Raw genomic sequence first — 111,875 nt, forward strand, 5'->3', positions numbered from 1 at the left:
ATTGACCATGATCGCAAGGTCGCATAATCTATGCCGCACCCGCCGTCCCAACCTTCAACTGTCTGTGGGACATTGCCGTGACCACTTCGCCTTGCCCCACGCGCATGTCCACGCCATGCAGGATATGCGATTCCCCGTACCAGGCCTGCAGGCCCGAAATTTCCAGTGCCGGGGTGCTCATGCGTGCGCTCCTTGAAGTTCGCCCTCGGTGGTGCCCATGTAGGCCTGCATCACTGCCGGATGGCGGGAGACTTCGGCGTAGGATCCTTCGGCCAGCACGGAACCGCGAGCCAGCACGGTGATGGTGTCGGCGATGGAGGACACGACATTCATGTTGTGTTCCACCATGAGGATGGTCCGTCCGGCGCTGACCCGCTTGATCAACTGCGTGACGCGGTCCACGTCTTCGTGGCCCATGCCCTGGGTGGGTTCGTCCAGCAGCATCAGTTCGGGCTCCATCGCCAGCGTGGTGGCGATTTCGAGCGCGCGCTTGCGGCCGTACGGCAGGTTGACGGTGGTTTCATTGGCGAACGCGCCCAGGTCCACCTGGTCGAGCAGGGCCCGCGCGGGCTCGTTCAACGAGGCTAGCTGCCTGTCGCTTTTCCAGAAGTGGAACGACAGGCCGGTCTTGCGCTGCAGGCCGATGCGCACGTTCTCCAGCACGGTCAGGTGGGGAAACACCGCCGAGATCTGGAATGAACGGATGATGCCGCGCCGCGCGATCTGCGAGGGCCGTTCGCCGGTGATGTCGACACCGTTGAACTTTATGCTTCCCGAAGTGGGAGAGAGAAACTTGGTGAGCAGGTTGAAGCATGTGGTCTTGCCGGCGCCGTTAGGCCCGATCAAGGCATGAATCTCGCCCCGCTTGATACGCAAATCGACCCCATTGACCGCGACGAAACCGCGGAATTCCTTCGTGAGGCCTTTTGTCTCCAGGATCGTGTCGTCCATATTCGCTGCACCAGCGTTGTATTTATTGGTCTGCACCTGCCGTGATTGCGGCAGGTCCCCGCGGGGTCGGAAAGACTGCGAAGTGCCGCAGTTTTACGATGAGTTGCCGGCGAGTATGCGCACCTATTTATCAAAATTCCATGAGGGTTTGTCATAGGTTTTGCAGTGCGGAAAGGGGAATTGTCGGCAGGCCGACAATGCTTGCACCTTAAGGGGAGAAAACGTTTCCAGAATGGAAATGCATCGCAGCAAATACGCGTTGACCGACATCAATGCGTCACATTTTCCCGGGCGAGGGAAAACCCGGTTTTCCCTTTCCCGCTGCGGCGGATGCGCCCCGGCGCGCGCCGTTCAGGCGGGCGTTTTCTGCTTGAATTCGCAGAGATCGGAAATGCCGCACTGGGGGCATTTGGGCTTGCGCGCCACGCAGACGTAGCGGCCCAGCAGGATCAGCCAATGGTGCGCGTCCTGCATGTATTCGGCGGGCACGAATTTCTCGAGCTTCCGTTCGACTTCCAGCACGTTCTTGCCGGGGGCGATGCCGGTGCGGTTGGACACGCGGAAGATGTGCGTGTCCACGGCCATCGTGGGCTGGCCGAAGGCGGTGTTGAGCACCACGTTGGCGGTCTTGCGGCCCACGCCGGGCAGGGCTTCCAGCGCCTCGCGGGTCTGCGGCACTTCGCCGCCGTGCTGTTCGATCAGGATCCTGCACGTGGCGATGGTGTTCTTCGCCTTGGTGCGGTAGAGCCCGATGGTCTTGATGTAGTCCGCCAGCCCTTCCTCTCCCAGCGCCAGCAGGCCTTGCGGCGTGCCATGCGCGGGGAAGAACTTGCGCGTGGCGATGTTGACCGATTTGTCGGTGGCCTGCGCCGACAGCAGCACGGCGATCAGCAACTGGAACGGCGTGTCGTATTCCAGTTCGGTCGTGGGATGGGGATTGGCCGCTTGCAGGCGGGCGAAGATTTCTCGGCGTTTGGCGGCGTTCATTGTTTCGTCGCGTTGCGGCGGGCCCGGGCGCGGGCCAGCGCGGATTCGATGGCGGAGCGCTTGCGCTCCTCGTTGCCGGCGTCGTCGGCGGGCGCGGGGGCGCTGGGCGCCGCTGGCGCCTCGGGGGCCATCAGGCGCGCGTTGTCGGCGGCCAGGCGTTCCGCCCGCGCCAGGTGGCTGCGATGGCGCTGGCGGCTGATCGCGGCGTCCTGCTCGCTCCAGCCGCGTCCCGCGGGGACCATTTCGATACAGTCCACCGGACAGGGGGCCACGCACAGGTCGCAGCCGGTGCACCAGTCGTCCAGCACGGTATGCATGTGCTTGTTGGCGCCCACGATGGCGTCCACCGGACAGGCCTGGATGCACAGCGTACAGCCGATGCAGTGGGATTCGTCGATGCGGGCGACCAGCAGCGGGCCGGGTTCGCCGCGGGCCGTGTCCAGCGGCAGGACAGGGGTGCCGAGCAGGGCGGACAGCGCGGCGATGCCTTCGTCGCCGCCGGGCGGACAGCGATTGATCGGGGCGGCGCCGCCGGCGATGGCGTCGGCGTAGGGCCGGCAGCCGTCGTATCCGCACTTGGTGCATTGCGTCTGGGGAAGCAAGGCATCGATGCGGTCGGCTAGAGAGCGACAGGACATGATAGGAAAACAGAAAGCCGTAGGATGGGTGGAGCGCGAGAGTTCTTAAGCAAGAACACGAACGCCCAACGCGCGTAACCCATGCTGCCGCAATAGACTGTTTTCCGGCCGGAGCCGGGTACAGTCTGCCCACGGCCGCATGGGTTACGCGCGCTGGATACCTGAGTCCTTGCTTAAGAACTCTCGCGCTTTACCCATCCTACGCAGATTGCCGGATGAATTCGGCAATTTTAGGACAGATCATTTCGCGCCAGCGGCGGCCCGAGAAAATCCCGTAGTGGCCGCAGTCGGGCGCGGTGTAGTGCATCTTGCGATCGGCCGGGATGTTCCTGCACAGCTTGATGGCGGCGCGCGTCTGGCCCTGGCCGGAGATGTCGTCCAGTTCGCCCTCGATCGTGAAGAGGGCGACCTTCTTGATGTCCGCGGGGCGCACGGGCTTGCCGTCCACTTCCCAGGTGCCGTTGGGCAACTGGAAGTCCTGGAACACCATGCGGATCGTGTCCAGGTAGAACTCGGCCGGCATGTCCAGCACGGCGTTGTATTCGTCGTAGAAGCGGCGGTGCGCCTCGGCGTCGCTGTCGTCGCCGCGCAGCAGGTCCAGGTAGAAGTCGTAGTGCGACTTCATGTGGCGGTCCGGGTTCATGGCCATGAAGCCCGCGTGCTGCAGGAAGCCCGGGTAGACCTTGCGGCCCGACCCCGGATAGCGCGGCGGCACCGGATGGATGACCTGGTTCTCGAACCACGAATAGGGCTTGGTCGTGGCCAGGCGGTTCACCTGCGTGGGCGACTGGCGCGGGTCGATGGGGCCGCCCATCATCACCATGCTGCGCGGCTGGCACGGATCGTCGGCGGAGGCCATCAGGGATACGGCGGCCAGCACCGGCACCGTGGGCTGGCAGACGGAAATGACGTGCACGTCCGGGCCCAGGTGGCGGATGAAGTCCTGCACGTAGCGCACGTAGTCGTTCAGGTGGAACGGGCCGGCCGACAGCGGCACCATGCGGGCGTCGATCCAGTCCGTGACGTAGACGTCATGGGCGGGCAGCAGGGCGCGCACCGTGTCGCGCAGCAGGGTCGCGTGATGGCCGGACAGCGGCGCGACCAGCAGGACCTTGGGGTCGTCGCGGTGGGCGTGGCGGACGTCGCGGTGGAAGTGGATCAGGCGGCAGAACGGCTTGTCCAGCACCAGGCCTTCGGTAACGCGGACGGATTTGCCGTCGATCTGGGTGGTGGGCAGGTTCCAGGCCGGCTTCTGGTATTCCTTGCCGATACGCGTCATCAGCTCGTACCCGGCCGCCATCTGGCGGGAAATCGGGGTATAGGCGAGAGGGCTGTAGGGGCTGGAAAACAGTTGGGAGCCGGCGTCCGTAAATGCAGCGAACGGAGTCAGGAAGGCGCGCTGCATTTCGTGCAATTGATACAGCATTTGGGAAAATCCTTCTGGGTCGTGCGTGTGCCCCGATTATTGCTCCGGGGACTAACGATATTTCGAAACAGCCTGAAGAAACGCCGTCAAAAAAAGCAAATATGTTGCTAAAAAACGACCCGATATCCGTTAGGCACCAGTTTAGGGCGCTTCTTATGCCCCAAGGCAATACCCAAATGGGGGATTTATGCACTACGCCGGACGGCGTGGCGTCACCAGTAGTTTTCGACCGCCAGGTTGCCGGGGATGCCGCGGCGGCCCGGCTTGAAGCCGCGCTCGCCCAGCAGCTTGCGGGCGTCCGCCAGCATGCCGGGATTGCCGCAGAGCATGACCTTGGCATGCTCGGGATCCAGGGGCTGGCCGGCCAGTTGCTCCAGGCGGCCGTCGGCGATCAGCGTGGTGAGGCGTTCCTGCGGCATGCCGGGCAGGGGCTCGCGCGTGGCGATGGGCAGATAGACGAGTTTTTGCGGATCCGCCGCGAACAGCTCGGCCAGGCCGGGCTGCTCGCGCCAGGATTCGATCTCTTCGCGATAGGCCAGCTCCGCGGCGGTGCGCACGCCGTGCACCAGGACGATGCGGCGGTAGGCGCGCCAGACGGCGGGGTCGCGCAGGATGGACAGATAGGCCGACAGCCCGGTGCCGGACGCCAGCAGCCACAGGTCTCCCCCCGGCGCGAAGCGCTCCAGGGTCAGGAATCCGTAGGGGGCCTTTTCGACGTACAGCGAGTCGCCGGGCTGCAGCCGGGCCATGCGCGGGCTGAACAGTCCCTCGGGGACCACGATGGAATAGAACTCCAGCCAGGGCTCGTGCGGCGCCGAAACCATGGAGTAGGCGCGCCACAGCGTGGGGGCGCCGTCGGGGGCGCCGGCTTCCGGCAGACCGACACGCGCGAACTGGCCCGGCAGGAAGGTGTACGCGTCGTCGCGCGTCACGCGCACGGAGAACAGCTTGTCTGGCACCCAGGTGTGGACGTGGGTTACGGTCTGGCGCGTGTATTTGGAGTCGTCGGTCATCGGGGCATCGCGCGATGCCGGCCGCCACGCGGGGGCCGGCGTTCGCGGATTATTTTTCCAGGTATTGCAGCTTGTCCTGCTTGCCGTTCCACTCGTCGGCGTCGGGCAGGGGCTTCTTGGCGCGGCTGATGCTGGCGAACTCGGGCGAGAGTTCCGCGTTCAGGGCGATGAAATTCAGTTGGTCCTGCGGCACGTCTTCTTCGGCGTAGATCGCGTTGGCCGGGCATTCCGGAATGCAGACGGCGCAATCGATGCATTCGTCGGGATCGATCACGAGGAAGTTCGGACCCTCACGAAAACAGTCCACCGGGCACACGTCTACGCAATCGGTGTACTTGCATTTAATACAGTTTTCGGTGACAACGTGGGTCATTCAGGAACTCCGGGATCGGCGGCTTTTGTGTCTTGTTGCGCCGATTTTACCCAATGCCGCGCGGATGTGCCGGCAATACCCGTATTGACATAGTGGCCCTTCGGCGCTTGCGGCGCGCGCGCTATGCTATGGTGTCGCGAAACGAAACGCGCAATCATGATAATTACCTCGCTGCTCGACACCGACCTGTATAAATTCAGCATGATGCAGGTGGTTCTGCACCAGTTTCCCGCTGCCCAGGTCGAGTACCGTTACAAATGCCGTACTCCCGGGGTCGACCTGCGTCCCTATCTGGACGAAATCCGCGAGGAAGTGCACCAGCTATGCCAATTGCGCTTCACCGAAGACGAACTTAAATATCTCGGCGGCTTGCGTTTTATCAAAAGCGACTTCGTCGATTTCCTCGAACTGTTCCACATGCCCGAGCGATGCATCCATATCGGCGAGGGCGAGGGACCCGGTGAAATCAGCATCGAGGTCAAGGGGCCGTGGCTGCACACGATCCTCTTCGAAATCCCGGTGCTGGCCATCGTCAACGAAGTCTATTTCCGCAATACGCGCAAGAGCCCCGACTGGGAAGAGGGCCGCAAGCGCCTGCAGTCCAAGATGCACCTGGTGCTGGACGATCCCGCGCTGGCGGATTTCCGCGTGGCCGAATACGGCACGCGCCGCCGCTTCTCCAAGGTCTGGCACGAGGAAATCGTGTCCACCATGAAGGCGCAGATGGGCCCGCATTTCGCCGGCACCAGCAACGTGCTGTTCGCCAAGCAGCACGAGGTCCTGCCGCTGGGCACGATGGGCCACGAATACCTGCAGGCCTGCCAGGCGCTGGGTCCGCGCCTGCGCGATTCGCAGGTGTTCGCGCTGGAAGTGTGGGCCAAGGAATACCGCGGCGACCTGGGCATCGCGCTGTCCGACGTCTACGGCATGGACGCCTTCCTGCGCGACTTCGACATGTATTTCTGCAAGCTGTTCGACGGCGCGCGGCACGACTCCGGCGACCCGTTCGTCTGGGGCGAGCGCCTGCTCGAGCACTATCGCAAGAACCGCGTGGATCCGCGCGCCAAGACGCTGGTGTTCTCGGATTCGCTGACCTTTCCGCGCGCCATCGAACTGGCCCGCCAGTTCTCCGGCCGCTGCAAAGTGTCGTTCGGCATCGGCACCAACCTGACCAACGACCTGGGCCACGAGCCCTTGCAGATCGTCATGAAGATGGTCCGCTGCAACGGCCAGCCCGTCGCCAAGGTGTCGGATGCGCCGGAAAAGACCATGTGCGACGATCCGGCCTACCTGGCCTACCTGCGCCAGGTCTTCCAGTTGCCTCCCGCCTGACGGCGGCTCGGGGTAAATTGCGGGTTTCCTTGCGTTGTTTCACCCAACCCACTCGATCCTAGGGGAATATTCATGAGCAGCATCAAGCGCTTCCACGTCGACAAGCGCCTGTCGGACATGGCCGTGTACAACGGCGTCGCGTACCTGGCGGGCCAGGTGCCGGACGATGCCACACTGGACATCACCGGCCAGACCGAGCAAGTGCTCGCGACGATCGACCGCCTGCTGGCCGAAGCCGGCACGGACAAGACCAAGATCCTGATGGCCCAGATCTACGTGGCCAACATGAAGGAATTCGACGGCATGAACAAGGCGTGGGACGCCTGGGTCGCGGCCGGCAATTCGCCTCCGCGCGCCACGGTCGAGGCCCGGCTTGCGAATCCGGATTACAAGGTGGAGATCGTCGTTACGGCGGCGGTCTAAAACCCTTTGGGTGTCTGGCATTCATTCGATGGGTGTCAGACACCCATGAGATGGCGGTGCATGGCGGAGTCCGCCTCCTCGGGTGTCTGACACCTGCCGATCGCTTGACGGCCAAGACGGTATCTGCCGCGCCGCGCCTGCCGCCCCGCCTGTCGCGGCCGACTCTCCGCCCGCTACCCCAGCAGCAGCGTCCCGGCCAGCAATCCCCCCAATTCCTCGCATTTCGCAAGGTCCGCCTGCGCCACGGTTTTGGGCGCCAGGATCTGCCGCGCCGTCTGCGCGCCCATGTTGACGATGAGCGCGGGCGCCACCGCCTTCAGCCGCCATCCAGTGCAGATGCGTTCCGCCTGCCGCGCCGCGCCCGCGCCGTCGCTGCCCGCGCTGATCGCGCAGGCATAGGGCAGCCCCTGTATCCGGTCCAGCACCGCGTAGTAGTTGCGGTCGAAGAATTCCTTCATTTCCCCGCTCAGCCCCGCCAGGTTCTCGGGGGCGCAGAACAGATAGCCCTGGCTGGCGAGCAGTTCGCCGGCCTCGGCGTCCGCGGCGCGCCGCAGCACGACGCGCAAATCGGCATCCTGTTCGAGCTGCGCGGCGGCGGACCGCGCGCCGCGGGCCGCGGCCTCGGCCATTTGCCGCGCGGCGCCGGTGCGGGAATGCCAGACGATCAGCAGTTGTTTCATGCGTGGCGTTCCAGGGGATCCTGCCGGTAGTAGGCCTTCAGCAGTTCATACCATTGCGGCAGGGCCTGCTGCATGGGGTAGGGGTCCACGAAGAAGTGTTCCGAGCTGACCGCGAAGAATTCGGCTTCGTCGGTGGCGGCGTACGGGTCCATCGGCAACTGGCCGTACCAGGCGTCCGCCTCCTCGCTGTCGGGATCGACGTCCGGCGGGATGGCCGCCTCCACCGCGTCGAGGGCGGCGATGAAGCGGTCCATGCTGTCGTCCAGGACGCGGCGCCAGGTCCGGGGCGTCAAGTCGGGGTGCGCCGCCAGCGACGGCATCCCGTCGGCGAAGCCGGAGCGCAGGTCCAGCTTGTGGGCGAATTCGTGGATGACCACGTTGAAGCCGCCTTCGGAGAGCTGTGTGTCTTCCCAGGACAGGACCAGCGGCCCGCCGTCCCAGGCCTCGCCGGCGGCGTCCTCGATGTATTCGTGCACCACGCCGTCCTCGTCCTGGCGCGATCGGGGAACGCGGAAGCCGGCCGGATACACGATGATCTCGTCCCAGCCTTCGTACAGTTCGGGTGCCAGATTCAGGATGGGCAGGCTGGCCTGGGCCGCGATCGACAGGCGCATGAAGTCGGATACTTCCAGCCCCTGCGCGCCATTGATGTTCTTGCTGGCCAGCAGCCAGGCCGCGCGCGCCAGCAACTGGGTGGCTTCATCGGCGTTCAGCGCCGCCAGGAACGGGTAGGCGTCCAGCACCTGCCGCCACAGTCCGGGCGAGATGCGGGACTGCATTTCGGCCACCGCGGACGGGCGGGCGCCGCGCCCCTTCAGCCAGCGCAACATAAGCTCGGGTTCCTTCCATATGCCGCGGATGGCGGCGTCTTTTGGGGTTGATACACGCTAGTGTAGAGTGTCGGCATATCAACCAATAACGCTTTCCGCCCGTCATGCCCGCCCCGCCTGTACTCGACGCGCCTTCGCCCTTCGACGCCGCCTGGCGCGAGGAGGTGGGGGCTGGCCTGGATCCCGACGGACTGGCGTTGATCGACCGGGCCGTCGCCTGGGCCGAGCCCCGCTTCGAAGGGCAGCACGCGCTGACGGGCGAGCCCCTGGCCGGACACGGCGCGGGCGTGGTCCGCGTGCTGGCGGGCCTGCACACCGACGCCGCGACGCGGGCGGCCGCCTTGCTGGCCGCCTTGCCGACCGACCTGATGGCGCCCGCGCCGTCCTTGCGCAGCGACCCGGTCGCGGCCGCGTTCGGCGCCGAGATCGCGCGGCTGGTGCAGGGCACGCGGGCCCTGCTGCGGCTGGGCGTGGTGGCCCGGCAGGCCAGCGACGCCGAAGCCGAAAGCGGTTCCCAGAAGGAAATGCAGCGCAAGATGCTGCTGGCCATGGCGGCCGACCTGCGCATCGTGCTGATGCGGCTGGCGTCCCGGCTGCGCAGCCTGCGCTGGCACGCGGAAAGCAAGGCGCCGTGCTCCACCGCCTTCGCCCGGGAAACCCTGGACCTGTACGCGCCCCTGGCCAACCGCCTGGGGATCTGGCAGATCAAGTGGGAAATGGAAGACCTGGCGTTCCGTTTCCTGGAGCCGGAAAAGTACAAGCAGATCGCCCGCCTGCTGGAAGAAAAGCGGGCCGAGCGCGAGGCCTTCATCGCCAGCGCCATCGAGCGCCTGCAGGCGGCGCTGGCCCGAAGCGGAATCGAGGCCGAGGTCAGCGGCCGGCCCAAGCACATCTACAGCATCTGGAACAAGATGCGCGTGAAGGGCCTGGATTTTTCCCAGATGTACGACCTGCGCGCGCTGCGGATCATCGTGGACGACGTGCGCGCCTGCTATACGGCGCTGGGCATGGTGCACGAGATGTGGACGCCGATCTCCGAGGAGTTCGACGACTATATTTCCCGGCCCAAGCCCAACGGCTACCGTTCGCTGCACACGGTCGTGACCGACGACGACGGCCGCCCGTTCGAAGTGCAGATCCGCACCCGCGAGATGCACCAGTTCGCCGAATACGGCATGGCCGCGCATTGGCGCTACAAAGAGGCGGGGTCCAAGGGCGGCCAGGTGGCGGCCTCCAGCGAATACGACCGCCAACTGGCGTGGATGCGCCAGTTGCTGGCCTGGAACACCGAGGTCGAGGGCGGCGGCGAACCCGCCGGGCCGGCCCCCGGCAAGCCCGCCGGCAAGGGCCGCAACGCGGCGGCGGCGCCGGCGCACACCGACGAACGCATCTACGTGCTGACGCCCCAGGCGCGCGTGATCGAGCTGCCCGCGGGCGCCACGCCGGTCGACTTCGCCTATCACTTGCATACCGACCTGGGCCACCGCTGCCGCGGCGCCCGCGTCGACGGCCAGATGGTGCCGCTGCAGACGCGGCTGTCCACCGGCCAGACCGTGGAGATCATTTCCGCCAAGTCGGGCGGCCCGTCGCGCGACTGGCTCAATCCCCAGTTGGGATTCCTGGCCAGCCCCCGGGCCCGCGCCAAGGTGCGCATGTGGTTCAACGCGATCGAACTGCAGCAGCGCATCACCCAGGGCCAGGCGCTGGTGGAAAAGGAATTGCAGCGCCTGGGCAAGACCGCCGTCAATCTCGAACAGTTGGCGCAGAACCTGGGCTTTGCCCGCGCCGACGACCTGTACGTGGCGGCGGCCAAGGAAGAATTCAGCCTGCGGCAGATCGACACGCTGTTCCAGCAGCCGGCGCCCGCCGCCGAGCCGCAGCCGGCCGCGCTGCGCAGCGCCAGCGCGGGCAGCGCCGAAAAAAGCGGCAAGAGCGGCGTGCTGGTGGTGGGGGTGGGGTCGCTGCTGACCCAACTGGCGCGCTGCTGCCGTCCGGCGCCGCCGGACGCCATCGCGGGCTTCGTCACGCGGGGGCGCGGCGTGTCCATCCACCGCAGCGACTGCCACAGCTATCTGGCCCTGGCCGCGCGCGAGCCCGAGCGCGTCATCGAAGTGGCGTGGGGCGAGACGTCCGACACCTTCTATCCGGTGGATATCAGCGTGCGCGCGCACGACCGTTCCGGCCTGTTGCGCGACCTGTCCGAGGTCTTTGCCCGGCTGCGCCTGAACGTGGTGGGCGTGAACACGCAGAGCCGGCAGTCGCTGGCCCATATGGTGTTCACGGTGGAGGTGCGCGGCGGAGAGTCCCTGTCGCGCGCGCTGGACGCGCTGGCCGAGGTGCAGGGCGTGTCGTCGGCGGTGCGCCGCTGAGCCCCCGCGGCGCGCGAGGCCGCCTGGCGCTCTTCTTCCTTGATCTGCTTGAAGACGTCGGTTTCGTCGACGTTGCGGCGGATATGGATGGCGATCGGCACGATGACCAGGCCGAAGGCGAAGGGCAGGCGCCACGCCCGGTCGGCGATCTGCTGCGGCGTGAAGAACTCGGTGATGAGCGTGCCGCGGGCGGCGCCTGGCTTTACACTGCTCTTTTTCCCCACGAGAGTAGTGACATGAACGCGCGCACCTGGCTGGAAACGCTGGTCGGTTTCGACACCACCAGCCGCAATTCCAATCTTGCCCTGATCGAAACCGTCCGCGATTGGCTCAAGGGCCAGGGCGTCGACGCATGGCTGGCGCACAATCCGGAGCGCACCAAGGCCAACCTGTTCGCCACCCTGCCGGGGCAGGACGGCGGCCTGCAGGGCGGGATCGTCCTGTCGGGCCATACCGACGTGGTGCCCGTGGACGGCCAGGACTGGAGCACGGACCCGTTCAAGCTCATCGAAAAGGACGGCCTGCTCTATGGCCGCGGCAGTTGCGACATGAAGGGCTTCATCGCCGGTTCGCTGGCGATGGTGCCGGAATTCCTGGCCATGCCCCGCAAGAAGCCGATCCACCTGGCGTTCTCCTACGACGAGGAAGTGGGCTGCGCCGGCGCGCCCTACATGCTGGCCGACCTGCACGACCGCGGCATCCGGCCGGAAGGCTGCGTGGTGGGCGAGCCCACCGGCATGCAGGTGGTGGTGGCGCACAAGGGCATCAACCTGTTCCGCTGCAAGGTGCATGGCAAGGCGGCGCATTCGTCCCTGACCCCGCGCGGCTGCAACGCCATCGAATACGCCGCGCGCCTGATCTGCCGCATCCGCGACCTGGCCGACAGCTTCAAGGCCAAGGGTCCGTACGACCAGTTCTACGACGTGCCGTTCTCGACCATGACCACCAACCAGATCCACGGCGGCATCGCGGTCAACACCATTCCGGAATCCTGCGAATTCAGCTACGAATTCCGCAACCTGCCCGGCATGCAGCCCGACGAGATCCAGGCGGAAGTCGAGAAATACGTGCGCGAAGAGCTCCTGCCGCGCATGCAGGCCGAGTTCGAGGGCGCCAGCATCGAGATCGAAACGGGCGCCGCGGCGCCGGCGCTGGAAGCGTCTGAAGAGGCCGCCATCACCCAGTTGGTGCGTGCCCTGACCGAAGACCGCGCGACCCGCAAGGTCGCCTACGGCACCGAGGCCGGCCTGTTCCAGGGCATCGGCATCCCGACGGTCGTCTGCGGCCCGGGCCACATCGAACAGGCCCACAAGCCCGACGAATACGTCGCGCTGGACCAATTGGCGTCCTGCGAGACCTTCCTGCGCCGCCTCGGGCAGTCCCTCTGAGGCCGCCGCGGCCGTTTGCGGAGCGGACGCGCGGCCGCTTCCGCTCCCGGCCGCAGCCGGCGTCAGGTAAAATGCCGGGTTGCAAACCGGATTTGCGGCGGGCAGTGGCCTGCCGCGATGCCGGGGGAGATGCTTGGTGAAACCTTACGACTTTCCGGATGCCAAGGGCCATTTCGGCCCCTATGGTGGCGTTTTCGTGGCGGAAACGCTGATGCACGCGCTCGACGAGCTGCGCGCGGCCTACGACCGATATCGCGTCGACCCCGCCTTCCAGGAAGAGTTCAACTACGAACTCAAGCATTTCGTGGGCCGGCCCAGCCCGGTCTACCACGCCCGCCGCTGGTCTGAACAACTGGGCGGCGCCCAGATCTGGTTCAAGCGCGAAGACCTGAACCACACCGGCGCCCACAAGGTGAACAACTGCATCGGCCAGGCGCTGCTGGCCAAGCGCATGGGCAAGCCCCGCGTCATCGCCGAGACCGGCGCCGGCCAGCACGGCGTGGCCACCGCCACGGTGGCGGCGCGCTACGGCATGGAATGCGTGGTCTACATGGGCAGCGAAGACGTCCGCCGCCAGGCGTCGAACGTCTACCGCATGAAGCTGCTGGGCGCGACGGTCGTGCCCGTCACCTCCGGTTCGCGCACCCTGAAGGACGCGCTGAACGAAGCCATGCGCGACTGGGTCACCAACATCGAGAACACGTTCTACATCATCGGCACGGTGGCGGGTCCCGACCCCTATCCCCGCATGGTGCGCGACTTCCAGACCGTGATCGGCAACGAATGCCTGACGCAGATGCCCGAGGCCGTCGGCCGCCAGCCCGACTACGTCGTGGCGGCGGTGGGCGGCGGCTCCAACGCCATGGGCATCTTCCATCCCTACATTCCGTACGAAAACGTGCGCCTGATCGGCGTCGAGGCGGCCGGCGAGGGCATGGACACCGGGCGCCATGCCGCGTCCCTGGCCGCCGGCCAGGTTGGCGTGCTGCACGGCAACCGCACCTACGTCATGCAGGACGCCGACGGCCAGGTGCAGGAAACGCATTCCGTGTCGGCCGGCCTGGACTATCCCGGGGTCGGCCCGGAACATGCCTGGCTGAAGGACTCCGGCCGCGCCGAGTACGTCGGCATCACGGACGAAGAAGCCCTGAAGGCCTTCCACGACTGCTGCCGCATCGAGGGCATCATGCCCGCGCTCGAGTCCTCGCATGCCATCGCCCAGGCGGTGAAGATGGCGGCCACGCTGCCGCGCGACACCGTCATCCTGGTCAATTTGTCGGGCCGTGGCGACAAAGACATGCATACCGTGGCCGAAAAGGCCGGTATCGAGCTTTAAGGGCCGACCATGGCAACTCGCACCGACCGCATCGCCGCCGCCTTTGCGCGCACCGCCGAATCCGGCCGCGCCGCGGCGCTGATTCCCTATATTGCCGCGGGCGATCCCTCGCCCGAGACCACCGTTCCCCTGATGCATGCGCTGGTCGAGGCCGGCGCCGACGTCATCGAGCTGGGCGTGCCGTTCTCCGACCCCATGGCCGACGGCCCCGTCATCCAGCGGGCCGCCGAACGCGCCATCGCGCAGGGCGTGGGCCTGGCCCGCGTGCTCGAAATGGTGGCCGAGTTCCGCCAGCGCGACACCGCCACGCCGGTGGTGCTGATGGGCTACGCCAACCCGATAGAACGCATGGGCCAGGAGCGGTTCGCGCGCGAGGCCGCACAGGCCGGCGTGGACGGCGTGCTGGTGGTGGACTATCCGCCCGAGGAAGTCGTCGAATTCGCCGCGGCGCTGGGCGGGCAGGGCATTGCCCCCATTTTCCTGCTGGCGCCCACCTCCACCGAGGAACGCATCAAGGCGGTCGCCGAGGTGGCCCGCGGCTACGTGTACTACGTGTCGCTCAAGGGCGTGACGGGCTCGGGCTCGCTGAACACCGATGACGTGGCCGAGCGCGTGGCCCTGATCCGCCGTCACGTGCGCGACATTCCGGTCGGCGTGGGCTTCGGCATCCGCGACGCCGAAAGCGCCCAGCGCGTGGCGCGCGCGGCCGACGCGGTCGTCATCGGCAGCAAACTGATTGAAACCATGGAGCAGGCGGTGGCGGACGTCCCGGCTGCCCGGAAAACCGATGCCGCAGTCGCCGCCGCCAGCGGCTGGCTGCGCACCATCCGGCAGGCGCTGGATCTAGTGAAACGAGAAAACGCGTCGGCCTGAACGGCGGGCGCGACCTCATACGGGATGAAAAAACAATGAGCTGGATCGAAAAACTCCTGCCTCCTCGCATCAATAAAACCAGCGACAGCGGCGCCCGCCGCGTTCCCGAAGGCCTATGGGTGAAATGCCCGTCGTGCGAATCGGTGCTGTACAGCGAAGACCTGGCCGCCAATCTGCATGTGTGCCCCAAGTGCGACCATCACATGCGCATCGGCGCCCGCGCCCGGATCGATTCGCTGCTCGACCTGGAAGGCCGCGTTGAAATCGGCCAGACCACGCGTTCGGTCGACACGCTGAAGTTCAAGGACACACGCAAGTACCCCGAGCGCCTCCAGGAGGCGGTCAAGCAGACGGGTGAAACCGACGCCCTGGTGGTCATGAGCGGCTCGATCCGCGGCGTGCCGGCGACGCTGGCCTGCTTCGAATTCGAATTCATGGGCGGCTCCATGGGGTCGGTGGTGGGCGAACGCTTCGCGCGCGGCGCCCAGGCCGCCCTGGACAACAAGACGCCTTTCATCTGCGTGGCCGCTTCGGGCGGCGCGCGCATGCAGGAAAGCCTGCTGTCGCTGATGCAGATGGCCAAGACGAACGCCATGCTGACCCGCCTGTCGGCCGCCGGCCTGCCTTTCATCAGCGTGCTGACCGATCCCACCATGGGCGGCGTGTCGGCCAGCTTCGCCTTCATGGGCGACGTGGTCATCGCCGAACCGAAGGCGCTGATCGGCTTTGCCGGCCCGCGCGTGATCGAGCAGACCGTGCGCGAAAAGCTGCCGGAAGGCTTCCAGCGCGCCGAGTTCCTGCTGCAGAAGGGCGCGATCGACATGGTCGTGGACCGCCGCCAGTTGCGCGAGGAAATCGCCCGCCTGCTGGCGCTGCTGACCAATCAGCCGGCGGACGTGGTCACGGCCTGACGAAACCGTTGCGGCCACCCCGGTCAACCGCTACTAGGCGGGCCGGGCTGGCGGTGGCAATATGCCGTCGGAGGCCTGGGCCCCGGCGGCTTTTTCATGCGCGCGGCCCGCGGGGCGCCCGGGCACGCGCCTTGCGGAGCAGGCGCGCATGTTTTGCGGAACAGTGTTTTCCATCCGCAATGTTGCCTGCGTGCGACACAAATCAAGTCGTGTGGCCCGTATTTTGCTATGTTGCGTTCTAGAGTTGAAATCTACGGAGTGATCCCAATGCAGTCGACCAAGAAGAAAATGCTTACGCGCCTTGTCGGGCTGGCCCTGGCGGCTACCGCGACGTTCGCCAGCGCCCAATCGTCCAACGGCACCCAGGGCGGCGTGAGCCTGCACTACGGCATTGGAGACCACTATCAGCGCCTGACGCTGAACTACGAAACGCCTTCGGTCTGGACCTACCAGTTCGGCGGCAACTGGGGGCGCCTGGACCTGACGCCCGAGTTCGGCGCCTCGTACTGGTGGGCGGACGGTTCGCGTTCCCCCGGCCACGTCTGGCAGTTCAATGCCATCCCCATGTTCCGCTGGTGGACGGGCGAACGCTTCTACCTCGAAGCGGGCATCGGCGCCACGCTCTTCTCCAGCACGCGTTTCGCCGACGAGAACATCAGCACGGCCTTCCAGTTCGGCGACCACGTCGGCCTGGGTTTCCTGCTGACGCCGAACAACCGCATCGGCGTGCGCTATTCGCACTTCTCGAACGCCAGCATCAAGCGTCCGAATCCCGGCCTGGACGTGGTGCAGTTGACCTACACCTACCAGTTCTGAACCGGCTGACGCCGCTACGAAAAACCCTCGGAGAAACCGAGGGTTTTTTTTCGCCGGGCCGCCTTAAGACAAAAAAAACCCCCGCCGAAGCGGGGGTCTTGCACAGCTTGCACGCTTAGTGGCGCGTCTCGACCTGAACCAGGGGTTCGTTGGAGACGGGCGCGACCGGCTTGCGCTCGCGGCCCAGGCGGACCGGCGTGTGCGTGGCGGCAATGCGCAACTGCGTCTGGGCGTGGCAGTCCGGATCGGTTTCCACCCACTGCAGGCCGGCGGCGTTCACCACGTCGTGCAGGGCTTGCGCCTTGGCCGACGGTGCGGCGGCCGGCACCACGATGGGCTGCTGCGCGCTGGCCGAGGCTGCCGCGGCGGGAGCCGGGGCGGGCGCGGCGGCCGGAGCCGGAGCTTCCTGCGGAGCCGGGGCGGCGGGAGGCGTCGCCACGGGTTCGACGGCGGCGGCTTCCACCGGAGCCGCCGGCGCTACGGGCGCGGAGACTTCGCTGGCGGGCTGCACGGCGACCGGCTGCGTCGTTTCGACGGCGGGGGCGGCTTCCTGCTCGGGTTCGGCGGTTTGCGCCTGCACGGGTTCGGCCTGCTGCGGGGCTTCGGCCTGAACCGGCGCGGCTTCCACCTGAACCGGCGTGGCTTCCACCTGAACCGGCGCGGCTTCAACCTGAACCGGCGCGGCTTCAACCTGAACCGGAGCGGCTTCGACCTGAACCGGCGCAGCTTCGGCCTGCTCGGCCTGTGCCGGCGCGGCGTCGGATGCCGGGGCCTGGACCGGTTCCGCGGCTTCGGGCTGTTCGCCGGCTTCTTCGTCGCTGCCGTCTTCGAGCTGATCGTCGCCGGCGGCCAAGCCGGATTCTTCCTGGCTGCGGCGGCCACGGCGGCTGCGGCGGCGGCGGCGCTTGCGTTCCGGATCGACCGCGCCTTCCGCGCCTTCGGCGGGAATCGCATCCGCCGATTGCTCGACGGCGTCCGCGGCTTCCAGGGAGGCTTCCGCGGCCGGCTGAGCGGTGTCAGGCAGGGCGGTGGCGACCGTCTGGGCCAGCGCGGCGACCATGCTTTCCTGTTCGCTCATCGGGGCGTCGGATTGGCCTTCCTCGCGGCGGTTGCGGCCACGGCCGCGGCGGCGGTTGCGGCCGGCGCCGGCGTCTTCCCCGGCGGCCTGTTCGGCTTGCTCGGGGCGGTTGGACGCCAGGGCCGACTGCGCGGCCTGGGTGTCGCGGTCGCCGCGGGCTTCATTGCGGTTGTGGCGCTCGCCGCGTTCCGGACGGTCGCCTTCGGCGCGGCGGCCGCCGCGCACGTGATGGCGGCCGCTTTCGCTGCCTTCCGCGCCTTCGCCGCGCGATTCGCCGCGGCGGTTGCGGTTGCGGTCCGAACCATGGCGTTCGCCACGGCGTTCCTGGCCGTCATGGCCGGAGCGGCCCTTGCCGCGGCCGGAGGCGGCGCGCTTGGCGCTGTCTTCCTGGGCGGCAGGGGCGGGCTTGGCCGTTTCGGCGCCGCCGGTCAGCCAGCCGACCAGGCGCTTGAACAGGCCGCCCAGGCCGCCGGAGGCAGCCGGAGCGGGCGCGGCGGGGGCGGGAGCCGGCGTCGAAACGGGGGCGGGTTGCGAGGGCGTGATGCCCTTGACCAGCGCTTCCGGACGGGCCTTGACCTCGTGTTCGCGGGGCTGCCAGGGGGAGTCGGTGGCGGGGGCCTCGACCAGCTCGAAGCTGGTCTTCAACTCTTCGAGGCGGGGGTCGTCGTGGCGCAGGCGCTCGATGTGGTGATGCGGGGTCTCCAGGTGCTTGTTGGGGATCAGCAGCAGGTTGACCTTCAGGCGGGCTTCCATCTTGGTGATGTCGGCGCGCTTTTCGTTCAGCAGGTAGGTGGCCACGTCGACCGGCACTTGGGCGTGCACGGCGGCGGTGTTTTCCTTCATCGCCTCTTCCTGGAGCAGGCGCAGCACGTGCAGCGCGCTGGACTCGGCGTCGCGGATCACGCCGGTGCCGTTGCAGCGCGGGCAGGTGATGTGCGAGCCTTCATTCAGGGCGGGGCGCAGGCGCTGGCGCGACAGTTCCATCAGGCCGAAGCGCGAGATCTTGCCCATCTGGACGCGGGCGCGGTCGAAATGGAGGGCGTCGCGCAGGCGCTGTTCGACGGCGCGCTGGTTCTTGCTGTCCTCCATGTCGATGAAGTCGATGACGATCAGGCCGCCCAGGTCGCGCAGGCGCAACTGGCGGGCCACTTCGTCGGCCGCTTCCGAGTTGGTGCGCAGCGCGGTTTCCTCGATGTCGGCGCCGCGGGTGGAGCGGGCCGAGTTGACGTCCACCGACACCAGCGCTTCGGTGTGGTCGATGACGATGGCGCCGCCCGAGGGCAGTTGCACGGTACGCGAGTACGCCGTCTCGATCTGGTGCTCGATCTGGAAGCGCGAGAAGAGCGGGATGTCGTCGCGGTAGCGTTTGACGCGCTGGACGTTGTCCGGCATCACCACGCTCATGAAGGCGGTGGCCTGGTCGGCGATCTCGTCGGTATCGATGAGGATTTCGCCGATTTCCGGGGAGAAGTAGTCGCGGATGGCCCGGATGACCAGGCTGGACTCCAGGTAGATCAGGATGGGCGCGGAGTTGTCGCGCGCGGCGCCGTCGATGGCCGTCCAGAGCTGCAACAGGTAGGACAAGTCCCACTGGAGTTCTTCGACGTTGCGGCCGATGCCGGCGGTGCGGGCGATGATGCTCATGCCCTGGGGCAGATCGAGCTGCTCCATCGTGTCGCGCAGTTCCTGGCGGTCCTCGCCCTCGACACGGCGCGAAACGCCGCCGCCGCGGGGGTTGTTGGGCATCAGGACCAGGTAGCGGCCGGCGAGCGAGATGAACGTGGTCAGGGCTGCGCCCTTGTTGCCGCGCTCTTCCTTTTCAACCTGGACGATCAGTTCCTGGCCTTCGCGCAGGGCGTCCTGGATGCGGGCGCTGCGGACGTCCACGCCTTCCTTGAAGAAGCTGCGCGCAACTTCCTTGAAGGGCAGGAAGCCGTGGCGGTCTTCACCGTAGTTGACGAAGCAGGCTTCGAGGCCGGGTTCGATCCGGGTAATGACACCTTTGTAGATGTTGCCTTTGCGTTGTTCGCGGCCGGCAGTCTCGATGTCGAGGTCGATGAGTTTCTGCCCATCGACGATAGCGACGCGTAATTCTTCCTGATGCGTCGCATTGAACAGCATGCGCTTCATGAGAGGGGTTCTCCGTTGTCATGACGCGCCGATATCGGCGCGTGACCTCGGGTCACTCGGGCTGCGGGCTGAAGCGGGCAAGAAAGAATGCGGACCGTACCTGGGCGGCGCCCAGGCGTATCCGCCGCGGGTCAGGCGGGCACGTCGTGCCGTGGGGCACGGGGTTCTGTCAGCAGGAGGGTCAGCTTCACTGAATGTGGTTTGACGGAAAAATTGCTGTGAACGGCAGTTGCAGCCGGAATGGTTGCCGACGCGCAACTGGTGCTTTAAATATGCGACGATTCTTGCAGTGCTTCAGAGCCGCTTGCGGCATGCAACGGACCTGCTGGGACAGCGGGCAAAATGAATGCCACACCACTATCAGGCAGGGCGCGGTTGCGCCGGCGACCAAGAGACCCAGGGACTGAACGAGCAGGCAGTACAATGGCGGCCCACGCGCTCGACGGAGTTGCGTACAGTTGCACCTCTACGTCAGGCGGCTGGTTCAGCCCCTTAAGGCTGTCCCGATTATATGTCGCTTTCCGCAATGCGCAAAGAAACTTCCTCCCCTGCCTCTCCCTCTAAAGCCGCCCCCGCCGTCCGCATGGTCGAGGTGGGCGCCGAACACGCCGGCCAGCGCCTGGACAATTATCTGGTCCGCCTGTGCAAGGGCGTCCCCAAAACGCATATCTACAAAGCCATCCGCGGCGGCGAGGTGCGGGTAAACAAGGGACGTATCTCGGCCGACTACCGCATCGCCGAGGGCGATATCGTGCGGATCCCGCCGCTGCGGCTGCCGGATCCGGGCACGCCGCGGCCGGTGCCGGGCGCGGAATTCCCCATCGTCTTCGAGGACGACGCCCTGCTGGTGGTGGACAAGCCCGCCGGGGTGGCGGTCCACGGCGGCAGCGGCGTGTCCTTCGGCGTGATCGAACAATTGCGGGCCGCCCGGCCCGACGCCAAGTTCCTGGAGCTGGTGCACCGGCTGGACCGCGAAACCTCGGGTTTGCTGATGGTGGCCAAGAAGCGCAGCGCGCTGCTGGCGCTGCACGCCATGCTGCGCGAAGGAAAAGGGGACAAGCACTACCTGGCGCTGGTCGAGGGCGATTGGGTCAACGACCGCCAGCACATCAAGCTGGGCCTGTCCAAGTGGACCACGCAGTCCGGCGAACGCCGCGTCAAGGTGGACCCGGACGGGCAGTCGGCGCACACCATCGTCACGCTCAAGCGGCGGTTCGGCGGCTACAGTCTGGTGGACGCCGAACTGCGCACCGGGCGCACCCACCAGATCCGGGTGCACCTGGCCGCCAGCGGGTTTCCCATCGTGGGCGACGACAAGTACGGCCACGACGAGGTGCGAGCGCACTTCGCGCGCATGGGTTTCGGCAGGATGTTCCTGCATGCCCACCGCTTGACCCTGGCCCACCCCGCCACGGGCGAGCCCCTGACGCTGACCGCCGAGCTGCCGCCGGCGTGCCTGAAAATACTGAAACAACTGGAGTCGGTCTGATATGTCGTATTCGCTGGTCGTTTTTGACTGGGATGGCACCTTGATGGATTCCACGCACAGCATCGTGGCCGCCATCCAGGGAGCCTGCCGCGACCTGGAACTGGCGGTGCCGTCGGCCTCCGACGCCAGTTGGGTGATCGGCCTGTCCCTGGAAAGCGCCTTGCGCCGGGCGGTCCCGGAACTGACGCAGGCCATGCTGCCGCGCTTCCTGGAACGCTACCGCACGCATTACCTGCTGCGGGATCCGGAACTGCGCCTGTTCGAGGGCGCGCGGGAACTCCTGACCGAGCTGGCCGGGCAGAACGTCCGCTTGGCGGTCGCCACCGGCAAGAGCCGCGTCGGCCTGACCCGCGCCCTGGCCGCGACCGGCCTGGGGCCGCTCTTCGACGCCACCCGCACCGCCGACGAAACGTTCAGCAAGCCGCACCCCGCGATGCTGCACGAATTGATGCAGGAACTGGACGTGGCGCCGGGCCGCGTGGTGATGATAGGGGATACCTCGCACGACCTGCAGATGGCGGCCAACGCCGGCGTCCATGGGCTGGGCGTGACCTACGGCGCGCATACGTCGAAGGAACTCGAGGGCTGCGGTCCCCAGGCGGTGCTCGACAGCGTGCCCGGGGTGCGCGAATGGCTGCTGCCGCGGATCTCGGCCGGCGCCGGGCTGTAGCAGCCCGGATTTCCGGGCGCGGAACGCCTCGCTTGCGGACGGGTCTATAAGAAATACCCGCAAGAAATAGCCGCAAGCACCGCATCCGCCGCGGAATATCATGGAGCCCCGCGTCGTCCATGGGTTGCGCGGGGCGCGATCCCGCAGGCGCCACACCGGAGACCATGATGCTGATACGCAGGCCCGACGATATTCTTCCCTCCGAGATCTCCTCCGAGGCCGTCTGGCGGTCGCGCCGCGAACTGATCCTGCGGGCCGGGCTGGCCGCCGCGGCGGCGGGCCTTCCGGGTTGGGCCGCGCGCAGCGCATTCGCGCAGGATGCCGGCGCCTTGCCGGGCAAGGCCGACCCCGCCTTGAGCGTCATGGACAAACAGACCTCGTTCGCCGACGTCACGTCCTACAACAATTACTACGAGTTCGGCGTCGATAAGGGCGATCCGGCCGAAAATGCCGGCAAGTTGCAGACGCGTCCCTGGGCCGTGAGCGTCGAGGGCGAGGCCGGCAAGCCGCGCACCTTCTCCATCGACGAACTGCTGAAGCTGGCGCCCCTGGAAGAGCGCGTCTACCGCCTGCGCTGCGTCGAGGGCTGGTCGATGGTCATCCCCTGGGTGGGCTATTCGCTTTCGGCGCTGCTCAAGCAGGTCGAGCCCACGGGCAACGCCAAGTATGTGGAATTCGTGACGGCGGTGCAGCGCGAGAACATGCCGGGCGTGCGCGCCGCGATCCTGGAATGGCCCTATGTCGAGGGGCTGCGCATCGACGAGGCGATGAATCCGCTGGCCATGCTGGTCTTCGGCGTCTACGGCAAGGTGCTGCCCAACCAGAACGGCGCGCCGCTGCGGCTGGCCGTGCCCTGGAAATACGGTTTCAAGTCGGCCAAGTCCCTGGTGAAGATCCGCCTGGTCGAGAAAGCGCCGGTTTCCTCGTGGATGCGGGCCGCGCCGCAGGAGTACGGCTTCTACGCCAATGTGAATCCCGGCGTGCCCCATCCGCGCTGGAGCCAGGCCACGGAGCGCCGCATCGGCGAGGACGGCCTGTTCTCGCCCAAGCGCAAGACCCTGATGTTCAACGGCTACGGCGAGCAGGTCGCATCGCTCTACCAGGGCATGGACCTGAAGGCCAACTACTGAGGCGGCCATGCCCGATGGCATTTCGCAGGCGCCGCCGCGCAAGGCGCAGCTTTCCGCCAAGGCGGTCGGGCGTTTCAAGCCCGTCCTGTTCCTGTTGGGGCTGGCGCCGTTCGCGCGCTGGTTCTGGCTGGGCGCGAACGACGGCCTGACCGCGAACCCGGTCGAATTCCTGACCCGTTCCTCCGGCACCTGGACGCTGGTCTGCCTGCTGGTCACGCTGGCCATTACGCCGCTGCGCCGCCTGGCGGGGCAGCCGGCCCTGGTGCGCCTGCGGCGCATGTGCGGGCTCTTCGCCTTTTTCTACGGCGCCATGCATTTCATGGCCTGGGTCTGGTGGGACCGGGGCCTGGATCCGGCGGCAATGCTGCGCGACATCGGCGAACGCCCCTTCATCACGGTGGGATTCGCGGCGTTCGTGCTCATGGTGGCATTGGCGGCCACCTCCACGCAATGGGCCATGCGCAAGCTGGGAAAACGCTGGCAAAGCCTGCACCGCGCCGTCTATGCCATCGGCCTGCTGGCGGTGCTGCATTACTGGTGGCACAAGGCCGGCAAGAATGATTTCGCGCAACCCTTGATCTATGCCTCCGTCCTGGCCCTGCTGCTGGGCTGGCGGGTGGTGGCATGGCTGCGGCGCCGCCGCTGACGGGGCCCCGCCCTACAGCATCGCCAGCATGATGGCGGCGGTTTCCGCGTCCGGCTGGCCATCGTGCAGGGCCGGGCGGTAGTGCATCTGGAACGCCGCCAGCGCGTTGATCGTGGCCTTGTCCAGCACGCCGTCCTGCGGGCAGGCGTAGCCCAGCCGCTGCAATTGTTCCTGGAACCACGCGGCGTCGGGGACGCCTTGCGATTGCAGGCGGGCCAGGTGCTGGGCCGCGCCGGTTTCGTCGTACCAGCGCCCGATGCCGGCGGCGGCCAGGGCCTTCCACGGGAAGAGGGGGCCGGGGTCCACCTTGCGCTGCGGCGCGATGTCGCTGTGGCCCACCACGTTCTCGGGCGCGATGCCGTGGCGCTGGGCGATGTCGCGCAGCAGGATGGTCAGCGCGCGCAGTTGGCGGTCGTTGTAGGGATGCCACATCGGCTTGCCGTCGGGGCCTTCGGTCCAGCCCGGATTCACGACTTCGACGCCGATGGACGTGCTGTTCATGGCGATGTTGCCGTACCAGGAACTGGCGCCGGCGTGCCAGGCGGCGCGGCTTTCGTCGACCAGCCGGTAGGTCCGCCCGGAATCGGTCACCAGGTAGTGAGCGCTGACTTTGCCCTTGGAGAGCAACTGCATCGAGCGGGCGTCGTCGACGGAGGTGTAGTGCAGCACGATGGAACGGACCCGGCTGGCCTGGCTGACGGCCGTGACCGAGGTGTCGAGGTCCAGGCCGGCGGGGCCGCGCGCGGCGCATCCGGCCAGGACTGCCGTGGCCAGCAGCGCGGAGGTCAGGCGGAGCATGGTTCAGCGGGCCAGGTAGAGGAACAGCGTGGGCAGCTTGTCGAGCTGGGGCGCGGGCTGCCGCTTCCAGTCGGCCACGCTGCGGGTCGCGATCCATTCGTCGGCGGTGGTCACCGAGCGGGCCACGCACAGCTTGGTATCGCCTTTCAGGCTGGCCAGCAGCGTGGCGAACATGGCGGCGTTGCGGTAGGGGGTCTCGATCAGGAGCTGGGTCTGGTTGTGCTTGGCCGAATGCTGTTCCCAGGCGCGCAACTGCCTGGCGCGTTCGGCCGGGTCCACGGGCGCGTAGCCGTGGAAGGCGAAGCGCTGGCCGTCCAGCCCGCTCGCCATCAGGGCCAGCAGGATGGACGAGGGGCCGACCCAGGGCTTGACGGTCATGCCCAGCCGGTGGGCGGCATCCACGACCTTTGCGCCCGGATCGGCGACGGCGGGGCAGCCGGCCTCGGAAACCAGTCCGATTTCCGCGCCGCTTTGGATGGGATCCAGCCAGGCCTTGATCTGGGCGGCGTCCACCTTGTCGCTCAGGGTGTGGATGGTGATTTCCTGGAGCGGCCGGGTGGTGCCGATCAGCTTGAGGAACGCGCGGGCGGTCTTGGCGTTCTCCGCGATATAGGTGTCCAGCCGACCGGCCAGGGCGCGGACTTCGGCGGGCAGCCAGCGTTCGGGCGGGGCGTCGCCCAGGCCGACGGGGATCAGGTGCAGGGCGCCTTTTACTGAGGTGCCTTCGCGCTGGCGCGCTGCGGCGCCATGAGCCTGCGGGGCGGCCGGGTGGTGGCTCATGCGGGCGCTCCGGGGGCGTCCAGCGGGTCCAGCCCGAATCGCGCCAGCATGCCGGTCAGCGCGATCAGCGGCAGGCCGATGATGGCGGTAGGATCGTCGCTCTGGATGCTCTCCATCAGGGCGATGCCCAGGCTTTCCGCCTTGGCGCTGCCTGCGGTATCGTAGGGTTCCTCGGCCCGCAGGTAGGCTTCGATCGCCTGGTCCGTCAGGCGGCGGAAGCGGCAGCGCGTGACGACGTCGGCTTTTTCCGCGCGCTGGCCGTCGGTGACCGCCAGCGCGCTGTGGAATTCCACGAGCTGGCCCGACAGGGCCCGCAATTGGGCCAGGGCGCGCGGAAAGTCGCCGGGCTTGCCGATGGGCTGCCCGTCCACGGTGGCCACCTGGTCCGAGCCGATCACGATGCTGCCGGGGCGGTTCGCCGCCACCGCCATGGCCTTGGCCACGGACAGGCGCAGGGCTAGGGCTTCGGGCGTTTCGCCCGGTTGTGGCGTTTCGTCCACATCGGGGGAAATGGCGGTAAAGGGCAGGCGCAGGCGGGACAGCAATTCTTTGCGGTAACGCGAGCTGGACGCGAGGATCAGGCTAGGCTTCAGGGGCATGCGATATTTGACGATGGTGCGTAAGTCACAGTATTATCTAACGTTTTGCGGCATTTTTGCAGGGACATCGGCACGGAAGTGTGTTGCCCGCCCAGGCAGGAAGCCGTGAATGCAAAGGACTGAATCATTAAGCGCATCGATGCATTCGCATTCGCCCATATGGGCAAGGAAGCGCATGGCACCATACCTCTTGTGCGGCTTTCGCGCGCGGTTGACGGATTACCCGAACAGCCGCTGGGCGATGCCGGGCTTGTGACGTGGTCTGTGCGCGGCGAAATGGGCAAGTCTGGCTTGTTGCTCGGCCGGCCGCTCCTGCATGTCCATGTGCAAGCGAATCCGGTGGTGGTATGCCAGCGTTGCAATGCGCCGTTTGCGTATCCGGTCGATAGTGAAGTTCTTTTGCAACTGGTCAAGTCCGAAGCCGATCTCGACGACGATACTTCCTACGGGGATCAGTCCGACGAGGACGACGAAGACGAAGAAGGAAAAGGTTTTGTGTCCAACCTGCCTGAAAAGGTGGTGGGTTCACATCATTTCGATTTGCTGGCCCAGATCGAAGATGAGCTCATTCTGAGCGTTCCGTATGTGCCCAAGCATGATGTATGCCCGGGCGCGCAGGCCAATGCCGGCGAAGCTTCTCCCGAGGAGCCCGCTGTCAAGCGTCCGTCGCCGTTTGCGGTGCTGGAACAACTGAAGCACAAAGATTGAGATCAACATCGGGCCGCATCGCGTACAATGCGCCCCGTTTCTAGGAGTCATCATGGCCGTTCAACAAAACAAGAAGTCCCCGTCCAAGCGCGGTATGCACCGTTCGCACGATTTTCTGGTGAACCCGCCGACCGCGATCGAGCCCACCACGGGCGAAGCGCATCTGCGCCACCACATCAGCCCCAACGGCTTTTACCGCGGCCGCAAGGTCCTGAAGACCAAGGCCGACGAATAAGGCCCCCGGGCCGAACTCGTACTCGGACCATTTCGGCTGAGCGCTGATACCTGGCACCCGTGATACGCATCGCCATAGACTGTATGGGCGGAGACTTCGGTCTGCCCGTCACGATTCCGGCTGCGATCGAGTTCGCCCGGCAATTTCCGGATACCCGGCTATTGCTGGTCGGGCTTCCCGACGCCATCGAAGCGGCGCTCTCCGAGCACCGCGGCGTGGCGCGCGATCGCCTTGAAATCGTGGCGGCTTCCGAAGTCGTCACCATGGACGACCCGGTCGAGGTCGCCCTGCGCCGCAAAAAAGACTCCTCCATGCGCCTGGCCGCCCAGTCCGTCAAGGACGGGCGCGCCGACGCCTGCGTTTCCGCGGGCAACACCGGCGCCTGGATGGCCATTTCACGCTACGTGCTCAAGACGCTGGACGGCATCGACCGCCCGGCGATCGCCACGTCCATTCCGAACCAGACGGGCCGCGCCACCACGGTGCTGGACCTGGGCGCGAATGTGGACTGCACGGCCGAGCACCTTCTGCAATTCGCCATCATGGGCGCCGCGCTGTCGCAGGCGGTGGACCATCGCGAGCGTCCCTCCGTGGGCCTGCTCAATATCGGCGAAGAAGTCATCAAGGGCAACGAAGTCGTCAAGGAAGCCGCCGAACTGCTTCGCAACAGCCCGCTCAACTTCTACGGCAACGTGGAAGGCAACGACATTTTCAAGGGCACGGTCGACGTCGTCGTCTGCGACGGTTTCGTCGGCAACGTCGTGCTCAAGTCCGTCGAGGGGCTGGCGAAGATGCTCTCCAGCGTCATCCGCGAAGAGTTCAAACGCAATCTGATCACGCTGCTCGCCGGCGCGGTGGCCCGGCCGGTGCTCAACCGGCTGCGCACCCGCGTCGACAACCGGCGCTACAACGGCGCCGCGCTGCTGGGCCTGCGAGGCGTGGTCATCAAGAGCCACGGCTCCGCCGACGTCTACGCCTACGGTTTCGCCTTGCAGCGTGCCCGCGAAGCCGTAGTGAGTAAACTGCTGGAGCGCACCGCTCAGACGGTCGCTCAGATTACCAAGCGCGTTCAATCCGGCGACGTCCCTTCGGCGCCGCCGCAAAACGTGGCTGGGGACACCGCTTGATGGATACCGCAATGAAATATTCCGTGATCGCGGGCACCGGCAGCTTCCTGCCGGAACGCGTGGTTTCGAATGACGAACTGGCAGCGGAACTGGCGACGCGCGACATCGCCACCTCCGACGAATGGATCGTCGAGCGCACTGGCATCCGGCAGCGCCACTTGGCCGAACGCGGCGTCACGACCAGCCAACTGGCCACCGAGGCGTCGCGCCGCGCGCTGGCCGACGCGGGCGTGGACGCGTCCGAGATCGACCTGATCGTCCTGGCCACCTCGACGCCGGACTTCGTCTTCCCGAGCACCGCCTGCATCGTGCAGGCCAACCTGGGCGCCAAGGGCTCGGCGGCCTTCGACGTGCAGGCCGTGTGCAGCGGCTTCGTTTACGCGATGACCACCGCCGACAGCTTCATCCGCGCCGGCCGCGCGCGTTGCGCGCTGGTCATCGGCGCCGAAGTCTTTTCGCGCATCCTGGACTGGAACGACCGCGGCACCTGCGTGCTGTTCGGCGACGGCGCGGGCGCCGTGGTGCTGAAGGCTTCCGACAAGCCGGGCATCCTGGCCGCGCAACTGCATGCCGACGGCAGCCAGGGCAAGATCCTGAACGCCGCGGGCAACGTGGCCTATGGCGACGTGACCGGCGACCCGTTCTTGCGCATGGACGGCCAGGCCGTGTTCAAGCAGGCCGTCACCGTGCTGGACCGTTCCGCGCGCGACACCTGCGCCGAGGCCGGCGTCGATCTCAGCGAAGTCGATTGGCTGATCCCGCACCAGGCCAACGTGCGCATCCTGAATTTCCTGGCGCGCAAGCTGTCCGTGCCGGTCGAGAAAGTCGTCATCACCGTCGACAGCCACGCCAATACCTCCGCGGCAAGCGTGCCGCTGGCCCTGGACGTCGCGCGCCGCGACGGCCGCGTCAAGCCGGGCCAACTGGTCCTGATGCAGGGCGTGGGCGGCGGATTCACCTGGGGCTCGGTCCTGGCCCGCATGTAGGGGCGAGCCCGGCCGGAGGCGGCGCGCGCCGCAACCGCCGGGATGACGCGCCCGACATTCCACACAGACACTGAATCAATCCATACGGTCAACCATGAAAATCGCTTTTGTCTTTCCTGGCCAAGGTTCTCAAGCTGTCGGCATGCTGGACGCCTGGTCCGGCGTCGCCGCCGTCGCGGACACCGTGGCGCGGGCGTCGCAGGCCCTGGGGCAGGACCTGGGCGCGCTGATCGCGCAAGGCCCCGCGGAGCAACTCAACCTGACCACCAACACCCAGCCCGCGATGCTGACGGCCGGCGCCGCGGTGTACGCGGCCTGGTGCGCCGCGGGCGGCCGCAAGCCGGACGTCGTGGCGGGCCACAGCCTGGGCGAATATGCCGCGCTGACGGCGGCCGGCTCGCTCTCGCTTGAAGACGCCGTGCGCCTGGTGCGCGTGCGCGCCGACGCCATGCAGGCCGCCGTGCCGGTCGGCACCGGCGCAATGGCAGCCATCCTGGGCCTGGACGACGACGCCGTGCGCGCGGCCTGCGCCGCCGCCGCCCAGGGCGAAGTGGTCGAGGCCGTGAACTTCAATGCGCCGGCCCAGGTCGTGATCGCCGGCCACAAGGCCGCCGTCGAGCGCGCCTGCGAACAGGCCAAGGCCGCCGGCGCCAAGCGCGCGCTGCTGCTGCCGGTGTCCGCGCCGTTCCATTCCAGCCTGCTCAAGCCCGCCGCCGAGGTGCTGGCCGGCGCGCTGGCCGGCGTCGCGGTGTCGGCCCCGCAGGTGCAGGTCATCAACAACGTGGACGTGGCCTCGCCGGTCGAACCTGGGGCAATCCGGGATGCGCTGGTGCGCCAGGCATGGCATCCTGTGCGCTGGGTCGAAACCCTGCGCGCGATGAAGGCACAAGGCGTCACGCACGTCATCGAATGCGGTCCCGGCAAGGTGCTGGCCGGTCTGACCAAGCGCATCGATCCCGAACTCACGGGCATGGCCATCACCGATCCGGCTTCGCTCGAAGCCGCGCTGGCCGCCGTCAACGGAAACCAATGAACATGGACAACACCTCGATCGAACTGCAGGGCAAGATCGCGCTGGTGACCGGCGCCACGCGCGGCATCGGCCGCGCCATCGCCCAGGAACTGGCGGCGCGCGGCGCCACCGTCGTCGGCACCGCCACGTCCGAATCGGGCGCGGCCGCCATCACCGAAGCGCTGGCGCCGTTCGGCGGCCGCGGCGTGGTGCTGGACGTGACCGACGCCGCGGCCTGCGACGCCCTGATCGACGCGCTGGGCAAGGAAGGCGGCGGTCCGCACATCCTCGTCAATAACGCCGGCATCACGCGTGATACGCTGGCGATGCGCATGAAGGACGAAGACTGGTCGGCCGTCATCGACACCAACCTGGCGTCGGTGTTCCGCCTGTCGCGCGCGGTGTTGCGCAGCATGATGAAGGCCCGTTGGGGACGCATCATCAACGTCACCTCGGTGGTGGGCTCCAGCGGCAACCCCGGCCAGGCCAATTACGCGGCCGCCAAGGCCGGCGTGGCCGGCATGGCGCGCGCGCTGGCCCGCGAACTGGGCAGCCGCAACATCACCGTGAATTGCGTGGCCCCCGGTTTCATCGACACGGACATGACGCGCGCCCTGGGCGAAACCCAGACCGCCGCATTGTTGCAGCAGATTCCGCTGGGCCGCCTCGGTTCGCCGGCGGACATCGCGCACGCGGTGGCCTTTTTGTCCGGGCCGCAGGCGGGTTACATTACCGGCACCACCCTGCACGTCAACGGCGGGATGTACATGCAATAAATCACGAATCGCGCGAAGGCGGCCCCGGCCGCCGCGCCGCCGCCGGATGATGGGCGGGGCAATGCGCGGTTCAACCGGAAACGCTGCACACGGGTTTCCTGCGCCATTTCGGGCGACAGATCAAGTGCGCAGTGTTATTTTTGTCACGGCCAGGCGTCGCAATACTCCGCGCTTGGCTATAATTCGCGGGATTTTTCCCAATTGGAGATCTGCATGGAAAGCATCGAACAGCGCGTCAAGAAGATCGTCGCTGAACAACTTGGCGTCAACGAAGCCGAGATCAAGAACGAATCCTCCTTCCTTGACGACCTCGGTGCCGATTCGCTCGACATGGTCGAACTGGTCATGGCGCTCGAAGACGAATTCGAGACCGAGATCCCCGACGAAGAGGCCGAAAAGATCACGACCGTGCAACAAGCGATTGACTACATCAATTCGCACGGCAAGCAGTAAGCTAGGCCTATACCCTTCCGGTGGCCCGAGGACGGACTTCGGAGCCTGCCGGAAAATCGGGGCGGTTTCAGGAATTTGCCGTGTGGTCCGCATGCGGGAAGGGCGTGGTAAAGCCCGACCCGCTTTTGCGTGGGCCGCACGTGCAGCGCATCCCGAAAACCGCCTTTCTTTTGTCTGTTTGAGGAGTCATCCGTGAAGCGACGTGTCGTCATCACCGGCCTGGGTATCGTTTCTCCCGTGGGGAACGACCTGACCACCGCTTGGGACAATATCGTCAACGGACGTTCTGGCATCAGCCGCATCACCCGTTTCGATCCCTCGGCCATCACCACGCATATCGCCGGCGAAGTCAAAGACTTCGACATCAGCACCTATATTTCGGCCAAGGAAGCCCGCCAGATGGATACGTTCATCCATTACGGCCTGGCTGCCGGAATGCAGGCATGGCGCGATAGCGGCCTGGAAGTCACCGAAGCCAACGCCGAACGCATCGGCGTGATCGTGGGTTCCGGCATCGGCGGCCTGCCGCGCATCGAGGAGACCCAGGTCGAATACCTGGCCAAGGGTCCGCGCCGCATTTCGCCGTTCTTCGTGCCGGGTTCGCTGATCAACCTGATCTCCGGCCATTTGTCCATCGCGTATGGCATGAAGGGTCCGAGCTACGCGGTCGTGTCGGCTTGCACCACCGGCCTGCATTGCATCGGCGATGCCGCGCGCCTGATCGAGTACGGCGATGCCGACGTCATGGTGGCCGGCGGCGCCGAGTCGACCGTGTCGCCGCTGGGTATCGGCGGCTTTGCCGCCATGCGCGCCCTGTCGACCCGCAACGACGATCCCGAGACGGCTTCGCGTCCCTGGGACCGCGACCGCGACGGTTTCGTGCTGGGCGAAGGCGCGGGCGTGCTGGTGCTGGAAGAGTACGAACACGCCAAGAAGCGCGGCGCGCGCATCTACGGCGAGCTTGCAGGCTACGGCATGAGCTCCGACGCGCACCACATCACGGCCCCCGACAAGGACGGCCCGCGCCGCGGCGTTCTGAACGCGCTGCGCAATGGCGGCCTGAACGCGGAAGACATCCAGTACGTCAACGCCCACGGTACCTCGACGCCCCTGGGCGACAAGAACGAGACCGACGCGCTGAAGCTGGCCTTCGGCGACCACGCCAAGAAGCTGGTGGTCAACTCGACCAAGTCCATGACCGGGCACCTGCTCGGCGCGGCCGGCGGCATCGAGGCGGTGTTCACCACCCTGGCCGTGTACAACCAGGTCTCGCCTCCGACGATCAACATCTTCAATCAAGATCCCGAATGCGATCTGGATTACTGCGCCAACGAAGCGCGGCAGATGAAGATCGACGTGGGCCTGTCCAACTCGTTCGGCTTCGGCGGCACCAACGGCTCCATGGCCGTTCGCCGGGTCTGATTTGGAAGACCCGGTCGGGGGGCGCTGGTCGTTCCGCGTGCCTGTCTCGCATCCGAGGGGCGCCAAGGTGATTTACGCCCTGGCGCTGGCCTCGGCCGCGGGCAGCGCGCTGACGGCCGCGTCCTGGCACGGCCTGCCCTGGGCGGCGGGCGCGGCGGTCGCGCTCCTGCTTGCGTTGGCAGGGCTGTTACACTCGGCACGGAGCGGCCCGTCCCCGGTATCGGCGCTGCGTACGGCGGCCGGGGCAGGGCGCTGGCAGTTGCGGCTGCCGCAAGGCTGGCAGGACGCAAGTCTCCTGGACCGGCAGCGCGGCCCCCGCTGGCTTACGCTCACTTTGCAGCCCTTGCCCACCGGGAGTACGGCCTTTACCCCTAGCAAAATCACTCTCACCGTCTGGCAGCGGACGTTGCGACCCGAGTCCTGGCGGCGCCTTTGCCTGCTGACGGGCACGGCGCGGCGCGCGCGGCCGGCGGCCGGCCCGCGGGAGGCCTCATGAGCGAGCGCGAAGTCGACGCCGAGCTTGTCGCGCGCGTTCAGCGAGGCGACAAGAAGGCATTCGACCTGCTGGTGCTCAAGTACCAGCGCAAGATTCTCCGTCTGCTGGCCCGGATGATCCGCGACCCCGCCGAAATCGAGGACGTGGCCCAGGAAGCGTTCATCAAGGCCTATCGCGCCTTGCCCCAGTTCCGGGGGGAGAGCGCCTTCTACACTTGGCTGTATCGTATCGCCATCAATACGGCGCGGAACTGGCTGGCCTCCCAGGGCCGGCGCCCCAGCGCGCCCAACGCGATAGAAACGGAAGACGGTGAAACTTTTAACGAAACCGACAACCTAACCGATATAAGCACGCCGGAATCCATGGTCGCCAGCCGCGAAATCGCCGAGACGGTGAACGCGGCTATCGAGGAATTGCCTGAAGAATTGCGCACCGCAATCGTCCTGCGTGAAATCGAAGGTATGAGTTACGAAGACATCGCCCAGAGCATGGATTGCCCGATAGGTACGGTGCGTTCCCGCATTTTTCGTGCGCGTGAAGCCATCGCCACCAAATTGCGCCCATTGCTAGGCACCGATGCCGAGCGTCGCTGGTAAGGAGTGGCAGTCATGCAAACAGCAGCCAAATCCGTCGTGATCTCCGAGTCCTCCTGGGAGGAGTCGGTCTCCGCCTGGATGGACGGAGAGGAATCCGACGATATTTTTCCCGGCTTGTTGTCCCGAGAGGGACGCCAGACCTGGGACACCTATCACTTGATCGGTGATTCCCTGCGCAACGCCGATCTGGCGCTGACCCCCAGCGCGGCTTTCCAGTCGCGGCTGGCACGGGCCCTGGATGCGGAATTGCCCATCGTTGCGGCGCCTCGGCGCCGTTCGCCTTTGCGCCTGGGCCTGTCCGGCCTGGCCGTGGCCGCCGCGGTGGCTACCGTCGCCTGGGTGGCGCAGCCCTATCTGACCGGCGAGCCGGGCGGGGAAGTGCGCGTGCTGGCCGACGCCAGCTCGCCGGCATCGGCGTCCGCCGCGGACGATTCGGGCTTGCGCGACTACCTGGAGGCCCACCGCCAGATGGCCGGCCCCAGCGCCGTCCGGCAGGTGTCGTTCGACATGGGAGCGGGGCGTTGATGGCGCTTGTGCTTCCATCACGCTGGCCGGTACTGGGTCTGGGACGCGCCGCTACGCTGCAGGCCCATCGCGCCGGCTGGTTTGCCGCAACGCTCCTGGCCGCTTTCCTGGCGGCGCACGAACCGGCGCGAGCCGCCGACGCGGCGCCCGCCGCCGATGACGTGGTCCAGTTGCTGACCCGCATCCAGCAGGCGGCGCGCAAGCAGGACTACGCGGGCGTCTTCATGTATCAGCAAGGCGAGACGATCCAATCCTCGCGCCTGGTGCACGTCCTGGACGGCACCGGCGAGCGCGAGCGCCTGGAGATCCTCGACGGCCAGCCCCGCGAATACCTGCGCCACAACGACGACGTGCAGTGCCTGATCCCCGAGCGCAAGACGGTGCTGATCGAGCGCCGCCGGGGCGACCGCTTTCCCGGGCTGCTGCTCGGAGACGCGGCCAATCTGCCCGAAAACTACAAGATCCGCGCCGAACCCGCCCTGCATCGCGTCGCCGGCCGGGAATGCCGCCTGATCACGATAGAACCGCTGGACAAGCTGCGCTACGGCTACCGGCTGTGCGCGGACGTCGAAACCAATCTGCTGCTCAAGGCCCAGACCCTGAACGCCGCGCGCGGCGTGGTGGAACAGGTATCGTTCACCTCGCTGCGCCTGGGCCCGGAAGTCGATCCCCAGCTCCTGACCTCGCGCTGGAGCACGCGCGACTGGAAGGTGCTCGAACCCTCCATGAAGCCGGTGGACCTCGCCGCCCAGGGCTGGCGCATTCCGGCCCCCAAGGGCTTCAAGACGGTCATGCAGGTGGCCCGGTCCATGGGGCGCGGCGCCACGGTCAGCCAGATGGTGCTGTCCGACGGGCTGGCGGCCATTTCCGTGTTCATCGAACCCTACGACAGCCAGCGCGGCCACCGTCCGCCGCATGGCGCCGCGCAACGGGGTTCCATTACCGTCTATGGCACGCGCATCGCGGATTTCTGGCTGACCGCCGTGGGCGAAGTGCCCGTGGCCACGCTGGAACAGCTTGCCGAGTCCACAGAATACGTGCCTGCCGCCGGGTCCAAGTGATCGCCAGGCGCGGCGCGCAGCAATTTCGGAGTAAGTCTATGAAAGCAATGACAGTGTCGAACGCGTTTTTCCGGCGCTTTCTGGCGGCGGCGGCGCTGGGCGTGACGATGGCCGTCGCCCAGGCGCCGGCGGCCCACGCCGAGTCGCCCGGAGTGATGCTGCCCGATTTCACGAGCATCGTCGAAAAGGCCGACCCCGCGGTCGTGAACATCCGCACCACGGCGACCGTGCCGGTGCGCGGGATGGGGCCCGGCGGCGGCAATGACCCGTACGAACTGTTCCGCTGGTTCTTCGGCCCCGAATTCCAGCCCCCGGGCGGCGGTGGCGGCGCGCCGACGCCGCGCCAGCGTCCGCAGCCCCAGCCCGAAGAGCGCACCGTGCCGCGCGGCGTGGGCTCGGGCTTCTTCATCTCCGAAGACGGCTACATCCTGACCAACAACCACGTGGTCGTGGACGCGACGGACATCTACGTCACCCTGACCGACGGCCGCGAGTTCAAGGCCAAGGTGATCGGCACGGACGAACGCACCGACGTGGCGCTGATCAAGATCGAAGCCAAGGACATGACCCCGCTGGTCATCGGCGACCCCAAGAAGCTCAAGAAGGGCCAGTGGGTGCTGGCCATCGGTTCGCCGTTCGGCCTGGACTCCACCGTAACGTCGGGCATCGTCAGCGCCATCGGCCGCGATACCGGCGAATACCTGCCGTTCATCCAGACCGACGTGGCGGTCAACCCCGGCAATTCGGGCGGTCCGCTGATCAACCTGGACGGCGAAGTGGTGGGCATCAATTCCCAGATCATTTCGCGCAGCGGCGGCTTCATGGGCATTTCGCTGGCTATCCCGATCGACGAGGCCATGCGGGTCGTGGACCAGTTGCGCGCCACGGGCAAGGTCACGCGCGGCCGCGTCGGCGTGCAGATCGGCGAAGTGGGCAAGGACGTGGCCGAAGCCATCGGCCTGCCCAAGGCCGAGGGCGCGCTGGTGAGCAGCGTGGAAGCCGAAGGCCCCGCCGAGCAGGCGGGCGTGCAGCCGGGCGACGTGATCCTGAAGTTCAACAATGAACCGATCAAGCGCTGGTCCGACCTGCCGCGCATCGTGGGCGAAACCAAGCCGGGCACCCGCGCCGACATGCAGGTGTGGCGCAAGGGCAAGACCCTGACGCTGAGCGTCAAGGTCGGGGAGATCCCGACCGAGAAGACGCCCGCCGCGGGCAAGCCGGGCGCCGCGCCCGCGCCCGAGGCCACCAATGCGCTGGGCCTGGGCGTGGCCGACGTGCCCGCCGACGTGCAGAAGAAGCTGCGCATCAAGGGCGGCGTCCAGGTGAAGGTCGCCGAAGGCGCGGCCGCCAAGGCGGGGTTGCAGGAAGGCGACATCGTGCTGGCCCTGAACGACACCGACGTCACCGGCGCCAAGCAATTCGGCGAACTCGTCTCCAAGCTGGACAAGGGACGGGCCGCGGGCCTGCTGGTCCGCCGCGGCGACCAGACGCAATGGGTGGCGGTGCCGGCGTCGAAGTGATGCGCGTGCGGCCCCTCCTTCGGCAAGAGGGAGGGAGCCTGTTTTTTGCCTTGGAGCGGCCCAACGGCAAAAAAGGCCCAAGAACGGCTAAAATGCCTGATTGCCGCAAGAGGGGGCGCATGGCGCCCCCTCGTTTTGCCCGGGCTATGCCCACAGGCACCCCTCACGTCAGCCGTGCGTACTCCGGCGGCGGTGTCTTCCGGCCCTGTGCCGAGTGTTCCGTCCCCTTATAATTTCAAGCATGCAGCATATCCGCAACTTCTCCATCATTGCCCACATCGATCACGGCAAATCGACCCTGGCCGATCGCCTGATCCAGCGCTGCGGGGGATTGGCGGACCGCGAAATGTCGGCGCAGGTCCTCGACTCGATGGAAATCGAGCGCGAGCGCGGCATCACCATCAAGGCGCAGACGGCCGCCCTGCACTACAAGGCGCAGGATGGCAAGGTCTACAATCTGAACCTGATCGATACCCCGGGGCACGTGGACTTCTCGTATGAAGTCAGCCGTTCCCTGTCGGCGTGCGAAGGCGCGCTGCTGGTGGTCGACGCCTCGCAAGGCGTCGAAGCCCAGACCGTGGCCAACTGCTATACCGCCATCGAACTGGGCGTGGAAGTGCTGCCGGTGCTGAACAAGATGGACCTGCCGCAAGCCGACCCCGAAGGCGCGCGCCAGGAAGTCGAGGACGTGATCGGCATCGACGCGTCGCAGGCGGTGCTGGCCAGCGCCAAGACCGGCATGGGCATCGACGAGATCCTGGAAATGGTCGTTGCCCGCGTGCCGCCTCCCAAGGGCGATCCGGAGGCGCCGCTGCAGGCGTTGATCATCGATTCGTGGTTCGACAACTACGTGGGCGTGGTGATGCTGGTGCGCATCATCAACGGCGTGCTCAAGCCCAAGGACAAGATCCTGCTGATGGCCTCTGGCGCCACCCACCTGTGCGAGCAGACCGGCGTGTTCACGCCGAAGTCGCAGCAGCGCCCGCACCTGTCGGCGGGCGAGGTGGGCTTCATCATCGCCGGCATCAAGCAACTGGAAGACGCCAAGGTGGGCGACACGGTCACGCTGGCCAACAAGCCGGCCGCCTCGCCGCTGCCCGGCTTCAAGGAAGTCAAGCCGCAGGTGTTCGCCGGCCTGTATCCAGTGGAAAGCTCGGAATACGACCAACTGCGCGATTCGCTCGACAAGCTCAAGCTGAACGATTCGGCGCTGATGTTCGAGCCCGAAGTCTCGCAGGCCCTGGGCTTCGGCTTCCGTTGCGGCTTCCTGGGGCTGCTGCACATGGAAATCGTGCAGGAGCGCCTGGAGCGCGAGTTCGACATGGACATCATCACGACGGCGCCGTCGGTGGTGTACGAGGTCGAGCAGCGCGACGGCTCCGTGATCACGGTGGAAAGCCCGTCGCGCATGCCGGAAGTGGGCAAGATCGCCGACATCCGCGAGCCCATCGTGAAGGTCACGCTGTTCATGCCGCAGGACTACGTGGGCCCGGTCATGACACTGTGCAACAACAAGCGCGGCGTCCAGGTCAACATGAGCTACCACGGCCGCCAGGTCCACCTGGTGTACGAGATCCCGCTGGCCGAGATCGTGCTGGACTTCTTCGATAAGCTGAAGTCGGTCTCGCGCGGCTACGCGTCCATGGACTACGAGTTCCTGGAATACCGCTCCGCCGACGTGGTGCGCGTGGACCTGCTGATCAACAACGACCGCGTCGACGCGCTGGCCGTGATCGTCCACCGCAGCAATGCGCGCCATCGCGCCCGCGACGTGGTCACGCGCATGCGCGGCCTGATTCCGCGCCAGATGTTCGACGTGGTCATCCAGGCCGCCATCGGCGCGGAGATCATCGCGCGCGAAAACGTGAAGGCGCTGCGCAAGAACGTGCTGGCCAAGTGCTACGGCGGCGATATCTCGCGCAAGAAGAAGCTGCTTGAAAAGCAGAAGGCCGGCAAGAAGCGCATGAAGCAGGTGGGTAGCGTGGAAATCCCGCAGGAGGCGTTCCTGGCCATCCTGCAAGTGGAAGACAAATAGAACCAAAAGAAGGCGGTTAGCTGATGAGTTGGAACTTTGCCCTGATCCTGTTTGTGTTGCTGGTGTTGACCGGCATTATCTGGGTGCTCGATCTGGCAGTGCTGCGCCGAGGCCGGGAGCGCCGGGCCCAGGCGGCGATGGCGCAATACGATGCGGCCCTGGTCGGAGACGCCCAGGAAGCCGAACGGCTGCGCCGCGAGGCGGGCGACGCCGCGCGCCGCATGCCCTGGTGGGTCGAATACGCGGTCAGCTTCTTTCCCGTCATCCTGTTCGTGTTCGTGCTGCGTTCGTTCGTGGTGGAGCCGTTCCGCATCCCGTCGGGCTCGATGCTGCCGACGCTGCAATCGGGCGACCTGATCCTGGTGAACAAGTTCAGCTACGGCTTGCGCCTGCCGGTCATCGACAAGAAGGTCATCGAGGTGGGCAAGCCCCAGCGCGGCGACGTCTTCGTGTTCCGCTACCCCGTGGATCCGGACGTCGACTACATCAAGCGCGTCGTGGGCCTGCCGGGCGACGAGATCGCCTACCTGGACAAAAAGCTGTACATCAACGGCGAATTGGTGCCGCATGTGCGCGACGGGGACTATTTCGAACCCGATCGTGTTTCTTATATTGCGCAATATAAGGAGAAATTGGGCGACGTTGAGCACAAGATATTGCTGGATGAGGGTAAACCCCAGGAATACGCGCCGATGTGGCAATTTCCCAACCGCCAAAACTGCCAATACAGCCGCAATGGGGTACGCTGCAAAGTACCCGAAGGCCAATTTTTCGCAATGGGCGATAATCGGGACAACAGCGCGGACAGCCGATACTGGGGCTTCGTTCCGGAATCCAATATCGTCGGGCGCGCATTCTTCATCTGGATGAATTTCAGCGATCTCAGCCGCATTGGCCGGTTCAACTGATTATGTCGCTAGCCACGCTAGAAAACCGCCTGGAGCACCACTTCGGTGATCCGGCCTTGCTTGAACAGGCGCTGACGCATCGCAGTCACGGTGCGCGCCACAACGAGCGATTGGAATTCCTGGGGGATTCCGTGCTGAACTTCGTCGTCGCGGCGATGCTGTTCGAGCGCTATTCCAAGATCGACGAAGGCGACCTGTCGCGCCTGCGGGCCAATCTGGTCAAGCAGGCTTCGCTGGCGGATATCGCCCAGCGGCTGGAATTGTCGCAATACCTGCGCCTGGGCGAAGGCGAATTGAAGAGCGGCGGTTTCCGCCGCCCCTCCATCCTGGCGGACACGGTCGAGGCGCTGTTCGGCGCCGTTTTCCTGGACGCCGGTTTCGATGCCGCCCGCCGCGTGATCGTGCGCCAGTACCAGCCGGTGCTGGCGTCCGTGGATCCCAAGACCCTCGGCAAGGACGCCAAGACCTTGCTGCAGGAATTCCTGCAGGGCCGCAAGCTGGCGCTGCCGCTGTATACGGTGGTGGCCACGCACGGCGCGGCCCACAGCCAGCAGTTCGAAGTCGAATGCGCCATCCCGGCGCTCGAAATCAAGGTGACGGCGCCTGGCGCCAGCCGCCGCGCCGCCGAGCAATCGGCGGCCAAGCTGGCGCTGGAGGCCGCGTTGGCCGTCAGCCCGGCCGCCAAGGCTGCCCGCAAGTCGGGCAAGGCGCGCAAAACCGCGCAATTGTCGCTGCCCGTGGCAGTGGCTCAAGAGACTAAATGAGCGATACCCCTTTCCGTACCGGCTTCGTTGCCATCGTCGGCCGTCCCAACGTGGGCAAGTCCACGCTGACCAACGCCCTGATCGGTTCCAAGATTTCCATCGTGTCGCGCAAGGCGCAGACCACGCGCCACCGCATCCATGGTGTGCTGACGCGCGAACACGAGCAATTCGTCTTCGTCGACACCCCCGGTTTCCAGACACGCCACGGCGGCGCCATGAACCGCATGATGAACCGCGTGGTCACGCAGGCCCTGGCCGACGTGGACGTGGTCGTGCACGTGGTGGAAGCAGGCAAGTGGTCCGAAGGCGACGCCAAGCTGCTGCCGCTGCTGCCTTCGCCGGAGCGCACGATCCTGGTCGTCTCCAAGATCGACGCGCTGAAGAACCGCGACGACCTGTTCGCGTTCGTGTCGAAGATCATGGCGCTGCATCCGTTCGGCGCCGTGGTGCCGGTCAGCGCCACCAAGAACCAGCAACTGGACCAGTTGCTGGAGGAAATCGCGTCCCGCCTGCCGGAAGGCGAGGCGATGTTCGAAGAGGACACGCTGACCGACCGCCCCATGCGCTTCATCGCGGCCGAACTGGTGCGCGAGAAGATCTTCCGCCTGGTGGGCGACGAGCTGCCCTATGGCTGTACCGTGGTCATCGAACAATGGGAAGAGACCAGCAAGGGCGCGAGCATCAACGCCTGCGTGGTGGTCGAACGCGACAGCCACAAGCCGATCCTGCTGGGCACGGGCGGCATGCACATGAAGCGCATCGCGACGGAGGCGCGGCAGGACATCGCCAAGCTGCTGGACAAGCCGGTGCACCTGGAGGTCTACATCAAGGTGCGCAAGGGCTGGTCCGACCGCGAGGGTGCGCTGCGCGACCTGGGCTATGAGTAGACGGGCGCCTCGCGTCCAGGATCGCCCGGGATATATGCTGCACGCCACCGCGTGGCGCGAGACTTCCCTCATCGTTCAGACTTTCTCGCGCGAGCACGGCTGTGTGGCCATGGTCGCCAAGGGCGCGAAGCGCCCGTACTCCGTGCTGCGTCCGGTGCTGTCCGCGTTCCAGCCCCTGCTGCTGTCCTGGACCGGCAATGGCGAAGTCAAGACGCTGACGCGCGCCGAGATCGCCGGCATCCGGCCGCTGACCGGCACCGCGCTGATGTCGGCCTGGTACATGAACGAACTGCTGCTCCGGCTGCTGCCGCGCGAAGACGCCCATCCGCTGCTGTTCGACGCCTACGACACCGCCCTGCAGCAGTTGTCGGGCGGCACCCGAGCCGCCGGCGCGCTGCGCCGCTTCGAATGGACGCTGCTGCGCGAGACCGGCTATGGCGTGGACGAAGCGCCGCCCGATTTCGACGACCCGGCGATCGAACCCGCCTTGCGCCGCGACCTGCGCGAGCGCCTGGCCGAAATCCTGGCCGGCCGGCCGCTGTCGACCCGGCGCGTGCTGCTGGACCTGCAGCGCATTTGAGCGCATCGTGTCCCGGCCATGACTTTCACGCTCAAGCAGGTCGAGACCTTCCGCACCGTCTACGAGACGGAAAGCGTCACGGCCGCCGCCAGGCGGCTGGACGTGTCGCCGGCGACCGTCAGCGCGACCCTGGCCGCGCTGGAAGCCAGCATCGAACTGCGCCTGTTCGAGCGAGTGCGCCAGCGCATGCAGCGCACGCCCGAGGCGACGCTGCTGTACGAGGAAATCCGCCGCCTGAACGTCGGCCTGGAAACCCTGGGGCGCAAGATCCGGGCGATCCGCGGCGCCGCGCAGCCGCGGCTGCGCATCGGCTGCATCCACGCCTATAGCGGCGCGGTCGTCAGCGACGCCATTTCCCGCTTCCGCTCGCGCTATCCCGACACCGCGCTGTATTTGCAGATCCGGGATTCCAACACCTTGCGCGACATGGTGGTGTCGGGCGAACTGGACCTGGCCGCGGTCGCGGACGAGTCGGAACTGGAAGGACTGCGGGGCCACCGGCTGGCCAGCCTGCGGGCGGTGGCCGTCTTTCCCAAGGGACATCCGCTGGCGCGCCTGGAACGCGTGGAGTTCCCGCACCTGGCCGGCGTCGACGTGATCGCGCTGAATGCCGAGGACGGTTCGCGCAAACGCCTGGACGCCCTGCTGGCGCAGGCGGGGCAGCACCTGAAGGTGGCCATCGAGACGCCGTATTCCAGCACGGTGTGCCAGTTGGCGCTGGCGGGCCACGGGGTCGGTATCGCCAACCCGGCGACGGCGGTCGGCATGGAGGCGGCGGGGCTGTGCTACCGCCCGCTGGCGGCGCCCGTGCATTTCGAATGCCACATGATCCTGCACGGCAGCCGCCCCTTGTCCGAGGCGGGGAAGTACTGGGCCACCTGCCTGCGGGGCGCGCTGGCGCCGCTCGTGGACAGCTTCGGCGTCTAGCGGGCGGCGCGGCCGCTAGCCGCGGCGCCCATCCGAGGTCAACAGCAGCACGACGGACGATTCCGCATCCAGCAGGCCCGAGCGGCTGAGCGGGGACACGGCGGCCAGCGCCGCGGCGGAGGAGAGTTCGGCGGCGAACCCCATCCGTTCCAGCCGCTGCCGAGCCTGCGCGGCGGCCGCGTCGGAGATTTCCACGGACGAGCCGCCCGAGCGCGACAGCACTTCCAGCGATTGCAGCGTGCACGTGCTGCCCGCGATCGAATACTGCTCCGTCACGCCTTCCCAGTTCTTGCGCGCGTCGCCCGAGGCGCGGGCGCGCGACAGGCGGGCATAGGGCTCCACCGCGTGCATCCGGGGCAGGCGGTCGATGCGCCCGGTCTGCAGCAGGTGCCGCCAGCCCAGGAAGATGCCCCAGAACAGGTCGCCGCGCGCCACCGGCACCACGATGTCGGTCGGAACGCCGCAGGCGTCGAAAATCTCCTGGGCGATGGGTTTGTAGCCTTCCACGCCGTAGGCATGCGTGCCCACCGGCGGATTCAGATAATTGGTGCCGGCGAACGCGCCGTGGTTGCGGCACAGGTCCGCGACGTAGGGCCAGCGGCTCAGGCTGTCCTCGAAGGCGCGGAGCCGGGCGCCGAAACGCTCCATGGCTTCGCGCTGCAAGGGCGGGCAGTCGCGGGTGATGGCGATGTCGGCTTCCAGGCGCGCCGCCGCGCAATAGGCGGCCAGCGATACGCCCGCGTTGCCGCTGGAAGCCGCGGCTACGCGCGTGGCCCCCGCCAGGCGGGCGCGCGACACCAGTTGGGCCGCCATGCGGTCCTTGTGGCTGCCCGTGGGATTGGCGCTTTCGCACTTGAGCCACAGCCGGCCGACGCCTTCGGCCTGCGCCAGCGCCGGCGCGGCGAGGCAGGGCGTGGCGCCCTCGCCCAGCGTGACGGGATCCAGCACGGGCATCGGCATGGCCAGGTCCGCGAACGGCTCGTAGCGGCATTCCAGGGAAGCGGGGTGGCCGGCCTCCAGGCAACTGGGGCAGCCTTCGGGGTAGTCGGCCGGGGGCCACAGGCTGTCGCAGCGGATGCAACGCAGGCCGGACAATCTCGGGTTCATCTGCATGGTTCTTCAATACCTCGACGAGAGGGAATCCAGGGGAAGGGCGGGCGCGATCTGGACCAGGCAATCGCCGTCGCCGCTGCGGGCGATGGCGCGCAGGCAGACGACGGTGCCCGCTTGCGGGCTGACCAGCGCGCGGGCGGGGGTGTCGGGGCGGGCGGGCTCGATCAGCCGGCCGATGCGCTGGCGGGCGGCCACCGACTGCCCCAGTTCGACGCCGGGGACGAATACGCCGGGTTCGCGGGCGCGCAAGGTGGCGGCCGGCGCGTCGAGATCGTAGAGCCGGATCTCCGGATTGCGCGGCGGAGGGCTGCCCGGCAGCAGGCCCAGTTCGCCGAGGCAGCCCAGCAGGCCGTCGCGGCAGCGTTCGACCAGGCCGCCGCTCGTTTCCCGGCCGCCGCCGATTTCCGCGCTCAGTCGCAACACGCCGTGGCGGCTGGCGGCGGCGGGCATGGAGCCCGCTTCGCCGCCGCGGAAGAACACGCAATGCGCCAGCCCGAAGGCGCGCGCCAGCGCGGGCAGGCGCGCATCGTAGGGGTCGTCGCCGTAGCGCGTGATGACCGAGGAGGGCAGGTAGCGCAGCGAGGCGCCGCCGCTGTGCACGTCCACCAGCGCCTGTATGCGCGGCAGCAGCCGGGCCTCCAGCGCGGCGGCCACGCTTTCCGTGTAGCCGCGCGCCGGCGCGCCCAGGAAGGCGCGGTTCAGGTTGCCGCCGTCGGAAGGCGACAGCCGCGTGCCGGCCAGCGAGGCCTCGGCGTTGACCGCGGGCAGCAGGTAGACCGTGCCGCGCTGCAGGATGCCCGGCAGGTGGTGCCACAGGTCCAGGATGGCGGCCTGGCCTTCCCATTCGTCGCCGTGCACGCCCGCCATCAGTGCGATGGCCGGTCCCGGCCCGGCTTCGATCTTCAGCACCGGGACCGTGACGCGCCGGTAGGCCGACTCGTTCGTGGCCGCGGCGCAGGAAAAGTCCTCGCGGCTTACCGTGGCCATGCGGGGCCTCCCAGGCGCGGCGGGGTTTCGATCAATCCAGCGTCGTGCCGGCGGCCTTGATGATGCCTTCCCATTTGGGCAGCTCCTTGCGAATCTGGGTCTGTACGTCTTGCGGCGTGCCGCCCAGGGGCTCCTGGGAGCGGCTGCGCAGTTCCTTGCCCACGCTGTCCGAGCGCAGCGCCTGGTTCATCGCCGCGTTCAGGCGGGCGATGACGGCCGGGGGCGTTCCGGCGGGCGCGACCAGGGCGCTCCAGGCCGATTGCTCGTAGTCGGGATAGCCTTGTTCGGCCACGGTCGGCACGTCGGGGTTGGAGGCGGCGCGGGTCCGGGTGGTGACGGCCAGCGCGCGCAGCCGGCCGTCCTTCAGGTTGCCGATCAGGGGCGGCAGGTTTTCCATCATGGAATCGACGTGGCCGCCGAGCAGGTCGGACAACTGCGCGGCGGTGGCTTTGTAGGGGATCTGGCGCACGGCGGCGCCGGTCTGGGCGATGAAGAGCTTCACGCCGACCTCGCTGGTCGTGCCGGGATCCGCCGAGGTCATCGTCAGGCGTTCCGGCTGGGCGCGGCTGGCGTCGATGAAGCTCTTCAGGTCGCGGTAGGGCGAGGCCGCGTTCACCACGATGACGTTGGGCGTTTCGGCCACCAGGCCGATCGGCGCGATGTCGCGGTCCAGGTCGTAGAGCTGCTGCTTGAACAGGAAGCGGTGCAGCACGAGCGTGCCGACGTGGGCGTAGCCGATGGTGTAGCCGTCGGCCGCGGCCCGCGCCACGGCCTGGGTGCCGATGCGGCCGCCCGCGCCGACGCGGTTCTCCACGACCACCGGCTGGCCAAGCTGGCGGCCCATTTCCTGGCCGATGAGGCGGGCGGTGATGTCGGCATTGCCGCCCGCGGCGGCGGGCACGATCAGCGTGATCGCGCGTTCCGGGTAGTCGGCCAGCGCGAGGGGCGCGGCCAGGCAAAGCGACAGGGCGGCAATGCGGGCGGTGGCGGTGGCGGTGCGGTTCATGGCGGTTCCCATGGCGTTGAGGGCGGTGCCATTGTGCGGCGGCGGCCCGGGGAATCCGTTTGGTCCAGTGATATGCGTATTCGATAAAACCTAATAATCGACGGGCTTGCGCGCGTCGGCGCGCTTCCCCAGCCCATAGCCCACCGCGGCGGCGCCCAGCGCGCAGGCGGCGCCCAGCAGCGCGATCAGCGCCGCCCCGTAGCCCAGCATGTCCACGCCCGCCTTGACCCAGCCGCTGGCCGCGTCGCCCGCCCGGTAGACCACCGTGTCGATGACGTTCTTGGTCTTGTACTTGTCTTCCGGCGGCACCGCGGTGAACAGCATTTCGCGGCCCGGCTTGATCAGCGCGTACTCGCCGACGCGGCGCAAGACCATGGCCGCGGCCAGGACGTCGAACACGGGATAGGCCGCCAGGACCAGGAACCCGGCCGCCACCGCCAGCGGCACGGCGGTCAGCAGGAAGCGCAGCCCCAGCCGCGCGGCGACGCGGCCGGTGATGAAGACCTGCGACAGCAGCGACAGCGCCTGCACCGCGAAGTCCAGCGTGCTGAAGACCCGGATGCGCTGCGCCGTGTCGGGGAAGGCGTGGGCCACGAGCCGCGCCTGCTCCATGTACAGGAAGGTGCTCAGCGTGGCCAGCAGGATCACCAGCAGCGAGATCCCCATCAGGTAGGGGGACTGGAAGATGCGCGATATGCCGGCCAGGACGGCGCCCTCGATGGGGCGCGCCATGTCGTCCGGCGCCGTGTCCTCGCGGGTGGCCGCGCGCCAGCGCAGCAGCCACCGCTTGAGCGGCAGCGTGGCGGTCAGCAGCAGCGCGGACAGGAGCAGCAGGCCGGCGGGGCCCAGGACGCCGGCCAGGAGGCCGCCCAGGAGCGGGCCGGACAGCCCGCCCGCGCTGGCGCCGGCGGCGATCAGGGCGAAGAGGCGCTTCGCGGAATCCATGCGGAACACGTCGGCCATCAGGCTCCAGGCGATGGACACGACGAACAGGTTGAACACCGACAGCCAGACGTAGAACGTGCGCGCCGCCCACACGCTGCCGGGCCGCAGATGGAGCAGCACGGCGAAACCCGCCATGGTGAGGGCGAAGACGGCGTAGACCCAGGTGACCAGCGTGGCGCGCGGCACGCGGGCGGACAGCCAGCCGAACAGCGGCACGACGGCCAGCATGGCGACGAAGGTGGCGGTGAACAGCCATTGCAACTGGTCGACGCCGGCCTGGATGCCCATCGTCTCGCGGATGGGGCGCAGCATGAAATAGCCGCAGAACAGGAAGAAGAAAAAAGCGAAGCCGCAAGCCGCCGGGGCCAGTTCGCCGGCGCGTATGCCCAGCGCTTGCGCCGCCCGGCCCCGCAGGGTGCTCTGGGCCGCCATGGCTTCAGGCCAGCAGGGCGGCGATGCGTTCCCGCAGGGCGGCGTCCGGCTGCCGCCCGAAGCCCGCCCGGGCGTTGTCCGCCATGTTGGCCGGCTTGGAAGTGGCGGGGATGACGGCCGTCACGGCGGGATGGCCGATGATGAACTTCAGGAAGAGCTGCGCCCAGGACGTGCAGTCGATCTCGGCCGCCAGCGCCGGCAGCGCCATGCCCTTGACCTGGCGGAACAGCGCCCCGTCCTGGAACGGCCGGTTGATCAGCACCGCGACGCCGTTGGCCTGGCACGCGGGCAGCAGGCGTTTTTCGGCGTTGCGGGCGCCGACCGACAGGTTGACCTGCAGGAAATCGGGCCGCTCGCGCTCGACCAGCGCCGTCAGTTCGTCGTGCGCATACTCGGTGTAATGGGTGATGCCGACATAGCGGATGACGCCTTGCCGCTTCAGGTCGCGCAGCAGGGCCAACTGGTTGGCGGTGTCGATCAGGTTGTGCACCTGGACCAGGTCCAGCTTGTCGCTGCCCAGCGCCTTCTGGGACTGCCGTAGTTGGCGCATGGCCGATTCGTGCCCTTGCGTGCTGACCTTGGTGGCCAGGAAGGTCCGCGGCCGCAGGCCGCCGCCGCGGGCCAGCAGCGCGCCCGTGACGGCCTCGGCCTGGCCATAGCTGGGCGCGGTGTCGATAAGGGTGCCGCCGGCCCGCAGGAAGGTGTCCAGCACCTGGGCCAGCGGCGCCATGGCGGCGGCGTCGCCGGGCGGCACGTTGAAGGTGTCCGCGGTGCCCAGGCCGATGACGGGCAGCGCCTCGCGGGTGGAGGGGATGGTCCGGGCCAGCATCGGGCCCGGCTGGCCGAGCGCGCGGGCGGCCCAGGACGGGCCGATCAGGGCGGCACCGGCGGCGGTCTGGAGGAAGCGGCGGCGGTCTGGCATGGCTTGTATAAAAAAAGGCCTACATGCGAATGTAGGCCCTTTGAGCAGGTTTGGCTGCTGGCGATTACTCGCGGTTGCCGCCGAAAATGCCCAGCAGCATCAGCAGGTTCGAGAAGACGTTGTAGACGTCCAGGTAGATGGCCAGCGTGGCGGACACGTAGTTGGTTTCGCCGCCGTTGACCACGCGCTGCAGGTCGACCAGCATGAACGCCGAGAAGATGACGATGGCCATGACCGAGATGGTCAGCATCAGCGCCGGCAGTTGCAGGAAGATGTTGGCCAGGGCCGCCACAATGATGACGACCGCGCCGATGAACAGGAATTTCTGCATTCCCGAGAGATCGCGCTTGATGGTCGTGGCCAGCGTGGCCATCGTGCCGAACACGACCGCGGTGCCGCCGAAGGCCGTCATGACGAGCTGCGAGCCGTTGCTCATGCCCATGACGAAGCCGAGCAGGCGCGACAGCATGATGCCCATGAAGAAGGTGAAGGCCAGCAGCAGCACGACGCCCAGCGAATTGTTCTTGTTCTTTTCGATGGCGAACATCATGCCGAACGCGCCCACCAGGAACACGATCGCGGACAGGCCGGGGCTGGCGCCCATGACGCGGTTGACGCCCGTGTACAGGCCCACGGCGGCGCCCAGCACGGTGGGGATCAGCGAGAGCGCCAGGAGCCAATAGGTGTTGCGCAGGACTTTGTTGCGCGCGACCTCGCCCGGCGCGCCGGCCATCGCGCCGGAACGGTTAAAAGGGGACGGACGATATTCGTTCATGGAGAACTCCTGTGTGCGGCAGAGTAATGGTTGCCCAGTAGGCTTAGAGGGGAAGGATACCTTACAGTTCCCTGAAGAATCCAGTTTTTGCCAAGAATTAGACCAGAGGCCGGGCCGAGGTTCCAGAGGGGTCAACCCGGCCTTACGTCCCGCAGCACGCGGGCGACGATGTCCGGCAGCTCCGCGTCCATGCGGGCCTGGATCCGCTCGACGGCGTCGGCCAGGGCCTCCCGCATGAGCTGCTCCACCTCGGCTTGCAGGCGGGCGCTCAGGACGGTCGTGTCGGGCGGCGGGACGGACGGCGCCGCGCCGGCGGGCTCCGCCACTTCGGTCAGCACCGGAAACGCATCTTCAGGGTACTCCGGCCCGGCGCCGCCGGCCAGTTCCGTCAGCACCGGCGCCTGCGCGCCGCCGCCGGAAGAAGGGACGTGAAGCACGGGCTCGGCCCGCTGGGTCAGGGTGGGGATGCCGGGGTCGTTGAGGCGAGAGGGCATGGGAATTCCCGAAAGTCGAGATGGCGCGGCGGGCGGGGGCGCGCCAGCGCCGGTGAGGCGATCAGCCGTCCGGCTGCTGGCGGCTGAGGTCGTGGCTGTGCGGCGTATGGCCGGCGCCCTGGTAGACGCGCCAGCGCTGGCGCGCGGCCTGCTTGTCCTCGGGATCGTCGGAGACGATTTCCAGCAGGCGCTCGAAGGCGTCGAACCCGGGCGGGCAGTCGTTGTCCAGGTTCAGCAGCCAGGAGGGCGGGGGCTGCCCGCCCTGGCTTGCCGCCGCCGCGGCCTGCTGCGGATCCCCCGCGGTCAGCACCACCGGCGTTTCAGCCGCCAGCGGGTCGTTGGCCAGCACGTGCGGCACGAAGGACGTATCGTCGAACGCCCACAGCATGCGGTCGAACGCGGCCAGGCGGCTGCCGTCCTTACAGTACACCACCAGCCGCTGGCCCGCCAGGTAGCGCTTGCGCACGACCTGGCAGGCCATGCGCAAGCGGTCGGGCGCGCCGAAGGCGAAATCGATGCGCGTCATGCCGGATACCGTTCCAGGCGGGTCAAGCCTGGTCCAGCAGGTATTGCATCAGCAGCGGCACGGGGCGGCCGGTGGCGCCCTTGTCCTTGCCGCCGCGCCAGGCCGTGCCGGCGATGTCCAGGTGGGCCCAGGGATAGGCCGTGGCGAAGCGCGACAGGAAGCAGGCCGCCGTCACCGCGCCGGCCGGAGGGCCGCCGATGTTGGCGAGGTCGGCGAAGTTGGACTTGAGCTGTTCCTGGTAGGCGTCGTCCATGGGCATGCGCCAGGCGGTGTCCAGCGATGCGCGTCCGGCGGCGGCCAGCGCGTCGGCCAGGGCGTCGTTCTTGGAGAACAGGCCGCTGTTGACGTTGCCCAGGGCGACCACGCAAGCGCCGGTCAGGGTGGCGATGTCGATGACGGCGGACGGCTTGAAGCGTTCGGCGTAGGTCAGGGCGTCGCACAGGACCAGGCGGCCTTCGGCGTCCGTGTTCAGGATTTCGATGGTCAGGCCGGCCATGCTGGTGACGACGTCGCCCGGCTTGTTGGCCTTGCCGCTGGGCAGGTTCTCGCAAGCGGGGATCAGGCCGACCACGTCCAGCGGGAGCTCCAGTTCGGCCAGGGCGCGGAACGAGCCCAGCACGCTGGCGGCGCCGCACATGTCGTACTTCATTTCGTCCATGGTGGCGGCGGGCTTGAGCGAGATGCCGCCGGCATCGAAGGTGATGCCCTTGCCGACCAGCACGATGGGGCCCGGCGCGGCCTTCGCGCCTTTCTTGGCGGCCTTGTTGCCGGCGTGGCGCAGCACGATGAAGCGCAGCGCTTCGTCTGAGCCGCGGGCGACGGACAGGAACGAGCCCATGCCCAGCGCCTCGACCTGCTTCCTGTCCAGCACTTCGACCTTCAGCGACTTGAACTCGCGCGCCAGGCGCTTGGCCGTTTCGCCCAGGTAGGCGGGCGTGCAGATATTGCCCGGCAGGTTGCCCAGCGTGCGGGTCAGATCCATGCCGTTGGCGATGGCGCCGCCTTCGCGCAGGCCCTTCTGGGCCTGGGCGGCGTCGGCGCGTTCGACGACCTGGACGATCTTCTTGAGCTTGGGGCGGGCGTCGCGGTCGGGTTTGCCGAAGCTGGCGTCGTAGTGATAGGCGGCGTTGCCGGCCGCGATGGCCGCGCTGCGCGCGCGGGCGACGATGGCGACGTCGGCGATGGGGTTGGCGGTCAGCGTGGACACGCCTTCGGCGAGCTGGGCGGCCACGCAGGCCGAGGCGAAGGCCTGCTCGGCGGAGGCGTGGGCGCGGGCCGAATATTCTTCCTGCTTGCCCAGGCCCACCAGCACCACGCGCTGCGCGGTCACGCCGGGCAGGTTGCGCAGCGTCAGGGTGGAGCCGGCGCGGCCGCGGAACTCGGCCTTGACCACCGAGCGCACCGCGCCGTTGGAGGCACGGTCGATGAGGTCGGCGGCGGGGCTCAACACGCCTTCCGCATACACCCCGACGGCCAGGGCGGCGGTTTTGACTTGGTGCAGGGAAGCGGTGGTCTGTGTGCTAAATTCCATGAGGGTTTCCCGTGTGCGTCTGTGTATGATGCGGTCGATTATCCCGCATATTCTCCCATGTCTCTATTTAAACGCTCCGTCGTCAGCGAGATCATCAGTCACGCTGGCGTTGTCTTTTCCACGTTGCTCGTCGTGTGGCTCAGCGTGCTGCTCGTGCGCTTGCTCGGCGAAGCCGCGGGAGGCAGCATCGGAGCCGACGTGGTGCTGGTGCTGGCCGCGCTGTCGACCATCACCGCCTTGCCGACCATCCTGGCGGTCTCCGTCTTCATCGCGGTCCTGACCACCGTCACGCGCAACTACCGCGAATCCGAAATGGTGGTGTGGTTCGCCAGCGGCCTGTCCCTGGCGGATTGGCTCAAGCCCGTGCTGCGCGTCGCCGTTCCCGTGGCGCTGGCCGTGGCGGGGCTGACGCTGGTGGCGGCTCCCTGGGCCTACCGCCAGATCGGCGAATACCACGAACGTTTCGAACAGCGCTCGGACCTGTCCAAGGTCACGGCCGGGCAATTCGCGGAATCGTCCGGCGGCAACCGCGTGTTCTTCGCGGAAGACCCCCTCGAACCCAGCGACGAACTGGGCAACGTGTTCGCGCGCGAAATCGGGCCCGAATGGCTGAGCGTGCTGACCGCCAGCAGGGCGCACAGCGAAACGCTGCCCAACGGCGACCGCTTCCTGGTGCTGGGCGAAGGCCACCGCTACGACCTGAAGCCGGGCACGCCCGAGATCCGGCTGGTGCATTTCGACAAGTACGGGCTGCGCCTGGAAAGCAAGGCGGGCGGCGACCCGGTGGCCGAGGCCCGCGCCGCCGCGGAGCGGTCCTCCAAGGCGCGCGCCACCATGCAACTGATGGAGGACAACACCGACAGCAGTTGGTCGCAGGTGATGTGGCGGATCTCGCTGCCGCTGGCCGCGCTGAACCTGGCGCTGCTGGCGATCCCGCTGGGCGCGGTGAATCCGCGCCTGGGGCGTTCGGGCGATTTGCTCATCGCCGGCCTGGTGGGCCTGCTGTATATGAACCTCATCAACCTGTCGCGCGCCTGGATCTCCAGCGGCAAGCTCAGCTTCGGCGTGGGCGTGTGGGCCATCCACGGGGCGGTGGCCATGTTGACCGTCTTCCTGCTGATGCGGCGCCTGCGGGTGAAGGCACCCAAGAACAGCGCGTAGCGGTTCCGGGCCGCCCTGGGGCGGCCCGCGGCGGTCACGGCAGGTACTTCATCGCGCCGCGCCTGCCGGCCAGCAGGTCGGCGTTCTTCAGCACCGACTTGCGGATGAACTCCCACAGGACCGTCACGCGCTTGAGCTTGCGCAGGTCTTCATGGCAGTACATCCAGAACGAACGCGTGATCTCCACTTCGTTTTCCAGCACGGGCGTGAGCCGCGGGTCCTGCGCGGCGATGAAGCAGGGCAGGATCGCCAGCGACTGGCCCTGCAACGCGGCGTGGTACTGCGCGACCACGCTGGTGCTGCGCAGCACCACCTTGCTGGCGGGCAGCAGGTCTTCCAGGTAGCGCAGGCGCTCGCTGAACAGCAGCTCGTCCACGTAGCCGATGAAGGTATGGTCGGCCAGGTCCGCGCGCGACGCGATCGACGGGTGGCGGGCGAGGTAGCCGGGCGTGCCGTACAGGCGCAGCGTGTAGTCGCACAGCTTGCTGCATACATAGGGGCCGCGCTGGGGCCGTTCGATGGTGATGGCCAGGTCGGCCTCGCGCTTGGACAGGCTGACGAAGCGCGGCACCGGCAGGATGTCCAGCGTGATGTGCGGATAGCGCCGCTGGAAATCGGCGGCCAGGGGCGTCAGCACGTAGCTGCCGAAGCCCTCGGTGGCGCCGATGCGCAGGTGGCCCGATAGCGCCTGGCCGATGCCCGACAGGTTCTCGCGGGCGGAATGCACCGTGCTTTCCATCTGCTCCGCGTGGACGAAGAGGCGCTGGCCGTCTTCCGTCAGCATGAATCCGGCGCTGCGCGACTTCTCGAACAGCAGCGTTTCCAGTTCGGCTTCCAGCGCGCGGATGCGCCGCGACACCGTCGTGTGTTCCACCCCGAGCTTGCGCGCGGCCGCGCTGACCCGCTGCGTACGGGCCACTTCGAGAAAATACCGCAGGCTGTCCCAGTCAAGCACGATCCGGCGCTCCAGGCCCCCGCGGCTCGGTGCGCGGCGGGCCAGAAATTCTATCGGTTATTTTTGCACAAGGAATGTGCATTTCTGGTGTTGCTCGTTGATTTTCACACATCTACACTGGGTTGGCAGACCCTGGGGCGATGTTCCGGGGGACCGCAGGCCGCAAAGACGGCGCCATAACGCATAAAACTCAGGAGACAAATCCATGAAATTGCACGCACGCGGGCTGGCCGTAGGTTTGTGTCTGGGCGCCGCCCTGGTTGCCCAGGCGCACGCGGCGGACAAGCCGCCAGTGAAGATCGGCATTCTGACGGACATGTCGGGCACCTATGCCGGCATGGGGGGCGCGGGTTCGGTGGCGGCGGCGCAGTTGGCGATCGACGACTGCCTGGCCGCGGAGTGCAAGGGGATGAAGATCGACCTGGTGTCCGCGGACAACCAGAACAAGGCGGACGTGGGCGCGGCCAAGGCGCGCGAATGGTTCGACCGCGACGGCGTCACCGCCATCGCCGACCTGACCAACTCCGCCGTGGCCCTGGCGGTGCAGGGCATCGCCCGCGAAAAGAACAAGGTCGTGATGTTCTCCGGCCCGGCCACGACGGCGCTGACCAACAAGGAATGCTCGCCCGTCGGCTTCCACTGGATGTTCGACACCTATTCGCAGTCCGCCGGCGGCGCCAAGGCCACGGTGAGGGCGGGCGGCAAGTCCTGGTACTTCATCACCGTGGACTACGCCTTCGGCCACTCGCTGGAAGCCGACACGGCCAAGGCCGTGCAGGCGCTGGGCGGCACCGTGGCCGGCAGCGTGCGCCACCCCCTGAACGCGCCCGACTTCGCGTCCTATCTCCTGCAAGCGCAGGCCTCCAAGGCCCAGGTCGTGGCGCTGGCCAACGGCGGTCAGGACACGGTCAACGCGGTCAAGCAGGCGCGCGAATTCGGTATCGTGGCCGGCGGCCAGCGCCTGGTGTCGCTCCTGATCTTCCTGTCGGACCTGCGCGCGCTGGGCCTCGAAAGCGCCCAGGGCCTGTCCTACGTGGACGGCTTCTACTGGGATTACGACGACGCCACGCGCCAGTGGTCCACGCGCTTCGAGAAAGCCTTCCGCGGCCTGAAACCCACCATGACGCAGGCCGGCGTGTACTCCAGCGTGCGGCACTACCTGCGCTCGGTCGCCGCTTCCGGCAGCACCGACGGCAAGGTGGTGGCCGACAAGATGCGCGCGCTGCCCATCGAGGATCCCATCATGCGCAACGCTTCCATCCGTCCCGATGGCCGCGTGATCCACGACATGTACCTGTATGAAGTGAAAAAGCCGTCCGAGTCCAAGGGCGGCTGGGACTATTCCAAGCTGGTGGCCACCATTCCGGCCGCCGAAGCCTTCCAGCCGTTGGCGGATTCGAGCTGCCCGCTGGTCAAGAAGTAAACCCGGGGGCGCCGGCAGGCCATTGCCGCCGGCGCCCCAATATCCATGTACGCGGATTCCATCCGCATCGACCATGCAGTGTGAGGAGCATCAAATGAGTGAAGTCCCGCGCGTTCCGCTATTGATCGGCGGCAAGCTAGTGCAGTCCAAAACCACCGAATGGCGAGACGTGATCAATCCCGCCACCCAGGAGGTCGTCGCCAAGGTTCCCTTCGCCACCCGCGAAGAACTGGACCTGGCCGTCTCCAACGCCAAGGAGGCCTTTCAGACCTGGCGCAACAGCGGGCAGGGCATGCGGATGCGCGTCATGCTGAAGTTCCAGGAGCTGCTGCGCGCCAATACCGGCAAGCTGGCCGAGATGATCACCCGCGAGCACGGCAAGACCCTGCCGGACGCCGAGGGCGAGGTCGGCCGCGGCCTGGAAGTGGTCGAGCACGCCTGCTCGATCGCCAACCTGCAATTGGGCGAATACGCCGAAAACGCCGCGTCGGGCATCGACGTCTATACGCTGATCCAGCCGCTGGGCGTGTGCGCGGGTATCACCGCGTTCAACTTCCCCGTGATGCTGCCCTGCTTCATGTTCCCGATCGCCGTGGCTTGCGGCAATACCTTCGTGCTCAAGCCCTCCGAACAGGATCCGACGGCCTCGTTGTTCCTGGCGCAGCTTGCGCTGGAAGCCGGCCTGCCGCCGGGCGTACTGAACGTCGTGCACGGCGGTCCGGAAACCGCCAACGGCCTGTGCGAACACCCCGACATCAAGGCCGTGTCGTTCATCGGCTCGACCCGCGTGGGCACCGAGATCTACAACCGCGCGTCGGCCGCGGGCAAGCGCTGCCAGTCCATGATGGGCGCCAAGAACCACTGCGTGGTCCTGCCGGACGCCGATCCCGAAGTCGCGCTGAACCAACTGCTGGGCGCCGCCTTCGGCGCGGCCGGCCAGCGTTGCATGGCCTCGTCGGTGGCCGTGCTGGTCGGCGACGCGCGCAATTGGCTGCCCGACTTCGTCGAGCGCGCGAAGAAGCTCAAGGTCAATTCCGGCACCGACCGCGCGGCCGACCTGGGCCCGCTGGTTTCGCCCAATGCCAAGAAGCGCGTCGAGAGCCTGATCCAGAAAGGCGTGGACGAGGGCGCCAAGCTGCTGCTGGACGGCCGCAACCTGCAAGTGCCGGGCTTCGAGCAGGGCAACTTCGTGGGCCCGACGATCTTCGACGGCGTCAGCGAAAACATGACCATCTACACCGAAGAGATCTTCGGCCCGGTCCTGTGCGTGGTGGGCGCCGAAACGCTGGAGGACGCGGTGGCGTTCATCAACCGCAACCCCAACGGCAACGGCGTTGCGCTGTTCACCCAGGACGGCGGCGCGGCCCGCTACTTCCAGAACAATATCGACGTGGGCCAGGTGGGCATCAACGTGCCGATTCCGGTGCCGGTGGCCTGGTTCAGCTTCACCGGTTCGCGCGGCTCCAAGCTGGGCGACCTGGGCCCCAACGGCAAGCAGGCGGTGCAGTTCTGGACGCAGACCAAGACGGTCACCGCGCGCTGGTCGGCCCATGCCAAGAGCGTGAACACCACGATTACGATGCGCTGAAAGGGGGACGTCTTGCACCTAAGCTTATATAAATAAGTCATATAACAAGGCGTCCTTATTACTTATAATTGGTCCGTCTATCAGGGGCCAATTCATGAACCTGCAGCAATTTCGTTTCGTGCGGGAAACCATCCGGCGCGACTTCAATCTGACCGAAGCCGCCCGGATGCTCTACACCTCCCAACCGGGGGTATCCAAGGCGATCATCGAGTTCGAAGACGAACTGGGCATCAAGATCTTCGAACGGCATGGAAAACGCATCAAAGGGCTGACCAAGCCGGGCCTGGCGGTATCGCAGGTCATCGACCGCATCATGCGCGAAGTGGACAACCTCAAGAAGGTCAGCGACGAGTTCGCGCGCCGCGACGAGGGCGGGCTGGTGATCGCTTGCACGCACACCCAGGCGCGCTACCTGCTGCCGCGGGTCATTCCCGCGTTCCGCAAGCAATTCCCCAAGGTGCACCTGTCGCTGGCCGAAGGCAGCCCCGCGCAACTGGCGGAAATGGTGCTGCACGAACAGGCCGACCTGGCGCTGGCGACGGAATCGCTGGCGCTCACGCCCGGCCTTGCAACGCTGCCGGTCTATGCCTGGGAGCACACCGTGGTGGTGCGCCCGGACCATCCGCTGGCCGAACTGACTTCCAGCGCAGCCAAGCGGCTGTCGCTGGCGCAACTGGCCGAATTCCCCATCGTGACCTATGACCGCGCCTTCACCGGCCGCAGCACCATAGACGAGATCTTCGCGAACCAGGGCATCCATCCGGACATCGTGCTGGAAGCCATCGACGCCGACGTGATCAAGACCTACGTCGACGTGGGCCTGGGCATCGGCATCATCGCCGGCGTGGCCTACGATCCGCGGCGCGACTCGAACCTGGTGGGGCTGCCCGTGGGCCATCTGTTCGGCACGCATACGACTCGCGTGGGCGTGAAGGCGGGCGTGTTCCTGCGAGACTACGTCTACACCTTCCTGGAAATGCTGGCGCCGTCCCTCACCCGGGCCGTGGTGACGGAAGCCGTGCAGGGCACGTCCAAGTAGGCGCCCCACGGCCTTCCCGCATGCGAACCAGCGCGGCGCCTTCGGGCGCCGTTTTTTTTCCGGCGGCGCGAGATCTCGCTATCCCTCCACGCAGGCTCATAAAAATAATTAAATAAGAACTGATCTCATTTAAGTTGACTAAACAATAGGAATCATTATCATTACACCTAGTCTCAACGACCCAGTGAGGTTCATCATGACGGCAGGACTCAGTGCAGTGGTAGTGGGGGCCGACCGCCTCGGCAACATTCCCGACCTTCTCAAAGGACACAATATTTCGATCACGCACCACATCAGCGGACGTGATCCTTCGCATCAAAAGAAGACGCTGCAACTGCCTTCGGGCACCCAGTTGGTCATCCTGCTGACCGACTTCCTGGGCCACAACGTCATGAAGACCTTCCGCAACGCGGCGCAGCGCGGCGGCATCCGGGTCGTGGCTTGTCGGCGTTCGGTATGCAGCATGCAGCAGGCCTTGCAGCAATGCGGCCTGTGCTCGCGCGCGGGCACGGTGCACTAAGCAGCGGCCGCCGCCTGCCGCGGCCGGACAAGAAAACTGGGGAGGCCGAAACGGCCTGCGGCCTATAAGCCGCGAAGAGAAACGAAAACGCCGCCGGACTGGAAAGTCCGGCGGCGTTTTGCTTGTCTTGTACGAAGAGCCGGGCGCGGGGGATCAGTTGGCCGCGCGCGCGGAGGCCATCAGGCTGTTGTCCAGGCGGCGCGCGCCGTTGTAGCGCTTGGCCCAGTAGGTCATGGCCATGCTTTCGACGCGGACCACGCCGCCGGCGCTGGGCGAGTGCACGAAGCGGTCGTCGCCCAGGTAGATGCCGACGTGCGAATAGCGGCGGCCCAGCGTATTGAAGAAGACCAGGTCGCCGGCCTTCAGTTCGTTCTTGTTGACGGCGATGCCCTGTTGCGCCATGTCGGCGGCATTGCGCGGCAGTTTCAGGCCCAGCGAGCGTTCGACCGTGTAGCTGACCAGCCCGCTGCAATCGAATCCGGTATCGGGGGAAGTGCCGCCGAAGCGGTAGCGGATGCCCAGGTAGTTCAGGGCTTCGCTGACCATGGCGTTGTCGCTGTTCACGCCCGTGTGGGCCTGCTGGCGTTCGCGCTTGAACTTATGCACCACCAGCATGCCGATGGGGTCATCGGCGGTGGCGACCCACTCCATTTCGTAGGGGTCGATCTCCGACGTATAGGCGGTTGACTTTTGGTTCATACCGGCACAACCTGCCAGACCCGCCACGCACGCTACCAGCGCCAGCAAACGCAGACCGCGAGTTGCCTGGCCAGTGGATGAATTCTGTCGCGCGCGTGTGGAGTGTCGATGCATTCGCCAGGGGATGATTTGCGGATAACGGCAAAAAACACGGGATTCGCCGTGAATCTGGCCGAGATGTCAGCAAAATCAACATTTTTGTACAACTTCGCGGGGATTCTACCAAACTTTCAAGACCGGTTCGCTACGTTACCGGCTTAAATGTCCATGCAGCGTGGACGCCTGGTGGAACTTTTTGACTTGCGGCAAGCCTCGTGCAAGGTTCGCCTACCAAAATGACCGAAAGATCCAAAAAGAAAGCAATCAGTCTTAAGGCTTACGAACGATAACAGGAGACATAAATGCAAAAAACCCGGGATTTCCATTACCGCTCAGTGCACGATCGCGATGCATTCTGGCGGGAAGAGGCCGGCCGCATTCATTGGGAGACGCCGTTCGAGTCTGTGCTGGATTTCTCCCGGCCGCCGTTCGCCAAATGGTTCACGGGCGGCCGGACCAACCTCTGCTACAACGCCGTCGACCGCTGGCTGCCGACCCAGGCCGACGCGCCGGCCCTGATCTGGGTGTCCACCGAGGTGGACCGCGAGTGCGTCTATACCCGCCAGGACGTCTTCGAAGAGGTCAATGCCGCCGCCGCCATGCTCAAGGAACTGGGAGTGGGACGGGGCGACCGCGTGCTGCTCTACATGCCGATGGTGCCGGAGGCGGTGTTCACGATGCTGGCCTGCGCCCGGATCGGGGCGGTGCATTCCGTCGTGTTCGGCGGTTTTGCCTCGGTCAACCTGGCCCAGCGCATCGACGACGCCGCGCCCAAGGTCGTCGTCTGCACCGACGGCGGGTCCCGCGCCGGCAAGGTCGTGCCCTACAAGCCGCTGCTGGACCGGGCGCTGGCCCTGGCCAAGACGCCGCCGGCCTCGGTCGTGGTGTTCGACCGCGGCCTGGCCCCGTTCGAGCCCGTGGCGGGGCGCGACCTGGACTACGCGACCCTGCGCGAACGCCACCGCGGCGCCCGGGTGCCGGTCGAATGGCTGGAATCGTCCGAACCGAGCTACATCCTCTATACCTCCGGCACCACCGGCCGCCCCAAGGGCGTGCAGCGCGACACGGGCGGCTACGCCGTGGCGCTGGCCTCGTCCATGGAATACATCTTCAACGGGAAGGCGGGCGATACGTTCTTCTGCACCAGCGACATCGGCTGGGTGGTGGGCCATTCCTATATCGTCTACGGTCCCCTGATAGGCGGGCAGGCCACGGTGCTGTACGAAGGCACGCCGGTGCGGCCCGATGGCGCGATCCTGTGGAAGCTGGTGGAACAGTTCGAGGTCAACACGCTGTTTTCGGCGCCGACCGCGGTGCGCGTGCTCAAGCGCCAGGATCCGGCCTTGCTCAAGCAGCACGACCTGTCGTCGCTGCGCGCGGTGTACCTGGCGGGCGAGCCCCTGGACGAGCCGACGGCGCAATGGATTTCCAGCGGCCTGGGCAAACCCATCATCGACAATTACTGGCAGACGGAATCGGGCTGGCCGATCCTCTCGGCCCAGCCGGGCGTGGAGCAAGTGCCCACCCGCTACGGCAGCCCGTCCTTTCCCGTGTACGGCTTCGACGCGCGCATCGTCAGCGAATCCACCGGCGAGGACCTGGGCCCCGGCCAGAAGGGCGTGGTGGCCATCGTGCCGCCGCTGCCGCCGGGGGCGATGTCCACCATCTGGGGCGACGACGAACGCTTCGTGCAGACCTACTTCACGTCCATCCCCGGGCGCCAGGTGTATTCCACGTTCGATTGGGGCCTGGTGGACGATGACGGCTACTGGTTCATTCTGGGTCGCACGGACGATGTGATCAACGTGGCGGGCCACCGGCTGGGCACGCGCGAGATCGAGGAATCCGTCAACAGCCATGCCCTCATCGCCGAATGCGCGGTGGTGGGCGTGGCGGACGCGCTCAAGGGGCAGGTGGCCATGGCGTTCGCCGTGCTGAAGAATCCCGCCGGCGCCGAAACGCCGGAGGGGGCAAAACAACTGGAAGGCGATATCATGCGGCTGGTGGAAGATCAGCTCGGAGCGGTGGCCAGGCCCGCCCGGATCCGGTTCGTGGGCGCGTTGCCCAAGACCCGTTCCGGCAAGGTGCTGCGCCGCGCGATCGTCGCGGTATGCGAAGGACGCGATCCCGGGGACCTGACGACCATCGAAGACCCAACCGCCCTGGAACAGATCAAGGAGTCGCTGCAATGAATACCAAACCCGTGCTGAGCGCCGAAGACGTCAAGAAAGTCCTGGCCGCGGCCGAAGCACACGCCCTGCAGAACAAGTGGGCCGTCACCATCGCCGTGGTCGACGATGGCGGCCACCTGCTGGGCATGCTGCGCCTGGACGATGCCGCCCCGATCTCGGCGCACATCGCTCCCGCGAAGGCCAAGACCGCCGCGCTGGGCCGCCGCGAGTCGCGCGTCTACGAAGAAATGATCAACAACGGCCGCTACTCGTTCCTGTCGGCCCCGCTGATCGACGGCCTGCTGGAAGGCGGCGTGCCGGTCGTGGCCGGCGGCCACGTGGTGGGCGCGGTCGGCGTGTCGGGCGTGAAGTCGACCGAAGACGTGCAGATCGCGCAAGCAGGCATCGCCGCCCTGGGGCTATGAGCCTGCCGAGGCAGGACGCCGGAGCGGGGGGCGACAGCCCCCTGAATCCGGGCGTGGCCAAACGCGAAGTCTGGGCCTGGGCCATGTACGACTTCGCCAATTCCGGCTACACCACCGTGATCCTCACGGCGGTGTTCAGCACCTATTTCGTCGGCGTGGTGGGCGGGCGCGCCCCGTGGGCCACGCTGGCCTGGACCGCGGCCCTGTCGCTGTCCTATCTGCTCATCATGCTGACCATGCCCAGTCTGGGCGCCCGCGCGGACGCGCGCGCGGGCAAGCGCCGCCTGCTCTACACGAGCACGGTGGGCTGCGTCGCCGCCACCCTGGTGCTGACCCAGGCGGGGCCCGGCGACGTCTGGCTGGCGCTGGCCGCCATCGTCATCTCCAATTACTGCTATTGCGTGGGCGAATCCGTGGTCGCGGCCTTCCTGCCCGAACTCGCCAAGCCCGCCGCGCTGGGGCGGGTGTCGGGGTGGGGCTGGAGCTTCGGCTATTGCGGCGGCATGCTCACCCTGGGCCTGTCGCTGGTCGTCGTGACGCTGGCGGAGGCGCGCGGCGCGACGGCCGAGCATTTCGTGCCCTGGGTCATCGTCGTCACCTGCTCGGTGTTCGCGCTGGCGGCGCTGCCGTCGTTCTTCCTGCTGCGTGAACGCGCGAAGCCGCAGGCCGGCCAGCCCGAGGCGCTGCACATGTTCAAGCGCCTGGCCTATGCCTGGCGCGAAACCGGGCAGCACTTTCCGGAATTCCGCCGGCTGCTCATGTGCATCGCCTGCTACCAGGCCGGGATTTCGGTGGTGATCACGCTGGCGGCCGTGTACGCCTCGGAAGTCATGGGCTTCACCACGCCCCAGATCATGCTGCTGGTGTTCACCGTGAACATCGGCGCGGCGGCGGGGGCGTTCTCGTTCGGCTACGTGCAGGACCGCATCGGGCACAAGCCCGCGCTGGCCATGACGCTGGTCGGCTGGATCGCGATGGTGCTGGTGGCCTACGCCGCCGTCACGGCGCCGGTGTTCTGGGTGGCCGCCACGCTGGCCGGGCTGTGCATGGGCACCACCCAGAGCGCGGGCCGGGCCATGACCGGCGCGCTCGCGCCCGCGGGCCGGCTGGCCGAGTTCTTTTCGCTCTGGACCTTCTCGGTGCAACTGGCCGCCGTGATCGGCCCGCTGACCTACGGCCTGGTGACGTGGGCTACGCACGGCAACCACCGGCTGGCGATCCTGGTGACCGGCCTGTTCTTCGTGGGCGGCCTCATCCTTTTGTCGCGCGTGGACATGAAGCGCGGCCTGGCCCGGCAGGCGGCGTGAAGCCCGCGGCTCGCGGAAGCGGGGCCGCGGCTGCTATCCTTACGGTCTGCCCAGCGGCGCCGCTTTCGCTAAGCGGCGCCGGTGCGCAGTTTGCTTGTGCATGCCGCCAGCTCGATGCCTTCCGGCCTGTCTCGCCCGAGACCGGCATTGCCGAAGCTCCGCGCTCCTGCGCCATTGCGGGCTCCGGCCCGCATTTTGCGTAAGGTGCCCGTAAGAGCGTGGCGATACGGTTGCAGGTGGGTAATAAAAAAGCGGCATAAACAACAGAATCACCGATTGGAGACAAAGATCATGTCGAACGCTATTGAGTCCGTCTTGGTGGAAACCCGCGTTTTTCCGCCGCCCGAACGCGCGGCGCGGGGCGCCGCCATTCCCAGCATGGAAGCCTATAACGCGCTGTGCGCGCAGGTCGAGAACGATTTCGACGGATTCTGGGCCGGGCAGGCCCGCGACAATCTGCAGTGGACCAAGCCGTTCACGCAGGTCCTCGACGAATCCGACGCTCCGTTCTACCGCTGGTTCGGCGACGGCGAACTGAACGTCTCGGCCAACTGCCTGGACGTGCACCTGACCAATGGCAACGCCGACAAGACCGCCATCGTCTTCGAATCCGACGACGGCAAGGTCGACAAGGTCACCTACCGCGAACTGCTGGCCCGCGTGTGCCGCTTCGCCAACGGCATCGCCGCGCTGGGTTACAAGAAGGGCGACCGCGCCATCATCTACATGCCGATGTCGATCGAAGCCGTGGTCGCCATGCAGGCCTGCGCGCGCCTGGGCGTGACGCACTCGGTGGTGTTCGGCGGCTTCTCGGCCAAGAGCCTGCAAGAGCGCATCATGGACGTGGGCGCCTCGCTGGTCATCACCGCCGACGAGCAGGTGCGCGGCGGCAAGACCATTCCGTTGAAGCCCGCGGTCGAAGAGGCCTTCACGATGGGCGGCTGCGAGGGCGTCTCCAAGGTCATCGTGTACCGCCGCACCGGCGGCAAGGTGCAGTGGAACGAAGGCCGCGACCTCTGGATGCACGACGTGGAAGCCGGCCAGGCCGACACCTGCGAGCCCGTGCCGGTCAACGCCGAGCACCCGCTGTTCATCCTCTACACCTCCGGCTCCACCGGCAAGCCCAAGGGCGTGCAGCATTCGTCGGCGGGCTACCTGCTGTGGGCGCTGCTGACGGTGAAGTGGACCTTCGACGCCCGCAAGGACGACGTGTACTGGTGCACGGCCGACGTGGGCTGGGTCACCGGCCACACCTACATCACCTACGGCCCGCTGGCGGCCGGCCTGACGCAGGTGGTGTTCGAAGGCGTGCCGACCTATCCGAACGCCGGCCGCTTCTGGGACATGATCGCCCGCCACAAGGTCACCACGTTCTACACCGCGCCCACCGCGATCCGTTCGCTGATCAAGGCGGCCGAGGCCTCGCCCGAAGCGCATCCGAAGAACTACGACCTGGACAGCCTGCGCATCATCGGCACGGTGGGCGAGCCCATCAACCCCGAAGCCTGGATGTGGTATCACAAGAACGTGGGCCGCGAGCGCTGCCCCATCGTGGATACGTGGTGGCAGACCGAGACCGGCGGCCACATGATCACCCCGCTGCCGGGCGCCACGCCGACCAAGCCGGGTTCGTGCACCTTGCCCCTGCCGGGCATCGCGGCGGCCATCGTCGACGAGACCGGCGCCGACGTCGAACAGGGCAATGGCGGCTTCCTGGTGATCAAGCGGCCGTGGCCCGCGATGATCCGCAACATCTGGGGCGACCCGGAGCGTTTCAAGAAAAGCTATTTCCCGCCCGAACTGCGCGGCTATTACCTGGCCGGCGACGGCGCGCAGCGCGACGCGGACGGCTATTTCTGGATCATGGGCCGCATCGACGACGTGCTGAACGTGTCGGGCCACCGCCTGGGCACGATGGAGGTCGAGTCGGCGCTGGTGGCTCACGAAATGGTGGCCGAAGCCGCGGTGGTGGGCCGTCCGGACGACACGACCGGCGAGGCCGTGGTGGCCTTCGTGGTCCTCAAGCGGACGCGTCCGGAAGGCGACGAGGCCCAGGCCATCGCCAAGACGCTGCGCGACTGGGTGGCCAAGGAAATCGGCCCCATCGCCAAGCCCAAGGACATCCGCTTCGGCGACAACCTGCCCAAGACGCGCTCGGGCAAGATCATGCGCCGCCTGCTGCGCGTGGTCGCCAAGGGCGAGGAAGTCACGCAGGACGTCTCCACGCTGGAAAACCCCGCCATCCTGGAACAGTTGTCCAAGCCCCTGTGAGCGCGTCCGGCCGCCGCCTGGCGGCCGCCCCGCGCGCAACAGGCGCATAATGAGGCGCCCGGCGCCGGCAATCCGCCGGCGCCGGGCGCTTTTTCTTTTTCCATTTCCGCACCTCCACGGAGCCATAGACGTGAGCCGCAGCAGTTTCGATCGGGCGGGGCTAGCCCTGATGTTCAGCACCATCCTGGTCTGGGCGGGTAGCTGGATCGCGATGAAACTGGTCGTGTCCTACATCGGCCCGTTCGATTTCGTGGCGCTGCGCTACGTGGCGGGCAGCCTGGTGCTGTTCGCGCTGGCGATCGCGACCCGCCGCCCGCTGGCCATGCCGCCGTGGAAGCTGACCCTGCTGATCGGCCTGACGCAGACGGCCGGCTTCCAGGGCTTCGTGCAGACGGCGCTGGTGACGGGCGGGGTGGGCAAGGTCTCGCTCATGGCCTACACCATGCCGTTCTGGGTGATCCTGTTCGCGTGGGGGCTGCTGCGCGAACGGCCTACCGCGAGGCATGGGCTGGGCATCGGCCTGGCGGCCGTCGGGCTGGTCTGCTTCGTGGAGCCCTGGAACGGCCTGGGCGACATCCGCCCGGTGGCGCTGGGGCTGGGCAGCGGCTTGAGCTGGGGCGTGGGCACGGTGCTGTCCAAGCGCATGTTCGAGCGCCATGCGCCGGACGTGATGACCTTCACCGCCTGGCAGATGCTGCTTGGCGGCCTGGCGATGGCGCCGCTGGCCTTCCTGGTGCCGCAGATGTCCGCGCAATGGGGCTGGCAGCTCTGGACCGGCATGGTCTACATCGTGCTGATCGCGACGGCGGCGGGCTGGCTGCTGTGGCTGCAGGTCGTGCGCCGCGTGCCCGCGTCCATCGCCGGCCTGTCGAGCCTGGGCGTGCCGGTCGTGGCCATGCTGTTCGCCTGGGCGCTGTTGTCCGAGCGGCCCACGCCGGCCGAACTGGGCGGCATGGTGCTGATCCTGGCCGGCATCTGGGTGGTGAGCCGGGCCGCGCCCGCGCCGCGCGCCGGCTGAGCGGCTTCCCTGAATTCCATTTCCTCTCCAAGGATTTTCCATGATCGATCTGCGCAGCGACACCGTTACCCAGCCCTCCGCCGCCATGCTCCAGGCGATGGTCGCCGCGCCCCTGGGCGATGACGTGATGGGCGACGACCCCACCGTGATCCGCCTGCAGGAAGCGGTCGCCGAGCGCGCCGGGAAGGCGGCCGGCCTGTTCTTTCCCTCCGGCACGCAAAGCAATCTGGGGGCGCTGATGGCGCACTGCGACCGGGGCGACGAGTACCTGGTGGGACAGCAGGCGCACACCTACAAGTACGAAGGGGGCGGGGCGGCGGTGCTGGGCAGCATCCAGCCGCAGCCGGTCGAGCACGCGGAAGACGGCTCGCTGCCGCTGGAGAAGCTGGCCGCGGCGCTCAAGCCCACGGGCGATCCGCACTTCGCCCGCACCCGCCTGCTGGCCCTGGAGAACACCTTCCACGGCAAGCTGATCCCGGCGTCCTATGTGCAGGCCGCCACCGCGTGGGCCCGCCAGCACGGCCTGGCGACGCACCTGGACGGCGCGCGCGTCTGCAATGCGGCCGTGGCCAGCGGCAAGCCGGTGGCGGATCTGTGCGAGCCCTTCGATTCGGTGTCGATCTGTTTTTCCAAGGGGCTGGGCGCGCCGGTGGGCTCGGTGCTGGTCGGCAGCGCCGAGCTGATCGCCCGCGCCCGGCGCTGGCGCAAGATGCTGGGCGGCGGCCTGCGGCAGGCCGGCGTGCTGGCCGCCGCCTGCCTGTATGCGCTGGAGCACAACGTCGAGCGCCTGGCCGAGGACCACGAGAACGCCCGCCTGCTGGCCGACGGGCTGCGCGGCATCGCCGGCGTCAAGGTGCTGAGCCAGGACACCAACATGGTGTTCGCGGAATTCGAGCCTTCGCGCTGCGAAGCGCTGACCGCCGCGCTGGCGGGCGACGGCATCCTGATGCGGGCCGTCTACGGCGGCCCGACGCGCCTGGTCACCCACCTGGACGTGTCCGCCGGCGACGTGCGGCGGGTGGTCCAGGCGGTGGCGCGGCACCTCGCCTGACTAGGCGGCCGCGCGCAGCACGTCCGACAGGACCGAAAACAATTCGTCGATCTGGGCGCGCTCGATGATGAGTGGGGGCGACAGCAGCATCGTGTCGCCCGCCGAACGGATCAGGCAGCCGCGTTCCAGGCAGGCCTGGTGCGCGGCATAGGCGCGCTGGCCGGGCTTGCCGTCCAGCGGCGCCAGTTCGATGGCCGCCAGCAGCCCGATGTTGCGGATGTCCACCACGTGCGGCAGGCCCTTCAGGCTGTGCGCGGCGTCTTCCCAATAGCGCCAGAGTTCGCGGCTGCGCTGGAACAGGCCTTCGCGGCGGCAGATGTCCAGCGTGGCCAGGCCGGCGGCGCATGCCACCGGATGGCCGGAATAGGTATAGCCGTGCGATAGCTCGATGGCGCTGTCCGGGCCCTGCATGAAGGCATCGTGGACATGCCGCTGCACCAGCGTGGCGCCCATCGGAATCGCGCCGTTGGTCAACCCCTTGGCGCTGGTGATGATGTCCGGCGTGACGCCAAAATGCGGCGAGGCGAAGGCGCCGTCGATGCGGCCGAAGGCGCAGATGACTTCATCGAAAATCAACAGGATGCCGTGGGCGTCGCAGATCTGGCGCAGTTTCTGCAAATAGCCCTTGGGCGGCACCAGCACGCCGGTGGAGCCCGCCACCGGTTCCACGATGACGGCCGCGATGGTGGACGCGTCATGCAGCGCGACGATGCGTTCCAGCGTATCGGCCAGGTGGGCGCCCCAATCCGGCTGTCCCCGCGTGTAGGCCATCTGGCTGCGGTCGTACGTGTGCGGCAGGTGGTCCACGTAGGGCAGGAGATTTCCGAAGGGCTTGCGGTGACCGGCGATGCCCGACACCGACAGGCCGCCGAACCCCACGCCGTGGTAGGAGCGCTCGCGTCCGATCAGGCGCACGCGCTGGCCCTGCCCGCGCGCGCGGTGGTAGCCCAGCGCGATCTTCAGCGCCGTGTCCACGGCTTCGGAGCCGGAGTTCGAGAAGAACACGTTGGAGAATCCCGGGGGCGCTTCCTGGCGCAGGGCCTCGGCCAGCTCGAAGGCCAGCGGATGGCTCATCTGGAACGACGGCGCATAGTCCAGTTCATGGGCGGTGCGGGCGATGGCGTCGACGATTTCGGGGCGGCGATGCCCCGCGTTCACGCACCACAGGCCCGCGATGCCGTCCAGCACGCGGCGGCCGTCCGGGCGGATGTAGTGCATGCCTTCCGCGGCGGTGAACAGCACGGGCGCGCGCTTGTACCGCCGGTTCGCGGTAAAGGGCATCCAATAGGCTTCGGCGTTGAGGGCGGGAGTGGGGTGGGACGCTGACGAGGACATGGGGAGCCTGCTTCGGGGTGGTTCGGGTTTTCTATTTTGTATTAATATAATTAAAAATACAATATGGGATGGACCTGGGGTGGCGGGGTTAGTGTCTTTGGGGGTGTCAGACACCCGGGGGCGTGCGCTTCAGCATGCCGGGCGGGGCGTAGGGGTGTCAGACACAGGGCTGGTGTTGGGCACAGGGCTAGTGTCAGACGCAAGGCTGCGCTTGCCGGGAAGAACGGCGTCCTTCGGCAAAGCGGGGGCCCCTTGAAGGGGCGCGTAAGCGGCAGCGGGTGGGTCTTACGACACTTGCAGCGAGGTCTTCAGGTGGCGGCGCATGAGCTGGGAAGCCCATTCCTGGTCGCCGACCTCCAGGGCCTCGATGATCTGCAGGTGTTCGCTGCCGGAATTGGCGTAGCGCGCGTCGCGGTAGAACGCGGCATGCTCTTCCAGCCGGCGTAGCTGGTTCTGCTGCTGCACGGCCTGCAGGATGTAGCGGTTGCCCGAGAAGCGGGCCAGCATCTCGTGGAACGAGGCGTTGAGGTTGAAGAACTCGGTGGCCGAGATGTCGGCGTCGCTGCGTGCGGCCAGGGCTTCATGCGCGGCGCGCATGCGCGCCAGGGCCTCCCTGTCCAGCCGGAACGTGGGTTCCAGCAGGCCCGCGCATTCGACCGTCATCCGGAAACGGTAGCTCTCGTTGAGGGCGTCGCGGTTCTCCAGCGACGGCGCGAACTGCCAGCCGTGGCCTTTGCGCTTTTCGATCAGGCCGTCCGCCGAGAGTTGCAGCAGCGTCTTGGCCAGCACGCTGCGCGGCGCCGGATAGCGCTGCTGCAGGTCGCGTTCGGTGAAGGTTTCAGGCAGCGCGCGCGAGGCGCGGTCGTCGATCAGCCGCCGGTACAGCTCGTCCTGCGTGGGGCCCGCGCCCGCGATGGCGGGAGCGCCCGCGGCGGCATTATCGGCCACGGTGTAGCCGCTGTTGGGGCGGTGCGTGATCAGGCCTTGCGCGGCCAGCAGCCTGAGCGCGCCGCGCACGGGCGTGCGCGACACCTCGTAGGCCGCCGCCAGCGCTTCCTCGGACAAATGGTCGCCCGGCGCATAGCGCCGGGCCACGATGTCTTCCGCCATGTGGCGTGCCAGGTCGACTTGCAGCGGAGTGGGGCGGGCGGGTGCGGCGTTGGGCATGGACGGGGGCGGGCGCTAGGAGCGGCGGATTGGGAATGGTACCGGAGAGCGTTGTGGCGAGGGCGGCTGGCCAGTGGTGTCCGTAGAAACCCTTGTATTGAACTTTTTTCTATATTAGTACAAAATTTGTCGGTCTGAATGAACTCGCACCGGAGCCTTGCGCCGTGACTTTGCCTACCCCCTTTCCCCTGGTCGACGTACAGGGCAGTCCTTATGAGCGGGGGCGCCAGCATGGCGCCGCCGTGCCGGAGCGCGTGGCGCGCAGCGTGGCCCTCTATCGCGGCCAGCTCGAGCGGCGCGGCGTGGGCGCGGACCGCCTGAAGGCGCTGGCCGCCGCCATGGTGCCCGTGGTGGGCGATTACGACGCCGCCTACCTGGAAGAACTGCGCGGGATCGCGGACGGTTCGGGCCAGGCGCTGGAAGACGTGGTGGTCATCAACTGCCGCACCGAGATGATGTTCGGCCATGCCGAACTGGCCCGCGCCCGCAAGGGGCTGGACGACGGCTGCACCGGCCTGGTCGTGCTGTCGGAGGCCGCGGCCGGCGGCAAGCTCATGCATGCGCACAACTGGGACTGGCGCGAGGAATGCGCGGACACCGGCATCGTGCTGCGCATGCGCCGCGAGGACGGGCCCGATCTGCTGATGTTCACGGAGGCGGGCAGCCTGGCGCGCCACGGGTTCAACAGCGCGGGCGTTTCGCTGTCCGGCAACTTCCTGTCCTGCGAGCACGACTATCAGCGCCCCGCCGAAGTGCCGCTGGTGCTGGTGCGGCGCAAGATGCTGGAAGCCTCCAACCTCTGCAACGCCATGAAGGTGCTGTGGGCGTCGCGGCGCTTCTGCTCCAACAACCTGATGCTGGCGCAGGCGCAAGGCGAGGCCGTCGACCTGGAATGTTCGCCCGACGAAATCTTCTGGATCACGCCGGAAAACGGCCTGCTGGTGCATGCCAACCACTGGATCAGCGCGCCCGCGCGCGCCAAGCTGTTCGACAAGGGGCTGGCCGCCAATCCGGACTCGATCTATCGCCAGCGCCGCGTGCAGGACGGGCTGGCGCGCGCCGCCGGCGGGATCGACTGGGCCGCGGTCAAGCGCATCCTGGCCGACGACTTCGCCGCGCCGGACGGCGTGCTGCGTTCGCCCAAGCCCGCCAGCTTCGACAGCATTTCGGCCACGGTGGCCACCACGCTGATGGAGCCGGAAAGCGGCGTGATGTGGATCGCCCGCAAACCGTACGAAGGACGCAACTACGCGGAGTACCGGCTCTTCTGAGCCGGCCCTGGACCTGTCCGCGGCGAACGCCGCGCCTGGAGTGACCCTATGAATTCGCATGGTTCGCGCGTCAAGAGCGCGCTGCTGTTTTCCGCCGCGCTGGCGGGCGCCATGGCCGGCATGCCGGCCGCGGTCCGGGCGCAGGCCGCCCTTCCCGAAATCCGCTACGCCGAAGGCTCCGGCACGCCGACCACGCTGCCCGGCGGACGTTCGCGCAACACCTCCACCGACAATGTGCTGGCGCACGTGGTGGAGTCCCTGGTGGCGCTGCGCGCCGACATGAGCGTGGCGCCCATGCTGGCGGACGCCTGGACGCTGTCGGACGACAAGCGGGCCTACACGTTCAAGCTGCGCCAGGGCGTGACGTTCCACGACGGCTCGCCCATGACCTCCGCCGACGTCAAATGGAGCTACGACTACCTCAACGGCGCCCAGTCCGAGTATTCGTGCAAGAACCTCTACGACGGCAGCAAGGGCGCCAAGGTCGTGGCGGTGGAAACGCCCGATCCGGCCACGGTGGTGTTCCGGCTGGAGCAGCCCTACGCGCTGTTCCTGGACCAGATGGCCAGCGTGCAATGCCCGATGCCGGTGCTGAGCCCGAAAAGCGTGGACGCCGAGGGCAAGTGGGTCAAGCCCATCGGCACGGGGCCCTATGTCCTGGCCGAATGGAAAAAAGAACAGTACGTGCTGCTGACGCCGTACGCGGGCTACAAGCCCCGCGGCGAGGCGCCCAGCGGCATGGCCGGCAGGAAGGCCGCGCAGGCCAGCGTGCGCTTCGTCGTGATCCCGGACGCCGCCGCGCAGAAGGCGGCCCTGATGGCCGGGCAGGTCGACGCCTACAACGCCGACGAAGACAATCTGCCGGCCAAGGACCCGCGCTGGAACATCGTGACCGAGCAGGGGCTGGACACCGTCAACCTGTTGATGCAGACGCGCGCGCCCTTGCTGTCCGACGTGAACATGCGCCGCGCCATCGCGCTGGCGCTGGACTTCCCGGGCATCGCCCGCGCGCTGAACAACGGCCAGGCCGCCTACAACCCGTCGCTGGTGCCGGCGGCCAGCGCCTACTACTCCGAGGCGGACCGGGCCGGCTACGAGAAGAACCTGCAAGAGGCCAAGCGCCTGCTCGAGGCCGCCGGCTACCGCGGCGAACCCCTGAAGCTGCAGGCGAACAAACGCTATCCCTACCTGTACCGGGTCGCGGTGGTGACGCAGCAGCTACTGGGCAAGGCCGGCATCAAGGCCGAGCTGGACATGCTGGAATGGGGCACCCAGGTGACCAACTTCCGCGAAGGCAAGTTCCAGCTCATGGCCTTCGCCTATTCGGCGCGCACCGAACCCGCGCTGATGTTCCGCGACGTGATCGGCGACAAGTCCAAAACGCCCATGGCGCAATGGGAAAGCCCGGAGGCCGCGGCCATCCTGGAAGGGATCGAGGCCGAGTCCGATCCGGCGGTGCGCAAGCAGGCGTTCGACAAGCTGCATGCGCTGATGCTGCGCGACACTCCGCTGCTGATGTACTACAACAAGCCCGGCTACGTGGCGGTGTCCAGCAAGCTGCAAGGTTTCACGGGCTGGCCGCTGCGCAAGCCGCGCTTCTTCAACGTCACCAAGAACTGAGGCGCCGTGCTGGGCTATCTACTCAAGCGCATCGCGGCGTCGGTGCCCACCGTGATCGTGGTCACGGTGCTGGTGTTCGCGCTGATCCGCGCCATCCCCGGGGATCCGGCCTCGCTGATGCTGGGCGATATCGACAATCCGGCGCTGCTGGCGGAAATGCGCCACGCGCTGGGGCTGGACCGCCCCGTCGGCGAGCAGTTCCTGATCTGGGTCGGGAACGCTCTGCGGGGCGATCTGGGCATGTCGATCGCGCGGCGCGAGCCGGTGATGCACCTGGTGCTGACGCACTTCGCCGTGACGGCCCAGGTGGTGCTGACCGCCACGCTGCTGGCCTGCCTGGTGGCGGTGCCCGCCGGCATGGTCGCCGCCTGGCGCCAGAACCGCCGCGCGGACACCGCCATCGTGTCGACCTCGATCCTGTTCGTGTCGATGCCGAGCTTCTGGGTGGGCATCCTTCTGATCTGGCTGTTCGGCGTAAAGCTGAACTGGCTGCCAGTGTACGGCTTCGAATCCATCGCCCAGGGCGGCCTGGGCGCGGCGCGTTACCTGGTGCTGCCGGTGTGCGCCATCGTGCTGACCGAGATCGCCGCCATCACCCGGATGATGCGGGCCAGCACCATCGAGACCCTGCGGCTCGAATACGTGGCGCACGCGCGCGCCAAGGGCCTGCCCGAAAAGCGGGTGATGCTGCGCCACGTGCTGCCCAACTCGTTCGGCCCCACGCTGACGGTGATCGGCCTGATGCTGGGCCATCTGCTGTCGGGCGCCGCGGTGATCGAGACCGTGTTCACGCTGCCGGGCATCGGCCGCCTGCTGGTCGAGAGCATTTATGCGCGGGACTATCCGGTGGTGCAGGGCTGCCTGCTGTTCATCGCGCTCCTGTACGTGGCGGTCAATCTGGCGGTGGATCTGCTGTATCCGCTGTTCGATCCGCGCGTGAAGCTTCAATAGGATCATCATGGGCTTGAAACATACCAATGCCGTCCTGGGCGGCGCGCTGGTCGGCGGCGTGGTGCTGCCGGCCTTGGTCGGGCTGGTCTACACACCGCACGACCCGCTGGAAGGCGACCTGCTGGCGCGCTTTTCGCCGCCGTCGGCGGAGTACTGGCTGGGCACCGACGAGTTCGGCCGCGACGTGCTGTCGCGGCTGATGGCGGGGGCCGGGGTCAGCGTGGCGGTCAGTGTGTTCTCCGTGCTGCTGGCGCTGGTGCTGGGCACCACCGTCGGCGTCGCGGCGGGCTACGCGGGCGGCTGGGTCGACCGCGGCATCACGGTGCTGGTGGAATCGCTGATGGCGTTCCCGGGCCTGCTGCTCGCGCTGGGCATCATGACGGTGCTGGGTCCGTCAAAATGGGGCGTGGTGCTGGCGCTGGGCCTGGCGTATTCGCCATCGGTGTCGCGCATCGCGCGCGGCGCCGCGCTGTCGCTGCGCCAGCGCGATTTCGTCGTCGCTTCGCGCGCCACCGGGCATGGCGGCCTGTGGACGGTGTTCCGCCACGTGCTGCCCAACTGCCTGCCGCCGCTGCTCATCTTCGCGACCTCCATCTTCGGCTCGGCCTTGCTGGCCGAGAGCGCGCTGAGCTTCCTGGGCCTGGGCGTGCCGCCGCCGCTGGCCACCTGGGGCGGCATGCTGTCCGAAAGCCGCAACGCCATGGACCAGGCCATCTGGCTGGCCGTGTTCCCCGGCGCCATGATTTCGCTGAGCCTGCTGGGCATCAATCTGCTGGGCGACGCCGTGCGCGACCTGCTGGATCCGCGCATGCGGGGGGTGACGGCATGAGCGTGCCCCTGCTGTCCGTGCGCGACCTGGAAATCCGTTTTCCCGGCAGGCGCGATGCGGCGCCGGTGGTGAACCGGGTGTCGTTCGACCTCCATGCCGGCGAGTCGCTGTCCATCGTCGGGGAATCCGGCAGCGGCAAGACGCTGATCGGCAAGACGCTGCTGGGCCTGCTGCCGGATGCCGCGCGCATCGCCGGCGGGCAGGCGCTGTTCGAGGGCCAGGATCTGTTGCGGCAGGCGCCGCAGGATTGGCTGGCGATGCGCGGCACGGGCATCGGCATGGTGTTCCAGGAGCCGATGGTGTCGCTCAACCCCGCGTTCCGCGTGGGCGAACAACTGATCGAAGCGCTGGTGCTGCGCCGGAGCATGGCGCGCCGCGACGCCTGGGAGGCCGCGGTCCGGATGCTGGAGCGGGTGCGCGTGCGCGACGCGCGCGACTGCATGAAGCGCTATCCGCACGAATTCTCGGGCGGGATGCGCCAGCGCATCCTGCTGGCGGGCGTGATGCTGCTCAAGCCGCGCCTGCTGATCGCGGACGAGCCGACCACGGCGCTGGACTGCGTGGTGCAGAAGGAAGTGCTGGACCTGATGTGCGAACTGACGCGCGAGCAGGGCACCGCGCTGATTTTCATCAGCCACAACCTGGCCCTGGTGGCCGCGTACACGCAGCGCGTGCTGGTCATGTGCCGGGGCCGGGCGGTCGAGACCGGCCCGGTGGCCGAGGTGCTGTCGCGGCCGCGGGACGCCTATACGCTCAGCCTGCTGGACGCGCTGCCCAAGCGCGGGCCCGCCCGGGCGGCCGCGGACCGTCCGCCCATCCTGCGGGTGGACGAGCTGGCGATCGACTACACGGTCCGAGACGGCTGGTTCCGCAAGCGCGCCCTGCGGGCGGTCCATCGGGCGGCCTTCGCGGTAGCGCCGGGGGAAACGCTGGCCATCGTCGGCGAATCGGGCAGCGGCAAGACCACGGTCATGATGTCCATCCTGGGCCTCGTGCCGCAGGCGCGGGGGCGCATCGAACTGGATGGCCGGGCCTTGCCCGCGGGCGGCTCGGGCCAGGCGTGGCAGGCGGCGCGCCGCCGCATCCAGATGGTGTTCCAGGATCCCTATTCGTCGCTGGATCCGCGCATGACCATCGGCGCCCTGGTGGGCGAGGGCCTGCGGCTGGAGGCCGGAATGACGGCCGAGGCCAGGAGCAGGCGCGTCGAAGAGGCGTTGCGCGACGTGGGTCTGGGCGAGGGCTACGCGGAGCGCTACGCGCACGAACTGTCGGGCGGGCAGCGCCAGCGCGTCGCCATCGCGCGGGCGCTGGTGCTGCGGCCCGAAGTTATCATCGCGGACGAGCCGGTGTCGGCGCTGGACGTCACCGTGCAGAAGCAGGTGCTGGAAACGCTGATGTCGCTGCAGAAGTCCCACGGCTTCGCCTGCCTGCTGATTTCGCACGACCTGGGCGTGGTCGAGCAGATCGCGGACCGCGTGGTGGTGATGCTGCGCGGCCATATCGTCGAAGAGGGCTCGCGCGACGAAGTGTTCGACCGGCCGACGCATCCCTATACGCGCCGGCTGCTGCGGGCGGTGCCGGAATTGCGGGGCAGTCCGGCCGAGGGCTTCCGTGTTGAGGTGCGCGACCTGCCGGCCGGGCAGGGGCGCGACGAGTCCGACTATTTCGATCCTTCTACGGCCATGGGCCCGCCGGCCATGACGGCGGTGTTCGAATCCGGCGCCACGCACCGGGTGGCGCTCGCGGCGGCCGCGGCCGGAGCCTGAGGCGGCCGGGCCTCAGCCGTGCCGTTCGCGGCTGTCGGCAGGGGCTTCGCCGCGTTCTTGCAGGCCGTAGTCGCGCAGCACCTGCGCGACGCGCAGGCGGTAGCCCGAGAAGACGCCGCCGCGCCCGGCCTCCTGCGCGCGGCGGTGCGATTCCAGCGTGCGCCAGCGCCGCACGGCTTCTTCGTCCCGCCAGAACGACAGCGACAGCAGCTTGCCCGGGTTGGACAGGCTCTGGAAGCGTTCGACCGAGATGAACCCGTCCACGGCTTTCAGTTCTTCGATGAGGCCGGCGGCGATGTCCAGATAGGGCTGGGGGTTGCCGTTGGCGGGTTCGACTTCGAATATCACGGCGATCATGGGGTGTTGTCCTCGGGAAAATCAAACTGGGGCACGCGCGCGTTGGGCAGCGGCCGGTATCGGAAGCGGGCCGCCAGCGCGGGAGCGTCGGCGCCCGCGCGCAGCAGGTGCGCGAGCGCCGACGCCGCGTGGCGGCGGGCGAGGCCGGCGCCGGGACAGGCATGGCCCAGCGCGCCGAACGGCCAGCCCGCCTCGGGTTCGGCCATGGCCGCCGCGGCCAGCACCAGCAGCACGGTCTGGCCGGCCTTGATGCGCTGGCCGCCGGTCTCGATGCCGGCAGCCAGGAAGCGCCGGGTGTTGTGCACGGGCGGATCCTTGCGCAGGACCTCGTCCACCAGTGCCTGGACGTCCGCGTCCGTGACGGGGCCACGGACGCCGCGGCGCCCGGCCAGGACGAGCGCATTGCCCAGCAGGCCGGCGCCGGCCTCGCAGGACTGGAACAGCAGGCCGGCCAGGTTCGCCGCCAGCAGCGCGGGCGCAAGACCGGCCCGTTCGCCGGCTTCGCGCAGCCGGCGCAAGGCTGGCGCCGCCTGCGGCGCCAGCAAGTGGGATTCCAGGCGGAACTGCAAGCGTTCGGCCGCGGCGTGCGCGGCGGCGGCCTGCGCGCTGCCGGCGGTCCCGGGCAGCGCCGATATGAAAGCGCCGATGTCGGCCGCGCAATCGGCGTGGAGGGCGGGCGGCAGGCCGAGGAACGCGGCCTGCGCGTGCACGGGAGCGGCGGCCAGATAGCGGTCGACGGCCGCCGCATGCGGCGGTCCGGCCTCCGGCCATGCCGGCGGGGAAGGCCGCGCGCCCTGTTCCTGGATGAAGTCGGCCAGCAAGGCCTTTGCCCGCGCGTGCGCGGCGCCGTCGTTCATGCGCACGAAGCGGCCGAACAGCATTCCCGCCGGGCCCGGGCACAGCGCGGGCGGCACCGGCGCATCGGCGGGCCGCACGCGCGCGGCCGGGTGGCGCATGACGGCCCGGATGGCGTCCGGATGACAGGCGATCCACAGGCCGAGCGCCGGCTCCCGGTACAGCGGCCTGCCGCGAGCCAGCGCGGCGTAGTACGGGTAGGGGTCGGGGTGAGTGACGGCTGCGAGAGGATCGGAAGGAAACATGGCGACGGCCGGCGGTGACGAAGGACGCCAGTATCCGGCAGGCTTGCGGCCGACGATTCGGCGCGGGGCGAACTATGCCTGCGGCGCGCCGTCCCGGTCCGCCAGCAGCGCCGCATAGCCAAGGCGCGAGTCCGGCCATCGCAGCGTGAAGCCGCTGGCGCGCAGGCGGGCGTTGCTGAGCTTCTTGCTGCCGACATGGGCGGGGGCGGGCGCCACGCCGGGCGCGGGCGCGCCCGCGAGCCTGGCCAGTTCGGCGTACAGCGCATGCAGGGGCAGGGGCGTATCGTCGCAGCCGATGTACACCGGCGCTGCCTCGGGCAGGAGCGCCAGGTGGACCACGGCCGCGGCGGCGTCGTCGATGTGCATGCGGTTGGCCCAATGCTCGGGCTGGACCGGCGCGCCGGCCCCGCCGCCGCGCAGCCTGTCGATCAGTTGCAGGCGGCCGGGACCGTACAGGCCCGCCAGCCGCAGCGCCGTGGACGGCAGGCGCCGGGCCGCCAGCGCGGCCTCGGCCTCCAGCAGCACGCGGCCGTTGGCGCCCAGCGGGGCCGGCGGCGTGTCTTCGGTCACCCAGTCGCCATGGTGTTCGCCATAGACGGCGCTGGACGAGACGAACACGACGCGTTCGAGCCGGGAGGCGTCCAGCGCGTCCAGCACGTTGGCCAGGCCGTCGATGAATACGCCCCGGTAGGCGGCGTCGCCGCGCGCGCCGGGCGCGGGCAGATGGATCAGGCGGGTCACTCCCTGGGGCAGCGCGGGAAGCCCGCCCGGGCGCGCGATGTCGCCGCGCAGCCAGCGGATGCCTGGCGGGCCGCCCGCGGGCGGATTGCGGCGCAGGGCGTGGACCTCGTCGCCGCGCGCGAGGAAGCGCTGGGCGACGCGCTGGCCCAGGTCGCCGCAGCCGATGAGGAGTACGCGTTCGGTCATGGAATGTCCTGCGGCCCCGGGGGCAGCCAGGCGCCCCGCGGGGCGCCTGCCCGTTACATGCCGCTGTAGACGGGGCCTTCGCCGCCTTGCGGGGCCACCCAGACGATGTTCTGGGTGGGGTCCTTGATGTCGCAGGTCTTGCAGTGCACGCAGTTCTGCGCGTTGATCTGCAGGCGGTCCTCGCCGTGGTCGTCCTTGACGAATTCGTACACGCCCGCCGGACAGTAGCGCGACTCCGGCCCGCCGTACTTGGCCAGGTTGACCTGCACGGGAATGTTGGGGTCCTTCAGCGTCAGGTGGACGGGCTCGTTCTCGTCGTGGTTGGTGTTCGAGATGAACACCGAGCTGAGCTTGTCGAAGGTGAGCTTGCCGTCCGGCTTGGGGTAGTCGATGCGCGCGCATTGCGACGCCGGCTGCAGGCAGGCGTGGTCGGGCTTGCTGTGGCGCAGGGTCCAGGGCATCTTGCCCTTGAACAGCAGTTGTTCGACGCCGGTCATCACCGTGGCGATGGTGCGGCCCTTCTTGAACCACTGCTTGAAGTTGCGCGCCTTGTTCAGTTCGGCATGCAGCCAGGACGCCTCGAACGCCCGCGGATACGCGGAGAGTTCGTCCTGGCGGCGGTCGGCGGCCAGGGCGTCGAAGGCGGCTTCGGCGGCCAGCTTGCCCGACTTGATGGCCGCATGGCTGCCCTTGATGCGCGAAGCATTCAGGAAGCCGGCCTCACAGCCGACCAGCACGCCGCCCGGGAACGCCAGTTTGGGCAGCGACAGCAGGCCGCCGGCCGTGATGGCGCGCGCGCCGTAGGCGATGCGCTTGCCGCCTTCGAACGTGCCGCGGATGGCGGGGTGGGTCTTGTAGCGCTGGAATTCGTCGAACGGCGACAGCCAGGGGTTGGCGTAATCCAGGCCGACGATCATGCCCACCGCCACCAGGTTGTTGTCCAGGTGATAGAGGAAAGAGCCGCCGTAGGTATCGGAATCCAGCGGCCAGCCGGCGGTGTGGATGACGAGGCCGGGCTTGGACTGGGCCGGATCGACTTCCCACATTTCCTTGATGCCGATGCCGTAGGACTGCGGGTCGCGGCCGTCGTCGAGCTTGTAGCGCTCGATCAACTGGCGACCCAGTTGGCCGCGCGCGCCTTCGGCGAACACCGTATAGCGCGCATGCAGTTCCATGCCGGGCTGGTAGTGGTCGGTGTGGCTGCCGTCGCGGGCCACGCCCATGTCGCCGGTGGCCACGCCGCGCACGGCGCCGTTCTCGTCGTACAGGACTTCAACCGCGGCGAAGCCGGGGAAGATGTCCACGCCCAGGGCTTCAGCCTGTTCGCCCATCCATTTGACGACGTCGCCCAAGCGGACGATGTAGTTGCCCTCGTTGTGGAAACAGGGCGGCAGCAGCCAGTTGGGCGTGCCGCGCGCGCCGGTCTCGGACAGGAACAGGAACTTGTCCTGCGTGACGGGCACGGTCAGCGGCGCGCCTTTTTCCTTCCAGTCGGGAATGAGCTCGGTCAGCGCCAGCGGGTCCATGACGGCGCCGGACAGGATGTGCGCACCCAGTTCCGCGCCCTTTTCAAGTACGCAGACGCCGATTTCCTGATTCTTCTCAGCGGCTAGCTGCTTAAGACGGATAGCGGTGGCCAGGCCGGCGGGTCCACCGCCAACCACGACCACGTCATATTCCATCGACTCGCGTTCAGACATTTGCAAAGCTCCCCGTATGTATTCCATATATGGCTGGAAGTATTATCGGCGATTGTATTGCAGGCGGCGCCCTGCATGCCTTCGTATTTCATTCAGCCATCAGGAGCCATTGGTGAACCCGGACAATATGTCTGCACGGATTCTTGCGGTAGGCGATATCCATCAAATCGAATTGCCTTTGCGTTGGGGCGACTCGGACGCCTTGAACCATCTCAATAACACGCTGTATTTCAGGCTCATGGAAGAGGCCCGGATGCAGATCCTCTACGGGGCGGGCTTCCAGTTGCCCGCGGACGAGGGGCCCATCCTGGCCCACGCATCCTGCGATTTCCTGCGTCCCCTGACCTATCCGGCCACTGTGCGCGTCACGCACAAGGTCACCCGCATCGGCCGTTCCAGCGCGGACTTCGAGCTGCTGCTGGAAAAGGCGGACGATCCCGCGGGCCCCTATGCCCGCGGCCGCAACGTGCTAGTCTGGCTGGATTACGTGGCCAGCGCGTCTACTCCGTGGCCGCCGGAAGTGCTGTCGCAAATGGGCGCCATGTTCCAGCCCGCGGCCTGAGGCGTTCGCGCCGCGGCGAGGAGACCGGCAAAATAGGGCGTGCGTAGTCCCGGCATGCCGGTAAAATCTAGCGCAAAAGCACAAAAGCAACAGGAAAAACAGGGCTCATCCCGATTTTTTCGATCCCCGGGCGGGACGGGCTCTCTTCAGTTCGACCTTAACTAGGAGTTGGAGCGATGGACAAGGTTTATGCAAGCGCCACGGAGGCGCTGGCAGGCATCGTCAAGGACGGTCAGATGATCGCCGTGGGCGGTTTCGGCCTTTGCGGCATTCCCGAGGCCCTGATCGCCGCGTTGCGCGATTCGGGCGTCAAGGACCTCACCTGCGTCAGCAACAATGCCGGCGTCGACGGCTTCGGCCTGGGCCAGTTGCTCAACACGCGCCAGGTCCGCAAGATGATCGCGTCCTACGTGGGCGAGAACAAGGAATTCGAACGCCAGTACCTGTCGGGTGAACTCGAACTCGAATTCACGCCCCAGGGCACGCTGGCCGAAAAACTGCGCGCCGGCGGCGCCGGCATTCCGGCGTTCTTCACGCGCACCGGCGTGGGCACGATCGTGGCCGACGGCAAGGAAATCCGCGAGTTCGACGGCCAGCAATACGTGATGGAGCGTTCGCTGGTGCCCGACGTGTCGCTGGTCAAGGCGCACATCGCCGACCGCAGCGGCAACCTGGTGTTTCGCAAGACGGCCCGCAACTTCAACCCGAACGTCGCCATGGCGGGCAAGTTCACGGTGGTCGAAGTCGAGGAAATCGTTGAGACCGGCAGCCTGGATCCCGATCAGATCCACCTGCCCGGCATCTATGTGCAACGGATCGTGCTGAACGCCACGCCCGAAAAGCGCATTGAACAACGCACCACTCGCCCGGCCTAAGGAGAACAGACATGGCATGGTCCCGCGATGAAATGGCGGCTCGCGCCGCGCGCGAACTGCAAGACGGTTTTTACGTGAACCTGGGCATCGGCTTGCCGACCCTGGTGGCCAACCACGTGCCCAAGGGCGTGGAAGTGTGGCTGCAATCCGAGAACGGCCTGCTGGGCATCGGCCCGTTCCCCACCGACGACGAGGTCGACGCCGACCTCATCAATGCCGGCAAGCAGACGGTCACCACCCTGCCGGGCTCCTCGATCTTCTCGTCGGCGGATTCGTTCGCGATGATCCGCGGCGGCAAGATCAACCTGGCCATCCTGGGCGCGATGCAGGTCTCCGAAAAGGGCGACCTGGCCAACTGGATGATCCCGGGCAAGATGGTCAAGGGCATGGGCGGCGCCATGGACCTGGTGGCCGGCGTGGGCCGCGTGGTGGTCCTGATGGAGCACGTGGCCAAGAAGAAGGACGGCACCGAAGACATCAAGCTGCTGCCCGAATGCAACCTGCCGCTCACCGGCGTGGGCGTGGTCAACCTGATCATCACCGACCTGGGCGTGATGGAAGTCACCGAGAACGGCCTGAAGCTGCTGGAAACGGCGCCCGGCGTGACGGTGGACGAAATCCAGTCCAAAACGCTGGCCAAGCTGGACGTGTCGGCGGTCAAATAAACCGGCTGCCGTTGTCTCGCTGAGAACGCCCCGCAAGGGGCGTTTTTCATTGCCGTGCAAAATGAACCCCAGGTGTCTGACACCCGAGGAAGCGGAGTACCGGCTTGAGGCGGTGCTTCAGGGGTGTCAGACACCTTCCTCTCATCGGGCGTCGGCGTGCCAAGATGAACCCCAGGTGTCTGACACCCGAGGGAGAGGAGTATCGGCTTGAGGCGGTGCTTCAGGGGTGTCAGACACCTTCCTCTCATCGGGCGTCGGCGTGCCAGGATGAACCCCAGGTGTCTGACACCCGAGGGAGAGGAGTACCGGCTTGAGGCGGTGCTTCAGGGGTGTCAGACACCTTCCCCTCATCGGGCGTCGACGTGCCGGGATGAACCCCAGGTGTCTGACACCCGAGGAGGCGGAGTACCGGCTTGAGGCGGTGGTTCAGGGGTGTCAGACACCTTCCTCTCATCGGGCGTCGGCGTGCCAAGATGAACCCCAGGTGTCTGACACCCGAGGAAGCGGAGTACCGGCTTGAGGCGGTGGTTCAGGGGTGTCAGACACCTTCCTCTCATCGGGCGTCGGCGTGCCAAGATGAACCCCAGGTGTCTGACACCCGAGGAAGCGGAGTACCGGCTTGAGGCGGTGGTTCAGGGGTGTCAGACACCTTCCTCTCATCGGGCGTCGGCGTGCCAAGATGAACCCCAGGTGTCTGACACCCGAGGGAGAGGAGTATCGGCTTGAGGCGGTGCTTCAGGGGTGTCAGACACCTTCCTCTCATCGGGCGTCGGCATGCCGGGATGAGAACCCCAGGTGTCTGACACCCGAGGGAGAGGAGTGCCGGCTTGAGGCGGCGCTTCAGGGGTGTCAAACACCCGTCGCGCCAGCGTGAAACCTGGATTCAGGCGGCCTCGTCCAGCCGCATCCCCACGTGCGGGATGCCGTCTTCGATGTATTCCTCCGTGACTTGAACGAAGCCGTGTCCGCCGTAGTAGTTGCGCAGCCGCGCCTGCGCGCCCAGGTACATCGCGCGTCCCGGCCAGCGCTGGCGCACCTCCGCCATGGCATGGCGGATCAACTCATGGCCCAGCCCCTGTCCGCGTGTCCACGGCGCCGTGATGACGCGCCCGATCTCGATCTGCCCATTCTTCAGCGACGGGTCCAGGATCCGGCAATAGGCGGCCAACTGGCCGTCCTGCCACGCCATCAGATGGGAGGTCCGGCCCGTCAAGTCCTTGCCATCCATGTCCTGGAAGATGCACTGCTGCTCGATGACGAACACCTCCGTGCGCAGCCGCAGGATCGCGTAGATCTCCGGTACGGTCAGTTCCTGGTGGGGCTTGCAGATCCAATCGGGCATTGCGTCAATCCAAGGCGGCGGGGTGAAAGACAGGGGCGAGAAGCTGGGGTAAGAACGGCGGCGTTAGCGTACCTCAAACCCGGCCCCGATTCTTTTGGAAGCACTGTTACATAAATTCACGGGTATACCCTTAGTATGAAAATGAATTTTCTTATCTAAAATTTGCGTGTAAACAGATTTACACAAACACCCGCTACGACCCCACCCCCCCGAATCGATGAACAAGGCCGCACTAACGATCGCTGATCGGATCGCCCGGGCTCAGCCCGCGCTGAGCCGCACGCAGCACAAGATGGCCGAGTACGTGCTGGCGCATCAGTTCCGCGCTGCGACGATGACCATCGACGAATTCGCGGCGGCGGTCGGGGTGTCGGTCGCCACCGCCAACCGCTTCGCGCGCGCCCTGGACCTGCCGGGCTACCCCCAATTCCGCGCCGAACTGGCGCGTGGATTCGAAGCCGCGCTGGAACCCGTTGAAAAGCTGCGCACCGAACTGGCGCATTCCGCCAGCGCCGTGCAGATCTTCGCCGCCACGCTGGAAGAAGACATCCGCAACGCGCAGCGCAACCTGCAATCGCTGGATTCGGCCGCCTGTGAGCAGGCGGTAGAGGCCATTCTGGCCGCCGACCGCGTGTTCATCATCGGTTTCGGCGCCAGCGGCTTTCTGGCTGGCCTGCTGCAACGCGGCCTGTGCATGCACCTGCATTCGGTCGAATCGCTGGCCGGCCCGGGCGGGGTGTCGCACGCGGCGCGCCAGATGTCGCGCATGACGTCCAAGGACCTGGTCATCGCCATCGGCTTTCCCCGGTATCTGGCCGACACGGTCACGCTGGCCGCGGCCGCCAAGCAGGCCGGCGTGCCGGTGCTGGTGCTGACCGACAAACCCACGTCTCCGCTGGCGCCCACGGCTTCCGTGGTGCTGTACGCGTTTTCCGCGCGCCAGTTGATTCCCAATTCCGAAACCGCCGCGCTGGGGCTGATCGAAGCCTTGTCCGCCGCGGTGGCCTATCGGGCCAAGAATTCCGTCGCGGCCGCCGCTGGGGTCACCCAGTCCGTGATGCCGTGGCTCATCCATGGAGTAGGTAAACGATGATTCAACCCGTGATCGCCATTCACGGTGGCGCCGGCGCGATGTCCCGCGCGGCCATGTCGCCCGAGAAAGAACAGGAATACCTGGCCGCCCTGGAGTCCATCCTGACCGCCGGCCAGGCCGTGCTGGCCAACGGCGGCAGCGCCATCGACGCCGTCACCGAAGCCGTGCGCCTTTTGGAAGACTGTCCGTTGTTCAACGCGGGCCACGGCGCCGTGTTCACCAGCGCCGGCACCCACGAGCTGGACGCCGCCATCATGGACGGCGCCACGCTGCGTTCGGGCGCCATCGCCAACGTGAACTGCGTGCGCAACCCGGTGTTCGCCGCGCGCAAGGTCATGGAAAACAGCAAGCACGTGCTGTTCGTGGGCGAGGGCGCCGAAGCCTTCGCCAAGGAACAGGGCCTGGACATCGTCGACCCGTCGTATTTCTCGACCGAAGCCCGCCGCGAACAACTGCTGCGCGTGCAACGCGAAACGCCGGACGCGGCCGTCCTGGACCACGACGGCCAGGCAATGGTCGCGCGCGGCCAGCCCGCGCCGGCCGATCCGCTGGACGCCGACAAGAAGTTCGGCACGGTGGGCGCGGTGGCGGTGGATGCCCAGGGCAACCTGGCCGCGGCCACGTCCACCGGCGGCATCACCAACAAGCAGGTCGGCCGCGTGGGCGACGCGCCGCTGATCGGCGCCGGCACCTATGCCAGCAACAAGACCTGCGCCGTGTCCACGACGGGCACGGGCGAAATGTTCATCCGCATGGTCGCCGCCTACGACGTGGCGGCGCAGATGGAGTACTGCGGCGCCTCGCTGGAAGCGGCGGCCGACCGCGTCGTGATGGAAAAACTGCCCACCATCGGCGGCAAGGGCGGCCTGGTGGCCGTCGACGCCCAGGGCAACGTGGCCTTGCCGTTCAACACGGAAGGCATGTATCGGGGTTACGCCCGCGTAGGCGAAAAGCCGGTCACCGCCATCTATCGATGAGCGGCGGCGGGTTCTGTATTGATATTGGGGATTAATAAAGATGGTTGATCGCGCAAACAGCCTGGCGCTGCCGGATAACCGCGTGGTCCAGGTCGACGACCTGACGGTGCGCTTCGTGGGATCCGAGCGCACGGTCGAAGCCGTGCGCAACCTGTCGTTCCATGTGGACCGGGGCGAAACCCTGGCCATCGTGGGCGAATCGGGTTCGGGCAAGTCGGTGACGTCGCTGGCGCTCATGCGTCTGGTGGAGCATGGCGGCGGACGCATCGCCCAGGGCAGCATGGCCCTGCGCCGGCGCAACGGCGCCGTGATCGACCTGGTCGGTTCCAGCCAACGCGTGATGCGCAATGTGCGCGGCGCGGACATGGCCATGATTTTCCAGGAGCCGATGACCTCCCTGAACCCGGTGTTCACGGCCGGCGACCAGATCGCCGAATCGATCCGCCAGCACCAGGGCAAGGACGCCGCGTCCGCGCGCGCCGAGGCGCTGCGCATGCTGGAGCAGGTCCGCATTCCGGAAGCGAAGTCGGTGCTGGACCGCTATCCGCACCAATTGTCGGGCGGCATGCGCCAGCGCGTCATGATCGCCATGGCGCTGGCCTGCAAGCCGGCGCTGCTGATCGCCGACGAACCCACCACCGCGCTGGACGTCACCATCCAGGCGCAGATCCTGCAACTGATCCGTCAGTTGCAGGAAGAAATGCACATGGGCGTGGTGTTCATCACCCACGACATGGGCGTGGTCGCCGAAGTGGCGGACCGCGTGCTGGTCATGTACCGCGGCGACAAGGTCGAGGAAGGCCCGTCGGACCAGGTGTTCGCCTCGCCGCAGCACGCCTACACCAAGGCGCTGCTGTCGGCCGTGCCGAAGCTGGGCGCCATGCAGGGCACCGACCTGCCCGCGCGCTTCCCGCTGCTGCAGGTGGACGGCCAGGCCCGGCCGGAGGAGGCGCCCGCCGCCAGCGCGCCGCAGGCGTCCGCCGGCAAGCCCGAGCCCATCCTGAGCGTGCGCAACCTCGTCACCCGCTTCGACCTGCGCGGCGGCATCATGAGCCGCGTGCAGCGCCGCGTTCACGCCGTGGAGCAGGTCAGCTTCGATCTGTACCCCGGCGAAACGCTGTCGCTGGTGGGCGAATCCGGCTGCGGCAAGTCCACGACCGGCCGCTCGCTCCTGCGCCTGGTGGACAGCCAGGGCGGCGAGATCCGCTTCGGCGGGCGCGACATCGTGCGCCTGAAGAACAACGAGCTGCAATCCCTGCGCCGCGACATCCAGTTCGTGTTCCAGGACCCCTTCGCCTCGCTCGATCCGCGCGTGACCGTGGGCTTCTCCATCATGGAGCCGCTGCTGGTGCACGGCGTGGCCAAGGGCCGCGACGCCGAACGCCGCGTGGCCGAACTGCTGGAACGCGTGGGCCTGCCGCCCGAGATGGCGCAGCGCTATCCGCACGAATTCTCCGGCGGCCAGCGCCAGCGCATCTGCATCGCGCGCGCCCTGGCCCTGAATCCCAAGGTCGTGATCGCGGACGAATCCGTGTCGGCGCTGGACGTATCGATCCAGGCGCAGATCGTGAACCTGCTGATCGACCTGCAACGCGACATGGGCATTTCCTTCCTGTTCATCTCGCACGACATGGCGGTCGTGGAACGCGTCAGCCACCGCGTGGCCGTCATGTACCTGGGCCAGATCGTCGAGATCGGTCCGCGCCGCGCCATTTTCGAGAACCCGCAGCACCCGTACACCAAGAAGCTGATGTCGGCCGTCCCGATCGCCGATCCGGCGCGCCGCCATCTCAAGCGCACCTTGTTGTCCGATGAAATCCCAAGCCCGATCCGCAAGCTGGGCGACGACCCGGTGGTGCAGCCGCTGGTGCAGGTCGGAACGGATCACTTCGTCGCCCGCCATCCGGTCGGCGGAGCGTATTGAGTCAGTTGTCGTACTTGTTTTTCTTCCACCAAACCCCCTAATTCCATTTTGGAACCAGGAGTTGCAATGATGAAAGTTCTGCGCCCCACCAAGCTGATGGCCGCCGCCGCGGTGGCCTTCGGCATGCTCAGTTCGCCGCTGGCGCACGCTGCCAAGGACGTGACGTTCGCCGTCTCCATCGCGCTGGAAACGCTCGATCCGTACAACACCAACAGCACCCTGAACCAGGCGGCCGGCAAGGCCTACTACGAAGGCCTGTTCGAGTTCGACAAGGACCTCAAGGTCCAGAAGGTGCTGGCCACCGATTACACCGTCAGCGAAGACGGCCTGGTCTACACGTTCAAGCTGCGCCCGGGCGTGAAGTTCCACGACGGCACCGATTTCAACGCCGAAGCCGTCAAGATCAACTTCGACCGTCCGGCCAATCCGGACAACCGCCTCTCGCGCTACATCCAGTTCAGCGTCATCGAAAAGACCGAAGTGGTCGACCCGATGACCGTCAGGATCACGCTGAAGAAGCCGTTCTCGGCCTTCATCAACGCGCTGGCCCACCCGGCCGCCATGATGATCTCGCCCGCCGCCCTGGCCAAGTACGGCAAGGAAATCGGCTTCCACCCGGTGGGCACCGGCCCCTTCGAATTCGTCGAATGGAAACCGGCCGAATACCTGAAGGTCAAGAAGTTCGACGGCTACTGGAAGACGGGCTATCCCAAGGTCGACACCCTGACGTTCCGCACCGTCACGGACAACAACACCCGCGCCGCCGTGGTGCAGACGGGCGAGGCGCAGTTCGCCTTCCCGGTGCCGTTCGAGCAGGCCGCCGTCCTGAAGAAGAACGAAAAGCTGGACGTGGTCGACCACCAGAACTCGATCATGGCGCGCTACCTGTCGATGAACACGCAGCAAAAGCCCTTCGACAACGTCAAGGTGCGTGAAGCCATCAACTACGCCATCAACAAGGAAGCCCTGGCCAAGGTCGCTTTCTCGGGCTACGCCACCGTCGTCGACGGCGTCGTGCCGAAGGGCGTGGACTTCGCCCACCAGACGGGTCCGTGGCCCTACGACATCAAGAAGGCCAAGGCCCTGCTGGCCGAAGCCGGCTACCCCAACGGCTTCGAAAGCCAGCTCTGGTCCGCCTATAACGATGGCACCTCGGTGAAGGTGGTCCAGTTCCTGCAGCAGCAACTGGCGCAGGTCGGCATCAAGGTGTCGGTGGAAGTGCTGGAATCGGGCCAGCGCGTGCAGCGCGTGCAGCAGGTGCAGAAGCCTGAAGACGCCAAGGTCCGCATGTACTACGCCGGCTGGTCGTCCTCGACCGGCGAGGCCGACTGGGGCCTGCGTCCGCTCCTGACCACCGCCGCCTTCCCGCCGGTGCTGAACAACGTGTCGTACTACTCGAACAAGTCGGTCGACGACGGCATCCAGCAGGCCCTGGCCACGACGGACCGCGCCAAGAAGACGGAAATCTACAAGAACGTCCAGGAAACGATCTGGAAGGATGCCCCGTGGGCCTTCCTGGTGACCCAGAACAACCTGTACGTGCGGTCGAAGAACCTGTCGGGCGTGTACGTTGAGCCGGACACCTCGTTCTGGTTCGGCGACATCGACCTGAAGCAGTAACCCCTGCAGTAATCCGCGGGGCCGCGAGGCCCCACAGTAAGGCCGCATGCGGCGGGGACGCGGTGTCCCCGCCGATGTCGCAGGAATTTCAATGCTGACCTACATCGTCAAACGTCTTTTGGGCATGATCCCCACGCTGCTTCTGGTGGCCGTGGTCGTGTTCCTGTTCGTGCACATGCTTCCGGGCGATCCGGCTCGTCTGGCCGCCGGCCAGGAAGCCGACCAGGCGACCGTCGAACTCGTGCGCAAGGAACTCGGGCTGGACCTGCCCCTGCCGCAGCAGTTCGTGCGCTACTTCAGCCACATGCTGCAAGGCGACCTCGGCACCTCGCTGCGCACCAAGCGCCCCGTGTCGACGGAAATCGCGGACCGCTTCATGCCCACGTTGTGGCTCACCGTCGCCAGCATGGTCTGGTCGGTGACTTTCGGCATGATCATCGGGATCGTGTCCGCCGTGTGGCGCAACCGCTGGCCCGACCGCCTCGGCATGACGCTGGCGGTGTCCGGCATTTCGTTCCCCGCCTTCGCGCTGGGGATGATGCTGATGCAGGTGTTCTCGGTGAATCTCGGCTGGCTGCCGACCGTGGGCGCCTCCAGTTGGAAACACTACATTCTGCCGTCCATCACGCTTGGCGCCGCCGTCGCCGCGGTGATGGCCCGCTTTACCCGCGCCTCTTTCGTGGAAGTCATCCAGGAAGACTTCGTGCGCACCGCCCGCGCCAAGGGGCTGACGGAGCGCCGCGTGGTGATCAAGCATGCCTTGCGCAACGCGCTGATCCCCGTGGTGACCATGATGGGCCTGCAGTTCGGCTTCCTGCTGGGCGGCTCCATCGTGGTCGAGACCGTGTTCAACTGGCCCGGCCTCGGCCGCCTGCTGGTGGACGCCGTGACCCAGCGCGACTATCCGGTGATCCAGGGCCTCGTGCTGCTGTTCTCGCTGGAATTCATCCTGATCAACCTGATTGTCGACGTGCTCTACGGCGTCATCAATCCCAGCATCCGTTACAAGTGAGGCGGCCATGAGCAATACGACACCCGCCGCGACCCTCGCCGCCACGCCCAAGAACGACGTGCGCACGCCCGCCACCGAGTTCTGGCGCAAATTCAAGAAGCAGAAGCTGGGCGTGGGCGCCGGCATCTTCGTCCTGCTGCTGGTCCTGGTGGCGGTCTTTGCGCCCTGGATCGTGCCGTTCGACGCCGAGAACTTCTTCGACTACGAAGCGCTGAACGCCGGCCCGTCCGCCACCCACTGGCTGGGCGTGGACTCGCTGGGCCGCGACATCTTCAGCCGCATCCTGATGGGCGCCCGCATCTCGCTGGCCGCCGGCTTCCTGTCCGTCGCCATGGGCGCCATCGTGGGCACCTTCATGGGCCTGATGGCCGGCTACTACCAGGGCTGGTGGGAACGCATCACGATGCGCATCTCCGACGTGCTGCTGGCCTTCCCGGGCATGCTGCTGGCCATCGGCGTGGTCGCCATCCTGGGTTCCAGCATGGTCAACGTGATCGTCGCCGTGGCCGTGTTCAGCGTGCCGGCCTTCGCCCGCCTGGTGCGCGGCAACACGCTGTCGATCAAGCAGATGACCTACGTCGAGGCCGTCAAGAGCGTGGGCGCGTCCGACTGGACCATCATCATGCGCCACATCCTGCCCGGCACGATCTCGCCGATCGTGGTGTACGGCACGATGCGCATCGGCACCTCGATCATCACGGCCGCCAGCCTGTCCTTCCTGGGCATGGGCGCGCAGCCTCCCACCCCGGAGTGGGGCGCGATGCTGAACGAGGCCCGCGCCGACATGGTGATCGCGCCGCATGTGGCGATCTTCCCGGCCCTGGCCATTTTCCTCACCGTGCTGGCGTTCAACCTGCTGGGCGACGGCCTGCGCGACGCGCTCGATCCCAAGATCGACCGCAAGTAATCCCGCCGCCGGGGCGGCAAGCCCCCGGCAGGACGGTGTACTTCTCGCCGCCGCCGTCCTCGCCCGCCCGGCGAAGACGGCGGCGTTTCGCATTCTGGAGCGTGGCGACACGCAGCAAGCATGGATAGACAAACGCTGGAAATTCCCCGCATCGGCGTGCGGCCCTCGGGGCCGCTGGATTCGATCTGCGACGTGGGCGACGTGACGGTGGGGCACAGCACCCTGTCCGACGGCGCCGTGCAGACGGGCGTCACCGTGGTGCGTCCGCATGGCGGCGACCCCTACCTGGACAAGGCGCCCGCCGCCGCGACCGTGCTCAATGGCTTTGGCAAGAGCACGGGCCTCGTGCAGGTGCAGGAACTGGGCGTGCTGGAAACGCCGATCGCGCTGACCAACACCTTCGGGGTGGGAACCGTGGCCAATGCGCAGATCCGCGCGGCGGTGGCGGCCAACCCCGGCATCGGCCGCGGCCTGCCCACGGTCAATCCGCTGGTGTTCGAGTGCAACGACGGCTATCTGAACGATATCCAGGCGCTGGCGGTGCAGGAATCACATTACGCCCAGGCCCTGGCCGGCGCGGGCAAGGCGATGGAGCAGGGCGCCGTGGGGGCGGGGCGCGGCATGTCGTGCTTTTCGTTCAAGGGCGGCATCGGCTCGGCCTCGCGCATCGCCGAGATCCAGCCGGGCCAGCGCCATCTCGTCGGCGCCCTGGTGCTGGCGAACTTCGGCCGCCTGCCCAACCTGACCGTGGCGGGGCGGCCGTTCGGCCGCCGGCTGGCCGACAGGCTGGACCGCGGGCTGGACCAGGGCGGCGAGAATGCCGCGATCGTCCCCGAAAAGGGGTCCATCATTTTGCTGCTGGCGACGGACGCGCCGCTGGATGCGCGCCAACTGCGCCGCCTGTCGCTGCGCGCGGGCGCCGGGCTGGCGCGCACCGGTTCGGTGTTCGGGCATGGCAGCGGCGACATCGCGCTGGCGTTCTCCACCGCCTACACGGTGCCGCAACTGGCCGAGCGGCCGATGCCGGCCATCGCCATGCTGCACGAAACCCGCATCGACCCGCTGTTCGAGGCCGCGGCCGAGGCGTGCGAACAGGCCATCATCGCCGCGTTGTGGCGGGCGGAAGGCGTGCGCGGCCGCGACGGGCACCACCGCGACGCCCTCCGGGAGGCCGCTCCCGACTGGCGGCAGTGGCTGTCGGACACCGAATTCTGAATTTCAAAGGCGCTTACCCATGAAAATCCTCATCTCCACCGATATCGAAGGCGTCGCCGGCGTCTTCCACGCAGAGCAGGTCCGCGCCGGCAACGGCGAATACGAGCGCGCCCGCGCCTGGATGACCGCCGAGGCCAACGCGGCCGTGCAGGGCGCCATCGCCGGCGGCGCCGAGGAGATCCTGGTCAACGATTCGCACGGCGGGTTCCGCAACCTGCTGCCCGACGGCCTGGACGAGCGCGTCCGCCTGGTGCTGGGCAAGCCCCGCTACCTGGGCATGATGGGCGGGCTGGAAGAGGGCTGCGACGCCGTCTTCATGATCGGCTACCACTCGCGCTCGCAAGGCCGCGGCATCCTGGCCCACACCATCAACAGCTTCGCGTTCGCCCGCGTGCTCATCAACGGCATGGAACTGGGCGAGGCCGGCCTGTACGGCGCGCTGGCCGGCGAAATGGGCGTGCCGGTCATCCTGGGCACCGGCGATGACGTGTTCATCGCGGAAACCCGCGACACCTTCCCGGGCGCCGAATGGGTGCAGACCAAGGTCGCCCACGGCCAGGGCAGCGGCATCACCTTGTCGCCCGCGGCCTCGCGCCGCGCCATCGCGGCCGCGGCCGAGACCGCCGTGCGGAACCTGAAGAAGCAGGCCCCCGTTCCTTTCCGCATTCCCGCCCCTATAGAATGCCGGTTGCAGACCCAGAGTTCGGCCCTGGCCGACCTGTTCTGCATGTGGCCCACGCTGGAACGCGTGGACGGCGTCACCTTGCGGTTCACCACGGACAGCATGCAGTCCGCCGTCCGCACGCTGAACAGCCTGGCCGCCATGTCCTTCATGTTGCGCTAAGGATCACTCCCTCCCATGTCTAGCACCGACGCCCGTATCGCCCAATTGCGGCAGGCCATGCGCCGCCGCGGCCTGTCCGCCTATATCGTTCCCTCTTCGGACCCGCACCTGTCCGAATACCTGCCGGCGCGCTGGCAGGGGCGGCGCTGGCTGTCGGGCTTCACGGGATCGGTCGGCACGCTGGTGGTCACCGCCGATTTCGCCGGCCTGTGGGTGGACAGCCGCTACTGGGTGCAGGCGGAAGCGCAATTGGCCGGCACCGGCGTGCAGTTGATGAAGATCGCGCTGGCGTCCACGCCCGGCCACGTGGACTGGCTGGCCGCCAATACCAAGGCGGGCGAGGTCATCGGCGTCGACGGCCAGGTGCTGGGCCTGGGCGCCTTCCGCGCCTTGTCCGCGGCCGCCGCAAGCTCGGGCGCCGCGCTGGAGATCCGCGAGGACCTGCTCGACGAGATCTGGCCCGAACGCGCCGGCCTGCCCGCCGCGCCGATCTACGAACACGTCGCGCCCGAGGCCTGCGTCTCCCGCGCCGACAAGCTGGCGCAGGTGCGCGAGGCCATGCGCGGGCATGGCGCGGACGCGCATTTCATCAGCACGCTGGACGACATCGCCTGGCTCTTCAACCTGCGCGGCGTGGACGTGGACTACAACCCGGTCTTCGTCGGCCATGCGCTGGTCGGCCTGGACCACGCTACGCTGTTCGTGGCCGGCGGCAAGATCGACGGGGCGCTGCGTTCCGTCCTGGCCGCCGATGGCGTCGACGTGGCGGACTACGTCCAGGCCGCCGACGCGCTGGCCTCGCTGGAACTGGACCAGAAGCTGCTGATCGACCCGGCCCGCGTGACCTGCGGCGTGTTCCACGCCATGGATCCGGCCGTGCCGCGAGTCGAGGCCATCAACCCGTCCACGCTGCTGAAGTCCAGGAAGACCGACGCCGAACTGGCCAACGTGCGCCAGGCCATGGCGCAGGACGGCGCGGCGCTGTGCGAGTTCTTTTCCTGGTTCGAGGGGGCGCTCGGCAACCAGACCATCACCGAACTGACGATCGACGACCGGATCACCGCCGCCCGCGCGCGCCGCCCCGGCTACGTCTGCCCCAGCTTCGCCACCATCGCCGGCTTCAACGCCAACGGCGCGATGCCGCACTACCGCGCCACGGCCGAGGCGCACGCCGTCATCGAAGGCGACGGGCTGCTGCTGATCGATTCGGGCGGCCAGTACCTGGGCGGCACGACCGACATCACGCGGGTGGTCGCCGTGGGCACGCCCAGCGCCGACCAGAAGGTGGATTTCACGCTGGTGCTCAAGGGCATGATCGCGCTGTCGCGCGCCTCGTTCCCGCGCGGCACGCCGTCGCCGATGCTGGACGCCATCGCGCGCGCCCCGATCTGGGAAGGCGGCGCGGAGTACGGCCATGGCACGGGCCACGGCGTGGGCTATTTCCTGAACGTGCACGAGGGGCCGCAGGTCATTTCCTATCGCGCCGCGCCGGGCCCGCACACCGCGATGGAGCCGGGCATGATCACCTCCAACGAGCCGGGCATCTATCGTCCGGGCCGCTGGGGCGTGCGCATCGAGAACCTGGTGGCCAACCGCGCCTGGCTGACCTCCGAGCTGGGGGAATTCCTGTGCTTCGAGACGCTGACGCTCTGCCCGATCGACACCCGCTGCATCGAGCCCGCGCTGATGCGCGCCGACGAGATCGCCTGGCTGAACGATTATCACAAGACGGTGTTCGAACGCCTGTCGCCCCTGGTCGAGGGCGAGGCGCTGGCCTGGCTGGAGCGCCGCACCGCGGCGATCTGAGCGGACAGGGCGGGGACGCCCGCCAGAAACGGGGACGTAGAAAGCGCGCGGCGGCGGCTTCGGCCGCCGCGGGAGTGCTGCCAAATGTTACTCCTCCTCGCTAGGGGAAAACCCAAATAACTTTCGCCTCCCGGCTATAATCCAAATTTCCCGCACGCGCCCGCTCGTCCCGGGTGCTCATTACGATGACCAAATACGTATTTGTCACCGGCGGTGTGGTGTCTTCCCTGGGCAAGGGCATCGCCGCTGCGTCGCTTGCCGCCATCCTCGAGTCGCGTGGCCTGCAAGTCACCATGCTGAAACTCGATCCGTACATCAACGTCGACCCGGGCACCATGAGCCCGTTCCAGCATGGCGAGGTTTTCGTCACCGAAGACGGCGCCGAAACCGACCTGGACCTCGGCCACTACGAGCGTTTCATTTCCGCTCGGATGCACAAGGTGAACAACTTCACCACCGGCCAGATCTACGAATCCGTGCTCCGCAAAGAGCGCCGCGGCGACTACCTGGGCAAGACCGTCCAGGTCATTCCGCACATCACCAATGAAATCCAGGACTTCATCGCCCGTGGCGCCGACGCCGCCTGGAACGGCAACACCGACGTCGCCATCGTCGAAATCGGCGGCACCGTGGGCGACATCGAGTCCCTGCCGTTCCTGGAAGCCGCGCGCCAGATGAGCCTGCGCATGGGCCGCAACAATGCGGCGTTCGTGCACCTGACGCTGGTGCCGTTCATCGCCTCCGCCGGCGAACTGAAGACCAAGCCCACGCAGCATTCGGTGCAGAAACTGCGCGAAATCGGCATCTACCCGAACGCGCTGCTGTGCCGCGCCGACCGCCGCATCCCGGACGACGAGCGCGCCAAGATCTCGATGTTCTCCAACGTGCCCCTGGACGCGGTGGTTTCCGTCTGGGACGCCGATTCGATCTACAAAATCCCGGCCATGCTGCACAAGCAGGGCGTGGACAACATCGTCTGCGAAGCGCTGGGCCTGACCCCGCCGCCGGCCGACCTGTCCATGTGGGACAACCTGGTCGAAGCGCTGGAACACCCCCAGCACGAGCTAACCATCGGCATGGTCGGCAAGTACGTCGACCTGACCGAATCGTACAAGTCGCTCACGGAAGCCCTGGTTCACGCCGGCATCCATACGCGCTCGAAGATCAAGATCGAATACATCGACTCGGAAGACATCGAGACCCGCGGCACCGACCAGCTCAAGCACCTGGACGCCATCCTGGTGCCGGGCGGCTTCGGCAAGCGCGGCACCGAGGGCAAGATCGCCGCCATCCGCTACGCCCGTGAAAACGGCGTGCCGTACCTGGGCATCTGCCTGGGCATGCAACTGGCCGTCATCGAGTTCGCGCGCCACGTCGCCGGCCTGGGCGGCGCCAACAGCACGGAATTCGATCCCTCCGCCCCGCACCCCGTGGTGGCCCTGATCACCGAGTGGATGGACCGCGAAGGCAAGGTCGAAAAGCGTGACAATTCCTCCGACCTGGGCGGGACGATGCGCAAGGGCGCGCAGCGCGTGCCGATCAAGCCCGGCACCCGCGCGCAGGCCATCTACGGCGACGAGGTGAACGAGCGCCACCGCCACCGTTACGAAGTCAACAACGTCTACGTACCCCGCCTCGAAGAGGCCGGCATGGTGATCAGCGCCCGCACGCCGACCGAGAACCTGCCGGAAATGATGGAATTGCCCAACCACCCGTGGTTCGTGGGCGTGCAGTTCCACCCGGAGTTCACGTCCACCCCGCGTGACGGCCACCCGTTGTTCTCCAGCTATATCCGCGCCGCCATCGAGCAGAAGGCTCGCCGCGGCCAGGAGGCGTAATGGGCGCCTGCGGTCTCGAGTTCCGCGTGCGGATCTTCGGGACCGCGGGCCGCCGCCCCAGCGCCGCCCTGTACGGCGGCGCTTCTTTCAGATACAACCGATTAGCATCGGATATGTGTCGCCGGATCGCCTGCGCGACACTGGCGGCATCGCCGTATCCGGCGCCAGACCGAAACCAACGCAACTGTCCTGAAGGAACCCCATGAGTGCTTACCTCATCGCCGACGTCACAGTGACCAAGCCCGCGCAATACGAGGATTACAAGCGTCTGTCCACGCTCGCCATGCGCGCGTACGATGCAAAGATCCTGGCGCGCGGCGGCGAGTCCAAGCACCTGGAGGGCCGTAAGCCTGGCCGCACCGTCGTCATGGAGTTCCCCTCCATGGCCGCCGCCCAGGCCTTCTACGACTCCTGGCAGTACCGCCGCGCCCGCAATGCCCGCGAAGGCGCGGCCGTGATGAATATGTTTATCGTTCAGGGAATGTAAAGTCATGAGTGCAATCGTCGATATCATCGGCCGCGAGATTCTGGATTCGCGCGGCAACCCCACCGTGGAATGCGATGTGCTGCTGGAATCCGGCGCCATGGGCCGCGCGGCCGTGCCGTCGGGCGCTTCCACCGGCGCCCGCGAAGCCATCGAGCTGCGCGACGGCGACAAGGGCCGTTATCTGGGCAAGGGCGTGCTGCGCGCCGTCGAGAACCTGAATACGGAAATCTCGGAAGCCCTGATGGGCCTGGACGCCCAGGAACAGACCTTCGTCGATCGCACGCTGATCGAGCTGGACGGCACCGAGTCCAAGGAACGCCTGGGCGCCAACGCGATCCTGGCGGCCTCGATGGCCGTGGCCCGCGCCGCCGCCGACGAATCCGGCCTGTCGCTCTACCGCTATTTCGGCGGCAGCGGCCCCATGAGCATGCCCGTGCCGATGATGAACGTCATCAACGGCGGCGCGCACGCCAACAACACGCTCGACCTGCAGGAACTGATGATCCTGCCGGTGGGCGCGGGCAGCTTCCGCGAAGCCCTGCGCTGGGGCGCCGAAGTTTTCCACATGCTGAAGAAGCTGATCCACGCCCAGGGCATGTCCACGGCCGTGGGCGACGAGGGCGGTTTCGCGCCCAACGTGGCCAGCCACGAAGCCGCCATCCAGTTGATCCTGAAGGCCATCGCCGAAGCCGGCTACGAGCCGGGCTCGCAGATCGCCCTGGGCCTGGATTGCGCCAGCTCCGAGTTCTACCGCGACGGCAAGTACACGCTGGCCGGCGAAGGCGGCATTTCGCTGTCCTCGCAGGAGTTCACCAACCTGCTGGCGACCTGGTGCGACAAGTACCCCATTATTTCCATCGAAGACGGCATGGCCGAAAACGACTGGGAAGGCTGGAAGCTCTTGACCGACCAGTTGGGCAAGAAGGTGCAACTGGTGGGCGACGACCTGTTCGTCACCAACACCAAGATCCTGCGCGAAGGCATCCAGAAGGGCGTCGCCAACTCGATCCTCATCAAGATCAACCAGATCGGCACGCTGACCGAAACCTTCGCCGCCATCGAAATGGCCAAGCGCGCCGGCTACACCGCCGTCGTGTCGCACCGTTCGGGCGAAACCGAAGACTCGACCATCGCCGACATCGCCGTGGCGACCAATGCCATGCAGATCAAGACGGGTTCGCTGTCCCGTTCGGACCGCATGGCCAAGTACAACCAGCTCCTGCGCATCGAGGAAGAGCTGGCTGAAGTGGCGTCGTATCCCGGCCTGGAAGCTTTCTACAACCTGCGTTGATATGAAGCGCGGCCCGGGGGCGCAAGCCCGGGGCCGCATCCACGCCACGACTGCTGAGGGTTCTCGCGTATGCGCCTGTTGTTCCTGGTGCTGTTCGTGCTGCTAGGCCTGATCCAATACCCGCTGTGGCTGGGTAAGGGCGGCTGGTTCAAGGTCTGGGATCTGCAACGCCAGGTGGCGGAGCAGCGCGAGACCAACGAAGGCCTGCGCGCGCGCAACGCCGCGCTCGAAGCGGAAGTGCGCGACCTGGAAGGCGGCTCCGGCGCCATCGAGGAGCGGGCCCGCGGCGAACTGGGCATGATGCGCGAGGGCGAAGTGTTCGTGCACATCCTGCCGCAGAACACGCCCGCGCCCGCGGGCGGCGCGTCCCTGGCGGCCGAACCCGCCGCCAGGCCCGCCGCGCGCGCCGGCGCGCCGGCCACCCGGGCGTCCGCCCCGGCGCCCAAACCCTCCAATCCGGCGAACGCGCGGCACTGACCGCCGCCCGCGTTCCCGCGTCCATTTTCCGTTCCGCTCAGCCGCAGCGCACGCTGCGGCACTCGCCGTACACGATGCCGGCGGGCGGCGGCGCCCTGCGCGCCCAATCGGCCGGATGCGAGTGCATTTCCGTTTCCAGTTCGACCTGAATGGGCAGCAGGCCCCGGGCCTGCGCGCGGCCCGCGTAGCCGGCGCCGTCGCGCCCCAGCACCGCCAGCAGGGCCCGCAGCGGCGGCAGCAGCGGCTTGTGCAGATAGGTCAGCCGCAACTTCAGCGTGTTGGCCTGGAATATGCTCTGGCCGCCCGGCCGGGGCGGCCGGCGGGCATGCTGCAGGTCCTGGTAGTCGTTGTCGATCGCCCGCAAGCCTGCTGCGGCGGCGATGCGCAGGCCCGGCCGGGCATGCTCGCGGAAGGAACGTTCGTCCGGAAGCAGCACTTCGATGCGCCAGGGGTGCATGCCTGAAATGGCCGCGAGTCCGGCCTGGGCGTCCGCCTGGCGGCGCCGGGCGTCGGCCTGGCCCCGCGAGGACGCATGGCGCGGCAACAGGGCCCGCAGAAAGGCCGCGCGCATGCGCGCCGGGTCGCCGTGGGCGGTGGCGCCGGCGCGCGCCGCTTCCGTCAGCGCCAGGTGGGCCATCTGGCGCGCGCCCTGCCAATGGGCGGCCTCGACCGCCAGCAGGCCCAGCAGCAGCACGACGGCCGCCGCCACCGCGAACTCGATGGCGGCGGCGCCGCGTTGCCGGCGGCGGGGCGGGGCAGGAAAAAAGGCGGTCATGGCTGCGCAGTCTGGCGCGGGCATGACCGCCTGTCGATGAGGACAATCCGGTGTGATGGAAACGCCGCGGCGGCCGGGCCGCCGGCGCGCGTCAGTGGACGGTAGGAGGCGCGTCCCCGGCGGGCGGCGGGTTCGGCGAGAACAGGGCGGCGCAGTCGACGGCGTCGAACTTGTACGGTTTGCCGCAGAAATCGCAGGACACGTCCACTTCACCGCGTTCGGCCAGGATGTCCTGGATTTCCTCTTCGCCCAGCGAGCGCAGCATGTTGGCCACGCGTTCGCGGGTGCAGGGACAGTGCCAGCGCACCTCCAGCGGATCGAAGGCCAGCAGGGTCTCTTCCCAGAACAGTCGGTGGACCAGTTTGTCGATCTCGGTGGCCAGCAGTTCGTCGCGCTGCAGGGTGCCCGCCAGCGCGCAGACGCGGTCCCAGGTTTCGGCGGCGTCCTGCGGGGTCAGCACGGGCGCCTCGGAGCCGCCGTGGTGCGGCAGGCGCTGGGCGAGCATGCCGGCGGCATGGCCGGCGTCGGCCGCCAGCCACAGGCGGGTGTCGAGCTGTTCGGAGGCCTTCATGTAGTGTTGCAGCGCCTCGGCCACGGTGTCGCCTTCCAGGGGCACGATGCCCTGGTAGGCCTGCTGGCCGGGGAGCTTGCGCTGGGGGTCCAGCACCACGATGAAACGGCCGTTTCCACCCGGGTTCAGCAGGCTTTGCATATCGCCGTCGGTGGGGACTTCGTGCCCCTCGCGCATCTTGACGGTGGCGCGCAGGCTGAGGTCGTGGCGGCATTCCACCACCAGCAGGGCGATGGGGCCGTCGCCCTGGATCTGCAGCACCAGCGAGCCGTCGAACTTGATGTTGGCGGCCAGCAGGGTGGACGCCGCCACCAGTTCGCCCAGCAGGTTGGTGATGGCGGGCGGGTAGTCGTGGTTGGCCTGCACGGCCTTCCAGGTGGCTTCCAGGCGCACGGCCTGGACGCGGACGCTGCGGTCTTCGGTAAGGTATTTTTTGAGCTGATCGGTCATGGGGGAATGTTAGCCGATCGGGCGGGCCAAATTCCCCTGCCGGCAGCAGGGGCTGGGGCGCCGCGGGGGAGCGTTCAGGCGATCCGCTTCAGGGCGGTCTTGTAGTGTTGGCCCCGCGCCACGTAGTGGGCGGTGTTCTTGTGCATGTTGGCGATTTCCTCGTCCGAGAGTTCGCGGACGACCTTGCCGATGCCGATCACCAGGGAATTGTCCGGGATGACGCGGTCTTCGGGGATGATGGCCCCGGCGCCGATCAGGCAGTTGCGGCCGATGACCGCGTTGTTCAGCACGATGGCCTGCATGCCCACCAGCGCGCCCTCGTGGATGGTGCAGCCGTGCAGCATGGCCTGGTGGCCCACCGTGACGTTGGGGCCGACGGTCATGGGACAGCCCGCGTCCACGTGCAGCACGCTGCCTTCCTGGATATTGCTGCCCTGGCGGATCAGGATGGCGTCGTTGTCGCCCCGGATCGACACGTTCGACCAGATGCTGACGCCGGCCTCCAGCGTGACGTTGCCGATGATGTCGGCGCTGTCGGCCACGTAGGCCGCGGGGTCGATGCGGGGGATCAGGTCGTCGAGCTGGTAGATGGGCATGCCTTGGGTCTCTCCGGTTGCGGCGTCAGGCCTGCGGGGCCTGCGGCGCGTCTGTAGTGTCTGCGGCGGTCCGCGCGAGGTCTTCTTCGCGCTGGCGCAGGATGCGGCGTTGGATTTTACCGGTGGTCGTCATGGGCAGCTCGTCGACGAATTCGATCTCCTTCGGGTACTCGTAGGGGGCCAGGCGCTCGCGCACGTGTTCCTGCAGGTTCTCGATGATGTCGTTGCGGTCGCGCTGCGCGAATTCCGGGGTCAGCACCACGTAGGCCTTGACCAGGGCGCCGCGTTCGGCGTCCGGCTTGGGCACGACCGCGGCGTTGGCCACGGCGGGGTGCCCGACCAGGCAGCTTTCGATTTCCCCGGGGCCGATCCGGTAGCCGGCGGACTTGAAGACGTCGTCCGCCCGGCCCGCGTACCAGAGGTAGCCGTCGGCATCCACGGTGGCGAGGTCGCCCGTCAGGCACCAGTCGCCCTTGAACTTGGCCTGCGTGGCGGCTTCGTTGCGCCAGTAGCCCAGGAACATCACCGGGTCGGGGTAGCCGTGGATGTCCAGGCGGTTGACGGCGATCTCGCCGGTGCCGCCGGGGGCCACCGGCTTGCCGTCCTCGTCCAGCACCGCGACGTTGTGGCCCGGATAGGGACGGCCCATGCTGCCGGGCTTGGCGGGCCAGCGCTTCTGGCTGTTGCCCACCACGTAGTTCATTTCGGTCTGGCCGAACATCTCGTTGGGCGTCACGCCCAGCGCGGACTGGCACCATCCGAACACGCTTTCGCCCACGCTTTCGCCGGCGCTCATGATGGAACGCAGCGCGAGCTGGTAGCGGTTGCGCGGCTCCGGCACCGCCTTCATCATCATTTTCAGCGCGGTGGGGAACAGGAAGGTATTGGTGACCTGGTAGCGCTCCATGAGTTCGAACGCGCGCTCGACGGAAAAGCGGCCGCGCGTGCCGACGATGGCGTGCCCGAAGTAGAGCGTGGGCAGCAGGGCGTCCATCATGCCGCCCGTCCAGGCCCAGTCGGCGGGCGACCAGAACACGTCCCCGGGCTTGGGGAACCAGTCCTGCGAGGCCACGAAGCCCGGCAGGTTGCCGATCAGCACACTGTGCGGCAGCAGGGCGCCCTTGGGCGCGCCGGTGGTGCCGGAGGTATAGAGCAGGATGGCCGGATCCGACGAGCGGGTCTGGACGGCCTTGAATTCGCTGGGCTGGCGGGCCAGCAGGCTGCGCCAGGGCAGCACGCGTTCGTCCGCGAAGCCGATGCCGATGATTTGTTGCAGGGCAGGGCAGTCGTCGCTGACGGACAGCAGGTTCGCGCTGGAGGCGTAGTCCACGATCGCGACCCGGGCTTCGGAGTCGCGCAGGCGGCTTTCCAGGGCTTCCGGGCCGAACAGGGCGGACAGCGGCAGCACCACGGCGCCGACGCTGTAGATGGCCATGTGGGCGACGACGGTCTCGGGGCGTTGTCCTAAAACCACACCCACCCGGTCGCCGCGGCCCACGCCCATTTTGATCAGGCCGTTCGCCAACTGGTTGGCCGCTTCCGCCAGACGGGCATAGGTCCAGACCTCGCGGTTGCCGGATTCGTCTTCGTAGTAGATGGCGATGCGCCGCGCATCCGGACTGCTGGACGCCCAGCGGTGGCAGCACGCTTCCGCGATGTTGAACTGGGTGGGTACCAGCCAGCGGAATGTTTGGTAGAGCGCCTGATATTGGTCGTTCATGGCCCTATGTTGTGAGCATGTTGCAGCGTGAACGGGTCAGATCGCCCGTTGCCCCAGATGCAAGCATGACCTAGAGGGCCGTGAACTGCAACATCCCCGTTGCGTAACGGGGACGCATACGGGTTATCACGGATGTTTGCCTTGGCGGCGTAGTGCGGAGGGCAGGGCGGGCAGGGTCAGGGAGCGCGGAGGACGGGGAGCGGGCCCGGCCCGGCGCTCGGCCTGGATGGCGCCCCAGTCCAGTAACTGGAGCTGGCCGTCGTGGGTTTCGCCCAGCGCCGACAGGCTCTCCACCCAGTCTCCGTCGTTGCAGTAGAGGATCCCGCCCACGTCCCGCAGTTCGGCCTTGTGGATGTGGCCGCAGACCACGCCGTCCAGGCCGCGGCGCCGCGCTTCGCCCGCCAGCGCTTCCTCGAAGTCGGTGATGAAGGACACGGCGTTCTTGACCTTGTGCTTCAGGTATTGCGACAGGGACCAGTAGTGCAGCCCCAGCCGGTGGCGCAGCCGGTTGAAATGGTGGTTGATCCACAGCGCCAACTGGTAGAGTCCGTCGCCCAGGTGCGCCAGCCAGCGGCTGTGCTGGATCACTCCGTCGAACTGGTCGCCGTGCAGCACCAGCAGCCGCAAGCCCTTGGCGGTGACGTGCACGTCCTCGTCGAGGATCTCGATGTCGCCGAAGGCATAGCCGGCGAACTCGCGCGCGAATTCGTCATGGTTGCCGGGGATGAACACGACCCGGGTGCCGTTGCGCGCCTTGCGCAGGATCCGCTGGATGACGTCGTTGTGGGCGCGGGGCCAGTGCCAGTGCTTGCGCAACTGCCAGCCGTCGACGATGTCCCCCACCAGGTACAGGGTGTCCGAATCGTTGTGGTCCAGGAAATCGAGCAGGAATTCCGCCTTGCACCCGGCGGTGCCCAGGTGAATATCGGAAATCCAGAGGGCGCGCCAGTGCGCAGGGTGGATTTCGTTCACGGTCGCTTCCCCAAGGGCTGTGGTCATGCCTGGGAATGAAACCACCCGGCGATGACCGGGATATGAAGAATCCGTGACGCTGTTGTGACGGCTCGCCGCGGGCGGGCCGGCTCAGGCCTTGCCCATGCCCGCCTGGCGCGCCTTGTTGCGCTGCGGCGCATTGCGCAGCCGCGTGCCCAGGATGCGGTCGTGCAGGAACTGGCCGTCGGGGTCGAACCACGACCAGATGAAGATAGTGAAGGGCGCGGCGACGATGAACATGTCCATCGACGGCCAGCCGCTGGCGCTGGCCGCCGCCCAGACCACGGCGGCGCCGGCCAGCACCAGGGGCCAGACCAGGATATAGCGCAGGACGAGCCGGGAGGTGGACGGGGTATTGCCGTCGCGGTCGACCAGCCGGATGTTCCAGGTCTTCATGGGCAGCGTCTGGCCGCGGCGGCGCCAGCAGAGCACGAAGTACGCGCCGATCGCGACGAACAGCCAGGCTTGCCGGACCGGACGCAGATCCAGGGCGTTCTTGCTCTGGGTGAGGGTGTCCATCAGGTATCCGGCAAGGAAAACCACGCCGAACAGCAGCACGGCTTCGTACATCATGCAGGCGAATCGGCGCAGCCGATTGGGAGTCTGGTCGAGATGGGCGTCGGTCATGGACGCGTATTATGCCCGGGAATGCCGGGCCGCCCCAAGGCGGGCCAGCCCCCCCGGGGGGCAGCAAGCGCGCAACGCGCGCGTCGCGTGGGGGTCCTATCCGGCCTGCGCAAAAATGGCCGGCCCGCCGCCGGGCCGCCCCAAGGCGGGCCAACCCCCTCGGGGGGCAGCAAGCCCGCGAAGCGGGCGTCGCGTGGAGTCCTATCCGGCCTGCGCAAGAATGGCCGGCCCGCCGCCGGGCCGCCCCAAGGCGGGCCAGCCCCCTCGGGGGGCAGCAAGCCCGCGAAGCGGGCGCAGCGTGGGGGCAAAAAAAACCCGCCGGTAAGGGCGGGTCTATAAAAGGGGCTGTGCAGCCCCCAAGGGGAAAACTGTTCAGGCCCGAAGGCCTGGGGCCTTGCTCAGGCGGCGGAGTGCGCGTTCTTGGCGCTCGTCTTGCCGGCCAGGGCCTTGACGCCGTGGGCCAGCTTACGCAGGCCTGCGGCCAGCGCCCGCATCGGGTGCGGACGGAATTGTTCTTCAATAGCCTGGAGCATCAGTTGGCGCTCGAGTTCGTCGGTCAGGCGGATGGTGTTGTTCGGGTTGATCACAATAGCCTCCACGGGCTTGCACATTTGTTTAGCTACTAGGGATAACCCGAATTATAGGGTTAACCCTGGTCGTGTGCAAGGGGCCGGTGCATATTGGCAACACCTTGGTTCGATGATGCCCCAAAACGGCGCCGCGGGGCACCATAAGCAAAGATACGCGCACCATGTTGCGGCGCTTTTACAACGCGTGGCGGGGGATGGCGCGAAGGGGGCGGCGCCAGGGCCGCCCCGCGAGACGGCCGCGCTCAGGCGTCGCGGTAGCCGGCCGCGACCAGTTCGAAACCGAACAGGCGGCAGTCCAGCGAACCGTTGTGCAGGGGAACCCGGCGCTTGGGCTTCAGGCGCATCTGGTTGGGCAGGGTCATGTCGCTGGTGATGGCATGTAGCTGCCAGCCGGCGAAATTGCGCTTCAGGCAGGCCGCCCAGTCGCGCCAGAGGTCCGGGTCCTGTTCCGTCCCCATGCGTTCGCCGTAAGGCGGGTTGGTGACGATCCAGCCATGGTCGGCGGGAGCCGTGATGTGGCGGGCGTCGCCGACTTCGAAGCGGATCGAATCGGCCGTCAGCCAGGCGCGCTCGGCGTTGTTGCGGGCGAATTCGATGGCCTGGGGGTCCAGGTCGTAGCCGACCAGCGGCGCGTCCAACTGGGGCAGGATGCGCGAGCGGGCGTCGTCCTTCAGATCGCGCCAGCGGTAGGCGTCGTGGCCGCGCAGGCGTTCGAAACCGAAGGGGCGGGAGATGCCGGGAGGTACGCCCAGGGCGATCCAGGCGCCCTCGATGAGGATGGTGCCCGAGCCGCAGAACGGGTCCAGCAGCGGGGCCGACGGGTCCCAGCCCGCCAGCGCGAGCATGCCGGCGGCCAGGTTCTCGCGCAGCGGCGCCTCGCCCTTGTCCAGGCGCCAGCCGCGCTTGAACAGGGATTCGCCCGAGGTGTCCAGGTACAGCGTCGCGGTGTGGCCGGTCAGGAACAGGTGCACGCGCGCGTCCGGCCGCACCGTGTCGATGCTGGGGCGCTCGCCTTCGAGTTCGCGCAGGCGGTCGCAGATGCCGTCCTTGGCGCGCAGATTGCAGTATTGCAGGCTTTGAACCGGGCTCTTGATGGCCGAGGTGTCCACGCGCAGCGTCTGTTCGGCGCCGAACCAGCGTTCCCAGGGCGTGTCGCGGGCCAGGTCCAGGATGTCGTCTTCGTGCGAGATCTCGGCATGCGCGACCTGCACCAGGATGCGGGTCGCCAGGCGCGAATACAGATTGGCGCGCTGCACGCCCGACCAGTCGGCGGTGAAGGAACAGCCGGCGCGGCCGACCTGCGCGTCTTCGAAGCCCAGCGCCTGCATTTCCGCCGTCAGCGCTTCTTCCAGCCCCTGGGGGCAGGGGGCGAAAATCGGGAACACCTCCGCCTGGCGCGTTTCGCGCGGGCGGCGGCCGCGGATTTCCACGATGGGTTCGCGTTCGCCGGCGAGTTCCGCCGCGTGGGCGTCTTCGGGTTCCGCCAGGTATTCGGGCGCGGGGCCGTCGTCCTCGAACGGGTCGTAGAAGCGTCCGGCCGGCGTGGCGGGCGCGATGTACTGGTCGTCCAGGCGCGGCGCGCGCTGCGGTGCGCGGCCGGAACGCGAACCGGGGGCGGCGTCGCGCCGCGGGCTGTCGCCGCGGCGGCCATCGGCGCGGCTCGCGGAGCCGCGGGCATCCTGTTCCCGGCCGGCGGGGCCGCGCTTGCCCGGGGCCGGGGACTTGCCCGGGCCGCGCGCGGATTCCTGCTGGCGGCGTTGATAGCCTTCAGGGTCTTTCTGGCGCTCGAGGTTGTCCTTGGTGCGCTCGTTCTGCGCGACCAGGCGGGCGCGGGCTCCGGTGCGCACGCGCTTGGGCGCGGCTTCGGCATGCGCGTCGCGCGCGGTTTTCTTGATCGTCAGCGTCTTGCGCGGACGGTCCTGTTCATCTGAGGACATACGAATCCTGGCGAATGTGCAGAGGTAGGGGGAATCAGAAGGGTTTGACGACGACCAGCGCCACCACCACCAAGAGCAGCAAGACGGGAACTTCGTTGAACCAGCGATAGAACTTGTGCGAACGGGTGTTCTTGCCCTGTTCGAATTTGCGCAGCATCGAGCCACAGGCGTGATGGTAGCCGATCACGAGCAGGACGAAAAAGAGCTTGGCGTGCATCCAGCCGTTGCCGGGGCCCACGCCGATGCCGTAGCCCAGGTACAGCCACATGCCGAACAGCACGGCGACCACGGCCAGGATGGTGGTGAAGCGGTACAGGCGCCGGGCCATGCCCAGCAGCGTCGCCTGCACCGAGGGGTCGGACTGCTGCGCCAGGTTCACATAGATGCGCGGCAGGTAGAACAAGCCGGCAAACCAGGAGGCGATAAAGACAATATGAAAGGTCTTGACCCAAAGCATGGCCATGGCGCGATCCGTCCGAGGAAAGCAGCATTGTAAGGCCGGCGCTGTGGATGCTTCCGGTGCGCGTAGGATGGGTGGAGCGCGGCAGTTCCTGGGCAAGAACTCAAGTATCCAGCGCGCGCAACCCATGCGGCCGCAATCGACGGTTTTCCAGCCGATGCAGAGCACCGTCTGCCCACGGCCGCATGGGTTGCGCGCGTTCAGCATCGAGGTTCTTACCCAGGAACTGCCGCGCTCCACCCATCCTACGATCCTTCCCATGGGCCGTGGCGGTGGCTCAGATTACGTACAGGTCCACGTATTCGTGCACCGGCATGGCTTCCAGCGTCCGCTGGTCCAGCGACGCGTCCAGGATGCGGTTTTGCTGCCGGGCCGGGAACATGCGGGCCAGATTGGTGCGGAACTTGGCTTCCAACAGCGGGATGCCTTCGGCGCGGCGGCGCTTGTGGCCGATGGGGTATTCGCAGACGACCTCGTCCAGGCGGGTGCCGTCGTTGAACTCCACGGTCAGCGCGTTGGCGATGGAGCGCTTGTCGGGATCGTGGTAGTCCCGGGTGTAGGCCGGATCCTCGACGCAGACGATCCGGTCGCGCAGCGCGTCGATACGCGGATCCCGGGCGACCGAGTCTTCGTAGTCGCCCGCGGTCAGGCGCCCGAACAGCACCGGCACGGCCACCATGTACTGGATGCAGTGGTCCCGGTCGGCCGGGTTGGCGAGCGGACCCTGTTTGTCGATGATGCGGATGCAAGCCTCGTGGGTGCGGATCGTGATCTTCGCGATGTCCTCGGGGCGCTTGCCCGCGGCCTGCAGTTGCCGGTGGATGTCCATGGCGCATTCGACGGCGGTCTGCGCATGGAATTCGGCCGGGAACGAGATCTTGAACAGCACGTTCTCCATCACGTAGCTGCCGTAGGGGCGCTGGAACTTGAATGGCTGGCCCTTGAAGAGCACGTCGTAGAAGCCCCAGGTCCTGGCCGTCAGCACGGACGGGTAGCCCATTTCGCCGGTCTTGGCGATCAGCGCCAGGCGCACCGCGCGGCTGGTGGCGTCGCCGGCGGCCCAGCTCTTGCGGCTGCCGGTGTTGGGCGCGTGGCGGTAGGTGCGCAGGCTCTGCCCGTCGACCCAGGCAAGCGACACCGCGTTGATCACTTCGTCGCGGTCCAGGCCGAGCATCTGCGCCACGACGGCGGTGGACGCCACCTTGACCAGCACGACGTGGTCCAGGCCGACCTTGTTGAAGGAGTTCTCCAGCGCGATGCAGCCCTGGATTTCGTGCGCCTTGATCATACCGGTCAGCACGTCGCGCATCAGGAGCGGCGGCTTGCCGGCCGCGACGGCGGTACGCGACAGCCAGTCGGCGGTGGCCAGGATGCCGCCGAGATTGTCCGACGGGTGGCCCCATTCGGCGGCCAGCCAGGTGTCGTTGAAGTCCAGCCAGCGGATCATCGTGCCGATGTTGAACGCGGCTTGTACCGGGTCCAACTGGAACTGGGTGCCGGGCACTTTGGCGCCGTGGGGCACGACGGTGCCCGGCACCACCGGCCCCAGCAGTTTCCTGCAAGCCGGATACTCCAGCGCTTCCAGGCCGCAGCCCAGCGTGTCGATCAGGCAGTTGCGGGCGGTCTCGTAGGCCAGGCCGCCCTGGATTTCATAGTTCAGTACGTAGTCCGCGATATCGACCAGGACCTGGTCGGGATCGGGACGGACGTTGGATATCGGGGCAGACATGTCGGTACCTCTCCTGAAATGGTGTACAGGAGGTCCCGGGCCCGCGCGGCGCCGCTTTGTTTTCCGACGACGGGCCCATGGGTTGCCTTACTTCCGCTTTTCGATCGGCACGAACTTCTGATCTTCCGGACCCACGTAGTTGGCGGTGGGGCGGATGATCTTGTTGTCGATGCGCTGTTCGATGATGTGGGCCGACCAGCCCGCCGTGCGCGCGATGACGAACAGCGGGGTGAACATGGCGGTGGGCACGCCCATCATGTGGTAGCTGACGGCCGAGAACCAGTCCAGGTTGGGGAACATCTTCTTGATGTCCCACATGACCGTTTCCAGGCGTTCGGCGATGTCGAACATCTTGGTGCTGCCGGCCTTCTTGGACAGCTTCTTCGCCACTTCCTTGATGACCTTGTTGCGGGGGTCGGACACCGTGTAGACCGGGTGGCCGAAGCCGATGACGACTTCCTTGGCTTCCACGCGGCGGCGGATGTCGGCCTCGGCCTCGTCGGGGGTCTCGTAGCGCTTCTGCACTTCGAAGGCGACTTCGTTGGCGCCGCCGTGCTTGGGGCCGCGCAGCGCGCCGATGGCGCCGGTGATGGCGGAGTACACGTCGGAGCCGGTGCCGGCGACGACGCGGGCGGTGAACGTGGACGCGTTGAACTCGTGTTCGGCGTACAGGTTCAGCGAGATGTGCATGGCCTTGACCCACTCTTCGCTGGGCTTCTCGCCGTGCAGCAGGTGCAGGAAGTGGCCGCCGATGCTGTCGTCGTCGGTCTGCACGTCGATGATGCGGCCGTTGTGGCTGTAGTGATACCAGTACAGCAGCGCCGAGCCCAGGTTGGCCATCAGGCGGTCGGCGATGTCGCGCGCGCCCGGGGTGTTGTGGTCGTCCTTTTCAGGCAGCACGCAGCCCAGCACCGATACGGCGGTGCGCATCACGTCCATGGGGTGGCTGGCGGCGGGGAGGGCTTCCAGCGCGGCCTGCAATTGGGCGGGCAGGCCGCGCAGGCTGCGCAGCTTTTCCTTGTAGGCCTTCAGTTCGGCCTTGTTGGGCAGCTTGCCATGGACGAGCAGGTGCGCGATTTCCTCGAACTCGCTGGTGTGGGCGATGTCCAGGATGTCGTAGCCGCGGTAGTGCAGGTCGTTGCCGCTGCGGCCGACCGTGCACAGTGCGGTGTTGCCGGCGACGACGCCGGACAGCGCAACCGACTTCTTGGGCTTGAAACCGGCTTTTTCCTCCGGCTTGGCGTCCGTTTTCGCTTCCTGCTTCTTGGGAGCCGTGCTCATGTCTCTACTCCTTTCCTTACGCGGTGGTCGTTGCAATAGGGTGGCATGCATGGCGCCGCGGCGGCGGCCCCGGCGCCGGGTATCGCAGGCTTACGCCTTGCCCTTCTGGAAAAGCGCGTCCAGCTTCGATTCGAATTCGTGGTAGCCGATGCGGTCGTACAGTTCCTCGCGCGTCTGCATCAGGTCCACCACGTTCTTCTGGTGGCCGTCGCGGCGGATGGCGGTGTAGACGGCTTCGGCGGCCTTGTTCATGGCGCGGAAGGCGGACAGCGGGTACAGCACCATGCCCACGCCGACGCTCTTGAGTTCCTCGACCGAGAACAGCGGGGTCTTGCCGAATTCGGTGATGTTGGCCAGCACCGGCACCTTGACGGCCTTGACGAAGCGGTCGTAGGTGGGCAGGTCGTAGGCGGCTTCGGCGAAGATGGCGTCGGCGCCGGCTTCCACGCAGGCCAGCGCGCGCTCGATGGCGGCGTCCACGCCGTGCGAGGCGATCGCGTCGGTGCGGGCGATCAGGTAGAAGTCGCTGTCGGTGCGGGCGTCGGCCGCGGCCTTGACGCGGTCGGCCATCTCTTCGGTCGAGACGATTTCCTTGCCGGGGCGGTGGCCGCAACGCTTGGCGCCGACCTGGTCTTCGATGTGGCAGGCGGCCGCGCCGAACTTGATCAGGCTTTTGACGGTGCGGGCGATGTTGAACGCCGACGGGCCGAAGCCGGTGTCGATGTCCACCAGCAGGGGCACGTCGCAGACGTCGGTGATGCGGCGCACGTCGGTCAGGACGTCGTCCATCGTGTTGATGCCGAGGTCGGGCAGGCCCAGCGAACCGGCCGCGACGCCGCCGCCGGACAGATAGATGGCGCGATAGCCGGCGCGCTTGGCCAGCAGGGCGTGGTTGGCGTTGATGGCGCCGATGATCTGCAGCGGGCTTTCTTCGGCCAGCGCGCGGCGAAAGAGGGCGCCGGCGGATTCGGGTCTGGACATGGTGGGTCTCCGTAGAATAAATCTGTCCCCTTCGCGACAATTCTTTGCGCGGGCGCAAAGAGACA

104 protein-coding genes and 1 pseudogene are annotated in these 111,875 nt (G+C 67.3%); 62 read left to right on the forward strand and 43 right to left on the reverse strand.

Features of this window, described 5'->3' with window-relative positions; genetic code table 11:
* Positions 1–70 precede the first annotated feature (70 nt).
* The 7 genes and pseudogenes from AVE30378_RS16110 to fdxA form a co-directional block, all read right to left on the reverse strand.
* A pseudogene (locus AVE30378_RS16110) lies at positions 71–181 on the reverse strand (ABC transporter ATP-binding protein); the annotation flags it as partial.
* Positions 178–951 carry an ABC transporter ATP-binding protein gene (locus tag AVE30378_RS16115; protein WP_129241885.1) on the reverse strand — a complete coding sequence of 258 codons (774 nt, stop codon included), beginning with the start codon at positions 949–951 and terminating at the stop codon, positions 178–180. The gene AVE30378_RS16115 and the pseudogene AVE30378_RS16110, both read right to left, overlap by 4 nt.
* 351 nt (positions 952–1,302) lie before the next feature.
* A complete protein-coding gene (gene nth / locus AVE30378_RS16120) occupies positions 1,303–1,938 on the reverse strand; it encodes an endonuclease III (protein WP_129241886.1) in 636 nt (211 codons plus the stop codon).
* Complete coding sequence (gene rsxB / locus AVE30378_RS16125; protein ID WP_129241887.1) at positions 1,935–2,576, reverse strand: electron transport complex subunit RsxB; 642 nt, start codon at positions 2,574–2,576, stop codon at positions 1,935–1,937. Before rsxB ends, nth begins: the two co-directional genes overlap by 4 nt.
* Positions 2,577–2,775: 199 nt before the next feature.
* Positions 2,776–4,002, reverse strand: coding sequence for a polyhydroxyalkanoate depolymerase (locus tag AVE30378_RS16130; RefSeq protein ID WP_129241888.1), 1,227 nt, complete (start codon positions 4,000–4,002; stop codon positions 2,776–2,778).
* 212 nt (positions 4,003–4,214) lie between these two features.
* Entirely contained in the window at positions 4,215–5,015 is an 801-nt protein-coding gene (locus tag AVE30378_RS16135) for a ferredoxin--NADP reductase (protein WP_129241889.1), read from the reverse strand.
* A 49-nt stretch (positions 5,016–5,064) separates the two neighbouring features.
* A complete protein-coding gene (gene fdxA / locus AVE30378_RS16140; RefSeq protein WP_006389264.1) occupies positions 5,065–5,388 on the reverse strand; it encodes a ferredoxin FdxA in 324 nt (107 codons plus the stop codon).
* Between the two features lie 156 nt (positions 5,389–5,544).
* Here fdxA and pncB point away from each other — a divergent pair, with 156 nt between their 5' ends.
* Both pncB and AVE30378_RS16150 read left to right on the forward strand, forming a co-directional pair.
* Entirely contained in the window at positions 5,545–6,720 is a 1,176-nt protein-coding gene (pncB, locus tag AVE30378_RS16145) for a nicotinate phosphoribosyltransferase (protein ID WP_165360205.1), read from the forward strand.
* A 72-nt stretch (positions 6,721–6,792) separates the two neighbouring features.
* Positions 6,793–7,143 carry a RidA family protein gene (locus AVE30378_RS16150; protein ID WP_062679502.1) on the forward strand — a complete coding sequence of 117 codons (351 nt, stop codon included), beginning with the start codon at positions 6,793–6,795 and terminating at the stop codon, positions 7,141–7,143.
* Between the two features lie 173 nt (positions 7,144–7,316).
* Here AVE30378_RS16150 and AVE30378_RS16155 read toward each other — a convergent pair whose 3' ends face one another.
* Positions 7,317–7,823 (reverse strand): flavodoxin family protein, encoded by a 507-nt coding sequence (locus tag AVE30378_RS16155; protein WP_129241891.1) that lies wholly within the window; start codon positions 7,821–7,823, stop codon positions 7,317–7,319.
* The gene (locus AVE30378_RS16160; RefSeq protein ID WP_129241892.1) at positions 7,820–8,653 is read right to left on the reverse strand and encodes a M90 family metallopeptidase; all 834 of its coding nucleotides are present in this window, start codon (positions 8,651–8,653) and stop codon (positions 7,820–7,822) included. Before AVE30378_RS16160 ends, AVE30378_RS16155 begins: the two co-directional genes overlap by 4 nt.
* A 104-nt stretch (positions 8,654–8,757) precedes the next feature.
* Here AVE30378_RS16160 and AVE30378_RS16165 point away from each other — a divergent pair, with 104 nt between their 5' ends.
* From AVE30378_RS16165 to AVE30378_RS16195, 6 genes are all read left to right on the forward strand, one after another.
* Positions 8,758–11,022: a RelA/SpoT family protein gene (locus tag AVE30378_RS16165; RefSeq protein WP_129241893.1), complete on the forward strand. Its 2,265-nt coding sequence runs from the start codon at positions 8,758–8,760 to the stop codon at positions 11,020–11,022.
* A 236-nt stretch (positions 11,023–11,258) separates the two neighbouring features.
* Positions 11,259–12,410, forward strand: a complete 1,152-nt coding sequence (gene argE, locus AVE30378_RS16175; RefSeq protein ID WP_129241894.1) for an acetylornithine deacetylase — start codon at positions 11,259–11,261, stop codon at positions 12,408–12,410.
* Between the two features lie 136 nt (positions 12,411–12,546).
* Complete coding sequence (gene trpB / locus AVE30378_RS16180; protein WP_129241895.1) at positions 12,547–13,746, forward strand: tryptophan synthase subunit beta; 1,200 nt, start codon at positions 12,547–12,549, stop codon at positions 13,744–13,746.
* Positions 13,747–13,755: 9 nt separating this feature from the next.
* Positions 13,756–14,619 (forward strand): tryptophan synthase subunit alpha, encoded by an 864-nt coding sequence (trpA, locus tag AVE30378_RS16185; RefSeq protein ID WP_129241896.1) that lies wholly within the window; start codon positions 13,756–13,758, stop codon positions 14,617–14,619.
* Positions 14,620–14,654: 35 nt separating this feature from the next.
* Positions 14,655–15,530: an acetyl-CoA carboxylase, carboxyltransferase subunit beta gene (accD, locus tag AVE30378_RS16190; RefSeq protein ID WP_129241897.1), complete on the forward strand. Its 876-nt coding sequence runs from the start codon at positions 14,655–14,657 to the stop codon at positions 15,528–15,530.
* A gap of 267 nt (positions 15,531–15,797) precedes the next feature.
* Positions 15,798–16,346, forward strand: coding sequence for an acyloxyacyl hydrolase (locus AVE30378_RS16195; protein ID WP_129241898.1), 549 nt, complete (start codon positions 15,798–15,800; stop codon positions 16,344–16,346).
* Positions 16,347–16,461: 115 nt separating this feature from the next.
* Here AVE30378_RS16195 and AVE30378_RS16200 read toward each other — a convergent pair whose 3' ends face one another.
* Entirely contained in the window at positions 16,462–19,554 is a 3,093-nt protein-coding gene (locus AVE30378_RS16200) for an Rne/Rng family ribonuclease (RefSeq protein ID WP_129241899.1), read from the reverse strand.
* 526 nt (positions 19,555–20,080) lie between these two features.
* On the opposite strand from AVE30378_RS16200, the gene AVE30378_RS16205 reads away from it, so the two are divergent.
* From AVE30378_RS16205 to msrQ, 4 genes are all read left to right on the forward strand, one after another.
* On the forward strand, positions 20,081–21,043 hold the full coding sequence (locus tag AVE30378_RS16205) for an RluA family pseudouridine synthase (protein WP_244235069.1): 963 nt from the start codon (positions 20,081–20,083) through the stop codon (positions 21,041–21,043).
* Position 21,044: 1 nt separating this feature from the next.
* Entirely contained in the window at positions 21,045–21,713 is a 669-nt protein-coding gene (locus AVE30378_RS16210; RefSeq protein WP_129241901.1) for an HAD family hydrolase, read from the forward strand.
* Between the two features lie 167 nt (positions 21,714–21,880).
* Positions 21,881–22,843, forward strand: a complete 963-nt coding sequence (gene msrP, locus AVE30378_RS16215; protein ID WP_129241995.1) for a protein-methionine-sulfoxide reductase catalytic subunit MsrP — start codon at positions 21,881–21,883, stop codon at positions 22,841–22,843.
* A 7-nt stretch (positions 22,844–22,850) separates the two neighbouring features.
* Complete coding sequence (msrQ, locus tag AVE30378_RS16220; protein ID WP_129241902.1) at positions 22,851–23,489, forward strand: protein-methionine-sulfoxide reductase heme-binding subunit MsrQ; 639 nt, start codon at positions 22,851–22,853, stop codon at positions 23,487–23,489.
* Between the two features lie 12 nt (positions 23,490–23,501).
* Here the strand turns inward: msrQ and AVE30378_RS16225 are convergent, their stop codons facing one another.
* Genes AVE30378_RS16225 through AVE30378_RS16235 form a run of 3 tightly spaced genes read right to left on the reverse strand, consistent with a single transcriptional unit; the run spans position 23,502 to position 25,666 of the window.
* On the reverse strand, positions 23,502–24,287 hold the full coding sequence (locus AVE30378_RS16225) for an N-acetylmuramoyl-L-alanine amidase (RefSeq protein WP_129241903.1): 786 nt from the start codon (positions 24,285–24,287) through the stop codon (positions 23,502–23,504).
* 3 nt (positions 24,288–24,290) lie between these two features.
* Complete coding sequence (locus tag AVE30378_RS16230; RefSeq protein WP_244235070.1) at positions 24,291–25,067, reverse strand: SAM-dependent methyltransferase; 777 nt, start codon at positions 25,065–25,067, stop codon at positions 24,291–24,293.
* Positions 25,064–25,666, reverse strand: a complete 603-nt coding sequence (locus tag AVE30378_RS16235; RefSeq protein ID WP_129241904.1) for a Maf-like protein — start codon at positions 25,664–25,666, stop codon at positions 25,064–25,066. Before AVE30378_RS16235 ends, AVE30378_RS16230 begins: the two co-directional genes overlap by 4 nt.
* A gap of 159 nt (positions 25,667–25,825) precedes the next feature.
* Between AVE30378_RS16235 and AVE30378_RS16240 the strand changes: the two genes are divergently transcribed.
* The 18 genes from AVE30378_RS16240 (at position 25,826) to AVE30378_RS16330 (ending at position 42,684) form a co-directional block, all read left to right on the forward strand.
* A complete protein-coding gene (locus AVE30378_RS16240; RefSeq protein WP_129241905.1) occupies positions 25,826–26,374 on the forward strand; it encodes a YceD family protein in 549 nt (182 codons plus the stop codon).
* Between the two features lie 52 nt (positions 26,375–26,426).
* Positions 26,427–26,609: a 50S ribosomal protein L32 gene (gene rpmF, locus AVE30378_RS16245; RefSeq protein WP_043543314.1), complete on the forward strand. Its 183-nt coding sequence runs from the start codon at positions 26,427–26,429 to the stop codon at positions 26,607–26,609.
* 59 nt (positions 26,610–26,668) lie between these two features.
* Positions 26,669–27,736, forward strand: a complete 1,068-nt coding sequence (gene plsX / locus AVE30378_RS16250) for a phosphate acyltransferase PlsX (protein ID WP_129241906.1) — start codon at positions 26,669–26,671, stop codon at positions 27,734–27,736.
* Complete coding sequence (locus AVE30378_RS16255) at positions 27,736–28,722, forward strand: beta-ketoacyl-ACP synthase III (RefSeq protein ID WP_129241997.1); 987 nt, start codon at positions 27,736–27,738, stop codon at positions 28,720–28,722. The genes plsX and AVE30378_RS16255 overlap by 1 nt, the downstream gene beginning before the upstream one ends.
* Positions 28,723–28,816: 94 nt before the next feature.
* Complete coding sequence (gene fabD / locus AVE30378_RS16260; RefSeq protein WP_129241907.1) at positions 28,817–29,755, forward strand: ACP S-malonyltransferase; 939 nt, start codon at positions 28,817–28,819, stop codon at positions 29,753–29,755.
* A 2-nt stretch (positions 29,756–29,757) separates the two neighbouring features.
* Positions 29,758–30,510, forward strand: coding sequence for a 3-oxoacyl-ACP reductase FabG (gene fabG, locus AVE30378_RS16265; protein ID WP_129241908.1), 753 nt, complete (start codon positions 29,758–29,760; stop codon positions 30,508–30,510).
* 213 nt (positions 30,511–30,723) lie between these two features.
* Positions 30,724–30,963 carry an acyl carrier protein gene (gene acpP / locus AVE30378_RS16270; RefSeq protein WP_003813816.1) on the forward strand — a complete coding sequence of 80 codons (240 nt, stop codon included), beginning with the start codon at positions 30,724–30,726 and terminating at the stop codon, positions 30,961–30,963.
* 192 nt (positions 30,964–31,155) lie between these two features.
* Complete coding sequence (gene fabF, locus AVE30378_RS16275) at positions 31,156–32,385, forward strand: beta-ketoacyl-ACP synthase II (protein WP_129241909.1); 1,230 nt, start codon at positions 31,156–31,158, stop codon at positions 32,383–32,385.
* A gap of 492 nt (positions 32,386–32,877) precedes the next feature.
* On the forward strand, positions 32,878–33,477 hold the full coding sequence (gene rpoE / locus AVE30378_RS16285; RefSeq protein ID WP_006389292.1) for an RNA polymerase sigma factor RpoE: 600 nt from the start codon (positions 32,878–32,880) through the stop codon (positions 33,475–33,477).
* A 12-nt stretch (positions 33,478–33,489) separates the two neighbouring features.
* Positions 33,490–34,002: a sigma-E factor negative regulatory protein gene (locus AVE30378_RS16290; RefSeq protein WP_129241910.1), complete on the forward strand. Its 513-nt coding sequence runs from the start codon at positions 33,490–33,492 to the stop codon at positions 34,000–34,002.
* Positions 34,002–35,063: a MucB/RseB C-terminal domain-containing protein gene (locus tag AVE30378_RS16295; RefSeq protein WP_129241911.1), complete on the forward strand. Its 1,062-nt coding sequence runs from the start codon at positions 34,002–34,004 to the stop codon at positions 35,061–35,063. The genes AVE30378_RS16290 and AVE30378_RS16295 overlap by 1 nt, the downstream gene beginning before the upstream one ends.
* A 38-nt stretch (positions 35,064–35,101) precedes the next feature.
* Entirely contained in the window at positions 35,102–36,583 is a 1,482-nt protein-coding gene (locus AVE30378_RS16300; protein WP_129241912.1) for a DegQ family serine endoprotease, read from the forward strand.
* A gap of 241 nt (positions 36,584–36,824) precedes the next feature.
* Positions 36,825–38,618, forward strand: coding sequence for a translation elongation factor 4 (gene lepA, locus AVE30378_RS16305; RefSeq protein WP_129241913.1), 1,794 nt, complete (start codon positions 36,825–36,827; stop codon positions 38,616–38,618).
* A 23-nt stretch (positions 38,619–38,641) separates the two neighbouring features.
* Positions 38,642–39,526 carry a signal peptidase I gene (gene lepB / locus AVE30378_RS16310; protein ID WP_129241914.1) on the forward strand — a complete coding sequence of 295 codons (885 nt, stop codon included), beginning with the start codon at positions 38,642–38,644 and terminating at the stop codon, positions 39,524–39,526.
* Positions 39,527–39,528: 2 nt separating this feature from the next.
* Positions 39,529–40,290, forward strand: coding sequence for a ribonuclease III (rnc, locus tag AVE30378_RS16315; RefSeq protein WP_129241915.1), 762 nt, complete (start codon positions 39,529–39,531; stop codon positions 40,288–40,290).
* Positions 40,287–41,177, forward strand: coding sequence for a GTPase Era (era, locus tag AVE30378_RS16320; protein ID WP_129241916.1), 891 nt, complete (start codon positions 40,287–40,289; stop codon positions 41,175–41,177). Before rnc ends, era begins: the two co-directional genes overlap by 4 nt.
* Positions 41,170–41,757 (forward strand): DNA repair protein RecO, encoded by a 588-nt coding sequence (recO, locus tag AVE30378_RS16325; protein ID WP_129241917.1) that lies wholly within the window; start codon positions 41,170–41,172, stop codon positions 41,755–41,757. The genes era and recO overlap by 8 nt, the downstream gene beginning before the upstream one ends.
* An 18-nt stretch (positions 41,758–41,775) precedes the next feature.
* A complete protein-coding gene (locus tag AVE30378_RS16330) occupies positions 41,776–42,684 on the forward strand; it encodes a LysR family transcriptional regulator (protein ID WP_129241918.1) in 909 nt (302 codons plus the stop codon).
* Positions 42,685–42,699: 15 nt separating this feature from the next.
* Here the strand turns inward: AVE30378_RS16330 and AVE30378_RS16335 are convergent, their stop codons facing one another.
* The 9 genes from AVE30378_RS16335 to AVE30378_RS16375 all read right to left on the reverse strand — a co-directional run bounded on the left by AVE30378_RS16335 (position 42,700) and on the right by AVE30378_RS16375 (position 51,415).
* Positions 42,700–43,797 (reverse strand): pyridoxal-phosphate dependent enzyme, encoded by a 1,098-nt coding sequence (locus tag AVE30378_RS16335; RefSeq protein ID WP_129241919.1) that lies wholly within the window; start codon positions 43,795–43,797, stop codon positions 42,700–42,702.
* A 6-nt stretch (positions 43,798–43,803) separates the two neighbouring features.
* On the reverse strand, positions 43,804–44,784 hold the full coding sequence (locus tag AVE30378_RS16340; protein ID WP_129241920.1) for a M14 family metallopeptidase: 981 nt from the start codon (positions 44,782–44,784) through the stop codon (positions 43,804–43,806).
* 31 nt (positions 44,785–44,815) lie between these two features.
* On the reverse strand, positions 44,816–45,790 hold the full coding sequence (locus AVE30378_RS16345) for a Bug family tripartite tricarboxylate transporter substrate binding protein (RefSeq protein WP_129241921.1): 975 nt from the start codon (positions 45,788–45,790) through the stop codon (positions 44,816–44,818).
* Between the two features lie 90 nt (positions 45,791–45,880).
* Positions 45,881–47,167: an NTP/NDP exchange transporter gene (locus AVE30378_RS16350; RefSeq protein ID WP_129241922.1), complete on the reverse strand. Its 1,287-nt coding sequence runs from the start codon at positions 47,165–47,167 to the stop codon at positions 45,881–45,883.
* A gap of 4 nt (positions 47,168–47,171) precedes the next feature.
* A complete protein-coding gene (locus AVE30378_RS16355; protein ID WP_129241923.1) occupies positions 47,172–48,089 on the reverse strand; it encodes an aldo/keto reductase in 918 nt (305 codons plus the stop codon).
* A gap of 64 nt (positions 48,090–48,153) precedes the next feature.
* Entirely contained in the window at positions 48,154–48,864 is a 711-nt protein-coding gene (locus AVE30378_RS16360) for a Bax inhibitor-1/YccA family protein (protein ID WP_129241924.1), read from the reverse strand.
* A gap of 131 nt (positions 48,865–48,995) precedes the next feature.
* Positions 48,996–49,358: a hypothetical protein gene (locus tag AVE30378_RS16365; RefSeq protein WP_129241925.1), complete on the reverse strand. Its 363-nt coding sequence runs from the start codon at positions 49,356–49,358 to the stop codon at positions 48,996–48,998.
* A 61-nt stretch (positions 49,359–49,419) separates the two neighbouring features.
* The gene (locus AVE30378_RS16370; protein WP_129241926.1) at positions 49,420–49,884 is read right to left on the reverse strand and encodes a DNA polymerase III subunit chi; all 465 of its coding nucleotides are present in this window, start codon (positions 49,882–49,884) and stop codon (positions 49,420–49,422) included.
* Between the two features lie 22 nt (positions 49,885–49,906).
* The gene (locus tag AVE30378_RS16375; protein WP_129241927.1) at positions 49,907–51,415 is read right to left on the reverse strand and encodes a leucyl aminopeptidase; all 1,509 of its coding nucleotides are present in this window, start codon (positions 51,413–51,415) and stop codon (positions 49,907–49,909) included.
* 57 nt (positions 51,416–51,472) lie between these two features.
* Between AVE30378_RS16375 and lptF the strand changes: the two genes are divergently transcribed.
* The gene (gene lptF, locus AVE30378_RS16380; RefSeq protein WP_129241928.1) at positions 51,473–52,576 is read left to right on the forward strand and encodes an LPS export ABC transporter permease LptF; all 1,104 of its coding nucleotides are present in this window, start codon (positions 51,473–51,475) and stop codon (positions 52,574–52,576) included.
* Between the two features lie 34 nt (positions 52,577–52,610).
* Here lptF and AVE30378_RS16385 read toward each other — a convergent pair whose 3' ends face one another.
* Complete coding sequence (locus AVE30378_RS16385) at positions 52,611–53,531, reverse strand: LysR family transcriptional regulator (protein WP_129241929.1); 921 nt, start codon at positions 53,529–53,531, stop codon at positions 52,611–52,613.
* Between the two features lie 205 nt (positions 53,532–53,736).
* On the opposite strand from AVE30378_RS16385, the gene AVE30378_RS16390 reads away from it, so the two are divergent.
* The 4 genes from AVE30378_RS16390 to AVE30378_RS16405 all read left to right on the forward strand — a co-directional run bounded on the left by AVE30378_RS16390 (position 53,737) and on the right by AVE30378_RS16405 (position 58,101).
* Positions 53,737–54,954 carry an ABC transporter substrate-binding protein gene (locus AVE30378_RS16390; protein ID WP_129241930.1) on the forward strand — a complete coding sequence of 406 codons (1,218 nt, stop codon included), beginning with the start codon at positions 53,737–53,739 and terminating at the stop codon, positions 54,952–54,954.
* Positions 54,955–55,048: 94 nt separating this feature from the next.
* Positions 55,049–56,542, forward strand: coding sequence for a CoA-acylating methylmalonate-semialdehyde dehydrogenase (locus AVE30378_RS16395; protein WP_129241931.1), 1,494 nt, complete (start codon positions 55,049–55,051; stop codon positions 56,540–56,542).
* Between the two features lie 94 nt (positions 56,543–56,636).
* Positions 56,637–57,581 carry a CysB family HTH-type transcriptional regulator gene (locus tag AVE30378_RS16400; RefSeq protein WP_129241932.1) on the forward strand — a complete coding sequence of 315 codons (945 nt, stop codon included), beginning with the start codon at positions 56,637–56,639 and terminating at the stop codon, positions 57,579–57,581.
* Between the two features lie 196 nt (positions 57,582–57,777).
* Positions 57,778–58,101, forward strand: a complete 324-nt coding sequence (locus tag AVE30378_RS16405) for a DUF2325 domain-containing protein (protein ID WP_039883953.1) — start codon at positions 57,778–57,780, stop codon at positions 58,099–58,101.
* 153 nt (positions 58,102–58,254) lie between these two features.
* Here AVE30378_RS16405 and AVE30378_RS16410 read toward each other — a convergent pair whose 3' ends face one another.
* Complete coding sequence (locus tag AVE30378_RS16410) at positions 58,255–58,914, reverse strand: C40 family peptidase (RefSeq protein ID WP_165360206.1); 660 nt, start codon at positions 58,912–58,914, stop codon at positions 58,255–58,257.
* Positions 58,915–59,201: 287 nt separating this feature from the next.
* Between AVE30378_RS16410 and AVE30378_RS16415 the strand changes: the two genes are divergently transcribed.
* The 6 genes from AVE30378_RS16415 to ltaE all read left to right on the forward strand — a co-directional run bounded on the left by AVE30378_RS16415 (position 59,202) and on the right by ltaE (position 67,142).
* Positions 59,202–61,091: a propionate--CoA ligase gene (locus AVE30378_RS16415; RefSeq protein ID WP_129241933.1), complete on the forward strand. Its 1,890-nt coding sequence runs from the start codon at positions 59,202–59,204 to the stop codon at positions 61,089–61,091.
* A complete protein-coding gene (locus AVE30378_RS16420; protein WP_129241934.1) occupies positions 61,088–61,495 on the forward strand; it encodes a heme-binding protein in 408 nt (135 codons plus the stop codon). The genes AVE30378_RS16415 and AVE30378_RS16420 overlap by 4 nt, the downstream gene beginning before the upstream one ends.
* On the forward strand, positions 61,492–62,802 hold the full coding sequence (locus tag AVE30378_RS16425) for an MFS transporter (protein WP_129241935.1): 1,311 nt from the start codon (positions 61,492–61,494) through the stop codon (positions 62,800–62,802). Before AVE30378_RS16420 ends, AVE30378_RS16425 begins: the two co-directional genes overlap by 4 nt.
* 291 nt (positions 62,803–63,093) lie before the next feature.
* Positions 63,094–65,073 carry an acetate--CoA ligase gene (gene acs, locus AVE30378_RS16430; RefSeq protein WP_129241936.1) on the forward strand — a complete coding sequence of 660 codons (1,980 nt, stop codon included), beginning with the start codon at positions 63,094–63,096 and terminating at the stop codon, positions 65,071–65,073.
* A 130-nt stretch (positions 65,074–65,203) separates the two neighbouring features.
* Entirely contained in the window at positions 65,204–66,091 is an 888-nt protein-coding gene (locus AVE30378_RS16435) for a DMT family transporter (protein WP_129241937.1), read from the forward strand.
* A gap of 40 nt (positions 66,092–66,131) precedes the next feature.
* Positions 66,132–67,142 carry a low-specificity L-threonine aldolase gene (gene ltaE, locus AVE30378_RS16440; protein ID WP_129241938.1) on the forward strand — a complete coding sequence of 337 codons (1,011 nt, stop codon included), beginning with the start codon at positions 66,132–66,134 and terminating at the stop codon, positions 67,140–67,142.
* On the opposite strand, the gene aptA is transcribed toward ltaE, so the two are convergent.
* Together aptA and AVE30378_RS16450 are read right to left on the reverse strand one after the other, a co-directional pair.
* Positions 67,143–68,477, reverse strand: coding sequence for an omega-aminotransferase AptA (aptA, locus tag AVE30378_RS16445; RefSeq protein WP_129241939.1), 1,335 nt, complete (start codon positions 68,475–68,477; stop codon positions 67,143–67,145).
* 285 nt (positions 68,478–68,762) lie between these two features.
* Positions 68,763–69,644 carry a GntR family transcriptional regulator gene (locus AVE30378_RS16450; RefSeq protein ID WP_129241940.1) on the reverse strand — a complete coding sequence of 294 codons (882 nt, stop codon included), beginning with the start codon at positions 69,642–69,644 and terminating at the stop codon, positions 68,763–68,765.
* A 164-nt stretch (positions 69,645–69,808) separates the two neighbouring features.
* On the opposite strand from AVE30378_RS16450, the gene AVE30378_RS16455 reads away from it, so the two are divergent.
* The 5 genes from AVE30378_RS16455 to AVE30378_RS16475 are packed head-to-tail and all read left to right on the forward strand — an operon-like array spanning position 69,809 to position 76,081.
* Positions 69,809–70,915 carry a C45 family autoproteolytic acyltransferase/hydrolase gene (locus AVE30378_RS16455; RefSeq protein ID WP_129241941.1) on the forward strand — a complete coding sequence of 369 codons (1,107 nt, stop codon included), beginning with the start codon at positions 69,809–69,811 and terminating at the stop codon, positions 70,913–70,915.
* A 48-nt stretch (positions 70,916–70,963) separates the two neighbouring features.
* Positions 70,964–72,535: an ABC transporter substrate-binding protein gene (locus tag AVE30378_RS16460; protein WP_129241942.1), complete on the forward strand. Its 1,572-nt coding sequence runs from the start codon at positions 70,964–70,966 to the stop codon at positions 72,533–72,535.
* 6 nt (positions 72,536–72,541) lie between these two features.
* The gene (locus tag AVE30378_RS16465; protein ID WP_129241943.1) at positions 72,542–73,486 is read left to right on the forward strand and encodes an ABC transporter permease; all 945 of its coding nucleotides are present in this window, start codon (positions 72,542–72,544) and stop codon (positions 73,484–73,486) included.
* 7 nt (positions 73,487–73,493) lie between these two features.
* Positions 73,494–74,315 carry an ABC transporter permease gene (locus AVE30378_RS16470; RefSeq protein ID WP_129241944.1) on the forward strand — a complete coding sequence of 274 codons (822 nt, stop codon included), beginning with the start codon at positions 73,494–73,496 and terminating at the stop codon, positions 74,313–74,315.
* On the forward strand, positions 74,312–76,081 hold the full coding sequence (locus AVE30378_RS16475) for a dipeptide ABC transporter ATP-binding protein (RefSeq protein WP_129241945.1): 1,770 nt from the start codon (positions 74,312–74,314) through the stop codon (positions 76,079–76,081). The genes AVE30378_RS16470 and AVE30378_RS16475 overlap by 4 nt, the downstream gene beginning before the upstream one ends.
* A 12-nt stretch (positions 76,082–76,093) precedes the next feature.
* On the opposite strand, the gene AVE30378_RS16480 is transcribed toward AVE30378_RS16475, so the two are convergent.
* The 4 genes from AVE30378_RS16480 to AVE30378_RS16495 form a co-directional block, all read right to left on the reverse strand.
* Complete coding sequence (locus tag AVE30378_RS16480) at positions 76,094–76,438, reverse strand: antibiotic biosynthesis monooxygenase family protein (protein ID WP_129241946.1); 345 nt, start codon at positions 76,436–76,438, stop codon at positions 76,094–76,096.
* A complete protein-coding gene (locus tag AVE30378_RS16485) occupies positions 76,435–77,538 on the reverse strand; it encodes a cytochrome P450 family protein (RefSeq protein ID WP_129241947.1) in 1,104 nt (367 codons plus the stop codon). The genes AVE30378_RS16480 and AVE30378_RS16485 overlap by 4 nt, the downstream gene beginning before the upstream one ends.
* A 72-nt stretch (positions 77,539–77,610) precedes the next feature.
* Positions 77,611–78,465 (reverse strand): NAD-dependent epimerase/dehydratase family protein, encoded by an 855-nt coding sequence (locus tag AVE30378_RS16490; protein WP_129241948.1) that lies wholly within the window; start codon positions 78,463–78,465, stop codon positions 77,611–77,613.
* 53 nt (positions 78,466–78,518) lie between these two features.
* A complete protein-coding gene (locus tag AVE30378_RS16495) occupies positions 78,519–80,165 on the reverse strand; it encodes an electron transfer flavoprotein-ubiquinone oxidoreductase (protein ID WP_165360207.1) in 1,647 nt (548 codons plus the stop codon).
* A 112-nt stretch (positions 80,166–80,277) separates the two neighbouring features.
* Between AVE30378_RS16495 and AVE30378_RS16500 the strand changes: the two genes are divergently transcribed.
* The 3 genes from AVE30378_RS16500 (at position 80,278) to AVE30378_RS16510 (ending at position 82,267) form a co-directional block, all read left to right on the forward strand.
* Positions 80,278–80,727 carry an acyl-CoA thioesterase gene (locus AVE30378_RS16500; RefSeq protein WP_208742399.1) on the forward strand — a complete coding sequence of 150 codons (450 nt, stop codon included), beginning with the start codon at positions 80,278–80,280 and terminating at the stop codon, positions 80,725–80,727.
* Between the two features lie 176 nt (positions 80,728–80,903).
* Positions 80,904–81,602, forward strand: coding sequence for a CoA transferase subunit A (locus AVE30378_RS16505; RefSeq protein WP_129241950.1), 699 nt, complete (start codon positions 80,904–80,906; stop codon positions 81,600–81,602).
* 11 nt (positions 81,603–81,613) lie between these two features.
* Positions 81,614–82,267 carry a CoA transferase subunit B gene (locus AVE30378_RS16510; RefSeq protein WP_129241951.1) on the forward strand — a complete coding sequence of 218 codons (654 nt, stop codon included), beginning with the start codon at positions 81,614–81,616 and terminating at the stop codon, positions 82,265–82,267.
* Between the two features lie 883 nt (positions 82,268–83,150).
* Here AVE30378_RS16510 and AVE30378_RS16515 read toward each other — a convergent pair.
* Positions 83,151–83,609, reverse strand: a complete 459-nt coding sequence (locus tag AVE30378_RS16515) for a GNAT family N-acetyltransferase (protein ID WP_129241952.1) — start codon at positions 83,607–83,609, stop codon at positions 83,151–83,153.
* A 217-nt stretch (positions 83,610–83,826) separates the two neighbouring features.
* Between AVE30378_RS16515 and AVE30378_RS16520 the strand changes: the two genes are divergently transcribed.
* From AVE30378_RS16520 to ftsB, 13 genes are all read left to right on the forward strand, one after another.
* On the forward strand, positions 83,827–84,702 hold the full coding sequence (locus tag AVE30378_RS16520; protein ID WP_129241953.1) for a MurR/RpiR family transcriptional regulator: 876 nt from the start codon (positions 83,827–83,829) through the stop codon (positions 84,700–84,702).
* Positions 84,699–85,679, forward strand: a complete 981-nt coding sequence (locus AVE30378_RS16525; RefSeq protein ID WP_129241954.1) for an isoaspartyl peptidase/L-asparaginase family protein — start codon at positions 84,699–84,701, stop codon at positions 85,677–85,679. The genes AVE30378_RS16520 and AVE30378_RS16525 overlap by 4 nt, the downstream gene beginning before the upstream one ends.
* A gap of 40 nt (positions 85,680–85,719) precedes the next feature.
* Complete coding sequence (locus AVE30378_RS16530) at positions 85,720–87,603, forward strand: dipeptide ABC transporter ATP-binding protein (protein WP_129241955.1); 1,884 nt, start codon at positions 85,720–85,722, stop codon at positions 87,601–87,603.
* 66 nt (positions 87,604–87,669) lie between these two features.
* Entirely contained in the window at positions 87,670–89,223 is a 1,554-nt protein-coding gene (gsiB, locus tag AVE30378_RS16535; RefSeq protein WP_129241956.1) for a glutathione ABC transporter substrate-binding protein GsiB, read from the forward strand.
* 91 nt (positions 89,224–89,314) lie between these two features.
* Entirely contained in the window at positions 89,315–90,235 is a 921-nt protein-coding gene (gsiC, locus tag AVE30378_RS16540; RefSeq protein WP_129241957.1) for a glutathione ABC transporter permease GsiC, read from the forward strand.
* A 7-nt stretch (positions 90,236–90,242) separates the two neighbouring features.
* Positions 90,243–91,142: a glutathione ABC transporter permease GsiD gene (gene gsiD / locus AVE30378_RS16545; protein ID WP_129241958.1), complete on the forward strand. Its 900-nt coding sequence runs from the start codon at positions 90,243–90,245 to the stop codon at positions 91,140–91,142.
* Positions 91,143–91,262: 120 nt separating this feature from the next.
* Positions 91,263–92,357, forward strand: a complete 1,095-nt coding sequence (locus AVE30378_RS16550; RefSeq protein WP_129241959.1) for a DmpA family aminopeptidase — start codon at positions 91,263–91,265, stop codon at positions 92,355–92,357.
* 19 nt (positions 92,358–92,376) lie between these two features.
* Positions 92,377–93,201, forward strand: a complete 825-nt coding sequence (locus AVE30378_RS16555) for a M55 family metallopeptidase (protein WP_129241960.1) — start codon at positions 92,377–92,379, stop codon at positions 93,199–93,201.
* A 15-nt stretch (positions 93,202–93,216) separates the two neighbouring features.
* Complete coding sequence (locus AVE30378_RS16560) at positions 93,217–95,007, forward strand: aminopeptidase P family protein (protein ID WP_129241961.1); 1,791 nt, start codon at positions 93,217–93,219, stop codon at positions 95,005–95,007.
* A gap of 185 nt (positions 95,008–95,192) precedes the next feature.
* On the forward strand, positions 95,193–96,845 hold the full coding sequence (locus AVE30378_RS16565) for a CTP synthase (RefSeq protein ID WP_129241962.1): 1,653 nt from the start codon (positions 95,193–95,195) through the stop codon (positions 96,843–96,845).
* A 202-nt stretch (positions 96,846–97,047) separates the two neighbouring features.
* The gene (locus tag AVE30378_RS16575) at positions 97,048–97,332 is read left to right on the forward strand and encodes a DUF1330 domain-containing protein (protein ID WP_129241963.1); all 285 of its coding nucleotides are present in this window, start codon (positions 97,048–97,050) and stop codon (positions 97,330–97,332) included.
* A gap of 4 nt (positions 97,333–97,336) precedes the next feature.
* Complete coding sequence (gene eno, locus AVE30378_RS16580) at positions 97,337–98,623, forward strand: phosphopyruvate hydratase (protein ID WP_129241964.1); 1,287 nt, start codon at positions 97,337–97,339, stop codon at positions 98,621–98,623.
* A 69-nt stretch (positions 98,624–98,692) separates the two neighbouring features.
* Complete coding sequence (gene ftsB, locus AVE30378_RS16585; RefSeq protein ID WP_129241965.1) at positions 98,693–99,100, forward strand: cell division protein FtsB; 408 nt, start codon at positions 98,693–98,695, stop codon at positions 99,098–99,100.
* 37 nt (positions 99,101–99,137) lie between these two features.
* Here the strand turns inward: ftsB and AVE30378_RS16590 are convergent, their stop codons facing one another.
* From AVE30378_RS16590 to prpB, 12 genes are all read right to left on the reverse strand, one after another.
* Positions 99,138–99,875, reverse strand: a complete 738-nt coding sequence (locus AVE30378_RS16590; protein WP_129241966.1) for a TadE/TadG family type IV pilus assembly protein — start codon at positions 99,873–99,875, stop codon at positions 99,138–99,140.
* A gap of 91 nt (positions 99,876–99,966) precedes the next feature.
* Complete coding sequence (hslO, locus tag AVE30378_RS16595; protein ID WP_129241967.1) at positions 99,967–100,896, reverse strand: Hsp33 family molecular chaperone HslO; 930 nt, start codon at positions 100,894–100,896, stop codon at positions 99,967–99,969.
* Between the two features lie 74 nt (positions 100,897–100,970).
* The gene (locus tag AVE30378_RS16600; protein WP_129241968.1) at positions 100,971–101,492 is read right to left on the reverse strand and encodes a gamma carbonic anhydrase family protein; all 522 of its coding nucleotides are present in this window, start codon (positions 101,490–101,492) and stop codon (positions 100,971–100,973) included.
* Positions 101,493–101,517: 25 nt separating this feature from the next.
* Positions 101,518–103,212 carry an acetate--CoA ligase gene (locus AVE30378_RS16605; RefSeq protein ID WP_129241969.1) on the reverse strand — a complete coding sequence of 565 codons (1,695 nt, stop codon included), beginning with the start codon at positions 103,210–103,212 and terminating at the stop codon, positions 101,518–101,520.
* Positions 103,213–103,338: 126 nt separating this feature from the next.
* A complete protein-coding gene (locus AVE30378_RS16610; RefSeq protein WP_129241970.1) occupies positions 103,339–104,211 on the reverse strand; it encodes a UDP-2,3-diacylglucosamine diphosphatase in 873 nt (290 codons plus the stop codon).
* 84 nt (positions 104,212–104,295) lie between these two features.
* Entirely contained in the window at positions 104,296–104,832 is a 537-nt protein-coding gene (locus AVE30378_RS16615) for an RDD family protein (protein ID WP_129241971.1), read from the reverse strand.
* Between the two features lie 398 nt (positions 104,833–105,230).
* Positions 105,231–105,443, reverse strand: coding sequence for a hypothetical protein (locus AVE30378_RS16620; protein ID WP_244235071.1), 213 nt, complete (start codon positions 105,441–105,443; stop codon positions 105,231–105,233).
* A 221-nt stretch (positions 105,444–105,664) separates the two neighbouring features.
* Positions 105,665–107,359, reverse strand: a complete 1,695-nt coding sequence (locus AVE30378_RS16625) for a THUMP domain-containing protein (protein WP_129241972.1) — start codon at positions 107,357–107,359, stop codon at positions 105,665–105,667.
* Between the two features lie 34 nt (positions 107,360–107,393).
* Positions 107,394–107,822, reverse strand: coding sequence for a CopD family protein (locus AVE30378_RS16630; protein ID WP_208742400.1), 429 nt, complete (start codon positions 107,820–107,822; stop codon positions 107,394–107,396).
* A 274-nt stretch (positions 107,823–108,096) separates the two neighbouring features.
* Positions 108,097–109,548 (reverse strand): bifunctional 2-methylcitrate dehydratase/aconitate hydratase, encoded by a 1,452-nt coding sequence (locus tag AVE30378_RS16635; protein ID WP_129241973.1) that lies wholly within the window; start codon positions 109,546–109,548, stop codon positions 108,097–108,099.
* 87 nt (positions 109,549–109,635) lie between these two features.
* Complete coding sequence (prpC, locus tag AVE30378_RS16640) at positions 109,636–110,829, reverse strand: bifunctional 2-methylcitrate synthase/citrate synthase (protein WP_129241974.1); 1,194 nt, start codon at positions 110,827–110,829, stop codon at positions 109,636–109,638.
* Positions 110,830–110,919: 90 nt separating this feature from the next.
* Positions 110,920–111,810: a methylisocitrate lyase gene (prpB, locus tag AVE30378_RS16645; protein ID WP_043542890.1), complete on the reverse strand. Its 891-nt coding sequence runs from the start codon at positions 111,808–111,810 to the stop codon at positions 110,920–110,922.
* Between the last annotated feature and the right edge of the window lie 65 nt (positions 111,811–111,875).

The organism is Achromobacter veterisilvae (assembly GCF_900496975.1).
Taxonomy (GTDB): Bacteria; Pseudomonadota; Gammaproteobacteria; order Burkholderiales; family Burkholderiaceae_B; genus Achromobacter; species Achromobacter veterisilvae.

What these genes read in the sequence shown, in the direction of transcription:
- AVE30378_RS16115 (WP_129241885.1), bottom strand. Translation starts at nt 951, where the DNA reads ATGGACGACACGATCCTGGAGACAAAAGGCCTCACGAAGGAATTCCGC.
- nth (WP_129241886.1), bottom strand. Translation starts at nt 1,938, where the DNA reads ATGAACGCCGCCAAACGCCGAGAAATCTTCGCCCGCCTGCAAGCGGCC.
- rsxB (WP_129241887.1), bottom strand. Translation starts at nt 2,576, where the DNA reads ATGTCCTGTCGCTCTCTAGCCGACCGCATCGATGCCTTGCTTCCCCAG.
- AVE30378_RS16130 (WP_129241888.1), bottom strand. Translation starts at nt 4,002, where the DNA reads ATGCTGTATCAATTGCACGAAATGCAGCGCGCCTTCCTGACTCCGTTC.
- AVE30378_RS16135 (WP_129241889.1), bottom strand. Translation starts at nt 5,015, where the DNA reads ATGACCGACGACTCCAAATACACGCGCCAGACCGTAACCCACGTCCAC.
- fdxA (WP_006389264.1), bottom strand. Translation starts at nt 5,388, where the DNA reads ATGACCCACGTTGTCACCGAAAACTGTATTAAATGCAAGTACACCGAT.
- pncB (WP_165360205.1), top strand. Translation starts at nt 5,545, where the DNA reads ATGATAATTACCTCGCTGCTCGACACCGACCTGTATAAATTCAGCATG.
- AVE30378_RS16150 (WP_062679502.1), top strand. Translation starts at nt 6,793, where the DNA reads ATGAGCAGCATCAAGCGCTTCCACGTCGACAAGCGCCTGTCGGACATG.
- AVE30378_RS16155 (WP_129241891.1), bottom strand. Translation starts at nt 7,823, where the DNA reads ATGAAACAACTGCTGATCGTCTGGCATTCCCGCACCGGCGCCGCGCGG.
- AVE30378_RS16160 (WP_129241892.1), bottom strand. Translation starts at nt 8,653, where the DNA reads ATGTTGCGCTGGCTGAAGGGGCGCGGCGCCCGCCCGTCCGCGGTGGCC.
- AVE30378_RS16165 (WP_129241893.1), top strand. Translation starts at nt 8,758, where the DNA reads ATGCCCGCCCCGCCTGTACTCGACGCGCCTTCGCCCTTCGACGCCGCC.
- argE (WP_129241894.1), top strand. Translation starts at nt 11,259, where the DNA reads ATGAACGCGCGCACCTGGCTGGAAACGCTGGTCGGTTTCGACACCACC.
- trpA (WP_129241896.1), top strand. Translation starts at nt 13,756, where the DNA reads ATGGCAACTCGCACCGACCGCATCGCCGCCGCCTTTGCGCGCACCGCC.
- accD (WP_129241897.1), top strand. Translation starts at nt 14,655, where the DNA reads ATGAGCTGGATCGAAAAACTCCTGCCTCCTCGCATCAATAAAACCAGC.
- AVE30378_RS16195 (WP_129241898.1), top strand. Translation starts at nt 15,798, where the DNA reads ATGCAGTCGACCAAGAAGAAAATGCTTACGCGCCTTGTCGGGCTGGCC.
- AVE30378_RS16200 (WP_129241899.1), bottom strand. Translation starts at nt 19,554, where the DNA reads ATGAAGCGCATGCTGTTCAATGCGACGCATCAGGAAGAATTACGCGTC.
- AVE30378_RS16205 (WP_244235069.1), top strand. Translation starts at nt 20,081, where the DNA reads ATGCGCAAAGAAACTTCCTCCCCTGCCTCTCCCTCTAAAGCCGCCCCC.
- AVE30378_RS16210 (WP_129241901.1), top strand. Translation starts at nt 21,045, where the DNA reads ATGTCGTATTCGCTGGTCGTTTTTGACTGGGATGGCACCTTGATGGAT.
- msrP (WP_129241995.1), top strand. Translation starts at nt 21,881, where the DNA reads ATGCTGATACGCAGGCCCGACGATATTCTTCCCTCCGAGATCTCCTCC.
- msrQ (WP_129241902.1), top strand. Translation starts at nt 22,851, where the DNA reads ATGCCCGATGGCATTTCGCAGGCGCCGCCGCGCAAGGCGCAGCTTTCC.
- AVE30378_RS16225 (WP_129241903.1), bottom strand. Translation starts at nt 24,287, where the DNA reads ATGCTCCGCCTGACCTCCGCGCTGCTGGCCACGGCAGTCCTGGCCGGA.
- AVE30378_RS16230 (WP_244235070.1), bottom strand. Translation starts at nt 25,067, where the DNA reads ATGAGCCACCACCCGGCCGCCCCGCAGGCTCATGGCGCCGCAGCGCGC.
- AVE30378_RS16235 (WP_129241904.1), bottom strand. Translation starts at nt 25,666, where the DNA reads ATGCCCCTGAAGCCTAGCCTGATCCTCGCGTCCAGCTCGCGTTACCGC.
- AVE30378_RS16240 (WP_129241905.1), top strand. Translation starts at nt 25,826, where the DNA reads ATGGGCAAGGAAGCGCATGGCACCATACCTCTTGTGCGGCTTTCGCGC.
- rpmF (WP_043543314.1), top strand. Translation starts at nt 26,427, where the DNA reads ATGGCCGTTCAACAAAACAAGAAGTCCCCGTCCAAGCGCGGTATGCAC.
- AVE30378_RS16255 (WP_129241997.1), top strand. Translation starts at nt 27,736, where the DNA reads ATGGATACCGCAATGAAATATTCCGTGATCGCGGGCACCGGCAGCTTC.
- fabD (WP_129241907.1), top strand. Translation starts at nt 28,817, where the DNA reads ATGAAAATCGCTTTTGTCTTTCCTGGCCAAGGTTCTCAAGCTGTCGGC.
- fabG (WP_129241908.1), top strand. Translation starts at nt 29,758, where the DNA reads ATGGACAACACCTCGATCGAACTGCAGGGCAAGATCGCGCTGGTGACC.
- acpP (WP_003813816.1), top strand. Translation starts at nt 30,724, where the DNA reads ATGGAAAGCATCGAACAGCGCGTCAAGAAGATCGTCGCTGAACAACTT.
- rpoE (WP_006389292.1), top strand. Translation starts at nt 32,878, where the DNA reads ATGAGCGAGCGCGAAGTCGACGCCGAGCTTGTCGCGCGCGTTCAGCGA.
- AVE30378_RS16290 (WP_129241910.1), top strand. Translation starts at nt 33,490, where the DNA reads ATGCAAACAGCAGCCAAATCCGTCGTGATCTCCGAGTCCTCCTGGGAG.
- AVE30378_RS16295 (WP_129241911.1), top strand. Translation starts at nt 34,002, where the DNA reads ATGGCGCTTGTGCTTCCATCACGCTGGCCGGTACTGGGTCTGGGACGC.
- AVE30378_RS16300 (WP_129241912.1), top strand. Translation starts at nt 35,102, where the DNA reads ATGAAAGCAATGACAGTGTCGAACGCGTTTTTCCGGCGCTTTCTGGCG.
- lepA (WP_129241913.1), top strand. Translation starts at nt 36,825, where the DNA reads ATGCAGCATATCCGCAACTTCTCCATCATTGCCCACATCGATCACGGC.
- lepB (WP_129241914.1), top strand. Translation starts at nt 38,642, where the DNA reads ATGAGTTGGAACTTTGCCCTGATCCTGTTTGTGTTGCTGGTGTTGACC.
- rnc (WP_129241915.1), top strand. Translation starts at nt 39,529, where the DNA reads ATGTCGCTAGCCACGCTAGAAAACCGCCTGGAGCACCACTTCGGTGAT.
- era (WP_129241916.1), top strand. Translation starts at nt 40,287, where the DNA reads ATGAGCGATACCCCTTTCCGTACCGGCTTCGTTGCCATCGTCGGCCGT.
- recO (WP_129241917.1), top strand. Translation starts at nt 41,170, where the DNA reads ATGAGTAGACGGGCGCCTCGCGTCCAGGATCGCCCGGGATATATGCTG.
- AVE30378_RS16330 (WP_129241918.1), top strand. Translation starts at nt 41,776, where the DNA reads ATGACTTTCACGCTCAAGCAGGTCGAGACCTTCCGCACCGTCTACGAG.
- AVE30378_RS16335 (WP_129241919.1), bottom strand. Translation starts at nt 43,797, where the DNA reads ATGCAGATGAACCCGAGATTGTCCGGCCTGCGTTGCATCCGCTGCGAC.
- AVE30378_RS16340 (WP_129241920.1), bottom strand. Translation starts at nt 44,784, where the DNA reads ATGGCCACGGTAAGCCGCGAGGACTTTTCCTGCGCCGCGGCCACGAAC.
- AVE30378_RS16345 (WP_129241921.1), bottom strand. Translation starts at nt 45,790, where the DNA reads ATGAACCGCACCGCCACCGCCACCGCCCGCATTGCCGCCCTGTCGCTT.
- AVE30378_RS16350 (WP_129241922.1), bottom strand. Translation starts at nt 47,167, where the DNA reads ATGGCGGCCCAGAGCACCCTGCGGGGCCGGGCGGCGCAAGCGCTGGGC.
- AVE30378_RS16355 (WP_129241923.1), bottom strand. Translation starts at nt 48,089, where the DNA reads ATGCCAGACCGCCGCCGCTTCCTCCAGACCGCCGCCGGTGCCGCCCTG.
- AVE30378_RS16360 (WP_129241924.1), bottom strand. Translation starts at nt 48,864, where the DNA reads ATGAACGAATATCGTCCGTCCCCTTTTAACCGTTCCGGCGCGATGGCC.
- AVE30378_RS16365 (WP_129241925.1), bottom strand. Translation starts at nt 49,358, where the DNA reads ATGCCCTCTCGCCTCAACGACCCCGGCATCCCCACCCTGACCCAGCGG.
- AVE30378_RS16370 (WP_129241926.1), bottom strand. Translation starts at nt 49,884, where the DNA reads ATGACGCGCATCGATTTCGCCTTCGGCGCGCCCGACCGCTTGCGCATG.
- AVE30378_RS16375 (WP_129241927.1), bottom strand. Translation starts at nt 51,415, where the DNA reads ATGGAATTTAGCACACAGACCACCGCTTCCCTGCACCAAGTCAAAACC.
- lptF (WP_129241928.1), top strand. Translation starts at nt 51,473, where the DNA reads ATGTCTCTATTTAAACGCTCCGTCGTCAGCGAGATCATCAGTCACGCT.
- AVE30378_RS16390 (WP_129241930.1), top strand. Translation starts at nt 53,737, where the DNA reads ATGAAATTGCACGCACGCGGGCTGGCCGTAGGTTTGTGTCTGGGCGCC.
- AVE30378_RS16395 (WP_129241931.1), top strand. Translation starts at nt 55,049, where the DNA reads ATGAGTGAAGTCCCGCGCGTTCCGCTATTGATCGGCGGCAAGCTAGTG.
- AVE30378_RS16400 (WP_129241932.1), top strand. Translation starts at nt 56,637, where the DNA reads ATGAACCTGCAGCAATTTCGTTTCGTGCGGGAAACCATCCGGCGCGAC.
- AVE30378_RS16405 (WP_039883953.1), top strand. Translation starts at nt 57,778, where the DNA reads ATGACGGCAGGACTCAGTGCAGTGGTAGTGGGGGCCGACCGCCTCGGC.
- AVE30378_RS16410 (WP_165360206.1), bottom strand. Translation starts at nt 58,914, where the DNA reads ATGCATCGACACTCCACACGCGCGCGACAGAATTCATCCACTGGCCAG.
- AVE30378_RS16415 (WP_129241933.1), top strand. Translation starts at nt 59,202, where the DNA reads ATGCAAAAAACCCGGGATTTCCATTACCGCTCAGTGCACGATCGCGAT.
- AVE30378_RS16420 (WP_129241934.1), top strand. Translation starts at nt 61,088, where the DNA reads ATGAATACCAAACCCGTGCTGAGCGCCGAAGACGTCAAGAAAGTCCTG.
- AVE30378_RS16425 (WP_129241935.1), top strand. Translation starts at nt 61,492, where the DNA reads ATGAGCCTGCCGAGGCAGGACGCCGGAGCGGGGGGCGACAGCCCCCTG.
- acs (WP_129241936.1), top strand. Translation starts at nt 63,094, where the DNA reads ATGTCGAACGCTATTGAGTCCGTCTTGGTGGAAACCCGCGTTTTTCCG.
- ltaE (WP_129241938.1), top strand. Translation starts at nt 66,132, where the DNA reads ATGATCGATCTGCGCAGCGACACCGTTACCCAGCCCTCCGCCGCCATG.
- aptA (WP_129241939.1), bottom strand. Translation starts at nt 68,477, where the DNA reads ATGTCCTCGTCAGCGTCCCACCCCACTCCCGCCCTCAACGCCGAAGCC.
- AVE30378_RS16450 (WP_129241940.1), bottom strand. Translation starts at nt 69,644, where the DNA reads ATGCCCAACGCCGCACCCGCCCGCCCCACTCCGCTGCAAGTCGACCTG.
- AVE30378_RS16460 (WP_129241942.1), top strand. Translation starts at nt 70,964, where the DNA reads ATGAATTCGCATGGTTCGCGCGTCAAGAGCGCGCTGCTGTTTTCCGCC.
- AVE30378_RS16470 (WP_129241944.1), top strand. Translation starts at nt 73,494, where the DNA reads ATGGGCTTGAAACATACCAATGCCGTCCTGGGCGGCGCGCTGGTCGGC.
- AVE30378_RS16475 (WP_129241945.1), top strand. Translation starts at nt 74,312, where the DNA reads ATGAGCGTGCCCCTGCTGTCCGTGCGCGACCTGGAAATCCGTTTTCCC.
- AVE30378_RS16480 (WP_129241946.1), bottom strand. Translation starts at nt 76,438, where the DNA reads ATGATCGCCGTGATATTCGAAGTCGAACCCGCCAACGGCAACCCCCAG.
- AVE30378_RS16485 (WP_129241947.1), bottom strand. Translation starts at nt 77,538, where the DNA reads ATGTTTCCTTCCGATCCTCTCGCAGCCGTCACTCACCCCGACCCCTAC.
- AVE30378_RS16490 (WP_129241948.1), bottom strand. Translation starts at nt 78,465, where the DNA reads ATGACCGAACGCGTACTCCTCATCGGCTGCGGCGACCTGGGCCAGCGC.
- AVE30378_RS16495 (WP_165360207.1), bottom strand. Translation starts at nt 80,165, where the DNA reads ATGTCTGAACGCGAGTCGATGGAATATGACGTGGTCGTGGTTGGCGGT.
- AVE30378_RS16505 (WP_129241950.1), top strand. Translation starts at nt 80,904, where the DNA reads ATGGACAAGGTTTATGCAAGCGCCACGGAGGCGCTGGCAGGCATCGTC.
- AVE30378_RS16510 (WP_129241951.1), top strand. Translation starts at nt 81,614, where the DNA reads ATGGCATGGTCCCGCGATGAAATGGCGGCTCGCGCCGCGCGCGAACTG.
- AVE30378_RS16515 (WP_129241952.1), bottom strand. Translation starts at nt 83,609, where the DNA reads ATGCCCGATTGGATCTGCAAGCCCCACCAGGAACTGACCGTACCGGAG.
- AVE30378_RS16520 (WP_129241953.1), top strand. Translation starts at nt 83,827, where the DNA reads ATGAACAAGGCCGCACTAACGATCGCTGATCGGATCGCCCGGGCTCAG.
- AVE30378_RS16525 (WP_129241954.1), top strand. Translation starts at nt 84,699, where the DNA reads ATGATTCAACCCGTGATCGCCATTCACGGTGGCGCCGGCGCGATGTCC.
- AVE30378_RS16530 (WP_129241955.1), top strand. Translation starts at nt 85,720, where the DNA reads ATGGTTGATCGCGCAAACAGCCTGGCGCTGCCGGATAACCGCGTGGTC.
- gsiB (WP_129241956.1), top strand. Translation starts at nt 87,670, where the DNA reads ATGATGAAAGTTCTGCGCCCCACCAAGCTGATGGCCGCCGCCGCGGTG.
- gsiC (WP_129241957.1), top strand. Translation starts at nt 89,315, where the DNA reads ATGCTGACCTACATCGTCAAACGTCTTTTGGGCATGATCCCCACGCTG.
- gsiD (WP_129241958.1), top strand. Translation starts at nt 90,243, where the DNA reads ATGAGCAATACGACACCCGCCGCGACCCTCGCCGCCACGCCCAAGAAC.
- AVE30378_RS16550 (WP_129241959.1), top strand. Translation starts at nt 91,263, where the DNA reads ATGGATAGACAAACGCTGGAAATTCCCCGCATCGGCGTGCGGCCCTCG.
- AVE30378_RS16555 (WP_129241960.1), top strand. Translation starts at nt 92,377, where the DNA reads ATGAAAATCCTCATCTCCACCGATATCGAAGGCGTCGCCGGCGTCTTC.
- AVE30378_RS16560 (WP_129241961.1), top strand. Translation starts at nt 93,217, where the DNA reads ATGTCTAGCACCGACGCCCGTATCGCCCAATTGCGGCAGGCCATGCGC.
- AVE30378_RS16565 (WP_129241962.1), top strand. Translation starts at nt 95,193, where the DNA reads ATGACCAAATACGTATTTGTCACCGGCGGTGTGGTGTCTTCCCTGGGC.
- AVE30378_RS16575 (WP_129241963.1), top strand. Translation starts at nt 97,048, where the DNA reads ATGAGTGCTTACCTCATCGCCGACGTCACAGTGACCAAGCCCGCGCAA.
- eno (WP_129241964.1), top strand. Translation starts at nt 97,337, where the DNA reads ATGAGTGCAATCGTCGATATCATCGGCCGCGAGATTCTGGATTCGCGC.
- ftsB (WP_129241965.1), top strand. Translation starts at nt 98,693, where the DNA reads ATGCGCCTGTTGTTCCTGGTGCTGTTCGTGCTGCTAGGCCTGATCCAA.
- AVE30378_RS16590 (WP_129241966.1), bottom strand. Translation starts at nt 99,875, where the DNA reads ATGACCGCCTTTTTTCCTGCCCCGCCCCGCCGCCGGCAACGCGGCGCC.
- hslO (WP_129241967.1), bottom strand. Translation starts at nt 100,896, where the DNA reads ATGACCGATCAGCTCAAAAAATACCTTACCGAAGACCGCAGCGTCCGC.
- AVE30378_RS16600 (WP_129241968.1), bottom strand. Translation starts at nt 101,492, where the DNA reads ATGCCCATCTACCAGCTCGACGACCTGATCCCCCGCATCGACCCCGCG.
- AVE30378_RS16605 (WP_129241969.1), bottom strand. Translation starts at nt 103,212, where the DNA reads ATGAACGACCAATATCAGGCGCTCTACCAAACATTCCGCTGGCTGGTA.
- AVE30378_RS16610 (WP_129241970.1), bottom strand. Translation starts at nt 104,211, where the DNA reads ATGACCACAGCCCTTGGGGAAGCGACCGTGAACGAAATCCACCCTGCG.
- AVE30378_RS16615 (WP_129241971.1), bottom strand. Translation starts at nt 104,832, where the DNA reads ATGACCGACGCCCATCTCGACCAGACTCCCAATCGGCTGCGCCGATTC.
- AVE30378_RS16620 (WP_244235071.1), bottom strand. Translation starts at nt 105,443, where the DNA reads ATGTGCAAGCCCGTGGAGGCTATTGTGATCAACCCGAACAACACCATC.
- AVE30378_RS16625 (WP_129241972.1), bottom strand. Translation starts at nt 107,359, where the DNA reads ATGTCCTCAGATGAACAGGACCGTCCGCGCAAGACGCTGACGATCAAG.
- AVE30378_RS16630 (WP_208742400.1), bottom strand. Translation starts at nt 107,822, where the DNA reads ATGGCCATGCTTTGGGTCAAGACCTTTCATATTGTCTTTATCGCCTCC.
- AVE30378_RS16635 (WP_129241973.1), bottom strand. Translation starts at nt 109,548, where the DNA reads ATGTCTGCCCCGATATCCAACGTCCGTCCCGATCCCGACCAGGTCCTG.
- prpC (WP_129241974.1), bottom strand. Translation starts at nt 110,829, where the DNA reads ATGAGCACGGCTCCCAAGAAGCAGGAAGCGAAAACGGACGCCAAGCCG.
- prpB (WP_043542890.1), bottom strand. Translation starts at nt 111,810, where the DNA reads ATGTCCAGACCCGAATCCGCCGGCGCCCTCTTTCGCCGCGCGCTGGCC.